We start from the raw sequence: 115,343 nt of genomic DNA, 5'->3' as shown, positions 1-115,343 counted from the left end.
ATCTTTCCAGCTATTAATGGGAACCAATAGTGTAAAGCTGCTAATATGGCAAACACGACACCACCAACAATTACGTAGTGGAAGTGAGCAACAATAAAGTATGAGTCATGTAATTGATAGTCAGCAGGAGCTGATGCTTGCATGACACCTGTTACCCCACCCATAACGAATGATGGAATAAAGAATAATGCATATAGCATTGGCGTTGTAAATTCAACACTACCACCCCAAACAGTTAATAGCCAGTTGAATATTTTAACACCGGTTGGTACGGCAATTGCCATTGTTGCAACTGCGAATATAGCGTTAGCTACTGGTCCTAGGCCTACTGTAAACATATGGTGAGCCCAAACCATGAATCCTAAGAAACCGATTAAAACAGTAGCAAATACCATTGCAGAATAACCGAATAAACGTTTTCTAGCGAATACAGGTATAATCTCTGAGAATATACCGAAAGCTGGTAATACTAAAATATAAACTTCTGGGTGTCCAAATATCCAGAATAAATGTTCCCAAATTATTGTGTTACCACCTTGTGAAGCAATAAAGAATGACGTTCCAAACATTCTATCGAATATTAATAAGAATATACCGATAGTTAACGGTGGGAATGCGAATACGATTAATGTTGAAGCAACAAATGTTGTCCATGTCATTAGTGGCATACGCATATATGTCATACCAGGCGCTCTCATATTAACAATTGTAGCAACAAAGTTAATACCAGCGATTAAAGTACCTGCACCAGAAATTTGAAGTCCTAGTGCATAGAAGTTAATACCATGTCCTGCAGATTCAAGTGACAAACTTGCATAAGATGTCCAACCTGCATCTGGAGCTCCACCTAAAATCCATGATAAGTTTAAGAATATTCCTCCAAATAAGAATAGCCAGAAACCTAATGCATTTAAGAATGGAAACGCAACATCTCGAGCACCAATTTGTAATGGAACAACTGCGTTCATATAACCGAATAGTAATGGCATTGCGGCCAAGAATATCATAGTTGTACCGTGCATCGTAATGATTTCATTAAACAGTCCAGCTGAAACAAAGTCGTTCTCTGGCACTGCTAACTGGATACGAATCAACATTGCTTCTATACCACCGATAGCAAAGAATAATCCTCCAGCTAATAAATATAAAATAGCAATTTTTTTGTGGTCGACTGTTGTTAAATAGTCCCAAATAGTCGATCCAAACCCCTTTTTACTTTGAGTAGACACTAGAGTAACCTCCCTTTCAATTCTTACTTATCAACTTTTCGTTCCATTAAGTAGGCAGATAAAGCATCGATATCTTCATCAGAAACTTTATATTGATCAGTCATTTTATTACCAGGCTTAATGCTTTCAGGGTCTTTAATCCATTTTTTAAGGTTCTTTTCATCATGGTCTAAATATCCAGCAATTAGATCACGGTCACCAAAGTTTGTAAGGTTAGGACCTTTAGCTTTCTCACCTGTTGGTGTAACAGCATGACATCCAGCACATGATTTATTAAATACCTTTTCACCTTCTTTAGCTTGACTAGATGTCGCAGCTACAGGTTTCTCAACAGATTTCATATCTTTAACCCATTTATCAAAATCATCTTTAGGTAGAGCTTTAACTTTAAAGTCCATTAAAGCATGTGAAGGTCCACATAACTCAGCACATTTACCGTAGAATAGATTTTTAACTTCTTTTGCTTTATCATTATTAAATTCTAAGTAGAATTTATTAACGCCTTCTACGTTAGTATCTAATTTACCACCAACTGCTGGCACCCAGAACGAGTGTTTTACGTCAGCTGAATGTAATCTGAAGTAAACTTTTTGATCAGTTGGAACAACAAGCTCTTGACTGGTAACAATTTTTTCATTTGGATAACTAAATTCCCACCAATAAAGATTAGCAGTTACATCAATAACAAGCTCTTTACTCTTACCTTTTTCGTCGACTTTATCAATCGCTTTAGTATCACCTAGTGAGAATGTAAGCATCACTGTAGGTATAGCTAAGATAATAAGTAAAATAACAGGAATGATTGTCCATACTAATTCTAATTTGTGATTACCTTCTACGTCTTTAGGAACAAAATCTTCACCTAATTTTTTACGACGGAATTTAATCATCGCAAGTAAGAAAATAATAACGACTACAATAATAACAAGTAACATAATGCCTATTGAAAGCATTAATAAAAAGAATTGTTTATCAGCGACTTCCCCTGCCGGGCGAAGAACTGATAAATGTGGTTGACCACAACCTGCTAGAACAAACAGCAGGGCGATAAGTAAACCGAACATTTTCGTGTTTTTTAAACGTGTCTTCATTCGTTTAACCCCTCTTTCATGCATTCATTCATATTTAATTATATTAATTGTACGACAGTAACAATGACTGTCATAACAAAGAAAATAACAAGGTAATTTAAAGAAAAAACAAACATACTCGTAGCCCATTTTGATTTGTTAATTTCTTTTTTAAATCCAGATAAAGCTAATAGTAACCAAGCTATATTAAGTAATGAAGCAATAACTACAAAAACAGTACCTAATTGCGCCATTAAGAATGGTAAAGGTAATAATAGTACTACCCATAACAACATACTTAAGCGTGTTCTAGTAAAGCTTTTGACAGCTGGTAGCATTGGTATTTTCGCTAAAGCATATTCGTCTTTTCGACGATAAGCTAATGCATAGAAGTGCGCTGGTTGCCAAGCAAATAATACTAAAAATAGCGTCCAAGCAAGTGGACTTAATGTTTGATCAATGCTTGCCCAACCAATCAATGGTGGTATCGCGCCAGGAAAACTACCTATTACAGTATTCCAAACTGTGTGTCTTTTAGACCAAATTGAGTATAAGACAACGTATCCGAAAATCCCCAGTAATCCAATAATACCTGTAGGAATGTTAATCATAAATAATAAGATCTCACCTACTATCATTAAGCCAAAGCTTAATTTAAGTAAATTATTGTTACTAATTCGTCCATTAACAGTTGGTCTTTTTTGTTTAGATGGCATGATGGAGTCGATATCTTGGTCGTAGTAATTATTGATCGCACAAGCGCCACCCATAATGAGTGTAGAACCTACAATCATTAATAACACAACTGGCAAGCTGTGGAAGAAGTTGAAACCACCAAATACAATCGCAAGCCAAGCACCCGCAAACGCAGGTATTAAATTCCCTTGAACAAGTCCCATTTTAATGATGGCTTTAATTTCATATAACGTTAGACGACTTTTATCTATATCTTTTTCGGACGTCACACTATATTGATTTTGTTGCAATTTTGTCCCTCCTTCCGTTATCTCTCACATATATATTCAATGATATATGAAAATTGTCACATAATCTATACATTTTTGAAACAAAATTTTGACATTTTTATACTTCCCTAAAAATTGAGTTCATTAAAAAGTCATTATTGTGTAACATTTACAATGGGTATTCATTGTTATACTATAGATATTAGTGTTTAAATTAGAATCGTATTAATATAATAATTATTGTTAATACGTCTTTCTCTTAAATTCTATCATATTTTTTAATATAAATAAGGTTTATTTTAGAATAAAGCCCATTTTATATTAGTTTAAATATGGATTATAATTTTATTAGAGGTGTTCTTATTGTTTAATGACAAATTTTTAAAATGGCTAGCTACATTAGCAACAATTGTTATGCTGTTTGTGCAGTTAGGTGGCGCTTTAGTAACCAAGACTGGTTCTGAAGATGGTTGTGGAAGTTCTTGGCCATTATGTCATGGATCTGTTATACCATCGGACTGGCCAATTGAAACGATAATTGAATTAGCCCATAGAGGTGTATCAGGTTTAGCACTTATTCTTGTCGCTTTATTAGCTATTATTAGTTGGATAAAATTAGGACATATTAAAGAAGTAAGACCTTTATGTATCACAAGTATAGCTTTTATATTATTACAAGCACTTATTGGAGCTGCCGCTGTAATATGGCAACAAAATGATTTTATACTTTCATTACATTTCGGAATATCTTTAATCAGTTTCGCATCCGTCCTATTACTAACACTAATTATTTATGAAGTAGATAAAAAATTCGAAGCAACTAGTTTAGTGATAGATAAACACTTAAAAATACACACGTATGCCGTAACTTTCTTTATATACTTTGTTATTTATTCAGGTGCGCTTGTTAGACATGCTAATGCTAGTCTTTCATGCTTAAGTTGGCCATTGTGTCATAGCGGTAGCACTGGATTACCACAAACATTTTATGAGTGGGTTCAAATGTCTCACCGAGCCCTAGCATTTTTCATATTTATATGGATACTCTATATATTCATTTACGCTTTCAGAAATTATGCTAAATATCGTGTAATTAAGTACGGTTGGACTTTAGCATTTATACTAATTTGCTTACAGGTTACAACAGGTGCGTTGTCTATATTTACAAGAGTTAATATATTTATAGCATTGTTCCATGCATTGTTCATCACAATGTTGTTTGGATTACTATGTTACTTCATAATGTTGATTCTTCGTTCTAAACGACGAAATCAATAAATAATAGAATTTGCTTTATCTTTTAAGCAAACAAAAAAGCACGTACCTATGAAATTCATGGTACGTGCTTTTTATTTGTATATAAATATTTTGCTATTCAGCTTTATCTATTGTAATGATTAAATCATGGGTCTGAATACTATCTCCTGAAGAAACATAGATGTTAGAAATCGTTCCATCAAATGGTGCTTGGATTGTTGTTTCCATCTTCATTGCTTCAGTAATAATCAATGCATCACCTTGTTTAACTTCATCACCTTTGCTCACTTTTACTTCTGAAATTGTTCCAGGCATTTGCGCACCGATGTGAGATTCATTACTTAAATCTGCTTTTTGAAGAACAGCATCAGATACTTTAACATGTTCATCTTTAACATATACTTTACGTGGTTGACCGTTCAACTCATAATAAACCCAACGATGTCCATCTTCATATACGTGTCCGATAGATAATAGTTTAACGATTAATATCTTACCTTTATCAATCGTAATCTCAACTGTTTCATTCTTAGCCATTCCGAATAAGAATGTAAGCGTATCTAATAATGATAAATTACCAAAACTTTCGTAAGTCTTAATGTATTGTTCATATACTTTTGGATAAATAGCATAACTAATAAGATCTTGTTCTGTTACTTCACTTTGTTGTTTCTCTTGTAATTCTTCTCTTAGACTATCAAAGTCTACTGGTTCTAATAATTCACCCGGTCGTTTTTCGATAGGCGTTTGACCTTTTAATATAACTTTTTGTAACTCTTTATTAAAGCCGTTTACCGGTTGTCCAATTTCACCTTTAAAGAATGAAACAACAGATTCAGGGAAGTCTAATGAGCGACCTCTTTTAATGACACTTTCCTCATCCAAATCGTTTTGAACCATGTACAATGCCATATCCCCTACAACTTTAGATGATGGTGTAACTTTGACAATATCTCCGAATAATAAATTAACACGCTTGTACATGTCTTTAACTTCATTGAAACGTTCACCTAATCCTAGGCTCTTCGCTTGTTGACTTAAGTTTGAATATTGTCCACCAGGCATTTCATGTTGATAAATTTCTGTATGTGGTGAACGAATGTCACTTTCAAAGTCAGAATAATAGTTTCTAACTGTATCCCAATATTGTGAAAGTCTTTCTAAACCATCAATATTCGTTCTTACATCTCTTTCATTACCACTTAAAGCATAATATAAAGAGTTCGCTGATGGTTGAGATGTTGTACCACTCATACTAGCTACTGCTGTATCTATTACATCAACACCTGCTCTTATAGCACTCTGATAAACCAATAAACCATTACCACTCGTATCATGAGTATGTAAATGTATAGGAATATCAATATGTGTTTTTAATTCACCGATTAATTCATGTGCAGCTTTTGGTTTCAATAATCCAGCCATATCTTTAATTCCTAAAATGTGTACACCTTCACTTTGTAGTTCTTTAGCTAAATTAATGTAATAATCTAACGTATAAACGTTTGATCTTTCAGGGTTTAAGATATCACCTGTGTAACATATTGCTCCTTCAGATATTTTACCTGATTTTTGAACCGCTTCATTGGCTACTTTCATTTGATCTAACCAGTTTAGAGAATCAAATATTCTAAATACGTCGATGCCTGCATCTGCACTTTCTTTAACGAATTTTTCAATTACGTTATCAGGATAGTTTTTATATCCAACAGCATTAGATGCTCTTAATAACATTTGGAAAAGAATATTAGGGATTTTTTTACGTAATCTCGTTAATCTTTCCCATGGGTTTTCTTTTAAGAAGTTATAGGCAACGTCAAATGTTGCACCGCCCCACATTTCTAATGAAAATGCATCATTTAAATATTTAGCTGTTTCTGGTGCTATTTGTAACATATCATAAGTACGCATACGCGTAGCTAATAATGACTGATGCGCATCTCTAAAAGTAGTATCTGTTAACAATACTTCTTCTTGTTCTTTAAGCCATTTACTTACACCTTCAGGACCGTGTTGTTCTAATATTTGTTTTGTACCTGATAAAGATGCAATTTCTTCATTAGAGATTTCTTCTAGCCTAACTTTTTCGAAGTGCGGTTTTTCACGCTTTCTAACACTTGGAAAACCATTAACTGAAATATTCCCAATGTATTGTAAAGTTTTAGTACCTCTATCTCGTGAAGGCGTAATATCAAATAACTCTGGGTTATTTTCTAAGAATTTAGTTGTATAACTACCTTTAGCAAATTTCTCATGATTTACTACATTGTATAAGAATGGGATATTTGTCTTAATACCTCTAATTCTCATCTCTTTAAGAGAACGAAGCATTTTTTCTGTTGCTTGTCTCAACGACATAGCATGTGTAGATACTTTAACGAGTAATGAGTCATAGTAAGGCGAGATTTCAGCACCTTCAAATCCATCACCAGCATCAAGTCTTACACCGAAGCCGCCACTTGAACGATACGCAATAATTTTACCAGTGTCTGGCATGAAATCATTTAATGGATCTTCAGTTGTGATACGACTTTGTATAGCATATCCTAGCGTTTTGATATCTTCTTGTTTAGGCATTTCAATTTCATCGCCAAATAAAGATTCACCAGCTGCTACTAAAATTTGTGTTTTTACAATATCTATACCAGTTATCATTTCAGTGATTGTATGCTCTACTTGTACACGTGGGTTAACTTCAATAAAGTAGTATTCATCACCTGATACAAGAAATTCAACTGTTCCCGCATTTACATATCCTATCTTTTTCATTAAATGTAGTGCTGAATTACATATACGATGTCTTAACTCGTCACTCAATGAAACTGATGGTGCTACTTCAACTACTTTTTGATGTCTACGTTGAACTGAACAATCTCTTTCGAATAAATGAACTAAATTACCATGTTCATCTCCGATAATTTGCACTTCTATATGTTTAGGTTGATCTATGTATTTTTCCACATAAACTTCACTATTCCCAAATGATTTTCCTGCTTCAGATTTAGCACGTTGGTATGCGTCTTCTAACTCACTTTCACTATTAACAATACGCATTCCTTTACCACCGCCACCTGAGATAGCTTTAATGATAATTGGAAAACCACTTTCTTTTGCAAATGCTTCTACTTCTTCAAATGATTCAACTGAACCATCTGTACCAGGAATGACTGGTAAATCTGCATCTAGTGCTGTTGCTCTCGCTTTAACCTTATCCCCAAACATATCCAAATGTTTAAGTTCTGGCCCGATAAATTTAATACCTTCCTCAGCACATCTTTTAGCAAATGTTTTATTTTCACTTAAGAAGCCGTATCCAGGATGGATAGCGTCAACTTCTGCTTTCTTTGCTACTTTAATAATTGCTTCAATATCTAAGTAACTTTCCGTTGGTCCTAAATCTTCATCAACTAAATAAGATTCATCCGCTTTATACCTATGTAAAGCTCCCAAATCTTCATTCGAATAAATTGCTACTGTTTCAATATCTAATTCTGTTGCAGCCCTAAATATTCTAATCGCAATTTCACCACGATTGGCTACTAATAATTTATTTATTTTGCTCATAATTTGAAGGCTCCCCTCAATGTATTTGAATTTTCAAAAAACGATGTATTAGTCCATTATATAAAAAAAACGCATTACATTCTACTGTAATACGCTTTTTTTATAAAATTTATTAATTAGATTGAGTAAATATGCAGTTTAGCGCCTTCTCTCAATGTTATCAATTTTGATTTGTTTAGCAGTTAATAGCAAAATTCCTATTGCTATACTTAAACTTAACATGGATGAACCACCAAAAGTCATAAATGGTAATGGGACACCTGTTAATGGTATGGCTCCTGAAATTCCTCCTAAGTTTACAAATGTTTGTACACCAATATAACTAGATATACCAACACAAACTAATTTAAAGAAGAATGAATCAGTTAAACCTGCATATAGAAATCCTTTATATACAATAAACATTAACAAACCAATTATAAATAATACGCCTACTAAACCTAATTCTTCTGCAATAACGGCGAAGATAAAATCGGTGTGCGGTTCCGGTAAATAACCTAATTTCATAACGCCATTACCTAAACCTTTACCAAATAATCCTCCATTACCTATAGCAAGCAATGAATTAGCTAAATGGTAACCGATACCACTTTCATAATTAAATGGATTTTCCATTACATGGAACCTATCAGCTTGGTGTTGAGATAAAATACCGCCTTTAAAGACAATACTAAATACAATCAATAACACAACACCTGCTAAAATCGGACCTGACCATTTTAAAATGGCTTTTATACCTATTCCTGAATAAGCAAAGACACACAATACTATCATGCATAATAGTAAAGCTTGCCCAGTATCATTTTGTAATAATACAAGACCAATACATGTTCCAATTAAGAATAATGGCATCATCAAAGCTAATTTGAATTGCTTTAATCGATTTCTTCTCTTATCGATTATAAATGATAAGTATAAAATCATGACTACCTTTAAAATTTCAGATGCCTGCAAATTCATAAATCCTAAATTTATCCAACTTGTTGATCCGTTTATTTCTGTTCCGATTAGTAATGTTAATACTAATAAACCAAAAACACTAAAAATCATGATTTGTTGAACACGTTTATTTTTCAGTATATTTATGTGCATAAAATATGACATAAAGAATACAATTCCAAATCCAACAATACAATACATTAATTGCCTAATAAAAAAGTAATTACCTGCAACCGGTACGCCACCAGTTAATGAGCCTTTAGTTGCAGCAACCATACTCGCACTATAAACCATCACTAAACCAATGAAACATAAAATGATATACGCGATTAACAACGTGAAATCTATGTATTTAGAATAATTTTTTATGTAGCGAAAAAATCTTTTAATATAGTCCATCTACTCATTCCAATTCTAAAAAAATAAGTCTAAAGAAAGATTTCTCCTCTCTAGACTTTGTATCATTTAAGCATTTGTGAAAGCATCATGCAATTTAGATAGTTCCTTTTCTAAACTTGCCATAAGTGTCTGACCCTTTTCTCTATCAACAAGTCCAATTTGTACTGCAAAATCAACTTCCTTTTGAAGACCAAACATCTGCGTATCTAAAACTTCTTCATATAACGGGCATGAGGGCATAGTTAAGTTGTCCATTTGCACCTTAATTAACTGAAGAATCTTTTCAGAATCGTTATATAATTGGTCATATGCCTTCTGACAAATTTCTGAATCGTAATGCATGACATACTCCCCCTTAATCTTTTAGGTTCTATACTTATAAAATTTTAGCTTAGAAATCTTAAAATTGCAAGTAAAAACAGAAGGTTCATCAATATAAATGTGTTAAAATTAAATTGTGATATTGATAGGAGTGAAAAAAATTGATACAAATTAAAGGGAATTGTAAATTTAATATTACTTTAGACGCAACAACTTGGATATTTGACGATCGTAAAGTAAAAATTGAAGATTTAGAACAAGGTATTTTCAATGGTGAAAAACCAATTGAATTTGAAAATAACGTAGCTTGGAACAGAGCTATTTTAGAAGGTGCTACTATGCCCCCTACTTTAAATAGTGAAACAAATTATAAAAGACAATCATTCTTAAAAGAAAGTTTTGTTATTAATGCAATGCCTTTTATAAAAAATTCTGAACCAAATGAAGATGCAACAAAAGTTGTATTAAAAAATGACAAAGATTCTTTAGAAATTTCAATCGACGATTGGCCTTATCTATTTTTCCATTTCTCTAAAGAAGGAAAAATGATATATAGCGACGGTAAAATTGACGCTTTCACATATGATCAAGAAAACGGATACAAAGACAAATTTAGTTATGTCGACGAAATCGAGGTCGTATAATTTTGGTTATGAAAGTTAAATGCGTTATATGCGATACTATAGTCAATCTTGATTCAAAATCTAAAGAAGCTAAGAGACTTAGAAATCATCCAATTCGTACATATATGTGCGATGATTGTAAATCAAAACTAGATAAACCGAAATCATAAAATATCATTTAAGGTTTACTGTTTAAAAAATAATTCTCCTAATCCGAGTGATTTTCATTTAATGGGTTAGGAGAATTTATTTTGCTGATTTTGAAAGTGCATGCTTACCTAGGGATGGCTCGAGCCTGTAGTCTTTCGCTCATACTATTACCCTAGACGTCAGAACTTTACAAAATTATAGAAAATATCGCTCTAACGTGCTTGTTTACTACCACTAGCTCGTTAGAAAATGTAACGGGCTTGTCTCAAATTCAAATCTCTTGCACGTTACAATCTCTAAATTCTCCTAGATGATATTGAATTAATTTTTATCTATTTTAAAAATTTTATTTCATATAAAAAACCCATAATTCATTAAAATTCTAATTAACGAATTAGGGGTTAATTTTATTGTTGATTTTCTCTACTTCGCTCTTTATGAAGACGGTAGCGATATAGACCTAATACAATTGCTGCTATTATTAAGCTTTCTCCTACTGGTAAGAATACCGCAAGGAACGTCAATAATAAACAACCTAAAAACAGTAAAATATAGATAATTATGTTTTGCCAAAACTTTAATTTTCTAGCGAAGCCTAAATTATATACAATAGCGCTTAATACAAATATTGTTAATAATAAAAGCCACATACCAAGTTCTGGATTTTCATCTACTCTAAATAATTTACCAAAAAATGAAAGCCTTTCTTCTGGATTAACACTTACATTTTTAGCGATAAAGAGCATCTATATCACTCCTCTTCTTGTTCAGCCATTTTCTGTCTCTTTTGAGCGCGTTCTCTTTCAGCTTTGTCTAAAATTTTCTTTCTTAAGCGAATAGATTCAGGTGTAATTTCAACTAATTCATCATCGTTCAAGTATTCTAATGCTTCTTCTAAAGTTAAAATTCTAGGTTTCTTCATTGTTGTTGTTTGTTCTTTTGTAGCAGAACGTATATTGTTAGCTGCTTTAACTTTTGTAATGTTTACAGATAAATCATTCTCACGGTTATTCTCTCCAACAATCATACCTTCATACACTTCTGTACCAGGTTCCATGAAGTTTACGCCTCTGTCTTCTAAGTTTAAGATAGCGTAAGTACTTGCTGTACCTTTGTCGATAGATACAAGTACACCATTTCTTCTACCACCGATACGGCCTTTAATGTTTGGACGGTATGAATCGAATGTATGGTTTATAATACCGTAACCACGAGTCATAGACATAAATTCAGTTGTATAACCGATTAATCCTCTTGCAGGTACTAAAAAGATTAATTTCGTTTGTCCATTTTCGTTAGATTGCATATCTAGCATTTCACCTTTACGTGAACCTAATGATTCAATAACTGAACCTGTATATTCATCAGGCGTATCGATTTGAACACGTTCATATGGTTCACATTTAACGCCATCAACTTCTTTAATAATAACTTGTGGTTTAGAAACTTGTAATTCAAATCCTTCACGGCGCATGTTTTCAATTAATATTGATAAATGTAGTTCACCACGTCCAGCTACTACCCATGCGTCTGGAGAGTCAGTTGGTGTTACACGTAATGAAACATCAGTTTCTAATTGTGTTTCTAATCTTTCTTCAATTTTACGTGCTGTTACATAAGTACCTTCTTTACCAGCAAATGGAGAGTTATTTACAGAGAATGTCATTTCTAATGTTGGCTCATCAATACGCAATACAGGTAATGCTTCTACATTATCTTGTGGTGTAACTGTCTCACCAACGTTGATGTCCTCCATCCCACTTAATGCAATTAAATCACCAGCATAAGCTTCATCAATTTCTACACGATTTAATCCAAAGAAACCGAATATTTTTGATACTCTAAAGTGTTTTATTGTACCATCAAGTTTTACTAGTGATACTTGTTGTCCAACTTTAATTGTACCTCTGAACACACGTCCGACACCAATACGTCCAACATAATCGTTATAATCTAATAATGCTACTTGGAATTGTAACGGCTCATCTCTATTATCAATTGGTGCTGGTACATAATCTAATATTGTTTCATATAGACACTGCATATTCTCATCTTGATGATCAGCGTCTAAACTTGCAGTACCACTTATTGCTGAAGCGTATACTACAGGGAATTCTAATTGATCGTCATTCGCATCTAACTCTATAAATAAGTCTAATACTTCATCTACCACTTGTTCTGGTCTAGCTGAAGGTTTATCAATTTTATTAACAACGACAACTGGTTTTAAATTTTGTTCTAACGCTTTTTTCAATACAAATCTAGTTTGAGGCATCGTTCCCTCATAAGCGTCAACAACTAATACAACACCATCTACCATTTTCATAATACGTTCAACTTCACCACCGAAGTCTGCGTGGCCTGGTGTATCTAATATATTAATACGGTGATCTTTATATTCAATTCCCGTATTTTTCGCTAAAATTGTAATACCTCTTTCTTTCTCAATATCATTTGAGTCCATTGCTCGCTCTGCTATATGTTCATTCTCACGAAATATTCCTGATTGTTTCAATAATTCATCTACTAGTGTTGTTTTCCCGTGGTCTACGTGGGCTATTATTGCAATGTTACGTACATTTTCTCTTAAATTAGTCATGCAAAAAATTTTCCTCTCCAATTTAAATTTATTCGGCTTATATTTATAACTTAATAATTATAACATACATCACTAGAAAAATAACCATTATCGAACACTTTTACTCAAATTTCCATTTATTTTATAAAAATGGATTAATTGCTGATAGTTGATTTTTCTAGAAATGTAACGCATAATATAATAATGAAAACGGTTAAAGGGTGGATATAAATGAAAAAATCTAAAGCAATTTTTGTTTTACTTGCTTTAATTGTAACATTTTTCCTTTTAGTGTTTAGTTTTGCTTTAGCAGAGGGATCTATACTCTTTATGTTGCTAGCGGTTATATTAATTATTGCAACTATGGGTTACGGTTTTACACTTAAAAAGAAATATCGCGAAAATGGATGGCTATAAATTTACCGACACAATCAAGAAAAGATGCGACTTTGTTTCGCATCTTTTTTTTAGCCATTTTTCTTAAATCTTTCCGTATGAATTTCTTCTAGTAATGCTTTATGTGGTAAGAAATATTGAGTCAGTAATTCATCATGTATTTGTTTATTTCCGACCACAATTGAATTAGCTTCTAAAATATTTAATGATTGTCCTAGCAAGTTTGTTACCACTGCCCCTACCTCTTCTGCAATAATTAATCCGCCAGCAAAATCCCAAGGGTGTAATCTCATTGTTAAATAAGCACTTGTAATACCTCTTGCTACATGCACAAAGTCTAAAGCAGCTGATCCATAGGCACGTGTGCTTCTAGCTTCATCTATAATTGGCATATAAATTTTAGACAACTTTTCTTTCGTCAGCCATAGAGGGTTTGTTGAAATCAAACTTGATTTCAATTCAGTATTTTCTATCTGCTTAAGTTGCTTGTCGTTTTGCCATGCCCCTTTACCTACTAATGCATGATACATTTTATCATTCATTACGTCATATACAAAACCTGCGTATTTTTTACCATCAATATATATACCTATTGAAATCGCAAAGTTTTCTTTTTGATGTACAAAATTTAAAGTGCCATCTATTGGATCCATAATCCACAATACACCTTTTGTATTTTCAATATCTTTACCGTGACCTTCCTCACCTAATATAAAATGTTCAGGGTAAGTGGCTTTTATATTATTAAACAAACGCTCCTCAGTTTCTTTATCCATGTTTGTGACGAGATCGTTTGGGTTTGATTTTGTTTCTATTTCTAATTCTTCATCAATTGTTTCTCTGATGTGTCTTCCAGCTTCTTTAATAATTTGATATGCAAATTTATAAATTTCCATCACAATACCCCCTAATTTATTTTTTATATTAGCATTGTTCTTTATATATTCAAATAGAATTATGATAAAATATGTATATAGTATTACCGTTATAAGGAGGACAACTATGACTAAGTATACGTTTAAACAAAAAGATTTTAAAGTTTTTAGTGTTGAAGGCTTAGAAAATAGAATGGCTGCACTAGATGAACAAGTAAGACCGCAATTAAATGCTTTAGGGGAAAGATATAGTAAATACTTAACAGAACAAACAGGTGATGAGTTTTTCTACCACGTGGCTAAGCATGCACGTAGAACTGTTAACCCGCCTAAAGACACATGGGTTGCTTTTGCTACAAACCAACGAGGCTATAAGATGCTACCTCATTTTCAAATAGGTCTATTTGAATCACAATTATTCATCATGTTTGGTGTAATGCATGAGAATAAAGATAAAGGTTTAATGGCTGAATTCTTAAATAAAAACATAAATTTATTAGAATCATTACCAAAAGATTATTCACTATGCTTTGACCACTATAAAATTGATAAGACACCTATAAGTGAACTATCAACTGATGATATAAAACATCATATCAAACGTTTAAAAGAAATTAAAAAAGCAGAATTCTTTGTAGCTAGAACTTTGGATCCACAATCCGAAATACTTAAAACTGATAAAGCATTTACAGAATTTTTAGATGAAACATTTGATGAATTAATAAAGTTTTATAGCTAATCATACTACAACTGTATATATAATAAAATCAGGTTGAGACATTATAATGTCTCAACCTGATTTCTTTTAAACTTAAGAACAACTCATTCTATATGATTATATATCAGTTATTAATAAATATATGGATCATCATCTTTGTTCTTTTTATTTTGTTGTTCATCAAATGTTTGTTGATTTTGATTAGAATTTAAATTATTTTCATTATCATTTACATCATTTTGAAAATTCACATCTTCAAATTGTTGATTAGATTTATTTTTCCTAACGAATAACATAATCGCTGCGATAATTAATAATAAGAAAGAAATAATGTTAAGAGTGAATATAGATAATAGTCCTGCCACGATAGCTAATACTCCTGATAATATTCTTTGTTTCTTAATAAAAATAATAGCTACAATTGTTAAAATTAAGCTAATAGCTAATACGATTAAACCATAATTTGATACGCTTGCAAATGTATCTAATGCTTGCTCAGCTGAAATATTTTGTGCTGTACCTCCAGCTTGTTCAACTTGCTCATTATAAGTATTTTCAAATTCTGATTTAAATTGGTTTACAAAATCCGGAGAATTTACAAGGGATTTAAAAACAAAACCAAATATTATACCTATTAATGATACTACTGCGCTAATAATCATTAAAGTATACTCTACTGTTCTTTTCATTATTTGCCTCCTAAAATTTGTCAAATATTATTATCTCAATGATATTTATAATATTCAACCCTTATTATCATTTTTATTTAGTTCTTCCGCTTCTTGTACTGCTTTTGTTTGTTTTCTTTGTTGTTCCATTCTTTTTTCATAATTTTTTCTACGTTCAATAGTGGCATTAGGTTTAACTTTTTTTGGTTTTTTCTCTTTCTTACTTACCCCTGATGTAACTTGATAATCATCGGGTTGCGTAGTTTGATAGCTATACGGATCATCTGATCTTTGACCGATTTCTCCATTTTCATCAACTGCATCAACGTCTTTTTCTTCACTTTCTGTTGCATCAGTCTCTGTTGTCTCTGTTTTTTCTTCTTCAGCAACTGGCTCTTTAAAACGTTTATTTTTTTGATGTTTTCTAGTACGAGACAATATTTCATCATTACCAGAATCTTGTGCTTCATTCTCATTAATTTCCGGTTCTGTTTCTAGCTGTTTTTCTTGTCTTTTTGGTTGTACAGGTTCTTGTGGTGGTATAGATTTTCTTTCTTCTGGTTGTTTTATCGGTTCATTGTACATCGGTTCAGGTCTTCTCATACCTTCTACTGGTAAGATTTTATCTTTTCTAATAAATAATAGAATACTCGTAATAAAGAAGAATAACGGAACTAATACAATAAATAATGGCAGTGTTACAACTGAAAGTAATAAGAATACTAGTGCAGAGAATATTCTCCATCTCATAAGTACTAAACCTATAAATGAAAATATTAAAACGATAATCAAATAAATAATGAATAACCATATTCCATTTTGGATATTCAATGCTATCTGGCTAGATGTCAGTATTTGTCCATTAGATGTTATATTAATGTTTAATTGTTCTATCAAAGTTTCAAGTCTATTTATATTTGTAGGATTATTTAAAACGACTAAAGCTGCAAATAATGATAAAGCCGTTACGCCTAATGTAATAATCCATGCAAACCAACCGAAAAATTTCTCAGCGCCTCTTCCTACAGGCTGTCTCACATGTTCTACATATGAATTCATTATATTTTCCTCCTCTACAATGAATTGGTTTTAATTATATCAAAAAAAGGCCATTGTTTCTCACAAAGACCTTTTTAAATATTAATTTAATGACATTTTGAATTTTAAAAATGCTTCGTTGTATTTTGCTATGTTTTCTTTACCTAAATCTTTATAAACTTCTAATTTATTCCTTACTTTAGAGTCAGGATAAAATCTTTCATCTTCTCTAATATTTTTATCTAATAATTCATAAGATGCTTTATTTGGAGTAGCATAACCAACCCACTCAGCATTTTGTTTACCTACTTCTTCTTCAAGCAAGAAGTTAATAAACTTATGAGCACCTTCAACATTTTGAGCTGTTTTAGGAATAACTAAGTTATCAAACCATAAATTGGAACCTTCTTCAGGTACAACAAAATCTAATTTTTCATTTTTATTCATTATATCAGCAGCCATTCCGCTCCATACTACAGCAACATCTGTTTCATTTTGGCCCATCATGGTGTTGATTTCATCGCCAACAACACCTCTAACATTTGGTGCTAATTGAACCAATTTATCTTGTGCTTTTTGTAATTTTTTCTCATCGGTTTCATTTAGGCTTTCATTCATACTATTAAGCGCAAATCCAATACCTTCTCTTGCGCCATCAACAATTAAAACATCATCTTTAAGTCGTTTGTTCCACAATGTATCCCAACTCGTGAAATCTAAACCTTTTGTTTTTTCTGGATTATACAGTATACCTACAGTTCCCCAAAAATAAGGGATAGAATATTTATTGTCTGGGTCAAATGGTAAATCCATAAAATCTTTATCTAAATTTTTCATATTGGGAATTTTCTCATGATCAATTTGATATAATAAATGTTCTTTTTTCATTTTTTGAACAGTATATTCACTTGGTACAGCAACATCGTATGCAGTACCGCCGTTTTTGATTTTAGCCATCATCGCTTCATTCGAATCAAAAGTTTCATAAACAACTTTAATCCCTGTTTCTTGTTCAAATTTCTTAGTTAGTTCTGGATCTATATACTCACCCCAATTATATACATAGAGTACATCTTTTTTCCCATTTGAAGGAGGAGGATCGATTAATTTTGTTGAAAGGATTAATAGTGCACCAACAAATAATGAGATGGCTAATAATTGCATTAATTGTTTCATCTCATAATTCCTCCCTTTTTACTTATCCTTTGTTGTTGACTTCTTTTTATGAAGTAATAACCTACTATGATAAACATAACTAATAAGAACAACAATGTTGAAATCGCATTAATTTCCATCGTAATACCTTTTCTCGCCATAGAATAAACTTCGACTGATAATACACTAAAGCCGCTTCCAGTTACAAAGAAACTCACTGTAAAGTCATCTAATGAATATGTTAATGCCATAAAGAATCCACCTATTGCCCCTGGTAATATATGAGGAATAATTACTTTTATGAGTGTTTGCCAAGATGTTGCACCTAAGTCTTTGGCAGCGTTAATCATGGACGGATTCATATCATATAGTTTAGGTAGAACAAGTAATACAACAATTGGTACACAAAATGCGATATGCGATATTAACACCGACCAAAAGCCTAACCCCATACCAGTAAAATGACCAATAACTGTAAATAATAATAAGAAAGAAGAACCAATAACAACGTCTGAACTTACCATAAGGATATTATTTAATGTTAATAACCCCACTTTAAGTTTCTTGTTTCTCATATAATAAATACCGATAGCACCGCAAATTCCAATCAATGTAGAAATACTAGCTGCAAGTAATGCTACAGCTATCGTGTTAACTATAATTACAAGTAACCGTTTATTTTGAAATACTGAAGTATAGTGATCAAATGTAAAACCTTTAAAATGTGTCATATTTCCTGCGCTATTAAAAGAATAAAAAATTAAAAAGAAAATAGGTAAGTATAGAAAAATCATAATAATTGTGAAATAGATTTTTCCTGATAATTTCATTTCTATACCTCCTTATTCTCTGATTTAGATTTCGTAATAATTAAAATAAAAGCCATCGCCAATATTAAAAACACTGCAATTGTAGAACCCATCCCATAGTTTTGAGTAACTAAAAATTGTTCTTGAATTGCTGTACCAAGGTTAACTACTTTATTACCTGCAATTAATCTTGTAATCATAAATAATGAAAGTGCAGGAATAAATGTGATTTGTATACCTGTTTTAACACCTTCATAAGTTAAAGGCATAATGACCTTTCTAAAAGTTGTAATGTGATTAGCACCTAAATCTCTTGAAGCTTGAATTAGATTTTCTGGTATTTCTTCCATAGCATTAAATATAGGTAATAGCATAAATGGAATATAAATGTATACCGATACAATAATAAACGCTGTGCTCGTAAATAATAAATCAGTAGAAGGCACATGAAATATATTCAACATTTTATTTAATAATCCATCATGGCTAAAAATACCGATAAAAGCATATGTTTTTAATAATAGATTAATCCATGTTGGTAAAATGATAAGCAATAATAATATTTCTTTATGTCTAGCACTTTTTAAAGCTAACGCTAACGGATAGCTCACTAACAAACAAAAGAATGTAATCAAAATAGCATACCATACTGAACTTAAAGTCATTTTTAAATAGCTACTTGTAAAGAAATTCGTATAATTCTCTAATGAAAAATGGCCATAAATATCGAGTAAAGAAGCATAAAATATCATGGCAATTGGAACGATGATAAATAAAATAATCCAAATCATATAAGGTACGAGTAAAAATGATTTTATTTTATGCATGAACATCATCCTCGTAGCTTTCTATCCGACGATCAAATTCTTCTTCTGTTTCACCAGGTAGCATTATATGAATAGATTCAGAATCAAAATCTAATCCTACTGTTTCACCGATTACTGCCTTTTTAGTCGTTTGTATAATCCATTCGTTACCTTGTTCATCATAGCAACAAATTTCATAATGCACGCCTCTAAATAGCTGTGAGTCTACTACTGCAGATACTCTACCTTCACTGGGAGATTTGATGCTTATGTCTTCCGGGCGTATTACGACATCTACTTTAGCATCTGGCTCAAATCCAGCATCTACACATTCATAGGTAATACCATACATTTCTACTTCATAATCTCGTTTCATGATGCCACTTACGATATTAGATTCACCGATGAAATCTGCTACGAATTTATTTACCGGTTCATCGTATATATCAACTGGTGTGCCACTTTGTTCAATCTTTCCATCTTTCATTACAAAAATATAATCGCTCATTGCTAAAGCTTCTTCTTGATCATGCGTTACAAATATAAATGTAATACCTAGCCTTTGCTGTAATTCACGCAATTCATATTGCATTTCGGTACGCAGTTTTAAATCTAATGCAGATAAAGGTTCATCTAACAATATAATTTCAGGTTCATTTGCTATAGCGCGAGCAATTGCTACACGTTGTTTTTGTCCGCCACTCATTTCTGATATTTTTCTTTGTTCATATCCTTCTAGTTTCACTAATTTCAATGCTTCTATCACTTTATGTTGTATATCTTTTTTGTTTAATTTTTTTATTTTTAATCCAAAAGCTACATTTTCAAAAACATTTAAATGAGGAAACAATGCGTAATCTTGAAATACTGTATTTACTTTTCTATTATTTGCAGGAATTTGATTAATGATTTTATCATTAAAATATATGTTTCCACTTGTCGGTGTTTCAAATCCAGCAATAAGTTTTAAAATAGTTGTTTTGCCACAACCTGAAGGGCCTAATAGAGTGTAAAACCTACCTTCTTCTATTTCAAAACTAACATCGTTTAATACATGGGTATTATTAAAATTTTTATAGATGTTTTCAAACTTAATAATTGATTTTGACATTGTTTCCCCTCCTATAAATAAGATTCTGTAGCCACAATTAGTACTTCAGCATCTTTCTCAGTTTCATTGAAAAATTGATGAACTTCATGAGCTTTAAAGTAAAAACATTCACCTTTTTTAGCTTTATATTTTCTTTTCCCAATTTTCAAAGTAATGCTACCCTTTTTAACATAGGCAAAAGTTTCTGACGAAGATGGTGAGAATGATTTATATCGACACCCACCTTTAAGCGTTATAATGACTGGTTCCATTTCAAATTCATTGGAATCTGGGACTAACCAATTAATTTTGTATCCTTCATCATATTCGTCATATAAAGTTTGCTCTTTTGCGGGATAATGTATACGAGCTTGATATAGCTTTTCATTGAAAAACTCGCTTGGTTCAACACCTAATACATCTAATATATTTAAAAATGTTTCCATAGATGGCGATGATAAATTTCTTTCTAATTGTGAGATATATCCCTTTGATAAATCTGTTCTTTCACCTAATTCTTCTTGAGTTAAGTTCTTTTGATATCTTAAATTTTTAAGTTTTTCTCCTATATTCATAAATCCCCCAAAAAAGAGTTGTATGTTTACTTTTACTAAACAATAAGTTTAGTACCTTTAATAAAATAACAGAAATTATTTTATACTTCAACACTTTTTTGGGGGATGAGAAAATTTATTTAATTGTGATACTTGTTTCAGTAGTACTATCTTTTAAAGCTTTTACTGCTTTGTATCCATCATAGCCACTCGCTTGTTTGAATTCTTTATACATGTTGTTTTCATCTGCTTTACCAGGAACAACTTTCTTAAAGTTTTTGTATGCTTGTTCAAATGATTCTCTATTAGTACTTGATTCGTAAGCATCTTCGATATGATTAAAAAATTCAACGACTTGCAATATTTCTTCTTGTGACCAATCAACATCAATTGGATAACTATATTCCATATTATTAATCTCCTTATAAAAAAAGAATCACTGCGTTAACAGTGATTCTTTAGTATTGTCAAATATTATAAAGTATGGACAGGCGTACCTAGTGCTACTTCCGCAGCTTCCATAGAAATTTCACCTAATGTTGGGTGAGCATGAATAGTTAATGAAATGTCTTCTGCAGTCATTCCACTTTCTATTGCTAATCCAAGTTCAGCAATAACATCTGAAGCATTAGCACCTGCTACTTGAGCACCTACTAATAATCCATTTTCTTTTAATGTTACTAACTTAACAAATCCATTTGTTTCGTTTAGTGCTAAAGCACGGCCATTTGCAGCAAATGGGAATTTAGAAGCTTTAACTTCTAAACCTTCTTCTTTAGCACTAGCTTCTGTATGACCTACAGTAGCTAGTTCTGGCTCAGTGAAACATACTGCTGGAATACCTAAGTAATCAACAGCTGATTTTTCACCAGAAATAGCTTCAGCAGCTACTTTAGCTTCATAACTTGCTTTATGAGCAAGTGGAGGACCAGCTACGATGTCACCAATTGCAAAGATATTTTCAACTGATGTACGAGTTTGATCGTCTACTTCAACTAGTCCGCGATCACTCATTTTCAAGCCTAATTCTTCTAGACCTAATTCGTCAGTATTTGGACGACGTCCTACAGTTACTAATACATAATCAGCTTCGATTTCTTTTGTTTCTCCACCAGCTTCATACGTAACTTTCACGCCATTATCAGTCTCTTCAGCAGATTTAGCCATTGCTTCAGTTACGATATCAACGCCTTTAGCTTTAAGACCTTTTTTAACGATTTGAGTCATTTGTTTTTCGAATCCGCCTAAGATGTCTTTTGCACCTTCAAGAATTGTAACTTCAGAACCGAAGTTAGCGAAAGCTGTACCAAGTTCAGAACCGATATATCCGCCACCAACTACAACTAATTTTTTAGGAACATCTTTAAGCGCTAATGCACCACTTGAATCGATAACACGTTCACCAAATTTGAAATTAGGAATTTCAATTGGACGAGAACCTGTTGCGATAATTGCATTTTTGAAAGTATAAGTTTGAGAAGCTTTTTCAGTCATAACTTTTAAGTTATTTTCATCTACGAAGTATGCTTCACCTTTTACAACTTCAACTTTGTTACCTTTTAATAATCCAGCAACTCCGCCAGTTAATTTATTAACTACGCCGTTTTTGAATTCTTGAACTTTGTCAAAGTTTAATGCTACTTTTTCTGCAATTACACCCATATCTTCTGAATGTTGTGCATTATGGAAACGGTGAGACGCTGATAATAAAGCTTTAGATGGAATACAACCAACGTTTAAACAAACGCCACCTAATTCGCCTTTTTCAACGATTGTTACTTTTTGTCCAAGTTGCGCTGCACGAATTGCTGCAACGTAACCACCAGGACCTGCTCCAATTACAATAGTATCTGTTTCAATAGGAAAATCTCCAACTACCATTTTTACCCCTCCATTAATAATAATTCTGGATTATTTAATAATCTCTTAATATGGTTCATTGCGTTTTGACCAGTAGCACCATCAATTTGTCTGTGGTCAAAGCTTAATGATAATGATAACACAGGTGCTGCAACAATTTCTCCATCTTTAACGATAGGTTTTTGAGCTATACGGCCAATACCTAAAATCGCTACTTCAGGGTGATTGATTACAGGAGTGAACCATTGTCCACCAGCTGAACCGATATTACTGATTGTACAAGTTGCGCCTTTCATTTCATTAGCTTGTAATTTACCATCACGTGCTTTTACAGCTAATTCGTTAATTTCATCTGAAATTTGGAACATTGATTTATGATCAGCATTTTTAACTACTGGTACTAATAAACCGCGATCAGTATCTGCAGCTATACCTATATTATAGTAATGTTTATGAACAATTTCACCATTTTCTTCATCAAATTCAGTATTTAATGCTGGGTATTTCTTAAGTGCTGATACTAATGCTTTAACAACATATGGTAAGAATGTTAATTTAGTACCTTGTTCCGCAGCAACTTCTTTGAATTTTTTACGGTGATCCCATAGTTCTTGTACATCAATTTCATCCATTAATGTTACATGAGGAGCTGTTTGTTTAGAGTTAACCATTGCTTTTGCAATTGCTTTACGCATAGCAGGTATTTTCTCACGAGTTTCTGGGTAAGCACCTTCTGGTACTTGTGCAGTTTGTGTTGCAGTATCTTCAGTTGAAGCTGATTGAGCTTCTTCTGTTGTACCTTGTTCTGAAGTGCTTCCGCCATTTAAGTATGCTTCAACATCTTCTTTTAAGATACGTCCATTTTTACCTGAACCTGAAACTGCTTTAATATTTACATCGTTGTCACGTGCAAATTTACGAACAGAAGGCATTGCGATTACGCGTTTAGAATCGTCAACTTCTTCAGATTTTTCACTTTCTTGAGCAGATTCTTCTTTAGTTTCTTCTGCTTTTCCTTCTTGTTTAGGTTCTTCGTCGTCATCATGACCTTTGAACTGAATACCTTCAGCGTCAGGAGCATCAATTTTAACAATTGTGTCACCAACAACAGAAACAGTTCCTTCTTCGACCATAACTTCTTCTACTTTACCTGAAACAGGTGATGGAATTTCTACGACTGATTTATCATTTTGAACTTCACATAATACATCGTCTTCTTGAATTTCGTCGCCTGCTTTAACAAACCATTTTACAATTTCACCTTCGTGGATACCTTCACCGATATCTGGTAATTTAAATTCAAATGACAAGATTTTTTCCTCCTAAATATAAATCTGTATTTTTAGTACAAATTAAAATTCTAATGTTTCTTTAGCTTGTGCTACGATATCTTTTTTGTTTGGTAACCAAACACCTTCAGCTTGTGTGAATGGGTAAATAGTATCAGGAGCTGCTACACGTGCAATTGGAGCCTCTAATGATAGAACTGCTCTTTCAGAAATCTCAGCAACTACAGTAGCACCAACGCCAGCTTGTTTTTGAGCTTCTTGAACGATGATAACACGGTTAGTTTTTTCAACTGATTTTACGATTGTTTCAACATCGATAGGTTGAACAGTGATTAAGTCGATTACTTCTACTGAATAACCGTCTTTTTCTAAATCTTCTGCTGCTTTAAGAGATTCTTGAACCATTGCACCGTAAGTAACAATAGTTAAATCTGTACCTTCACGTTTTACTTTCGCTTTACCGATTTCTACTTCGTACTCTTCTTCAGGTACTTCTTCACGGAATGAACGATATAATTTCATGTGTTCTAAGTAAACGACAGGGTCGTCACTACGAATAGCTGAAATTAATAATCCTTTAGCATCATATGGGTTTGAAGGAATGATTACTTTCAAACCTGGTGATTGTGCCATTAAACCTTCTAAGTTATCTGCGTGTAATTCTGGAGTGTGAACACCTCCACCGAATGGTGCGCGGATAGTTACAGGTGCAGCTTTTGAATCACCTGAACGGAAACGGTGACGTGCAATTTGTCCAGCGATTGAGTCCATAACCTCAAATACGAAACCAAAGAATTGGATTTCCATGACAGGACGGTAACCTTCAAGCGTTAAACCTAAAGCTAAACCACCAATACCTGATTCTGCTAGTGGTGTATCAAATACACGATCTTCGCCGAATTCTTTTTGTAAACCTTCTGTAGCACGGAATACACCGCCGTTTACACCAACGTCTTCACCGAATAATAAAACATCTTCGTCTCTTTTTAATTCGTTTTGAAGCGCATTGTTAATCGCTTGAATCATTGTCATTTGTGCCATGACTTACTTCGACTCCTTCTCTTTGTAAATTTCATATTGTTCAGCCAAGTTTTGAGGCATTTCATCGTACATAATTTCCATTAAATCAGTAACTTTTTGTTTAGGCGTATTATCTGCCTCTTTAATAGCTGTTTTAATTTCTTCTTTTGCTTTTTCCATTACTTCGTTTTCTTTTTCTTCAGACCATAAGTTTTTAGCTTCAAGATATTTTCTGAAACGTACTAATGGATCTTTCTTTTCCCAATCTGAATCTTCATCAGATGTTCTGTAACGTGTTGGATCGTCACCAGCCATTGTATGTGGACCATAACGATAAGTTAATGTTTCGATTAATGTTGGACCTTCACCGTTAACAGCACGTTCACGCGCTTCTTTAGTGATTGCATAAACTGCTAAAGCATCCATTCCGTCTACTAATACGCCTGGAATACCAACTGACACTGATTTTTGAGCTAATGTCTTAGCTGCTGTTTGTTTATCACGTGGAGTTGAAATCGCGTAGTTGTTATTTTGAATTACAAAGATAGCAGGTGCTTTATAAGCAGATGCGAAGTTAATACCTTCATAGAAGTCACCTTGTGATGAACCACCGTCACCAGTATATGTGATTGCTACATTTTTCTTCCCGCGTTTTTTAAGACCTAATGCAACACCAGCTGTTTGAATAAACTGAGCACCGATGATGATTTGTGGACTTAATGCGTTCACACCTTCTGGGAATTGGTTACCAATAAAGTGTCCACGTGAGAATAAGAACGCTTTAGTTAATGGTAAACCATGCCAGATTAATTGAGGTACATCACGGTAACCTGGAAGTACATAGTCTTCTTTCTCTAATGCATAATGTGAAGCTAATTGAGAAGCTTCTTGTCCTGCTGTTGGTGCATAGAAACCTAAACGACCTTGTCTATTTAAAGAAATAGAACGTTGGTCAAGGACACGAGTCCATACCATTCTTTCCATTAATTCAACTAGTTCTTCGTCAGATAAGTCCGGTAATAAGTCATTATTTACGACATTTCCTTCTTCATCTAAAACTTGAACCATTTCAAACTTAGACTCTATTTCATTTAAAGTCGCTACTGCATCGAATTGGGCTTTTTTTCTCGGAGCCATTCAATTCACCATACCTTTCCCTATATTAAATAATCATTTCTTAATTAGTTTAACACAAAACTGTTTTACTGTTAAATAAAAAATACTTACATAATAAAAAGCCTTTGATTCAAGGCTTTTATACGTCTGTATTACAACATCATAACAACTGTACTAATACATATCAATTATTTAAAATCTGTGCTACATCTTGTTTTTCTTGTTGAACTTTTTTTAATTGATTTTGATAATCTGTAACAACTTTTTCTGTTTTTTTATTTTCTTCAGTTAATTTTTCCGAACGTTCATCTGCACCTTGTTGTGTTGCTTTATCTTTCGATAAATAACCGAATAATTCTTTTTCTGCTTTTAGAACACCTTTATATCCTTTTATTACTTCTTCATGTGTTTTATATTTTTTATCTAAGATATTTTTTAAATCTTTAGCTTCTTTTATCTGTTCATCGTCTTCTATCACTTTATAGTCTTTTTCGGATGTTTCAAATATCTCTTTTGAATCTTTCATTGCTTTATCTTCTTTATCGATTATCGCTTCACGATCATCAACGCTTTTTGTAATTTCTTCAGCAATAGACTTAAATTCATCACCTTTAGCTTTATTTAATTTTTCAATTTTAGATACTTTTTCTTTTTCTGCTTTTGTCATTTCTTCATTTAAATCTACGATGACCTTCTCTTTTTTATTTGCTTTTTCTATTTTTTTGTAAAATGATTCTAATGAATCTGTTGATTGACCACAAGCTGTTAATAACATAGTGGCTGTTAAAGTTAATGCGCCGATTTTCTTGCCAATCATATGTATTTCCTCCTTACTAATCTATGTTTATGTTACTCTGTTTTTTTTATTTATACAATTAATATTAGATGTAAATACGATGAATTTTTGATATATTTTATATGAGGAAGGTGCATGAAAATGATAACTATGGAAAATATTATACGTGACGGCCACGAAACACTTAGAAAAAAAGCCGATGAAGTAGCAATACCTGTATCTAAAGAGGATCAAGAAACTTTAAACGAAATGTTAGAATTCCTTAAAAATTCTCAAGATGAAGAACTAGCAAAAAAATATGGACTTCGCTCTGGAGTTGGTCTTGCAGCTCCTCAAATAAATGTTTCTAAAAAAATGTTAGCCGTTTATATCCAAGATGATGGAAAAGGAAATAAACTTGAACTTCAACTCATTAACCCTAAAATTGTGAGCCATAGTGTTCAAAAAGCATATTTAAACGGCGGTGAAGGTTGTTTAAGTGTTGACGAATCTATACCAGGATTAGTGCACAGAAACTTTAAAGTGACGATAGAAGCTTTTGATATTGAAGGCAATCCATTCAAAAAAAGGTTTAAAGGATATCCAGCAATTGTCCTACAACATGAAATTGACCATTTGAATGGCATAATGTTCTATGACTATATTAATGAAGAAGATCCATTTAAAGTGGTAGACGATGCTGTAGAAATTAATTAACAATACAAAAAGAGAGTCTGGGACAATTATTTATGTCCCAGACTCTTTTTCATAGTTTTAAGTTTTAAATTATAGTTACATAAATTCATCTCTACGTTCTATAAATTTAATATTTTCTTCTCTTAATGATTTTTGAATTAATTCTAATTCATCTAGATTCAACCACTCTGGATCTTTATTATGTCGAATGTAGTGTGGATCTTGTTTTACATTATTTACTGTTTCATCATAATTATAAATCATAACAACTTCATTTTGGCGAATATTAAATTCAATACCTTTAAAATGTTTATCTGATCTATTTTTTTCAGCTTTTACAGTTTTTATAATACGTTCAACTTTATCCATAACATTCACTTCCTATTCATCTATCAATCCTAATTTCACACATGCATCGTATATGCCATTCTCGTCTACACTTTTAGTTTCATAATCACAAACTTCTTTTAAAGCGTCTACAGCATTTCCCATAGCTACTCCACAACCAACTTCAGTTAACATTTCAACATCGTTCGGTCCATCGCCAAACGCTACGACTTCATTTAATGAAAATCCTAACTCTTTACTCAACTCTTTAATGCCTTCTGCTTTAGAACGATTGTTAGGTACAACGTCTCTGCTTAAAGTATGCCATCTATAAAACTTTAAAGATTCAAATTGGTTATCATATTTATAATCTTCATCAGCAGTATGGAATATAAGCGCTTGATATACTGGATGATCTAAATAATATGTATTGTGATATTGTGGATAATCCATTTTCAAAGTACCTAAGCTTTCTGAAATATGAAGATTGTTTTCTTCACTTGCGTATACGTTTGTGTCTCCAAAGAAAACTAAAGGATGATTATTTTTGTGTGCTTTTTCAACGATTTGTGTTAATTCTTCCTTATTCAATGGATATTTACCTATTACTTCTCCATCATGAACAACAATTTGTCCATTTAATGAAACAAACGTTTGAATATCAGTTTCTTCAATTACGTGCTTAAACATGTAAGGTGCGCGTCCAGTAGCAATTCCAACTATGTGACCTTTTTCTTTTAATTTTTTTATTGCGGTTATTGTTGATTGAGGTATTTCTTTATTTTCATCATAAATTGTACCATCTATATCTAGAAATATTAATTTCTTTTCCAACTATCATCGCCTCCTCCGTTCTATTCTAGTCCATTCTGAGTATATATGAAAGATTTAGTTAAATAACTTTATTTATATCTAATTATCATGTAAAATGAACTTATTAAAAAGGTATTTATATATTTAATTTAAATACCTCTCAAAATGAACGGGACTCAAATTTCAAAAATTGACTAACCCTAGCCTTAAACTAGGGCTTTATTTATGTTAATCAACTAGGAGGATTATATATATGGCAATATTTAAAGTATTTTATCAAGAAGACAAAAGTGAAGTTATTGTACGTGAAAGTACACAAACTAAGTATTTCGAAGGACAAACAGAAGAACAAGTGAGACGTTATTTATCAGATCGTAATTATAATATCGAATTTGTCCAAAAATTAGAGGGCGCTCATTTAGATTATGAACAAAAATCAGAACATTTTAATGTGGAGAAAATCTAAATGAAACCCATCCAAAAAAATGAAGTAGGTGTATATGCACTGGGAGGACTCGGTGAAATAGGTAAAAACACGTACGCCCTCGAATATCAAGATGAAATAATCGTAATAGATGCTGGTATTAAGTTCCCAGATGACGATTTGCTTGGTATCGATTACGTGATACCTGATTATACTTACTTAATACAAAACAAACATAAAGTAAAAGCTTTATTCATTACACATGGACACGAAGACCATATTGGTGGCGTCCCTTATCTACTTAAACAATTTAATGTTCCCATATACAGTGGTCCATTAGCTTTAGGTTTAATTAGAAATAAATTAGAAGAACATCATTTACTAAAAACTGCACAACTCAATGAAATAACTGAAGACTCTGTGTTTGAATTTAAACACTTTAAAATCTCATTTTATTTAACAACACATAGTATACCTGAAGCATACGGTATTATAGCTGATACACCTCAAGGTAAAATTGTTCATACTGGTGACTTCAAATTTGATTTCACACCTGTTGGACAACCAGCAAATATTGCTAAAATGGCTCAATTAGGTGAAGAAGGCGTACTTTGTTTACTTTCAGATTCTACTAACTCTGAAGTTCCTAACTTTACACTAAGTGAAAAAGAAGTTGGACAAAATGTAGATGAGATTTTCCGTAAATGTACAGGAAGAATTATTTTTGCGACTTTCGCATCAAATATATATCGTGTACAACAAGCTGTTGAAGCTGCCGTTAAATACAATCGTAAAATTGTAGTATTCGGTCGTTCAATGGAGAACAACATTAAAATTGGTACTGATTTAGGATATATTAAAGTACCACCTGAAACATTTATTGAACCTAATAAAATCAATACTGTGCCTAAGCATGAAATATTAATTTTATGTACAGGTTCTCAAGGTGAACCAATGGCTGCTTTATCTAGAATAGCTAATGGCACACATAGACAAATCAGTATTATACCTGATGATACAGTAGTATTTAGTTCTTCCCCTATTCCAGGTAATACAAAGAGTGTTAACAGAACAATAAACGCGCTTTATAAAGCTGGAGCAGATGTTATCCATGGTAAGTTGTCGAATATTCATACATCTGGACACGGTTCTCAAGATGAACAAAAATTAATGCTTCGTTTAATTAAGCCGAAATATTTCATGCCGATTCATGGTGAATATAGAATGCTTAAGAAACACAGTGAAACAGGTGTTAACTGTGGCGTTGATCCTGATAATATATTTGTATATGAAATCGGTGATGTATTAGCACTTACAAAAGATTCTGCACGATACGCAGGACGCATACCTTCTGGAAGTGTGTTCGTAGATGGAAGCGGAATTGGAGATATAGGCAACGTTGTTATAAAAGACCGTAAAGTATTATCAGAAGAAGGTTTAGTAATTGTAGTTGTAAGCATTGACTTTAAGACAAAGCAATTGCTTTCTGGTCCTGATATTATATCTCGTGGTTTTGTATACATGAGAGAATCTGGTCATTTAATTTATGATGCACAACGATTAATTAAAAAGTCAGTAATTGAGAAATTAAATAATAATGATAAAGTTGAATGGCATCATGTTAAAGCAACAATAACAGAAGCGTTACAACCGTATTTATACGAAAAAACTGCTCGTAAACCAATGATTTTACCAATCATTATGAAAATCAAATAATAGAGAATAGGATATAATCCCTTTTCTCAAGTCAAACACCGCAATCCGTTGATTTCTCTTTCGGATTGCGGTGTTTGTTTATTTCGTTTTAAAAAGTATATAGTCTTCTATTTTTGTTATAACTAACAAAGATTTGAGTACATAAAATTAAATCATAGAAAATATCGCGCTAACGGGCTTGTTTATAATCACTAGCTCGTTAGAAATTGTAATGGGCTTGTCTCAAATTTCTTGCACGTTAGAGTAATGTATCATATGTGTTTAGGGTAAAATTTAAAAATAAGAGTCTGGGACATAAATAATTGTCCCAGACTCTCTTTTTGTATTGGCAGTATATGACTGGTATGAAAATGCGCTTATAACAAGCTTTTTTCATACCTAGTCATCCTTGCCGGGGTGGGACTACGAAATCTTTTTAATAAAATGAGATTTCTGTCCCACTCCCTTATTTTGTATTATTCATTTACTAATTTCTTTTCAAAACGATTTAAATCATTGTCGTGTCCGATAACAATTAAAATATCATTAAATTCAATACTTTCATTTGGATCTGGTGCTACAATAATGTCTTTACCTCTTTTTACAGCTATTATATTAATGCCGTAATTAGCTCGGACATCCAATTCCAGTATAGAATTACCTGCAAGCTTTTCTCCTGCTTTTATTTCAACAATTGAATATTCATCCGATAACTCTAAATAATCTAATACAGATGCGCTTGCAACGTTATGTGCAATTCTTCTACCCATATCTCTTTCTGGATGTACTACGGTATCTGCACCAATTTTATTCAAAATTTTCGCATGATAATCATTTTGAGCTTTAGCTGTTACTTTCTTTACACCCAACTCTTTAAGAATTAACGTTGTTAAAGTACTTGCCTGTATATTCTCACCTATCGCTACAATGACATGATCAAAGTTACGTATACCTAAACTTTTCATAACCGCTTCGTCAGTTGTATCTGCTATAACAGCATGTGTGGCAATATCACTAAATTCATTCACTCTAGCTTCATCTGAGTCAATGGCCATTACATCCATATCTAGCGCGTTTAATTCTCTAACAATACTACCACCAAAACGCCCTAAGCCAATTACTACATATTCTTTACTCATGATACGCCTCCATACTTATCCTGAAATTATTTTTTACCTTTAACGTAATCTGCATCAAAGATAAACAATCTTAATAATAATATAAGCGATGGAACTAGTAAAAGTAAACCTAAAATAAATGCTATGACTAACATAAGCGCCATTTGTTCATTTACGACAGCTTTATCAATATTAATATATGGTTCAAGTATATAAGGTAATTTACTTAAGCCATATCCAAAGAATGCTGTTCCAAATTGTAACAGAATCATCGTAAATGCAAAACCATGCGCCTTTTTAAGATATATCAATACTACAGCAATAATGAAGAATACCATACTTAAAGCAAATAACCACCAATAATTTTCAATCGCATTGGTAAAGTGTCTTTCATTATGTTGTCTTAATGATAAGAAAACAAACTGACAAATAATAATCATTGGAAGTGCCCAAATTAAGAACCATTGTCTTAATAAATGATAAGCTTCAGTATCTTTTGCTTTATTAGCATAGTACGTTAAGAAACCTGATGAGATATAGAGTACTGAGATAATAGCTAAGAACACTACTGCCCAAGCATAAGGACTTAATAATAGTGTCATCCATTCTAAGTGAACACCACTTGATGTTTCTTTAATATATCCACCTTCAGCAATTGTTAAAATTGTCGATAATGATGCCGGAATAAGCAAACCAGTAGCACCATACAAGAACAACCATGATAATTTACTATCTTGTCCGTAGTTTTCAAATGCGTAGAAACTACCACGAATTGTTAATAATATTAGAGCTATACTTCCTGGTATCAATAATGTTGAACCAAAGTAGTAAGCTGAATCTGGGAAGAATCCAACGATTCCTACAAAGAAGAATACGAAGAATACATTTGTAACTTCCCAAACAGGGTTTAAATATCTGGAAATCAATCCATTTATAATATGATCTTGTTTAGTTAATTTCGCATGGAAAGAAAAGAATCCTGCCCCGAAATCAATTGCACCGATAACAATGTAGCCATATAAGAAGAGCCAAAGTACTGTGACACCTATGTGTTGATAATCCATTATACTTCACCCCTTCTTTCTATAACTTTATTTACATCATCTGTTGCTTTACTGTGACTAAACATTCTGATTAATACATAACTTGATGAAATACCGAGTACTAAATAAAGTATAGCAAAAGCAATAAACACTAGACTTAAACCATCAGCGTTTGTAGCAGCTTGTGCCACTTTTAAATAGCCCCTTAAAATCCATGGTTGTCTACCCATTTCTGCTAAGAACCATCCACATTCAATCGCTAGCATTGCTAGTGGTCCAGTTAGCACAGTTAAGTATAATAATGGTTTGTTAAATTGCGACCATTTTTTCGTCCATTTTAAAACAACAAACAGTGCTGATACAACAAAACAATAAACTCCAAAGAATACCATTAAGTCAAAGAAGTAATGTATAATGAGTGGTGGTGTTTCATCACTCTTAAAGTCATTTAAACCTTTCACTTCTGTATTAAAGTTATTATCAGATAAGAAACTTAAAGCACCAGGAATTTTAATAGCGCCTTTAACTTCTTGGCTCTTCTCATCTACATAACCAAATAATACTAAATCGGCCTTGGATTCACTTTCAAAGTGCCATTCCATAGCTGCTAATTTTTCAGGTTGTTCATCATGTAAAAATTTAGCTGATAAATCCCCTGCAAGCATTGATAATAAACTCGCAACCAAACCAACTATCATTGTTAATTTAAGTGCTTTTTTATGATATTCTCTATCATCGATGAATTTATTTTTAATAAGTCTATAAGCTGCTATACTTGCTAAAATAAATGCGGCAGTCATAAACGCTGTTGCTACAACGTGAAATGAACGTACTCCAAATGAAGCGTTAAACATAGCTGCAACTGGATCAATATTCATCAATTTACCGTTGATAAAATCAAATCCTCCAGGCGTATTCATGAAAGAGTTCACTGATGTAATGAAAAACGCTGAGAATGTACCACCTATAATAACTGGTAAGTTAATTAAAAAGTGTGTCCATCTTCCTTTAAATCTATCCCAAGTGTACAAATAAATACTTAAGAAAATTGCTTCAAAGAAAAATGCAAATGTTTCCATAAATAATGGAAGGGCAATAACTTGTCCACCTAACTGCATAAATGATGGCCATAATAATGATAATTGTAGCCCGATAATTGTTCCCGTAACTACACCGACTGCTACAGTTATTGTGTAACCTTTTGACCATCGTTTAGCCATTGCAATATACATAGGATTATTTTTCTTAATCCCTATGAATTCTGCGATAGCAAACATTAGCGGTATACCTACACCTATCGTTGCAAATATAATATGAAAACCTAATGTCATTGCAGTTAGTAAACGACTTACAACTACTGCATCCATAATATTCCTCCATTCAACGTATGTGATTTATATCACAATTTAAATTCATTATACAACAAATTATTACTTAATAAAATCTAAAAGTTTTAACAAATCATGACAAATTCATGTCATCATTATGCTAATCCGTTGAATAAGCTAACAAATCATTATAATATGACTATATAAAGTAGAGGTGAATTCAATGAAAAACGTCATAATTTATACACAAGATCAATGCCCACCTTGTCAATTTGTAAAACAGTACTTTGATCAAAATGAAATTGACTATACAGAAAAAAATATTAAAAACTCAAAATACAAATCAGAACTTATCGACTTAGATAGTTTTTCGACTCCAACTGTTTTAATTGATAATAAAGTATTCTACCAAGTAGATATTGAATCATTTAATAAAGCACTAGGTATAACACAATGAAAATAAATTTCCCTACTTCTGATATAGTAACGCTCAAGCACACGTTTTACACTGAACTCAAATCTAACTTAAAAATTGTCCATATAACAGATTTGCATATTGGTTATTACTCTGGCTTAGAATCATTACACCAACTTGTGATCAAAATTAATAATATGCAACCTGATATCATATGTTTAACTGGTGATTGCTTTGATGATATCGGCAAAATTAAATTTGACCCTTATCTAGTTATACCTTTATTCATAACCCTTAAATCAAAATATGGCAAATTTTTTGTTCCAGGAAACCATGACTATGGTTCCAATAGTATCAGTACTGTTATAAAAATAATGAAACTTTCAGGGTTTAATGTTTTATTAAATGAAACACAAGTAGTCAAAACCTGTGCTGGCAATCTTTCTATTTACGGCATTGATGATTTATGTTTCGGTCAACCAAATTTTAGTAACTCATTTTATGACAAAGATGATTATATTGATTTTAGAGTTTGTTTAATGCATGAACCTGATAAAGTTCGATTACTCAACCCAAATATAAATCTCGTTTTATCTGGCCACACCCATGGTGGACAAATACGACTTCCTGTATTCGGTGCGTTGCATACACCTGCACTTGGTAAGAAATACAAGCAAGGTCTATATCAAATTAGACATAGACAATATCTTTATGTTAATAAAGGGATTGGTATGACTAGGTTACCTATTAGAGTATTTTGCAATCCTGAAATTGCTATATTTTATTTAAAAGGAAAATAATTTTTATATATAAAGAGGGATTTCTTAATAATTAAGAAATCCCTCTTTATATATAAAATTAAACTCAATTTATGCTAATTCATTAACTAATTCTACAACTTCTTCAGAAGTCGCACAGTTAATAGCTCGATTAGCTAATTCTTGCATTTCTTTTTGGTCTAATTCTTTTATTTGTTTTCTAGCTTTTAAGATACTTGTTGCGCTCATAGAGAACTCATCTAGACCTAATCCAAGTAATAATGGAACAGCTGTGTTATCGCCAGCCATTTCACCACACATACCAGCCCATTTACCTTCTTTATGTGAAGCTTCAATTACTTGCTTAATTAAGCGAAGAATTGCTGGGTTATATGGTTGGTATAAATACGAAACGCGTTCTGACATACGGTCAGCAGCCATAGTATATTGAATTAAATCATTAGTTCCGATACTAAAGAAATCTACTTCTTTAGCAAAGATATCAGCTAATGCTGCAGTTGCTGGTATTTCTACCATGATACCTACTTCGATATCATCATCAACTTTAACACCTTCAGAAACTAATTTTTCTTTCTCTTCAAGTAAGATTGCTTTAGCATCTCTGAATTCTTGGATAGTTGCAATCATTGGGAACATGATGTTTAACTTTCCATATTCAGATGCACGTAATAATGCTCTTAATTGTGTTCTAAAGATATCTGTTTGATCTAAACATAGGCGAATAGCTCTGTATCCTAAGAATGGATTCATTTCTTTAGGCAAGTTTAAATAAGATAATTCTTTATCTCCACCAATGTCTAAAGTACGTACGACAACACGTTTGCCATCCATTTCTTTTAATACTTTGCTATATGCTTCAAATTGTTCATCTTCTGAAGGCATATTGTCTCTTCCCATGTATAAGAATTCAGTACGATATAAGCCGATACCTTGTGCACCGTTATTTTTAACACCTTCTAAATCATTCGGTGTTCCAATATTAGCAGCAAGTTCAACATGAACACCATCTTTAGAAACTGAATCATCATTTACTAGCTTAGCAAGCTCTTGTTTTTCAGCAAAAAAGTCTTTTTGCTTTTGTTCATAAGCAAGAACTTCATCTTCGCTAGGATCAATGATTACGTCTCCAGTTAATCCGTCAATGATTAAGCTATCACCATGTTTAACACGGTCAGTTATATCTTTTGTACCTACAACTGCAGGTATTTCTAAAGAACGACTCATAATTGCAGAGTGCGAAGTTCTTCCACCAATATTTGTAGCAAAACCTTTAACAAACTCTTTGTTAAGTTGTGCTGTATCAGATGGTGTTAAATCTTCCCCTACAATAATAACGCTTTCATTAATCATACTAGGATTCGGTAATTCTACTCCTAAAATATGAGCTAATATACGTTTAGATACGTCTCGTATATCTGCAGCGCGCTCTTTCATGTACTCATTATCCATATTTTCAAAAATACTAATGAAATTATTAGATACTTCTTGTAATGCAGTTGGAGCGTTCACTTTATTATTGCGTATATTTTCTTCAATTGGATTTAATAACTCTGGATCTTCTAACACTAATAAATGTGCATCGAAAATTGCAGCTTTATCAGCACCAAGTTGCTTTTCAGCATTATTACGAATTTGAGTTAGTTCAACTTTTGATTGATTCACAGCAGCTTTAAACTTTTCAACTTCGCCGTCTACATCGCTGATATTTTCACTTGAAAATGATAAATCAGGTTCAACTAGTAAATAAGCTTTACTAATAGCTACACCATCAGATGCAGCTATACCTTTTAATATTTCAGACATTATTTTGTTAAACCTTCTTTAGATAATACGTCTGTAATAGCTTCGATCGCTTCTTTCTCATCACTACCCTCAGCGTAGATAGTAATTTCAGCGTCTTTACCAACACCAAGGCTCATTACACCCATGATTGATTTTAAGTTAACTTTTTTAGCGTTATATTCTAATTGAACATCTGAATCAAATTTAGATGCAGTTTGAACTAACATAGTAGCTGGTCTTGCATGAATACCCGTTTCGTCAATAATTACGTAAGATTTTTGTTCCATTTTATTGTCTCCTTCTAAAGCCATTATTTAATTTGTATAAAATCAAATTTTATCTATACGAATAAAGAATATCAAAAAAATAGATACAATTCAATCAAATTACATAAGTATGCAACATTTTGGTGCATTTATTATTAATCTGACAAGTTTGCATATTCAACTGCAATTTGTGTACCAATTTTTGCATTATGATAAACCAGTTTAATATTCGTTTCTAAAGATTTACCTTCAGATTGTTTAACAATTTCTCCTAATAAGAATGGCGTTGAGTCTTTACCATGAATACCTTGTTCTTCTGCTTTTTTAACTGCATTATCAATGATTCCATTAATAAATGATGGTTCTAATTGATCTTCTTCTGGTACCGGATTTGCTATAACAATGCCTGAATCTAAGCCTAAATCCCATTGAACTTCAGCTAATTTAGCAATTGTTTTTACATCATCAATTCTCGTGTTTAATTTCAATCCACTTTCACGAGTAAAGAATGCTGGTAATTCATCTGTTTGATAACCAACTACAGGTACACCTTTAGTTTCTAAGTACTCTAAAGTTTTATCTAAGTCTAAAATAGATTTAGCACCTGCACAAACTACTGCTACTTTCGTTTTTGATAGTTCATCTAAGTCAGCTGAAATATCCATCGTTTGTTCAGCACCTTTATGAACCCCACCAATACCACCTGTTACGAAGAATTGGATGTCAGCTAATTGTGCACAAATCATAGTTGAAGCAACAGTCGTTGCACCAATTCTCTTAGTTGCAAGTATTTCAGCAATGTCTCTTCTTGATACTTTTGCTACGTCATCAGCACTTGCTAGTAATTCTAATTCTTCATCATTTAAACCTACTTTAATAGTGCCATCTATAATAGCGATTGTTGCTGGTACACCGCCGTTATCTCTTACAATTTGTTCTACCTTTTTAGCCATGTCCACGTTTTGAGGATAAGGCATGCCGTGTGAAATAATTGTAGATTCTAAAGCAATAATTGCTTTACCTTCCTTTTTAGCTTGTTCTACTTCTTCTGAAAATTGAATATAGTTTTCCATTATAATTCCTCCATGTCTTTTATAAGTTGTTTCTCATGTAAATCTTGTCTAACTGTAAATGGTGTTTGAATAGTTTTTGCTGCATTTGCTTTAGCAAGTTTAACAATTTGTTCTATGTCATAGGACTTAAGCCAACCGTAAATCAAAGCTGATGTAAATGCATCTCCTGCCCCAGTTACATCTACTACTTGTTTAACTGGTGTTACACTAAATTCTAAAATACCTTCCTGTCCTTCATAAAAGATTTGTTCTTTACCAGAAGTGACAATGATATTTTTTGCACCTTGTTTGCTAATTTCAGAAATATAAGATTTTAACTGTTCATCAGTTTCTGCTTTTTTACCAACATAAGCTTCTACTTCATCTTTATTCATAATAATCCAATCTACTGCATGTAAATTATGTGGTAAATGGTTCATTTTCGGCCCTGAAACAGCAATGATGATAAGTTTGATACTTTTCTTTTCAGCATAAGCACATAGAAATTCTAATGTTTCTCTCGGACAATTTAAATCAACAATCATACATTTAGCTTTATTAAGCAAATATGTGTTTTTTATCATAAATTCAGGTGTGATTTTATCATATACAGACATATCAGCTAGACCTAAAGTCATGTCGCCATTTTGATCTAACAAAGCTGTATAACTACCTGTTGCTTCACTCGAAATATTTTCAACGTAATCAACATTCATAAATGGAGATGACAAATCAGAAATATGTTGCCATTCTGCATCATTTCCAGCAGTTGTTAACAACAATACGTCTTCACCTATACGTCCTAGATTTTCAGCGACGTTTCTTGCAACACCACCTATTGACGTTTCTGATGTTACAGGATTAGAAGTACCTTGAATTAACTGCTCAGTAATATGGAATTTACGATCAATGTTAGCACCACCTATACAAACAATTGGATTTTGTTCGTTTAAGACGTAAGCTTTCCCTTGAACATATTCCTTCTTAACTAAGCCAGAAATGATATTTGCAACTGCTGGCCTTGATAAGCCAACTTTCTCTGACAATTCTTGTTGAGAAATAAACGGGTTTTCTTTGATTAAATTTAAAATTAATCTTTCATTCTCGTTCAAAATTTTCACCTCACAAACATTTGTTTGTTTTACAAACTTTAGTTCACAATTAGAATTATAAACCGTTTTCATTCATAATGCAAACGTTAACTTAAATGTAATTTATTTTACAAAAAAAGACTGCCAACTCGTCTTAAAGACTTGTTGACAGTCGCAGGATTAATTATGATGGACGTAAAAAATCATTTATGACTTTCTCACATTTTTTAATGTGATCTTCGCCCATTTTTTTCATTAAATAGTAACTTATTGAACCAGCTACTGCTTGTCCAACAAGAGGTACCCATCTAGATTGCTTCGCAGCTTCTCTTTTTACAACCGATTTAAAAAATACTTTAACCATAGCATTCGTTACTTTTTGACCTATGAATTGACTACCTTTCATAGCTGCTGAAGTTAAAACTTTTTGTTTTAAATCATCTTGCATTTTATTGACTTGCTTATGGCTCAATCCGTAAATCTTATTAATATCTTCTATGATGTCTCCCATTAATTTTATATCCATACCTACGCCTAAACCAGGTATCGGCACAACATTAGCGGCAGATGACATTAATGATTTTTTTTGAACGAGATCTTGAGCTCTTTTTCTTCGTTCCAATAATTCAGTTTCTGTTGTTGGTAATTCAGAACGTTTTTTTATTTCTTCAATACCTAACGCTTTATTTCCAGCTTTTGAAGTGATTTTGTTTATAATTCCCATTTTAATCATTCTCCTCACAGTTCATTATTAATTTAATGAATAGTAAAATATACCCTTTTTTCGAAGAATTTAACCATTTATCTGTACAAAAACAACTTTCAAGTACTTACTTGGTTTATAATGAGGATGTGTTTTGAAGTCTTTAGGTAACCCCATCACATCGGAAATTGTATAATCTAGCTCTAATGAATCCAACGTTTGATTTATCATTTTTTTAAATGCTTTTTGCGGAAACGCACTTGAATTTGTACTTAATACTAAAGTACCTGTTTCATTAAGTAATGAAGCAGCACCTTCAATTAGTTCAGGATAGTTTTTTTGTACACTAAAAGTCTTTTTCTTATTACGAGCAAAACTTGGTGGATCAATGACAATAACATCATAACTTAAACCATGCCTTAAAGCGTATTTAAAGTAATCAAAAACATCCATAATAAATATATGGTTATTATTTAAATCCATGGCGTTTAATCCAAAGTTCCCTTCAGTTAATGTTCTAGCTCGATTTGCCAAATCAACACTTGTTGTACTTTTAGCATTTTCACTTGCTGCAACTGAAAATGCACCAGTGTAACTAAATAAGTTCAGTATATCTTTATCTTCGCTATAATGGTCGCGTATTTTTTTTCGTACTTCTTTTTGATCTAGGAAAATACCAGTCATTGGTCCGTCATCTAAATTCACATTATAAAATAGATGATTCTCTTCAATTACATAAGGAAATTCTGGCGCGTCACCTTCTACGAAATCAGAAGATGTTTCCATTCCTTTAAACCTCCTTTTTTCAAAGATAGATTTATATTCAAAAACTTCTTGAATAGCTGGCAAAATTCTATCTTTCAAACGATAAATACCGACTGAGTACCATTGTAATAACAAATGCCCATCGTAATTATCAATTGTTAATCCACCAATTCCGTCACCTTCAGCATTAAATAACCTATAAGCATTAATGCCATCTACATTTTCAAAATATTCACGTTCTTGAATTGCTTGTTTAAATAACTTAACGAAAAACTTGTGGTCTATTTTTTCAGTGGAATCTAAAGATAATACCCAACCTATACCTTTGTTTTGCTCACCATAATAAGCAGTAGCGATAAAGTTTTTCCCTGCATCTACTAAAGCTACTAATTCACCTTCATCCATACTTGGCATTTCAAAAATGTCATCTTTGTCGACTAATGGATATCCTCTAAAATATTTATCTTCTTTACCATTTTTAAGCATAATTTGTTTCATTGTTTTTGGCCATCCTTTCGAAATGTCTCACATATTATAACGTAAAATAGTCAAAGACACCAAAAAAACAGAGTATCCCCCTTTAGAATACTCTGTTAACCGAATTTTATTAATCAAAATTTCCCCCAGAAAGTTTTGATCCCCTTGTATGTAAACGCTTACTAAACTTAGTATAAATCATTAGATTATTCCGTGCAATACATTTTTATAATTAATTCTATAAAAATATTTACTTATTACAACTTCTCTTATATAAATTTCTAATAATGTACCAATTAATAATCTATAAAATACTTTGTCTTCCAAATTGTTAATCTAATAAAGATGCGTGTGCTTGGATTATTGAAGTAGTTAATCCAATAAAGGTGCTCTACTTGGATTATTGAAGTAGTTAATCCAATAAAGGTGCTCTACTTGGATTATTGCGGTAGTTAATCCAATAAAGGTGTGTCTAGTTGGATTATTGAGGTGGTTAATCCAATAAAGGTGCTCTACTTGGATTATTGAGGTGGTTAATCCAACAAAGGTGCTCTACTTGGATTATTGATGTAGTCAATCCAATAAAAGGTGCTCTACTTGGATTATTGTCTTAGTAAATCCAATAAGAGTGTGTCTAGTTGGATTAATGTCGGATTAAATCCAATAAAAGTGTATCTATTTGGATTATCGAGGTAGTTAATCCAATAAAGGTGCTCTACTTGGATTATTGCGGTAGTTAATCCAATAAAGGTGTGTCTAGTTGGATTAATGTCGGAGTAAATCCAACAACAATATCAACTCTTGTTTTTTGACCAATCTCATCCAAAAAAGAGCTAAGGATTTGTATCCCTAGCTCTTTTATATTATTAGGACTTTAAGCCCTTCAAATTAAAATGATTTTTTCAAATGAATGATAAATGCTGGTGTAACAAATAGCATTAATAAAAATGATATCGGTGTAATAAATACGGAAAATTGTGATGTTTGAAGTGCCGATACAAAGAATGTAGTTGCAATTTCAAAGAACAATGCTGATATCACAAATAATTTTCCGAAATTATGTGTATTTTTAACATTAGTTGTATAGTTAAAGTATGCATATAGTATAATTAATAACATCATTATAAATAATGTTACCCATTCAAATACATATTGAATTTGAGATAGACTCCATTCACCTGATAAGAATAAGCCATTTCTATTGTTAAATTCTATAATCGTAAATAAGAAAAGTACGAATGTACAAATCCATTCGATATAACTTTTTTTCAACCATTTTGGTCTTCTCATCCATTTAGGTATATCTTCATCTTCAATTTTTATGATTTCTTTCCATTTTTCATTTCGTTTTCTTCTTTTTTCTTTTACCTCTTCAGAATTAAACTTATCCAAAGTAACTTGCTTCATATCTTCTAATTTACTGTATAAAGCTTGTGACAAAGTAAATATTTTTCTAGTTAATCGATTATTTTTAACTCTTGAATAACGTTCTTCATTTACAGTTTCAATGTCTTCTTCACTAATTGGTAATGATCGTCTCAAATAAAGACTCGTCCATACAGACATCTGACTAAAACACCATAATAAAATAAAGAACAAATTCACACTCATTACATCGAGCGGTTTAACGCTTTTTGTATCAATATTATGATTCATAGCGAATTGTGAAATAAAGTAGCACATTCCGTATGAAATGATAATCCATAAGTAATGTTTTTTTCGATGTAATGGATTAAGTTCACTTTTATATACAACATAGCCTACATGTATGGCAAATGGGATAATAAATAAAAATGAAGCATAGCTATAAACTTGGAACATTGTCATTAAAATAATAATCATGAATATAATCGTTAAAACTATATAAAATATAGATATATCATAATCATAATTTGTTGTTCTTCTTAATGTACGTGCTATTAACAATACAAAGATGCCGAACAACAAGATAATTATTGCCGAAATGACTGGAAAACCACCTATATAGTGATTTAAAATTCTTACTAACTCATCAAAAAAAGCTACAAAAAAGTCCCAAATATTACGAATATGGATATTAGCAGAGTCTTTAATATTATAATCTTTAATACGTGGTGCATTAAATAATATCAGTAGGCCCGTTATGATAATGAATATACCTATAATCCGGCTAAAATGAACTTCCCAGCTTTTTTTCTTAATAGACATGTTCTTCACCTCATTGAACATTATAATTGTTTCATTTTCAAATGTCTTTAAATAAATCGAAAATCAGCCCCAAGAAGTATAAATAAGTTTAAAAGTCAGTACTACCTGGGTATATAATAATATCATACATTTTAAGGGAGTGTTATTATGAGTAATAACGATAAACATAAAGAAGAAGCAGAAAAAGCTAAGAAAAAAGAACAAGAAAACAAAAAAGATAATGATAAAGGACAAGATGAAACAAAAGACAACATTCAAGACACTTTTGAATAAATATATCTTATCTTAAATTTCAACGCTTGAGAGGCTGGGACATAAATACATGTCTCAGCCTCTTTCAATTATAATGGTAGTAGCTGAAATGCACTTATATCAAGCTTTTTTAACCCTAGTAATCTTTGCCGGGGTGGGACTACGAAATCTTTTTAATAAAATGAGATTTCTGTCCTACTCCCTCATTCTTATTATATTTTTGAATAATATGGTGTTACAAAATGTTCTTATTGACAAAAGATTTAATAAGACTTATCGTAGTGTTAACAAATCAATAAATGCACTAGGGGCGTTTTAAACTGAGACAGACCTGAAAAAGTCTGAACCCTTTGTACCTGATCTAGATTATACTAGCGTAGGAAAGTGTTCGTGAATCTTATAATATTCATTTTTATAATGATAACAATATTTTTATGCGCTTCTATCTAGATATAGAAGTGCATTTTTTTATATAAAAAAGGAGAATTAGTTATGGCAAAAAGATTAACTTTATCTGATATTTTAGTAACTGTATTAATAGGTGCTGTATTTGCGATTATTTATAAATTTTTATGGTTACCGTATGAAGTTTTAAAACCACTTGGTCTCCATTTAGAGCAATCTATTTATGGTTTTTGGTTTATTGCAGCTATTATCACTTATTTGATTATTCAAAAACCTGGTGTAGCATTATTAGCAGAATTTGCAGCGGGTGCTGGCGAAACAATAGTTATGGGACAATTTGATATTCCTACTTTTGTATATGCCTTACTTCAAGGCTTAGCTTGTGAAATTGTATTTTTAGCTGTTCGATATAAATCGAGAAAGTTATATGTCGCTATTATAGCTGGAGCTTTGGCTGGTATCATTACTTTACCCGTTGATTGGTTTTATAATTATTTAGGCGATGTTGCAACTTGGAATATTATATTAATGTTCAGCATAAGAATACTGAGCGGAGCTATATTAGGTGGCGCGCTTGGATACGCTATTGTACGAGCACTTGATCGAACTGGTGTTACTAAATTATTCAGACCTTCTTCTAAAAAAGATTACGACTTATTATAGGAGCTATAAAATTGTTATCACTTAAAAATCTTAGACTTAAATATCCAGATGATGAACGTATCATTTTTAAAAATTTAAATATTACTATAAATGATAGAGAGAAAGTTTTATTACTTGGTCCGAGTGGTTCAGGTAAAAGTACCCTATTAAATGTATTAAGTGGCATCATTCCTAGGTCTGTAGATATACCTATGAAAGTTGATGAAAAGCATATTGACCCTTTCCCAGGTGTTATATTTCAAGATCCTGACACACAATTTTGTATGCCTAAAATTAAAGAAGAGTTGGCTTTTGTATTAGAAAACATGAAAGTTGAACCTAACCGAATGGATTCACTTATATCAAAAGCTATGCAAGAAGTTAACTTAGAGGCAGATCCATCTAAAAAACTTAGCCAACTTAGCGGTGGAATGAAACAGAAATTAGCTATTGCTTCTATTTTATTGCAAAAAACTGATACTTTATTTTTAGATGAACCAACTGCAATGTTAGATACATCTTCTACTTATCAACTTTGGGATTTACTCATGCAACATTGGGAAAATCAAACAGTTGTAATTGTTGAGCATAAAGTTGATTATATATGGAATTATGTAGACAGAGTCATTGTCATGAATGATAAAGGGCAAATTACGCATGATAGTACACCTGACGACATATTAAATAACCATACTGACGTATTAAATGAATATGGTGTTTGGCATCCTAATTCATGGGATTATGCACCTAAATCACTTTCTATTAACCATAAATACGAACCTTTATTAAATATAAGCAATCTAGAAATATTACGTCATCGTAAAAAGTTATTTAAAGTAAACGATTTATCTATAAACAAAGGTGAATTAATAGTGTTAACAGGGGCTAATGGAACTGGAAAGACTACTTTTTTAGAAACCTTAATGCAACTTATTAAATATGAAGGAAATATTTATTACAAAGATAAACGTCTAAAAAAAATAAAAGATGCATCTAAACACATGTATTTTGTATATCAAAATCCAGAATTACAATTTATTGAAATGTCTGTTTATGATGAAATTTCGATTAATTTTTCACATCAAAATAAAGAAACAGCACAAGCAAAAACTGAAGAGATGTTGAAATTATTAAGATTAGAACATGTAAAAGCACAACATCCATTCGAACTTTCAATTGGACAGAAAAAAAGATTAAGCGTGGCTACAGCATTAAGCACGCAATCTGAAATCATATTACTAGATGAACCGACATTTGGTTTAGACAGCCATAACACTTTTGAACTGATTAAGTTATTTAAACAGAGAGTTACAGATGGGCAAACAATTATCATGATTACACATGAAAATGAAATCATAAATCGTTACGCGACCAGAATATTGAACATTCAAAACCGTGAATTAGCCATAAGTGATGGTGACGTTTATGCTGAATAATTGGAAAAGATATTACACTTTCATCGATAACGTTAATATTTTAACTAAACTATTATTAGGTATTTCACTATTTTTCTTTGCCATTTTCATACATGATTTTGATTTCATGCTTTATTTAACAATTGTGATGTTTATATATTTAATATTTATGAGCGGTGTAAAATGGCCGCCGTTGTTAATTGTTATTGCTATTACTTTATTCTTTGGCTTTACTTCCTCGCTATTTATGATTTTTTACGGTGAAGGAAGTCATACGTTGTTTAAATTTGGTATTATCAATATTACGAGTGAAAGCTTAATGAGAGGCTTACACGTTACAATGCGTACACTGGTTATTTCCTTTTATGGAATGGTTATACCTTTCACATCACAAATTATTTATGTGTTCTATAGCTTCATGCAACATTTAAAATTAAAACCTAAAATAGCTTATGCTTTTATGGCATCTATCAGAATGATTCCTATCATGTTTACATCATTCATCCAATTAAGACAAGCATTAAAAATGCGTTATCAAGTCGTTGATAAAAGTCAGCGTAAAGGACTTAAATGGATAAATCATTTACTTATACCGACATTAAGTCAAAGTATAAGAAAATCTCATAGATTAGCAGTAGCTATGGAAGCTAAAGGATTTACGAATGGTAAACGAACTTATTATTATAAAGTGCCTTTTACAATAAATGATGTGTATTTTATTATAATGTCAATTTTATTAGTTATTTTGGCGTTTTGTTTAGGGAGTTTCTTCCCTATTACAAACATTACTGATATTAGGTAACATTGCGTTATGTTTGACCATATCTTTCCCTAAAAGAACGAAATGTAGCGCAATGAAAAAGACCGATAAAATTTATGCAATCAAATAAATTTTATCGGTCTTTCATTTTATTATATTTGAGCTTTCAATGCTTTATGTCCTATATCTTTTCTATAGAATAAATTGTCGCATTTTATTTTTTCCACTTGAGCATAAGCATTTTTTTGTGCTTCTCTTATATCTTTGCCTGTTCCAATAGAAATCATAACTCTTCCACCGTTATTTTCATATTGTCCTTTTTCGTTCTTTTTCAAGGCGCTAACATAATACTGTTCTATTTGGTCTAAGCCTTCAACTATATGACCTTTTTCGTAATTAGCAGGATACCCTTTTGATGCTAATACAACGCCTACTACACTTTCATCTTTCCATTCAAGCTTGATAGGTTCTTTTTTATATGTTTTTTCTAGCAGTTCAATAAAATCTGAATCTAATTTTGTTAATAATACTTGTGCTTCAGGATCTCCAAATCTCGCATTAAATTCAATAACTTTTGGACCATCTTCTGTTAAAATTGCACCGATATATATTAACCCGAAGTATTGTATACCCTCACTTACAAGTGCTTGAGCTATAGGTTGCGCTACTTTTTGATTTGTTTCTTCGATGATTTCTTTTGAAATATGTGGAACCGGGCAGTAAGCACCCATACCTCCAGTATTAGGACCTTTATCAGCATCAAATGCACGTTTATGATCTTGAGCTATACAATCAAAAGGTACCGCAAATTCTTCATTTACAAATGTCATAACTGAAAATTCTTCGCCTTCAAGAAACTCTTCAAATACAACTTTTTCATCATCTGTTGTATATAAAGTTTCTACAGCTTGTCGAGCTTCTTCTCTAGTCAAAGCTACGATAACACCTTTACCAGCAGACAGCCCATCCTTTTTCAATACAATTGGTATAGGACATGCTTCAACATATGTTAATGCTTTTTCTTTAGAACAAATTGTTTCATATTCAGCTGTTGGAATATTATATTTGTCCATTATTTTTTTAGCAAATTCTTTTGACCCTTCTAATTGTGCAGCTTCTTTATTAGGTCCAAATACTTTAGCATTTGTTTCACTTAAAACATCAGTTAATCCATCAATCAAAGGTTGTTCTGGGCCGATAATAACCCATTCAATATCATTATTTACAACAAACTCTTTTATCTTTTCATGATTATCTTCTTTAATATTTGAAATGACAGTTGCTACACCACTCATCGCATCATTTCCTGGAATAACAAATACCTCTTCGACTGTATTTGAAAGTTTACATTTTTGAGCTAAAACATGTTCACGACCACCTGAGCCGATTATCAGTACTTTCATTTATGAACCTCCTAATGTTTAAAGTGTCTCACGCCAGTAAATACCATACTTATGCCATATTTATTTGCCATATCAATAGATTCTTGATCTTTTATTGAACCGCCTGGTTGAATAATTGTCTTAATGCCAGCTTTTGCAGCAGTTTCAACTGAATCTCCCATTGGGAAAAAGCCATCAGAGGCTAAAGCTACATTATCATTCATTTCAATTGCTCTATCTATCGCAATTTTAGCTGATCCTACTCTATTCATCTGTCCAGCGCCGACACCGACAGTTTGATGATCATTTGCTAGAACAATCGCATTACTTTTAACTGAACGTACTACTTTCCAAGCAAGTTCTAATGCTTTCCATTGCTCTTCACTTGGTTCAACATCTGTTACTACTTTCATATCTTCTCTTTTAATAATTTCATTATCTTTATCTTGAACTAAGTATCCACCTGAAACAGAAACAAATTCTTGTTCATCTTTTGTTTCAGTCATATCGATTTCTAACAATCTAATATTTTTCTTACCTTTAAGAACTTCCAATGCTTCCTCTTCAAAATGAGGAGCGATAACAACTTCTAAGAAAATAGAATGTAGATTTTCTGCTAAAGCTTTTGTAACAGGTCTATTAAGTGCAACTATTCCACCAAATATTGATTGTGAATCCGCTTCATAAGCATATTCATATGCTTGTTCTATTGTTTCACCTACACCTACCCCACAAGGGTTCATGTGTTTAACAGCTACTGCTGCAGGTTGTTCAAACTTCTTAATCAATGATAATGTTGCGTCAGCATCTTTTATATTATTAAAACTTAATGCTTTTCCATGTAACTGTTTAGATCCAGCTAAAGTATTAGGCTCTTGAGAAGTCTTAACAAACGTAGCATTTTGTTGTGGATTTTCTCCATATCTTAATTTTTCAGAAGCATCATTAAAGAATTCTACAATCGTATTATCATAATCATTAGTATGTTTGAAAACTTTTATCATTAATGATTTTCTGTAATTCTCATCTAATTCATTGTTCTCTATACGTCGAATCACTTCTTCATAATCATCAGGATTAACAACTGTCGTTACAAATTTGAAGTTTTTAGCAGCAGCTCTCAACATAGTTGGTCCACCAATGTCTATATTCTCAATTGCTTCTTCTTCAGTAACATTTTCTTTTTTAATTGTTTCTTTAAACGGATATAGATTAACAACGACTAAATCGATTAAGTCGATACCTTGTTCCTTTAATGCTGATAAATGTTCAGGAATAGAACGATTTGCAAGTATACCACCATGTACACCAGGATGAAGTGTTTTTACACGACCATCCATTATTTCAGGAAAGTCTGTTAGTTCTGATACTGAGTACACTTCAACATTCGCTTCTTCTAAAGCTTTTTTAGTACCACCAGTAGAATAGACTTTGTAGTCATTTTTAATTAAATTACGTGCAAATTCGACAATGTTCGTTTTATCTGAAACACTTAATATTGCATTTTTCATTTTGTAAAGACTCCTTTATTTTATGATTTCTTTAATGACGCGCGGATATAGTTCATATTCTAAGTTCTGTATTCTCAGCTGTAATGTATCTCTTGTATCATCTGGATAAACTGGGCAACTTAGTTGGTCTATAATTTCTCCTGTATCCATGCCACTGTCTACGTAATGTACAGTTGCTCCTGTAACTCTTACACCATAATCTAGTGCTTGACCAACTGCATCTTTACCAGGAAAGCTTGGTAATATTGAAGGATGTATATTTAAAATTTTTCCTTTATATTGACTAAGTAAAGTTGGACCTACAAGTCTCATATAACCAGCTAAAATAATCCAACTCACTCTTTCTTGAGATAATCTTGTAATTAGAGCTTCCTCATATTCCTTTTTATTATCATATGTTCTAGGATCAATGATATATACAGGTAGATTAAACCTTCTTGCTCTTTCAACACAAAATGCATTCGGATTATCTGTAAATAAAGCAGTAACTTCGATATGACTTAAATGGCCATATTCAATATTTTCCATAATTTTTTCAAAATTAGATCCGTTACCTGAAGCAAAAATAGCAGTTTTTATCATAATTGAACCCCCGATAAATTCACGTTACCAGAACCTTTTGTAATTTCTCCAATAACGTAAGCTTCTTCGTTCTGTTCTTTTAATGTATTCAATACTTCATCTTTATCATTTTGATCAACTATTAATACGAAACCAATACCCATATTGAACACGTTATACATTTCAGTTGCATCAATCTCGCCTTGTTCTTGCAACCATTTAAATATTTTAGGAATTTTATAAGTATTCACATCAATATTTGCATCCATATTATCTGGAATAGCTCTTGGTATATTTTCTATAAAACCGCCGCCAGTAATGTGCGACATAGCTTTTACTTTCACTTTATTCAATACAGAAAGTACAGGTTTTACATATAATTTAGTAGGTTCTAAAAACACATCTAAATAACTATGTTGATCATCAAATTGGTCCTCTAGATTAATACCACTTGTTTTGATTAAGTTTCTTACCAAGCTATATCCGTTCGAATGAATACCACTTGAAGTTATACCAATAATGACATCATTTTCAGACACATTACTGCCATCGATATATTCATCTTTTTCAACTGCGCCTACACAGAAACCAGCTATATCATACTCACCTTCATGATACATTTCGCCCATTTCTGCAGTTTCTCCACCGATTAAAGCACAGTTTGTTTCTTTACAAGCAACAGATACACCAGAAACGATATTTTCAATCGTTTCCGGATTTACTTTGTTTGTTGCAATATAGTCAAGGAAATATAATGGCTCTGCCCCAGTTGTTAAAATATCATTTACGCACATAGCGACTGCATCTATACCTATTGTGTCATGTTTATCATTATCGATAGCTAATTTTAATTTTGTTCCTACACCATCAGTACCCGAAACTAAAACTGGTTTCTTCATATTTAATTGGGATAAATCAAACGCTGCTCCGAAACCACCTAGACCACCAAGTACCTCTTTTCTCATCGTACTTTGTACGTGAGATTTCATTCTATTAACTGCTTCATAACCTGCTTCAATATCAACACCGGATGCTTTATATGCTTTCGACATTAAGATTACCCTCTCTATCAAAGTATTGTTTGTGTTCACTTAAATATTCTTTTTGTCGTTTACTTAAGTTTTCGAAATAACGTGTTTCATAGTCATACAAGCCTGCTGGATAATCACCAGTGAAACTTTCAACACATAATCCGTTGTAAGGTACGTCTAAATCTAAACCAATTGAGTCAATCAAACCATCTACGCTTAAATATGCTAAAGAATCTGCTCCTATATAGTCTCGTATTTCTTCTGGTGATTTGTGAGCAGAAATTAATTCTGATGATGTTGAAACATCGATACCGTAGAAACTCGGAAACATAAACTCAGGAGATGCTATGCGTACATGTATTTCATTTGCACCAGCATCTTTTAGCATTCTTACGATTCTTTTACTTGTAGTTCCTCTCACAATTGAATCATCTACGAGCACTATATTCTTACCGTAAACAATATCTTTTACAGCTGATAATTTCACACGCACACCCTGTTCACGAAGTTCCTGTGTCGGCTGAATGAATGTTCTTGCGACATATTGATTTTTAACTAGACCCATTTCATAAGGTAAGTGGCTTTCTTCAGCAAATCCAGTTGCTGCAGATAGAGATGAATTTGGCACCCCTATTACCATGTCTGCACCTTTTACTGGGCTTTCGTCAGCTAAACGTTTTCCTGATTCTTTACGGACTGCATGAACATTTTTACCTGCAATTGTTGAATCTGGTCTTGCAAAATAAATATATTCCATAGCTGAAATCGCTGTTGAGGTTTGTGTAGTGTAAGATTCCACTCTTATTCCGTCGTCATTAATCACAACATATTCTCCTGCATGTATATCCCTTACAAATTCAGCGCCTAATACATCGATTGCACATGTTTCACTAGCTATAATATAAGCTCCAGTTTTCATTCGACCTACCGCTAAAGGTCTAATGGCATTTGGATCAACTGCTCCATATAATGCATCTTTAGTTAGTAATGCAAACGTAAATCCGCCTTTAATTATGTTTAAACTTTCTTTTAAACTTCCTTCGAAATCAGTTGCTTTGCTTCGTCTGATTAGGTGCATAATCACTTCTGTATCTGATGAAGAGTGAAAAATCGCACCATCTTTTTCTAGTTTTTTTCTCAAACTTTGTGCATTTACTAAGTTACCGTTATGGCAAACGCCAACACTCATATCGTAAAAATGATATAAAAATGGCTGAATGTTTTCTATTCCTTTATTGCCAGATGTCGCATACCTCACGTGTCCTATTGCATGGTTATAATCTTTGAAAGATTCTAATTGCGCATCAGAAATCGCTTCTGATAATAAACCTAAACCACGTTCACCCTTTAATTCATTGCCATTTGACCCAACAATTCCTGCTCCTTCTTGACCTCTATGTTGTAAACTGTGTAAGCCCATATATGTTAATTGTGCTGACTCTGGATGATTCCATATACCAAACACGCCACATTCCTCATTTAGACTTTTGATTTCATGCATTGGCCAATTGCCCCTTTCAATTGTTCCCTTATATTCTTCACGTCGACAGTTAATTGTGTAGTTTGGTTCGATAGTTTAAATTGCGTATCGTCAGTTAATTTACCAATTTCAATTGCACCATCGATATCTATTGTTTCGCCTTCTTTTGCTACGACAATATATCGACCTTGTGTTTCACTAAACAATTGTGCGTTTGTAAGTTCTAAATTAACTTCAACTCCTAAATTAAAGTGTGCGCTAAGTTTAGCTAAGCCTATTGCGATTCCGCCTTTACCTAATGCTTGTACATGTGACGCTTTCCCATCTACAATTGCTTTTTTAATTGTTTCTCCTCTTTGTACTTCTGTATTCAAATCTATTTCACAATGTTCATGATTAACATCTCTATATAGAAGTTTTTCGATTTGACTTCCACCAAAGTTATTTTCAGTGTCGCCTACTAGATAAATGCGTTCTGAAGCTTGAGGTTTAAAATCATTTAAATATTCTACATCTTCAATTAAACCAACCATACCAATAACTGGTGTTGGGAATATTGAAGTACCTTTTGTTTCGTTATACAAGGAAACGTTACCTGAAACTACTGGTGTTTTGAGTATTTCACAAGCTTCTGCCATCCCTTTTGTTGAATCAGCTAATTGTTGATATATTTCTGGTTTTTCTGGTGAACCATAATTTAAACAATCAGTCATTGCTAAAGGCGTTGCACCGACTGAAATCAGGTTGCGATACGCTTCTGCAACAACCATTTTTCCACCTTCATAAGGATTGTTGAAAACATATCTAGCTTCGCCATCAATAGTTGAAGCAATTGCTTTTTTAGTACCTTCTACTCTAACGACACCAGCGTGAATACCTGGTTTGCGTATAGTATTTGCCCCAACTTGTTGATCGTATTGTTCATAAGCAAATTCTTTTGAAGCTATAGTTGGATGACTAATTAATTGATTAAATACATCTTTTACATCAATATCTTCATATTTATTATCTTTTGTTTCATACTTAGGTGTTTTACCTTCTAAAATATACACAGGTGCTTCGTCTGCTAAAGGTTCTACAGGTATATCTGCATAAACTTCATCTTCATAAGATAAAACGAAGCGGTTTGTATCAGTTACTTCTCCAATTACTGCAGAATCTAATTCATGATGTTCAAATAAATCTAAGAATTTTTGTTCTGTTCCTTTTTCAACTACAAGTAACATACGTTCTTGAGTTTCAGACAACATCATTTCATATGGTGAAATACCCTCTTCTCTTGTTGGAACTTTTTCTAACTGTAGATGAATACCACTACCACCTTTTGCTGCCATTTCAGAAGATGAAGAAGTTAAACCTGCTGCCCCCATATCTTGAATACCTACAAGCTCAGGATATGTAATTGCTTCTAGTGTTGCTTCCATTAATTTTTTACCAACGAATGGGTCGCCTATTTGTACTGAAGGTCTTTTACTTTCAGATGCTTCACTCAATTCCTCAGAAGCAAAAGTTGCACCATGAATGCCATCTCTACCAGTTTTTAAACCTACATATATTACTGGATTGCCTTTACCTTTTGCAGTGCCCTTTTGAATTTTATCGTGATCGATAATACCTACACACATTGCGTTAACAAGAGGATTACCATCATATCTTTCATCAAATTCAATTTCACCAGCTACAGTTGGGATTCCTATACAGTTTCCGTAACCACCTATCCCTTTTACAACTCCGCTAAATAATCTACGGTTTGTTTTATTTGATAATTCACCAAATCTTAAACTATTTAATAATGAAATTGGTCTAGCCCCGATAGATACGATGTCACGGATAATACCGCCTACACCAGTAGCTGCACCTTGATAAGGTTCAATTGCTGAAGGGTGGTTATGAGATTCAACTTTAAATACTACTGCTTGATTATCACCAATATCTACAACACCTGCACCTTCACCAGGTCCCATTAGTACGCGTTCTCCAGTTGTAGGAAACTGTTTAAGAAATGGTTTAGAATGTTTATAAGAACAATGTTCACTCCACATAACTGAGAAAATTCCAATTTCAGTGAAATTAGGCTTTCTTCCTAATATGCTTATAACTTTTTGATACTCTTCATCCGTTAATCCCATATCTCTATATAAATGTTCAGTTTCGATTTCTTTAATACTTGGTTCTAAAAACTTAGACATGTTGTTCCCTCCAACTTTCGATCATAGATTGAAATAACTTAACACCGCTATCTGAGCCAAGTAATGTTTCCATAGCTCTCTCAGGATGTGGCATCATACCACAAACGTTACCTTCTATATTTGTAATCCCTGCTATATCTTTGTATGAACCATTTGGATTATCTTGGTATGTTAAAATAATTTGATTATGTTTTTTCAATTCTTCATACATTTCATCCGTACAATAGTAGTGGCCTTCGCCATGTGCAACTGGATATACAACTGTTTCATTTTCATCATATTGATGTGTAAATTTTGTTTGATTATTAACAATCGTTAATTCTTCATTTCTGCTAACGAATAAATGATCATCGTTATGCAAAAGCGCACCTGGCAATAGCCCGATTTCAGTTAAAATTTGAAAACCGTTACAAACACCTAATACTGGTTTCCCTTCTTCTGCTAGTCTTTTAACTTCTTTTATAATTGGAGCAACTCTAGCCATAGCTCCTGATCTTAAGTAGTCACCAAATGAAAAACCGCCTGGTATCAGAACACCATCAAAACCTTTTAAAGATGTTTCTCTATAATCAACATACTCCGCTTCAACTCCAGAACGTGTAGCAGCATTGTACATGTCGCGGTCACAATTTGAACCTGGGAAGACTAATACAGCTAATTTCATTATGCGTTCTCCTTATCTTCTAAAATTTTAAAACTATATTCTTCAATTACAGTATTCGCAAATAATTTTTCACTAAGTGTATTAACGATATTATGGATTGTTGCTTCATCTGTTTCTTCAACTGTCATGTATATTACTTTACCTACTCTAATATTATTGACTTGCTCATAACCTAAATCGTGTACAGCTCTATTCAATGCTTGTCCTTGTGTATCTAAAACTTGTCCTTGTAATGTAATGTGCAATTCAATATTTTTCATTTTATAGTTCCTCCAATTTATTATAAAAAGTTTCATACGTATCAATTAATGATCCAGTGTCTTCTCTATATACATCTTTATCAAAGTTTTCATGAGTATCTTTATCCCATATACGGCACGTATCTGGAGATATCTCATCTGCTAACAAGATTTCGCCGTCAGCTGTATACCCAAACTCTATTTTGAAATCCACTAATAAAAGATTCATTTCTTCCATGATTTCACTTAAAACTGTGTTAACTTGTAATGCCTTATTTTTAATAACTTCTAATTGTTCTGTTGTAGCAATATTTAATAGTTCTACATGGTCATCTGTAATAAGCGGGTCATTTAATTCGTCTTTCTTATAAAACAATTCTAGTAATGGCTTTTCAAATTGATGTCCTTTTTCAAAACCAAGTCTTTTGCAAATGGAACCAGCTGCTACATTACGTACAACTACTTCTAATGGAAATATTTCTACTGCTTTTACTAATTGTTCCGTATCTGATAGTTTTTCAACAAAATGACTTTCGATGTCTCTTGTTTGCAAAATTCCAAAAATTTTAGATGTAATAAGATTATTTAAACGACCTTTACCAGTCATTTCATCTTTTTTTGCACCGTTGCCAGCTGTGACTTCATCTTTATATTCAATTCTTAAAATATTTTCTTTCTCGGTGTTAAAAACTCTTTTTGCTTTTCCTTCATATAATAGAGTCATTTAATTGTTCCGCCCTTCAAACAAATTGTTAAACATCGCTTCATCTTTATTTAAGTCTTCTGTTAATTTTGTGATATGCCCCATCTTACGATTTGTTTTATTTACTTTTTTACCGTACAAATGAACGTGCCATTCCGGATGTTTGTAAAAAGTTTCATATAATAAGTTCACATCTTGACCTAATAAATTCATCATAATCGCTGGTTTCAATAATGAGATTTGCTTAGGTAAGTGCCATCCAGCCACAGCAAGAATATGTGTATCGAATTGAGAGTAATCACAAGCTTCTATTGAATAATGTCCTGAATTATGTGGTCTCGGTGCAATCTCATTTACAAATAAATCTTGATCGTTTGTTACAAAAAATTCGACTGTAAAAGTTCCTACAAAATGGAGCTTAGTCATAATTTTTTTAACTTCTTCTATTGCTTTGTTTTCTAAATCCACACGTGCTGGAACAATCGTCTTGTATAATATTTGATTTCTATGTTCATTCTCTTGTAGTGGAAAATAAACTGTTTGATCGTATATATCACGTGTTGCCGTAATAGATACTTCTTTATTAAGGGAAATAAATTTTTCTACAACGCATGGTGTATCAGTTACTAATTTGCGTGCTTCTTCTAGTTCGCTCTTTTCACGTATAATTAACTGACCTTTACCGTCATATCCACCAAAACGCGTTTTGATTATAAATGGAAGTCCAATTTCATCAATAGCTTCCTCAAGATCAGATATTTCTTTAACTTCTATAAAAGGAACAATATTTACGTTTGCTTCTTGTAATGTTTGTTTTTCAGTTAATCTGTCTTGTAATAAAGCTACTGTTTCACTTCCTTGAGGAATATTAAATTGGTTAGAGAGTGTTTCTAATTGATGTGCATCAATATTTTCAAATTCGTAAGTAATTACTTTTGAAATTTCACCTAAACGTTTAAGGGCTAAATCGTCTGAATATGCCGCATTGATAAATTCATGTGCTACATATTGAGCTGGACAATTCTCGTCAGGATCTAGTATTGCAACTTTAAACCCCATTTTTTGTGCCGATTGTGCCATCATTTTTCCTAGTTGGCCGCCACCTACAATACCTATCATGTCACCTGCTTTAAGGTTATAATAAGTCATTTTGCATTTCCTCCACTTTATCAACTAAACTTTCTTCATATTTAACTAATTGATGTCTAACTTTATTATCGTGCATACCTATCATTCTAGCTGCAAGAATGCCAGCATTTTTACTACCTGCTTTACCTATAGCTGTTGTAGCAACAGGAATACCTCCTGGCATTTGAACTATAGATAATAAAGAATCTAGACCTTTTAAACTTTTAGATTCTATTGGCACGCCTATAACAGGAGCAGTCGTTAATGACGCTACCATTCCTGGTAAATGAGCTGCACCACCAGCACCAGCAATAATAATATCTATGTTATTTTTTGTTGCACTCTTAGCATAATCGACCATTTTTAATGGTGTTCTATGAGCAGACACGACTTCTTTTTCATATTCAATACCAAAATAATCAAGCATGTCACATGCTTCTTTCATGATTGGCCAGTCGGAAGAACTACCCATTATTACTGCCACTTTCATCTTTGTCACCCTTTCAATTAGTTGAAATGTTAAAGTTTTATTGTGTATATTACAGATATAGCATAACAATTGATTTTGCTATTTTCAATGGAAAAACGAACATTTTTATATTTTTACACAAAAATATTTGATTTATGTTCGTATTAACGACATAATTTACTATGTAAACTATGTTAAAGTTCGATTTATAATTTAGGAGGATTTATATGTCAGCAAAAATATTAGATGGTAAAGAGATTGCAAAAGCATACAGAAGTGGTCTACAAAGTGAAGTGGAAAAATTAAAAGAACAAAATATCGTACCTAAACTATCTGTTATTCTTGTTGGAAATGACAGTGCGAGTCAGAGTTATGTTAATTCTAAAAAGAAAGCAGCTGAAAAAATTGGCATGATTTCTGAAATAGTACATATGGATGAATCATCTTCGGAAGAAGAAGTGTTAAATGAGTTAGAACGCTTAAACAAGGATGATTCAGTGAGTGGTATATTAGTTCAAGTACCTTTACCAAAGCAAGTATCAGAAGCAAAAGTACTAGAAGCCATTAACCCAGATAAAGATGTAGATGGTTTTAATCCTATCAATATAGGAAGATTATATACTGGTGAGCGTACATTTATTCCATGTACTCCATTAGGTATAATGGAAATATTAAAACATGCTGATATAGACTTAAAAGGTAAGAATGTTGCTGTTATAGGCAGAAGTCATATAGTTGGGCAACCAGTAAGTAAATTATTAACAGATCAAGATGCTACCGTTACTTTATTACATTCCAAATCAACAAATACAGAAGAAGTTCTAAAGCAAGCTGATGTTATCGTTAGTGCTGTTGGCCGTGTACATCTTGTTACAAAAGATTTAGTAAAATCAGGAGCAGTCATTGTAGATGTTGGTAACACACCAGATGAAAATGGAAAACTGAAAGGTGACGTAGACTTTGAAGCAGTAAAAGAAGTTGCGAGTGCTATTACGCCAGTACCAGGTGGTGTTGGTCCATTAACGATTACAATGGTATTAAACAACACACTGTTAGCTGAAAAATGGAAAAATAATATAGAATAAGAAAAAGCCTTAACGCTTTGTTGTACAGAATGATTACAACTGGCGTTAAGGCTTTTTTAATTAATTCACTTTTGTTCGTATTATACGTTTGTAATACTCATTTTCGGACCGAATGGTTCGAAGTTAACATCTGATTGACTAATATTTAATTTAGCAAATTCATCGAATATTGTATCCATAAATAATATACCACCACATAAATAAATGTCAGTATTTTCATTAATCCAATGTTGTAAAGAATCGCTTGTTAAATATCCGTCTCTTAATTTCAAATGATAAGTTACATCGACGTTATCATATTTTTCGTTAATTTCTGTAAGCTCAGTTTTAAACGGAACATCTGCTTCACTTTCATTAACATGTACAAAATGTACTTGTCTTCCTTTTTTAGCTTCATCTTCTAACATAGCAAGCATTGGTGTAACACCTGCACCAGAAGATAATAATAACAATTCTTTACCAGCTTCTGAATTCACTTTAAAGTCCCCTGCTGGTGCTGAAATTTCAATACTATCACCTATAGAAGTATTATCGTGTAATTCATGTGACACGATACCTTTTTTCTCTCCCGTACCTTCTTTTTTAACAGCGAATTTTAATGTTCCATCATTTTCAACAGAATAAAGAGAATAGTGTCTTAATGCTAGATTTTCATCATTTTCAGGCTTCACACGCACTGTTATATATTGTCCAGCTACTAATTCTGGTATTTCTAATGCAACTTCTGGTTCTACTTCAAATGATTTCATTGTCGTACCTTGATTTAAGATATTCGTAATTTTAAACGGTTGGAAACCATCCCAAGCTGCTTTTTCATACATTTCTTTTTCCATTGAAATAAATACACTTGCTATTTCACCATATGCTTCTTCCCACGCATTCATAATTTCATCTGTAGCTGCATCTCCAAGTACTTCTTTAATAGCTTTTAATAAGTATTCCCCTACTATTGGATAATGCTCTTCTTTAACTTGTAAAGCACGGTGTTTATGTGCAATTTGATTAACATTAGGAACGATAGCACCTAAATTATCAATATGTTTTGCAGCCGCTAAAACTGTTTGTGCTAAAGCTGTTTGTTGTTTACCTTGTTTTTGGTTAGATTTGTTGAAAATGTTCAATAATTCAGGATGTGCTTCAAACATTCTTGTGTAAAATACTTTTGTAATTTCAGTTCCGTGCTGTTCCAATACAGGCACTGTTTGTTTTACTATTTCTCTAGTTTGTTCTGATAACATCAGAAGGCCCCCTCTTAAAGATATATTTTAAATACATCTTTAATTGTAAATAGTTTCACAATGTAATTCAATAAATTATCAGCTTGTTTACAAAATTGTCATTTTTATATTTCAATCTGAATTGTTGGTAAAGTTATAAATAATAAGTATAATAAGTATATTATAAGGAGGTCTGACCTATGAAACTCACCCAATATACGGATTATTCATTACGAGTTCTCATGTACCTTGCTCAGCAAAAGAAACAATCTCAAATAGAAGAAATAGCAAACTTTTATGGTATATCTAAGAACCATCTAACAAAAATTGTTCATCAACTTGTTAAATTAGGTTATTTAAAATCAGTCAGAGGTAGAAATGGCGGAATTACGCTTAATCTATCACCTGAAGACATAAATATCGGTACACTTGTTCGACAAACAGAAGAACATTTCGAACTAGTCGAATGCTTCAATATGGAAACGAACACTTGCCCTATCGCTCTAAATTGTGGCCTCAAAGGTGCACTCCACCACGCATTAAATGAATACCTCAAAACGCTAGATCAATATACTTTAAGTGATATCGTACCCAAAAATAATCTAAAAGATACACTCTACACTCCTTAATAGTAGATATCGGTCTTAAGGTCGATGTAAATGTTACAAGTTTGCGATAATCTTGTAACTATAAGGAAATCAACTTAAAAAAATGTTATCCTTTCCTTATAACCTTACAACAAAGGAGTACATAATATTATGATGAATAAATTAATACAATCATTAACTGTCTTAGGTGTTTCTGCAACACTTGTTACACCTTCACTAACTGCAAACGCAACTGGAAACAGCTTACCTGAAATTAAAGGTGTTGAAGGCGACGTAGTTGAAAAAGGCTCTGACTATGATTTATTAAAAGGAATTAAAGCATTTGATAAAGAAGATGGGGATTTAACTAAAAAAATAAAAGTAACTGGCGATGTTGATACTTCAAAATTAGGAAAATACAAAGTTCAATATAAAGTTACTGATTCTGACGGTGCTTATAGAACGAAATGGCACTATGTTTATGTAGTAGAAGAAGGTTCATTAAATGGGTCAAAAGATAAAGCTTCTAAAGATAAAAATAAAGAAAAAGCAGAAGTAGCATCTAATAAAGAAACTTCTAAAAAAGACTTAGATGAAAATATGCCACTAATTACTGTCCCAACTAAAGACTTAGTGTATCAAGGTGATAACTTTGATCCTATGAAAGGCGTTAAAGCTTTAGATAAAAAAGATGGTGATATAACTGATAAAGTAACTGTTAAAGGTGATATCGACACTTCAAAAACAGGTTTACAATACATTACTTATCATGTAAAAGATTCAGATGGTTACTACTACACGTATAAACGAGGCGTTTATGTTAACGACAGTGACTTAGCACCTAAACCTGAATTAACAGGTGTTAAAGATATTACAGTAAATAAAGGCAAAGACTTCGATTTACTTAAAGATGTTAAAGCAAAATCTAATTCTGGCGATGATTTAACTTCAGACATCGTTACAAGCGGTGAAGTTAACACAAATAAACCAGGTAAATATAAAGTTGGTTACGCTGTATCAGATAAAGACGGACATATTACAGCACAAGGTAGAACAATTACAGTAAAATAATATTCTAAAAAGAAAGACTTCTAAAAATTAGAAGTCTTTCTTTTTCATCTCTTTTATTTATATTTTTTATAATTTAAAATTGTATATACAAACTTTACTAAATTTAAAGAAAAATCATTGAAATTATTAATAAAAAGGGAAAATTTATTATTTCCTTATTCAATTCAAAAAGTACACAAAAATTTAACAATTAGGTTAAATAGCGTCATATCAAAGCTAGAGCAATGCATTTATTGGAAACAATGCTTACAAGGCTTTAAATAGCCTTGTAAATATGGATAAATCCTTTAAAATTAAGGTCTAGCCATATATATAGGTATATAGAAAATGGGAGGTAAAAAACGTGGCAAAGTTAAAGTCAATACTTCTCATGTCAACGCTAGGTATTTTACTTAGTGGTTGTTCAAACTTAGAAGTATTAAACCCTAAAGGACCCATGGCGGAAGATTCACATTTCTTAATTATTTTCTCAATTATTATGATGGTCTTCGTTGTCGTAGTGGTCTTAATTTTGTTTTTAATATTTATCATTAAATATAGAAAAACAAAAAATGTAACATCAGGTACAATGCATCACAATCTCATTTTAGAAGCAGTATGGTTTATTATTCCTGTTATCATATTAGTGATATTGGCTGTACCTACAGTTAAATCTCTATATAACTATGAAGAAGCACCAAAATCAGAAGACGAGCCCGTCGTTATTTATGCAACGAGCGCTGGTTTCAAATGGTTCTTCAGTTATCCAGAGGAAAAAGTAGAAACAGTAAATCACGTAACGATACCAGAAAACCGTCCTGTATTATTCAAGCTACAGTCAATGGATACAATGACTAGTTTTTGGGTACCTCAACTAGGTGGTCAAAAATATGCCATGACAAGTATGACTATGGATTGGACTTTAGAAGCAAATGAGACAGGTACTTTCAAAGGTAGAAACTCAAACTTTAATGGTGAAGGTTTCTCAAGACAAACATTTAACGTAAATTCAGTAAGTAACGAAGATTACGATAAATGGGTATCTAAATCGCAAAAACGTAAAACAATAGATCAAGATACATTTGATCATCAAATTCTTCCGACAACAAAGAATCAGGAACTTACTTATAGCGGAACACACTTAGCATATGTAGATCCAGCAGCAGACCCAGAATACATCTTCCATGCTTATAAACGTTACCGTTATGAACCAAAAGATCCAAACTTCTATGATGAAAGTGAAGGTGTAACTGAAAAACCAGTTCTCCCTCCACGTAAAGTTACGGTTACTAACCCTAACTACGAACGTCATGGAATGAAACCTATGATTCTTAAAAATAACGAGAAATATGATAGTGAATTCAAGAAAGAAGAAGAACATCATATGGATGAAATGGAAAAAATATCAGAAGATGCAAAAAATGAAGATGAAAAAGGTAACAAACAATCTTCTAATAAAAACCATGGAGGTGACAAGTAATGAATTTTCCATGGCATGAACTCATCATCCAAAGTGACTGGATGATCACAATGGCACAAGTTCTACTTGTATTAACAGGTATATGCGTTGTTGGTGGTTTAACTTACTATAAAAAATGGAATTGGTTATATTCAGAATGGCTAACATCTGTCGACCATAAGAAAATTGGGATTATGTATATTATTTCTGCTATCCTAATGTTCTTCCGTGGTGGTGTAGATGCTTTACTTATTCGTCTACAATTAATGACACCAGACAATACATTACTAGAGTCACAGCACTATAACGAAATCTTTACAACTCACGGTGTAATCATGATTATCTTTATGGCTATGCCATTCTTAATCGGTTTAATGAACGTGGTTGTTCCATTACAAATTGGTGCTCGCGACGTTGCATTCCCTATGTTAAATAACTTGAGTTTCTGGTTATTTGCTGCAGGAATGGGATTATTCAATATTTCATTCGTACTTGGCGGTGCGCCAGCTGCTGGTTGGACAAACTATGCACCATTAGCAACTGACTTCAGTCCAGGTACTGGGATTAACTATTATTTAATTGCAATACAAATTGCAGGTATTGGTACATTAATGACAGGTATTAACTTCTTTGTTACTATCCTTAAATTACGTACTAAATCAATGAAATTTATGGAAATCCCAATGTTTACAATAACGACTTTAATTACGTCATTAATAATTATTCTAGCTTTCCCTATTTTAACTGTCGCACTTGCTTTAATGACATTTGACCGTTTAATGGGAACGAGCTTCTTTGAAATAGCAAATGGTGGTATGCCTATGTTATGGGCAAACTTCTTCTGGGTTTGGGGTCATCCTGAAGTATATATACTTGTATTACCTGCATTTGGTATGTTCTCAGAGATTATTCCAACATTTGCTCGTAAACGTTTGTTTGGACATCAAAGTATGGTTTGGGCAACAGGCGGTATTGCATTCTTAAGTTTCTTAGTTTGGGTTCACCATTTCTTCACTATGGGTAATGGCGCATTAGTTAACTCATTCTTCTCAATTTCAACTATGTTAATCGCAATACCAACGGGTGTTAAAATATTCAACTGGCTATTCACCCTATTTAAAGGTCGAATCACCTTTGAATCACCAATGTTATTCGCTTTAGCGTTTATCCCTAACTTTACTTTAGGTGGAGTAACAGGTGTTATGCTAGCAATGGCAGCAGCTGACTATCAATATCATAATACGTATTTCTTAGTGGCACACTTCCACTACGTAATTATTGCAGCTGTAGTATTCGCTTGTTTCGCTGGTTTAATATTCTGGTATCCAAAAATGTTTGGTTACAAATTAAATGAAAAGATCAACCAATGGTTATTCTGGACATTTACATTAGGCTTTAACCTATGTTTCTTACCACAATTCCTATTAGGTTTAGATGGTATGCCTCGTCGACTATATCAATATGTACCTGAAGATGGATGGTTCACATTAAACTTCATCTCAACAATCGGTGCATTCTTGATGGGTATTGGATTCTTAGCATTAATTTGGAACGTAGTATACAGCTTCGGTAAAGCAAAACGTGAAGCTACAGGCGATAACTGGGATGGCTTAGGTAGAACATTAGAATGGTCTACTGCATCAGCAATTCCACCACACTATAACTTTGCTATCACACCTGAGTGGTATGACACTGAAACGTTTGTAGAAATGAAACAAAATGGCAAACATTATCTTGATAATAGAAATTACGAAGATATTCATATGCCTAACAATACACACGTTGGATTCTGGATGGCAGTTAGTTTCTTATTCGGAGGTTTCTTCTTAGTATTTGAAACTTATATACCTGCAATTATATTCTTAATTGGAGTTATAGCATGTATGTTTTGGAGAAGTTTCCAAGAAGACTATGGCTACCACATTCATGCTGAAGAGTTAGAAGAAAATGAAGCAAAATTACGCGAATTACGCGAACAAGAACTTAAGGAAAAGGAGGACAATAAAGATGAGTAATGAGCAACATAATACAATTGATACTGTTAATGAAACAGGCCAATTAAATAAACTCGGATTTTGGGTCTTTCTTACTGCTGAAATTGCGTTATTCGGTACATTATTTGCAACATTCCTAGTCTTACAAAAAAGTGGTTCTTATGGTGGCGCTTCAACGCCTGAACTATTTGAATTACCTTTAGTCATGATTATGACATTCTTACTATTAGTAAGTAGTTACACATGTGGTATAGCTGTTTACTTTATGCGTAAAGAAAATGTTAAAATGATGATGATTTGGATGATTATTACCGTTTTACTTGGTGCAGGATTCGTTGGATTTGAATTATATGAATTTACCCATTATGTAAGTGAAGGTGTTACAGCTCAATTAGGTTCATTCTGGTCTGCGTTCTTTATTTTACTAGGAACACACGGACTTCACGTAACTGTAGGTATATTCTGGATTTCAGGAGTTTTAATCCAAATTGCTAGACGTGGCTTAAATGAACATAACGCACCTAAAATTTTCATAGGTAGTTTATATTGGCACTTCCTAGATGTTGTATGGATCTTTATCTTTACACTAGTTTATCTTGTAGGGATGGTGAGTGGATCATGAATAAAACAGTCGTAAATCATACAGTCGGTTTAATATTCTCAATTGTACTTACATTGTTAGCTGTTTACGTTATGTTATACACTGGCATGTCTCTACAAGTAAGAACTTCAATTATTGTTGGATTTGCTTTTATTCAGGCACTTGTACAATTGTTAATGTTTATGCACTTAACAGAAGGACGAGACGGTCGAGCAACTGCATTCAAAGTACTCTTCGCAGTAATCATTACTTTAATTATTATAATCGGTACTTATTGGGTTATGGTTGGTGGACATAGCTCTCACCTATAATAAAAATCTAAGTTTAAATAAATAAAACAGTCGCAGTTCTTATTAATAAGAACTGCGACTGTTTTTTATGTAAATCAATTACATTATAAGATTTTCAAAGTCTTTACTTATTTCAGCTATTTTATCGGTATTATTTGTTTCTCTAAAATAAATAATAGCTTTCTGATACATTTCAATTGCCTTTCTCCTATTTTTCTTTGTTTTATATAATTCTGCAAATTGTAAAAATCCATTACCCATAATTTCAAAATCATATCTAACAAGATTTGCTTCAATATCTCTTAATAATATCATTGCTTCCTTATTGTTATCTGACTTAATATAATTACAAACATTTTCTATACTTTTTTTAATATACATAACCTTTACTTTTGCCCCCACTTATAATTCATTAATGCTATTATTGTAATCCCTCTATTTATAAAACTCAAGGTAATAAAACACGCCATTAGCTTTACATGCAACTAATGGCGTAATTATCTCTATTAAATAATATTTATATTAAACTTGTTTCATAATCTTCACGAGTTAATGGAGCGAATTCGTTGTAAATATCTAATAATTTAACTTTCTCATTTTCCCAATTATATATTTCTTTAGCTACTTTAGTATTTTCACTCATTTCACTTCTTAATTGAGGTTTTTTAACAAGTTTATTAACTGCTTCTGCTATTTCATTTACATTATGTGAATCTATTACAATTCCTGTATTTGTTTCTTCTACAACTTTCTGAATTTCAGGAAAGTCACAACTCACAACTGGTACGTGTGCCATCATATATTCAAATAATTTATTTGAACTAGCTGAATAGTGATTAAAACATATATTTTGTAATACTTGAAAACCTAAATAAGCTTCTCTCGTATACGAAGGTAATTGTTGAAATGGAACTTTATCAAGAAAATGTATTCTAGAGGACTGAGCCGATTGTTTACTTTGATCTTTTAACGATTGTGTTAGCTTACCTCCGCCTATAAATAGCAAATGCCCTTCTTCTATTTGATCCATAGCTTCTATTAATAGTTCAAGCCCTCTACCTTGTTGTAATCCACCTTGGTATAGTAATATTTTTTCGTTTTTCGAAATACCTATTAATTCGTGTAAATTTATTTTAGGTTTGTCTTGAATATCATATTTTTCAGAGTAATTATATAAAGTTTTCGGATAAAAATGATATATTTTTTCGTTATATGCTGCTCTTGTATGATTCTCTACAATCATTTGATCAACAAATTTAAGCATATATGATTCAATCTTTTTAATTTTTTCTTTATTATATCCTGTTCTATCTGATTGTACTTCGTGACTATCATAAATGAGTGGTTTTGGTTTAAACCTCAATTTAGAGCAGACAATTGCTTGTGGTAATGTATTTAAATCATTCGCATGATAAATATCGGCATTTTGTATATAGCCTTTTACAATCATTCTTATGATAATTGCACTGTTTATAAACCACTTTCTCACTTTTTTAAATTTAATCATTCCAGCCGCTAATAATAAAGACATCAAATATACAGACATTAAAGTGAAGCTGACATAAAATAAACTTGGTATTATAGCAATTTGCACACCTGCAACTACAAGTAAAAATTTCTTTCCATGATCTTGGTAAGCTTGTAGTATCCAAGGATAACGTTTTACTCTATGTACTCTGAACCTTTCAGATATTTCTTCATAAGCTGTAATCATTGGGTTTTTCGGGTCATTTATTGCTATTAGATCAACATTATATCCTGTTTCAGCTAAAGTAGTACATTCTCTATTGACCCTTGCATCATTCGTAAAATGATTCCACACAAACATTGTTACTTTCTTCATTCTATTACCCCATTTAAAATTGAAATAATTAAATTATAAAATGCCTACTTGAAATAGCATAACATATATCCAAGCGACGCTGAGCATGCCTATCATTGCTAATAAACTTACAGGTCTTTTCTCTTTATGAACATCTTTTTCATTTACTTCTTTTTCTCTTTGTTGCTGTATTTTTATACGTTTATATTCTAACTGCTGTTTTTTAGATTTCTTTTTAACTTTTTGTATGAGATTAACATATCTTTTAACTACTTCTTGTACTTCTCCATATGCAACCATTTCACCGTAATGAATCCATATTGCTTTTTTACACATTTTCTTAATTTGACCTGCAGAATGTGATACAAAAAAGATTGTTTTACCTTGTTCTTGTAATTCATGCATTTTTTCAATACACTTATTAGAAAATGTTTCATCACCTACTGATAATGCTTCATCGACAATCAAAATATCAGGATCAGTATGAATCGCTATTGCAAAGCCAAGTCTTGATTTCATACCGCTAGAATATGACTTTAAAGGTTGATAAATAAAATCATCTAATTCACTAAATTGAACGATATCATCAAATTTTTCATTAATTTCTTTTTGAGACATACCATGCATCAAACATTTATAATGTATATTCTCTTCTCCTGTGAAATCGGGATTCAAACCTGCACCTATAGCAATTAAGGATGGCTTACCATTTGTATAAACTGTGCCTGATGAAGGTTCGATAACCCCGCCCAATATATTTGATAAAGTTGATTTTCCTGAGCCATTTAACCCTATTATTCCAACTGATGTACCTTCTTCAACTTCAAACGAAATATCATGAAGAGCATAATATGGTTTTGATTTATAACTTAATCCAAACGTAAATAATGATAATAATTTATCTTTTCTACTAACATTTAAGTCATATACTTTAGATACATTTTCACATTTGATTTTATATGTTTGTGTCATGCGCCTCACCTTTTCTTAAAAAAGCAATTAATTTTTCAATATTGTCTTCCCATATTAAATGTTCATCCCTATATTTTTTCGCGTTTTCGGATTTTTGAATTAATGATTTTTCATTACGTTTTAATGATTCTATTTCATTAACGATTGTATTAACGGAACATTGTTTTCTCGCAAATCCTAAATTATATTTTTGGATAATCGCTTCTGTAGGACCGCTAATATTAGATATAGGCGGTGTCCCCACACCAATTGAATCTATAATTTTACCTGGCATAACATTCATAAAAACTTCAGATGATTCTAATATAGAAAGTGAAACATGATGTTTTGCTATTTCTTTTAAACATTCACTTCTACCTAAAGGTTTCTGTAATTGAATGTATGGTAATTCACGGACTGCATCTCTAAATTTAGCAGCTTGTACACCATACACGATTGCTGTTAAACTAATTTTCTTTTCATTTAACTTTTTGCAAATCTCTATTAACTGGTTTACATCTTGAGCATATCCAATATTTCCAGTATATATAACACTGAAATCACGATACTTTTCTTCTGTTTTCAATTCAGTTTTCGATAAACCATTAGGTAAATAAAATATAGGTATTTTTGTTTTTAATTTTGACTGAATATGAGATCTAAATGCTTCATTATTTATAACAATTTTGTCTGCTTCATTATACATTTTTCTTTCTAGATACTTAAGTAATGGCATAAATAGACTAATATTAACGTGTTTTAATCCATTTACACTATCTGGCCATAAGTCACGAATTTCCAGAACATAAGTTGGATATTTACTTTTTTTGAAAAATAAAGTAGCCCAAGCTAAAAATATATTAGGACTTGATACATAGACATAGTCATAATCTTTATCATGCATTTTCAAGTAAATTCGAAGACGCATATATTGTTCAATATAATAAACCAATCTCATAATAAAGTTGCTATTTTGTTTATTACCGTGCATTTTCATTCTTATAATTTTACTATGTTCTAGTTCATTTAAATCTTCATCTGTAAAATATGAACTATCTTGAAACAAATCTCTATTTGGATATGTTGGTTCAGTTGTTAACATCGTCGGATCTGCGCCTTTAGTTTTAAAAGCTTTAAACATCATTCTCATTCTATTTGCAGCAGAACCAAGTTCAGGATAAAAATTTTGTGAAATCATAAGTAATTTCTTTGTCATTTCAAAAACACCCTATAAGTAGTCTAGTAATCTTCGTTTAAATCTTGAGTGAACAAGTGAACCAATTAATATTAATAATATTGTAATTAACCAGAAATAAATATGGTCATGCCATTGACCATATATTGAAACATTACCATGTACAAAGGCTGTTCTGTACACACCTACTAAATATGCGAAAGGATTTAAGCTCGCAATTCTTTGTAAAATACCATGTGCTTCTTCCATAGCCCAAAATATTGGTGTCATAAAGAATAGCATTCTTATAATATTTTGTAATAAGTTTTTAGTATCTCGTATAATAATAACTAAAGTACTCATTATTAATGAAATACCAAAAATAATCGCAAATGATGCAACGATAAAATATATAAACCAGAAATAATGCCACCACGGTACATAACCATTTATAACAGAAATAACAAATAATATAGACGAAGTAATCATCAGATTAATCATATTATTTGTTAAAGCTATAGAGATAAATATTGAAGATGGGAACTTCATTTTGGATAATAGACCAACATTACCTTGTATGGCAGCTGCTCCAGTATTAATTCCTTGGGATATAAACAGCCAAGGGAACAAACCTGAAATTAAATGCACTAAAAAGGGAACACCTACAACTTGAGCACTTGCATCCCCTCTTAAACCTAACCCAAATACAAGATAATATACAGCTACTTGAAGCATAGGCTGTAATATATTCCAAAATACACCAAGATAATGATTAGCATATTGACTCTTCATATTATATATCGCTAGTTTAAATATCTTGGGTAAATTATAGATTTGTTCTTTAAATATCTCTGCAACAATTTTCATGCTTAACGACCTACTTGATTGTTATATTTTTAATAGTTCTATCAATCATTTATTAAAAATGTAAAAACTATTGTATTTCTTTTTTTAAATTTTCTACATAATTGATTAAATCATTATCTTCTGGTCTCTTATATTGATCGTATAAAGCATAAATATCTAAAAATCGCTTTATAGCTTCTGTTCTTTCTTCAGGTTTTACTTTTTCTAATCGTGGTAAATACCACCCTTTAACGTAAAAATTAAATCTATTTTCTAAATAAGAATTCATTAAATCATGTTTTTCATAAAATGGTATTCTTTCAATTTCTAACGCATAATATTTTTCGAATAATTTTTTTGATACTGAATTTGTAACGGACCCTGTTACAGCAGCATAATACATATGAATAACATCTTTAACTGCTTTTACTTTATTTGAATGTATCATCAATTCTTGGAAGAATAATGTATCTTGACCTGCAGCGCCTTCAATCATTTTAATATTATTATCTTTAATGATATCAGCTTTTATAATAAGAGCCTGTATACTTTGTGCTCTTAAACCACATTTTTTCATATATTTTTTAGGATCGTTAATTAATAATTTACCATCATTATATTTTGTTACAGTACCAGCATAGTTAAAAATAGCTCGACGTTTATTGTCTTCTTTTATAATATTTCCTATTACCATATCAACGTCTTTATTATTTTCGATTTCTTCTAATAATTTAGCATATCCGTCACCCGTCGCTTCATTGTCTGGGTCAAGATAAGTAATGTATTTTGTAGAAGCTAATTCTGCACCTTTATTTCGTGGTCTAGAGGCACTTCCTGAACCATCATCGTATGCATGATAAACAATCTCTGGAAATCGACGTCTTAATCTATCAATTATCGCAATTGTTTCTTTATCAGTACTTCCATCATTTACAAAAATAATCTCCATATTATTAAATATAGAAGAACGTCTTAAACTTCTCATACATTTATCTTCTAAATATGTACCATTATTATGAATTGGTACAATCACGCTTAATTTTTTCTGTTGATTATTTTGACCGTATAAAGAAGGCTTATAAATTTCTGACTGATCAAGGTTGTATCCATTATTTGTTTCTTTTACTTCTAAATTTGAATCTATAACATCTCTATGATACATTGTTAAATATTTATTTTGTACTTTTTCTATATATTGGTGTGGTTCAGATTGTTCATCTTTAGTAACAAAATCTACATCAACATATTTAAAAGCTGAAATTAAATCTTCTAAATAATACTCTTCATATTGTATTGAATCATTCATAAAAGTTATAAAGTCATACTTTTCTTGTTCAGCTATAGATTCATTTTTCTCAATTACATCAAAATTAACATTGAGTTGTCTTCTCAAAATTTCTTCCATCTCTGGTGTTTTTTTATCAACAACTACTAAGATTAACATTTCTTTTTGAGATGGTTTCTTATCGATATAGCTTAAGATTTCATCTAACCGGTGATAAGTTGTATGATTACGCATCACACTTCTAATACTTTTAGATTGCATATCATTTAATTCATAATTTTTATAGCCATTCATAATAGTAGCAACGTCTGATTCATGATTTACCATGAATATATTCGGAAATTGGTTATTCACACCTACTGAGTAATTAGATAATATTAAATTACCAAATGCTTGCAATTCAAAAATTCGATTAGCAAACATTGTTTCTGAATATTTAACTGAGTTTACGTTTATAGCCCACCTATATATTTTATGTATCTTCATCAATTCTTCATGATCAATGGGCATTGTTAAAAATGGTATATACTTCGATGGGAACTGATAACGTTCTCTTCTTAAAGGTAAATTACGATCTATAATTGTTAAGTCATTATCATTTTTAATCAATTCATCAAACATTCTAGCTGATTCTTGATTTCTAACTGGATACTTTTTAGTCCAGCTACCGGCAAATATAACATCATTATTATACTTTTGATTATCCTCTTTTCGAGTATCAATAGGGTTATGATAATGAGGATTAACACCAAATTGTAAGACATGGACATTTTCATTGTTACAATAAGCTTTATAATCCTCTACGACTTCAGCTGCTGATGTTAAAATGACATCACATTCTGTTGCGATATCTTTATACAGATGGAAGTTAACAGGGTCTTCTTTAGAATAAAATACTACAGGAATATCCATGCTTTTAGCTTTGCGTATACCTTCCATTAACAGTTGTCTTTTCTCACCATTAACAGAAGCTAAACCCGTCCAGCTATCGTCTATTCCTTTCCAAGTAGTTGCTACAATTAAGACATCCATATCTTGATTTAAACCTTTAAATTCACTATTTATATAGACGATATTGCCAATATCTTTAAATGAATTATATAAAAATTCATCTGCTACTAAACCTACGTTAAACTCAGACTTTTTAAATATTCTAGATTTATTAGAAGAGATAGATTGAGATAAATATTGTTTATGGTTTTCAAGAAAATCTAATTTTGATTCCACTGCTACTCTTTTATAATAATTTTGATGATTTGTATTATCTTTTACTTTCTTTAGTTTATATATTGCATGCATATAATCATTTTCAACAATTTCTAAAACTTCTTTTAATTGTTGTGTTTTGCTTTTATCATCAAAGTTTGTAAGTTCGTTTTTAGTGGTTTGAATTGGAAGGTTTTCTTTTTTTGTCGATTTATTTATGTTCATCTCGATCTCCTCCTATTTCTCCAAGTCCAGTATTTCGTTTGGATTTTACCTAATTTTGAATTTCTTAAGTTATGGTATAACTGCTCATATCTACCCATATCTCCAGAGTTATTTGTATGTTTATATTTTTGTAAAGCAATATTTTCTTTTATAAGTTTAGTTATAGCAACCTTTGATTCATTACGCTCATCTTCGATTCTAGTAATAATATCAAGATTTTCTAATTCTTTTTCTGTATATGATTCATATGAGTAATTTTCCAAATGGTTAAATAACGTTATATCCTCAAAATCTGATATGCTAATCCAATATTTCTTTTTTTTAATTATGATTCGTGCTGACTGGGCTCTTGTAAAAACTAGATCAACTTTTACATTTTCACAATTAATACTTTCGGAGAGTAAATCTAACGTTATAGACTTGTTCAACGAACTATCTTGATAAAATGTTGTTGATTGTTTAATTGCTGTATTAGTATTGCATACAATTGATCGATCAATATCTTTTGCATAAACAAAACCTGCAAACAATCCTTTATTAAACACCGCTTCTACTACTTCTCCTTCATATATATATAGTGCCCTAGATGAAAAGTTTTTCTCATTAAACAATAAATTATAATCGACTTTAAACCCTAATTCTCTATTTATTTGTGGTGCGTTAAAGTTAGATAAATCTACTCTAACTGTATCGAACGGTTTAGAAATCAATTTGATAGAATCTTTTAACTTAGTCCAACCTATCAAATTTGTACCTTGAGCTATTAAACCATATAAGTCGTCACCAATATGTTTTATTGAAATGACTTTCAATACTTTGTGTAAATATTGAGTTACTAAACCTACTGATATTTCTATATTATCAGCATCATAAATTTCTTGATTCTCTTTCTCTTTTAAAATTATTTGAAAACTTAATCCAGCATTAATATATGGATTATTTTTATCAATCATAATAGACCCCTCATTTTTTACTTATTGAATGAATATATATTTTCTTTACCAAAAGTATATAAATTACCGTAATTATAATATTGAGTATTATTAAAATCATTTTTAACGATATTTTTAGTATCAAATATAATTTTATCTCTCATACCTTCGAATTCATTATCTGTTAATGTTTTAAATTCAGAGTGATCGCTTAATATTAATACTAATGAAGCATCTTTCACTGCTTTTTGTACATCTTTTTCAACAAATGCCAACTCAACGTGAGGGTCATATGCTTCTATTTCTAAATCTGTTTCTTTTCTTAATTCATTGTATATATCAAACGCCGGAGATTCTCGTACATCATCTACATCTCCTTTATAAGTTAAACCAAATACAACAATTTTATTTCCATTTACTTCGTTCAATATTTTTTTAGATTCTTCTATAACGTATTGAGGCATTGAGCGATTAATCTTTCTACCTTCTTGAATTAAAGTAGTAGTTTCTGGGTCTTTCGCAATAATAAAGTAAGGATCCACCGCTAAACAATGACCGCCCACGCCTGGCCCTGGTAAATGAATATTTACTCTTGGATGTTTGTTAGCCATTTTGATAACTTCTAATACGTTAATATCTAAGTTGTTACATACCATAGCGAGTTCATTTGCTAAAGCTATATTTAAGTCACGATACGTATTTTCCATCAATTTACTCATTTCAGCAGTTTTAGCATTCGTTTCAATCATTTCTCCTTGAACAAATGTTCCATAAACTTTTTTACCTGCTTCAACACACTCAGGTGTCATACCACCTATTATTCTATTATTATGTACTAGTTCATGTAGTATTTTTCCAGGCAATACACGTTCTGGACAGTGTACTAAATATATATCTTCACCTATTGTAAAACCTTGACTTTCAAGGTACGGTTTCACATGATCGTCAGTTGTTCTAGGTGCTATTGTTGACTCGACTATTAAAGTATTACCTTTTTCTAAATAAGGTACGATTGATTTAACAGCGCTCATGACAAGCGTAATATCACAAGATTCATATTCGTCATTATTATTAGGTGTCGGTACTGCGATGATGAATGTATCTGCTCTTTCTGGTTCTAAACTTGCTTTAAATTTATCTTTTGCAAGAACTTCTTCATATGCTTTTTGTAAACCTGGTTCTTCAATATGAATTTGTCCGTTATTTAATTTATCTACTGCTTCTTTATTGATATCTACACCAACTACATCTACACCATGCTTTGCAAACATAATTGAAGTTGGTAAACCAATATATCCAAGACCTATAGTTGTTAATTTCATATTATAACCATCCTTTAATAATAAATTGTTAAGCTATTACTTTTGTAATGTTAAATACATTGTAACGATTATAAAAGCAATAAACAGTCGATTAACAGATACTTAAGGAAGGGTTTACAGTCTTTTATCAAACTTTACAATTGCTAAACAATATAAAGTAAATAAATCACGAATATAAATAAAAAAGACTAGGAAAGTTAAGTCCCAGTCTTTTTTAAATATTTTTCTATATCTTCTTGAATTATCGGACCAAATGTTTTTGAATAAGTATTCGTCATGTGGCCTTTATCCATGTATACGACGACATTACCGATTACAGGTACGAATTGTCCGTTTTTCTTAAAGTATTTTGCATAATCTACATATTCTGTGTTTTTAGGTTTTTCTTTTAATTGATCCCATTTTGATGTTTTCGGCAATCTATTTTTTGAATTCATTTTTTTGATTGTTTCTTTTTCACCGACCTTTTCTAATGTTTCAGGTACATTAAATTCATATCTGGGATTATCTCTTATTGCTAAAATAGGCTTCTTAGTATCAGTTATGTTATTAAATTGTTCAATTTGTAATGGATCTACTTTACCATTTATATCTGAACTGACATCTGCAGTTGTTACAACTAAGTCGATATCTTGTTTCTCAATTTCTTTTATTAAATTCTTATTCCATTCTGTACAGTCTTTATCAGCATCATTTGTTGTAAGTACACATCCTGATTTAGTCATATTTAATACTCGATAATTTTTTTCTTTTGCTGCTTGTTGTAATGCGCCTAGCCAATGTTCAGCATGTGAACTTCCGACTAATGCGATTGTTTTATCATAATTTTCTTTTTCTCCATATTCTCCAACGAGTACTTTGGATTTACCAATTGCTTGATGCACTTTATCTTTAGATGAATCAGGTGTTTCATCTCGAATATCTGAAAAGTTTGGTATATGTTCACTTTCGTTGTTACCTTGCATTTTTTTATCTATGGCCATAGCTCCTGGATAAGTCTTACTTAATGCTTCTTTTTCTTTATCAAATGGAGAGTTTAAAATTATTACGTATAACGCTGCTAATACACATATATTTACCGCTAAACCTACTCCCATTTTTTTGAATGATTTTTTATCATTTTGATTTGTTCTAATAGGTTTTTCAATATAGCGTGTCATTAAATATGACAACAGCCATGATAGTAGAATAATGCATATTCCTATAAAAACCCCTGGTCGATTATCATTATGATATTGATAAAACGATAAAATAACCCAATGCCATAAATATAAACCAAATGATAAACCACCAATTTTAACCATTGCTGGTGAACCTAAAAATCTTTTTATACCGAATTTAGTTTCGTGATTTCCTGAAACTAATATGAATACGGCACATAACATTGGCCATAAAGCGATATAACCAGGAAACATTGTAGATACGTCAAATAATATTCCTGTTAGTATAAGTCCAAATAGACCGACCCAACCGATTATACTCGCGATATATCTATTCACTTTAATTTTGGATAAATTAATTGCTAACAAACCACCTAAAGAAAATTCCCATACTCGTGTAAAAGTATGAAAATATGCCCACGGTTGGTTTACATGGGTTAAATAAATTGAATATATGAGAGATGTTACAAATATAGTCCCTAAAAATAAATTCATGACATTAATAATATTTAAGTTTTTCTTCTTTTTATATAACAAAAATATTGCGCTAAATAAAATAAACCAAATAATATAAAATTGACCTTGTATTGACATGGCCCAAAAATGTTCAACGGGTGTTTTCATCTGATCTTTATCTAAATAATCTGTACTAGATAAAGCGAGTTGCCAATTTTGATAATAAAATAAAGAAGCGAATATTTCTTTAATTGTTTTTCCTAAAATAGATTGTGGTAAAAAGAAAAAACTCATAATTGCTGTAACACATATCACAGTTAATACCGAAGGGAATAAGCGCTTTATTAAACCTTTAATATAGGGTAAAAATTTAAATTCACCTTCTTTATTGTATCTTGAAATAATAGAGGTTGTGATTAGAAACCCTGAAACAACAAAGAAAACATCTACGCCTCCGGACACTTTACCAAACCATATATGATATATGGCAACGAGTAGAGCTGCAACTACTCTTAAACCTTCTATTTCTGGCCTGAATTTACGTTCTATGACAATCGGGTTATTAACCATATTCAAAACTCCTTAAAATATTATACAAAGGTAAGTATATCTTTAAGAAAATTGAATATAAAGGTTAATATATAAAATTTACAATATCTTAATACTAAATTAAAAATAGAACAAAATAAAAATATTTTTTCCTAACAAATATCAACAAAACAATAAAAAAGTCCGAGACATTATTCATGTGCCGGACTTTTTTATTATTTAATATCTAATGATTTAATAAATTCTTTAACATCTTCTGACATTTCATCGTTGTTTAATGCAAATTGAATTGTTGTTTTTACAAATCCAAGTTTCTCTCCAACATCATGACGTTCCCCTTCAAAATCATAAGCAAAAACTTGATCATCTTGGTTTAATCTTTCAATAGCATCAGTCAATTGGACTTCTCCACCTGCTCCTATTTCTTGATTTTCTAAGTAATCAAAAATATCGGGTGTTAATACATATCTACCCATTATAGCTAAGTTAGATGGTGCTGTCCCTTCAGCTGGCTTTTCAACAAACTTCTTTACTTCATACAATCTGTCTTTCGTTAAAATCGGGTCTACAATACCGTAACGGTGTGTATCTTTATAATCTACTTCTTGTACACCAATGACTGATTTACCTGTTTTATTGTATTGTGTTATAAGTTGTTCGATTGCTGGTACTTCTGACTCAACAATATCATCACCTAATAGTACAGCAAATGGTTCCCCGCCTACAAATTGTTTAGCAGACCATATAGCATGACCTAATCCTTTTTGTTCTTTCTGTCTTACATAGAACATATTAGCTAAATTTGTAGCATGTTGAACTTTATGTAATAATTCATGTTTATCTTTTTCTTTCAGGTTAAGTTCTAGTTCTAACTGATTATCGAAGTGATCTTCAATCGCTCTTTTATGTTTACCAGTCACAATAATGATATCCTCTATACCTGCTCTTACCGCTTCTTCAACGATATATTGAATTGTTGGCTTATCTAATATTGGCAACATTTCCTTTGGCATTGCTTTTGTTGCTGGTAGAAATCTCGTTCCTAAACCTGCTGCTGGAATTATAGCTTTTTTAACCTTCTTAACCATAGTCATTCTCCTTTAACATCAATCAATAACTATTTTATCTCTTCTATATCTTTTATAAATTGTGTATATATAATATTTTCGTCAAACTCTTTTACTTTTCGCTCAGCATGATTGATTATATTTTGTATATTTGAATCTTCATAGTTTTGCATAATATGAGTTAAACGATTGCTAAAACTTATTATATCATTTTTATCTATTAAATAGCCATTCACTTCATTATCTATAAGAAATTCTGGACCATAACAATCGTGAAATCCTATTACTACACTTTGTTGTAACATCGCTTCTAATATAACTAACCCGAAACCTTCTACTCTCGAAGGCACTGCAGTAATTTTACTTGTAGATAAAACTTTAGATAATTCATTAGTTGTTTCTTTAATCTCTACAACATCTTCAATATTATATTCATTAATTTGTTTCAAGTATTGATTCTTTTCTTGACCTGATCCATATAAATGTAATTTATAATCCAAGTCTCTCATTGTTTGTTGTATATTATTGATACTTTCAATTAATAAATCAAAGCCCTTTTCATGTTCAAAACGTCCTGCTGCTACAATCAGATTTTCTTTTGGCATACTGTGTTTATGTTCTTTTAATATATTAGGAACAATAATAACAGGTGTATGTTTCAGCTCTTGTTGATAATCCAATTGATCCTCACTCGTAAGCGTCGTGACAATATCTAAGTTTTCATATCCTTGAATTAAATCATCTTGATATGCTTCTTCATGAGCATGCAAATACATATGTTCCATACCTACTTTAAGAATGTTACGAGGTGCAAATTCTGCAACAAGTAAATTATAACTTGCCCTTGTACCTATAAGAACATCTGTATCAACACGTTTTATAGCTTTTATTAATTTCTTTTCAATATAACTTGAAAACTGATAAAATCCAGGTTCATATTTATTAATAACTTTTGGTCTTATAAATGATGTATATTTATTAATTCTATTCATTACTACATTTTGTATACCTTTAATTGACCTCTTATATTCTATTACAGGTATAATTTCAATTTGTTTATTTAAATTAAAGTATGGATTTGAAGCTGCTTTAAAAACAGAAATAATCTTAACTTTATGCCCTTTTTCACTTAGTACATTTGCTAAATTCGATATTGATTTAGTTGTACCACCCATATGATAAATATTATGCACGATAAATGTAAAAGACTTCATGTCATCACCTATTTTTATTCATATGTTTATCAATTATACTTTGTATTGTTTCATATGAATGATTATTTTTATTAATATATTTGCTATTTACTTTAATATAATGTTGATTTGATATTGCTTCAAACATTTTATTAGATTCAAAATATTGATTTTGATTAACTGTATTAAATACTTCTTCATATAAGCCACGATGATATTTATACGATTCAAAGTCAGGTGTATATAAGTATACTTTCTTATCAATCGTCAATGCATCAAATATAATCGAAGAATAATCACTTATTAACATATCAGCAACAAGTATTAGTTGCTGCGTTTCATAATCTAATGGATCAATATAATTTGTTTTTTTTATATTTTTATCTTCTATATGACATTTATAAATAATATTATAATGATCAGTAATTTCTTTTGGAAACTCCAATAAATATTGCTCTTCTTTATTATCTCTCCATGTAGGAACATATAATATCGTTTTTTTATGATTATTTAATTGTAAGTCTTCTTTTATTTGACTAATCAATTGGTTATCCTCATCATGCTCTATCAAAAATTGATTTCTTGGATATCCACTGTTTATTATTTTAGTTTCTTGCATAGGAAAAGCAGTATTGAATACTGAATTAATCTCTTTAGTATCAGTAATGAAATAGTTATGTTTAATCAACTTATTATATTTACGTGCTCTATAATTATATATATTTTTATTTTGATGAAGTTCATTACTATCTAAAAATAGCTTTTTAATTGGTGTACCATGCCACAATTGTATGATAGTGCCATTTGGTTTTAAATCGTCAGGTATATAGCTTTCTAGTACTAATACTTGTGCTTGTTCAATTAAGTTTTGAGTTTCAGAATGTTGCGGAGAAACAAAACTTTCACCTTGCTGTTCATCTGTAATGAAATATACAGTAAAGTTCGTATGATTTTTTATATATTCAAATAAATATTTAGAATTTCCTCTGTAGCCATAGTCAAATCCTAAAAATACAATATAAGGTTTAATAGCATCCTTATTTTTATGATATATATTAACTGCATTTTTCTGTTTCATTAATGATTGATGATGCATCTTCAAATAGATTTTATTAGGTAATTTGAAATACGAACGGTACATTACCTTATCTATCATTCTAGCATTATTAGGTAAAGTTGTATTCTTCCTATTAAATTGCGCCTTTTGATTGTTAAGTAATAACCATTTATTTAAATAAAAATGATTAACATAATCATCATCTTCATAATTATTTAAATCTAAATAATTATTTGAAGATTTCTCATCAAAGTCGAAAATGACATGACCATTGATGAATATATTTTCTAATTCAACAACAGCTTTAACACATATATCAAGAAGGCACGCCCACTCATGACGGTCAAGCAACCATTTCAAATCTTCTACTTTAAAAATAATATTCGGATATAGAACATTATTACTAAACCACTTATTCGCAGTTATTTTTTCATCTCCAAAATAACGACAATCATTTATGTAATAACCATTCACGGTAAAATCTACAACAGCAGAATAATTATCTAAATTTAAAGTTTCTAGAACATCTTTATTAATTTTAGTAGTATTTTCTTTTAATATGACATGTGAAATATCAGAAGAAAGTTTATTAATTATTTCTATGATTTTTTCATCATTGTTCAATTCAATTATTTTAATCATATTACACCTCAACCTATTTCATACTTTTAATAAAATTGACTTACTCTTAACAATGAAACACTAACTAATGAAATAATACCTTTAATTAGATGCGAGTACAAACAGGTTATACGTTACACATAATAAAAAGCAGAAAAAATTCAATCAATACGAATTTTTTCTGCTTTTATTTTTAAAATAATTTTTCTACAATTCGTTTTGCTGCATTACCTTTTTCAAATGAACAGAATTTGTCGTAGAATTTATCATATTTTTCTTGATAGCTTTTATTTATTGTTTCAATGTTTTTAATAGAATCAATTAAAGTTTCATTGTCTTTTAGCAATGGTCCGGGTGCTTCATCTTCAAAATTCATATAGAATCCTCTTAAGTTATCTTTATAATGATCTAAGTCATAAGTGAAAAATAGTAATGGCTTTCTTGTATTCGCAAAGTCAAACATTACTGATGAGTAATCAGTAATACATATATCACTGATTAAATATAAATCGCTAATTTCTTCGTAATCAGCAACATTATAAATAAAGTCTTCTAATGATTTATCTATAATTATTTTATTGCTAATTATGATATGAGGTCTTAGCAATAACACGTACTCGTCACCTAGTCGTTCTTTCATTTGATGTAAATCTAATTTTAAATTGATGAGATGTTTTTTAGCAGCAGAAACTTCATCATCTCTAAATGTTGGTGCATACAATATCACTTTTTTATCTTTTGGTATAGATAATTTTCGTTTAATTGTCTTTCTCTGTTCTTCTATTAATTTTTCATCTTGGTAGAATATATCATTTCTCGGATAACCCACTTCTAACATTTCTTTATTAAATCTAAATGCTGATTTAAAGCATTCTGTAGCATATGGACTTGGAGAAACTAAATAGTCCCATTTAGAAACCGACTCATTAATACGATCAATATAACCTTCGTCTCTACCTTTAAACTCGTCTACATCGTTTAACATCTTCTTAAGTGGCGTACCATGCCACGTTTGAATAAATACAGTTTGTTTTTTCTTTTTAATGTAATAAGGGAAGTTTTGATTGTTTATCCAATATTTCGCAATCGATAAGTATCTATAATAGTCTGGGCTTAACCTTTTAACTGTAATGACATTTTCATCGTCAAATGGATAAATTTTATTTGTTACCCATACAATTTTGTATCCTTTGTCTAATTGCTTAATTTGATCATAAATCATTTTCGGACTATCCGTAACTTGTTTTCCTAAATTACTTTCAATTACGATTAGCTTTTCATCAATTTTTGCAAACCTCACTAAAAACTTATTCATATATGACATTGCATCAAAATATCGTTTATTTTTTCTAAATCTCATAAATATATGTTGTGATAATATATCATATTTAAGTATATCTTTAATTTTATTTTTACGCTTAAAATCTTTTGCTGCTTGGTAAATTCTCTTAGAGTTATCAGTATCTTTATGTTCAATAAAATTATTAGCTTTTTTAATAATAGATGCTTCATTTATGAAATTATTATCAATATATTCTTTTGTCGCTACTAGTACATCTTCTGCTTCATCATATATTCTACCAGGCAATTCTTCATCTAAATCAAGATGTGATGGTAAATCACCTATAAATCTATCCCTATCAAATTGATAGTAAATAACCGGTCTTTCTAAAAAGCTAAAATCAAATGCTACGCTCGAGTAATCCGTAATCATTAATTTACTTTCTTTAATTAATAATTGTACATCTACTTCACCTTGTCTAATAACCTTAATGTAGTCAGGTATATTAAACAGGTCGACAAATGCTTGCATATTTGGATGTAAACAGAAAATTATATCTATATTTTGTTTGTTTGCTATCTGTTCCCATTCTGGATTGTTTAATAAATCATTATAGTATTGTAGATAATCTGATTCTAATAAACTATTGATGTTAGTTATCCAATCTCTCCATGTCGGTATAATGAGTATTTGATTCTTTTGAGTTACATTATCCTTAAATAATTCATCAAATCTAGATAAGCCCGTTGATTTAATTTGGTAGTCATCGAATAATAAATCTCTATTTACAATTTGTTTCTCTCTTGGTGAACTTGTTATAAACATATCGACGTTAAAGTCTTTTAACTGTTTACCATTAATCTGAGTTAAATTTTTAGTACCTAGCACGCCATGTTGCAAGAATATACGTTTGGCCCTGATTTTTTTGATATAATTTGCTTCGTGACTTGGGAACAACAACTCTGTATGATGCGTACTGCATATTATGTCAGCTTTAACCATTAATTCAAAATGCTCTTTTGATTTAAAGTATATGACGTTACCAAATGGTTCTACATTCTTTCTTTCTTCGGAATCTTTATCTATCACGTAATAAACTTCTTCATTTGGATGTTGTGTTCTCATATATTTAAAGAAATGATAACCATTATCTTGAGCTTTATAAGACTTTTCACCAACGATCCATATTTTATTTTTGTTAAATGTATTTTTTATTAAAGTTGGATAATCGTGCATTAATTTTTTATATGCATTGTAATCTTCGATGTCATATTCATTTATTCTAAATGATAAGTTTCTACCTTTCATTGTAAAGTAAGGTACTGCTGTTTTAATCTTATCATTTTGTTCTATTGATATTTCGCCTTTAGATAATCTCTCCACGAGTATTCTAGGGTTACCTAATTTAACATTAATAGATTCTCTAAATTCTTGAATTTTAATTTCTAAAAATAAATCTATTATATCTTCAGAATCAAAATCGTTAAGTAAAAATTGTTTTAAGTTGTTAATAATATCTACTTCAAAATCATAACTTATTGAATTTAAAGATTTATAGACATTAAATACCGTTGTATTTAATGGAACTTCTATTACGTTTTCGCTTAATCTTGATGTGATTAATAATTTAGCGTCTTCTAAAGATGAATTCTGAAGTGAAAACTTCCCTTTTATAAATGCATGTCTATTGTTTATTGTTATTTTATCTATATGTCTTCTTGCAAAATAAGTTGAAATTGGTATTTGTGTTTTTTTAGTAAATTGCAATACGCCATTTTTTGTTAAGTATGGTGTTAAAGTAGCTTCTTCATTAACAACTGATTCAAAGTTATAAATTTCATAATCATATTTTTTTACGTTTACTTTTTGAATAGATTGAGTAATACCATCTGTTTTTTCAAGTAAGAAAAAGATAGTTTCTCTATCGTATTTATCAAACACATTAAGAATTTCAAATAAGTTGATGACGAACTTGTTTTTTACTTCTGTTTGCTCAAAACTAACCTCATCAAACTCATTTTTTACATATACATTTTTAATATTATCTATTGTTTGATCAAATTCTAATGTTAAAAGTTCTCCTACTTGATATATGTTTAAAGTCTTCATATCAATGTAACTCCTTTTTTGTTTGTAGAGAAGCAATGATTTCATTACCAACTCTATTAGTTGCTTTACCATCATCTAAATAATTATATTTTTTATTAAAATTAATATATTTATCATCTAATGGAAGTGTTTCGTAATATTTATTTTCAATAAATTTTATTAACGCTTCACTTTCTGTAAAAATTGGTCCTGGTAAGCCTTCTTCATACGGTGTATAAAATCCTCTAATATCACTTGCATATTCTTCTTTATCATATGCAAAAAATAAAATAGGACGTTTTAAATTAGCATAATCAAAATATACTGAAGAATAGTCTGTAATCAGTATATCACTCATTAAAAACAGCTCATTTATATCATTTGCACTAGATAAATCATAAATGTTGCTGTAATTATCTAATTCTAAATTTTTAGAAACTAAATAATGTGCACGTATAATTAATATATATTCATCAGCAAGTTTCGATTTAAAATCTTCCAAATCTAATTTTAAGTTAAAGTTATACCGCCCTATTTCTTCTCGATCGTTATCTCTCCATGTAGGCGCATATAATATAATTTTTTTATCAGAAGGTATATTATGTTTTTTCTTCAATTCATTTATATGATTTTTATGATTGAAATTAATTAAGTCATCATTACGTGGGTAACCTAATGTTAAGATTTGATCATCTTTCAGCTTGAAAGCTGATTTAAATCTAGTTGTAGCAATTTCACTAGGTGATATTAAATAATCCCAACGCTCAGTTTCTTTCGTGAACCCATATAAATATTCTTCTAAATTAACGTCTGGTATCGAGATAACAGTTTGATCATTTGCTAATTTCTTTAATGGTGTACCATGCCAAGTTTGAATATAAATTTGATTCGACTTCTTTTCTATTTGTGGTGATAATCTAATATTAGACACCCATACTTTAGCTTTGTTATACAATTTGAAATATTCTTTTGTATTTTTTTTTACTGTTTTAATTTTTGAATTGTCTAATTCATTTTTTAAGCTCTCGTTATCTACTACTACAATATGTTCATATTCTTTTAATTGATTTGATAAATATTGATAGAGTTTTTTAGGAGAATCAGAAAATGTTTTACCCCTAAATGATTCATAAATAATTATATTCTCTAGTTTTTGTGGAATAATCACTGAAGAATAATAATTTGACCTCATTGAACTCATTATTTTTCTAATGCGCGAAAATAAATAAGAGATATACAATTTTCCATGGCTCATAAATTTGATTTCTAAATACTTAAAGATACTTTTCTTTGAAGTTTGATATTCCATCTTATTTATTAATTGTATAAATTGTTCTTTATTGTTAAGTATAAAATCATATTTATAAGGAAAAAGAGGATTCAGCACTTTATCTAAATACGTATTTAATTTAATCTTAACATCTTGATTTATTTCATTTTTATTATAAAATATTATCGTCTCTCTAAACGATTCCTCGGTCATTAAAAAAAGTTTCTTATCCATACATACTCCTCTTATTTAAGTTTCAACTGAATTTAATATCCGTTTATATAATACACTAATAATAAATACTATCAAACTAAAGACACATGTGAAATTATGATTTATTGATATAGTGTTTATATCATTTTAAATATTAACATCATTTTTACTAAGTATACAAATTGTTTACATAAGTTTATTTATGTATTAAGCTTTAATATATAATAAATGAGGTGAAAATATGCGTAGAGTTATCACATATGGTACATATGATTTATTACATTATGGTCACATTGAACTTTTGAGAAGAGCAAAGCAATATGGTGATTATTTAATTGTTGCTCTATCTACTGATGAGTTTAATAAAATAAAAAGCAAAAAATCTTACTATAATTACGAACAAAGAAAAATGATGCTTGAATCCATTAGGTACGTTGACTTAGTTATCCCTGAGAACAATTGGGAACAAAAAGTTGATGATGTAAGAACTTTCAAAGTGGATACTTTCTTAATGGGGCATGATTGGGAAGGCGAATTTGACTTCTTAAAAGACGAATGCGAAGTTATTTATTTAAAAAGAACAGAAGGTATTTCAACTACTCAAATTAAAAAAGAATTATATGGCAACGAATAGAACACATTATGTGTTCTATTTTTAAAAGGAATATTGTAAAATATTAGAAGTAATGTATTTATAAGTAAAATAGGAGTAACAAATGAAAAATATACTATTAATATTAATGAGTTTAATCATTGTAGCTTTAATTGTTTATATATCATTGAACATCAAATGTTCAAAAGTTGAGGAGCAACAATCAAAACCTATCGCTTCAACCCAAAAGAAAAAAAGTGAAACAAAAGATAAAAATAGCGCTACTAATAAAGAAAATTACAAACGAAAAGATGATGAGCCAGTGTATAAAGATGTCGATGCATACTTAAAATCAATAAACTTTAATGGAAATGTCACAATATATAGAAAAGATAATACAATGTTTTCAAAAGCATATGGTCAAAAAAACATAGAACTGAATATACCTAATGATGAAAATTCAATGTATCTTATTGGTTCTGCAAACAAATTTTTAACTGGAATAATGCTAAGACAATTAGAAGATGAGGAAAAGATTAATATAAATGATAATGTTAATAAATATATACCTAACTTCCAGAATTACTATGCAATTACAGTTAGAGATTTAATGTTTCATCAAAGTGGTTTAGCTAAATTCTCACCTAATTCAAATAGTTTTGGTTTAGACAGTGCAATTGAAAGCATTAAACAAAAAGGTGTTTTACCAGAGAAATATCATCAATATAATTATAATGATGTCAATTACATAACAATTGCGAAAATAATAGAAGTTGCTACAAATAAATCCTTCGAACAGAATTTAAAAGAAAGAATTATTAAAAAGGCAGATTTACACTTTACTTCAAGGTATGATGATTTGGAACATGAAAAATATTTGGTGCGTGGCTATAAATCCCAGCCTGCTCAAAATATTCATACACCTACATATAATTTAGACAAATATGACGGCGCTGGTAATGTATATATGTCCACAAATGACATGACAAAGTTAATACACGCCTTTAGAAAAAATCAATTATTAAATAAAGCAACTACCCAAAGTTTATTATCAGAAGATGGTAAAAATACTTATCCCAAACCTTATAGATATGGTTTTTATAAATACGAACATCATCAAAGAGTAAGAGGTATCTTTTTTGCTAATGATATAATAGCTTACGCAAATAATAATTATATTATTACGTTAGCTTGTAATAAGCTTGATCAGCCTTACGATGGTAATACTGAAAAAGCATTAGAACATATTTTCACTAATATATTGAACCAACCAATATAATCAATTATAAAAAACAACAAAATTCTTTTATAGAATTTTGTTGTTTTTTTATAATTATTTAACATACTCTATTTTTGTACTACTTTTTTAATTTCATCACCTAAAATTGGTCCAAATGTTTCAGAATAAGTGTTCGTCATGTGGTCCATATCTCTATATACTACAATATTACCTATTATCGGTCGGTATTTACCATTAACTTTAAAATATTCTGAAGGGTCAAATTGTGGTAAATCTTTCTCTTCGTTAGATATCTTTTCCCAGAATGCCTCATCTAATTGTCTATTTCCTTTATTCATTCTCTCTATCGTATCTTTTTCACCATGTTTTTCTAATTCTTCAGATACATTAAAATCATATCTAGGAATATCTCTTATAGCCATTACTTCAATGCCATAGTTGTTTTTAACTTTAAGCAGCTGATCTACCATCTGCTGTTGGGTTTTTTCATTTTCTGTATCCGAAGCTGTAACATGGCCTAAAACTAAATCAATATCATCAGCTTTTTCTAGATAATTTTCGACATTTTTCACCCAATCATCTTTTAATGTATTCTCTTTATATCCAGTTGAGAACCTTGTTCCAGACCTAGTAATATTTATGACTCTAAAGTCATTCTCTTCAGCTGCCTTAATAACGGCACCTAACCAATGCTCTGAATGTGAGCTTCCAACTAACGCAATAGTTGCTTTATAATCCTTTTGCTTACCATATTTACCTACTTTAACTTCAGATTTGCTCATACCTTGGTTACTATTATCCAAATGAGATTGCGGTAAATCATCAAAGACATTAGCAAATTCAGGTTTAGGTTTGTTTTCTTTAATTTTATCTTTGTCTAAATTGATTGATAAAGCTCCTGGATAGTCTTTACTTGCAACTGCTTTCTTATCTTGTATTTTCACGTATTGATTGTGTGATACTAATCCAGTAATTAATAAGATATTAGCAAGCGCGATAAATCCTATACGTTTAAAAGCAAATTTATTAAATTTTGCACTCCTAATAGGTGTTTCAATATATTTTGTCGTTACAAAAGATAAAGCTATTGATAATAATATGATGAGCAAACCAGCTACAATTCCAGGATTTTCAGATATGTTATATTTATAGAATGACAATAATACCCAATGCCATAAATATATACCAAATGATACACCACCAAGTTTGATCATTATTGGCATAGATAAGAAGTTTTTCACGCCATATTTTGTTTCTTTATTGCCTGATAAAATTATTAGTAATGCGCAAGTCATTGGCCATAATGCAATGTAACCTGGAAACATAGTTGATACATCAAATAATGCACCTGTTAAAATAAGTCCTATTAAGCCAATCCAACCTATAATTTCTGCAGCAATATTCGAGATTTTAATGCTGCTCAGATTTATACATAATAATCCACCTAAAGCAAATTCCCATACTCTAGTAAATGTAATGAAATAAGCTAATGGCTGGTTTACAGCTGTTAAATAAACTGAATATATAAATGAAACAATAAATAAAAATCCTAAGACAACATTGACCAATCTTTTACCATTAGATAAACCATATTTCTTAATAAGTAATAATATTCCTGAGAATAAAATAAACCAGATTATATAAAATTGACCTTGTATTGACATAGCCCAATAATGTTCAAATGGGCTCTTCATTTGGTTAGCATCTAAATAATCAGTGTTACTAATTGCGAGTTGCCAGTTTTGATAATAAAACATTGAAGAAAACGTCTCTTTAATTGTTTTATCAAATATTGTTGACGGTAAAAAGAATATACTAAGAATCAATACTACTAAAATAATAATAAAAGCTAACGGAAATAGCCTTTTCATTAACTTCGATATGTATGGCCAAAATTTAAATTCACCAGTTTTATTTATTGTAGAAATAATAGAAGTTGTAATCAAAAATCCAGAAACAACAAAAAATACGTCTACCCCACCAGAGACTTTACCAAACCAAATATGATATATGGCAACTAATAAAGCAGCCACTATCCTTAGTCCTTCAATTTCAGGACGGAATTTTCTCTCAATATCAATTATATTTTTGTCCATTATTTACTCCATATCTATTTTATAATTTAATATTGTAAATTATATCAAAAATCTAACTATTGTAAAGTTAATGTTAAATTATTTAATTCAAAGAAATCTAGTTAATGATATACAAATAATTACATTTAAAAGATAAATAAATAATATCTAAATACCTATTTTTGAATGATTAGTATGAAAATCCACACATTTAAATATTTATAGTAGATATTAAAGCAAGATTCTTATTTATAAAATATTAATTATTTAGTATATTCTATATATAATTAATACAAATTGTAACTTTATGGTTGGAGGTCATATATGAAAATAAGAATTTTAATTCCTTGTTTTAATGAAGAAGCAATATTAACTCAAAGTTATCAACATATTACAAAGATTTTAGATAATGATTCTCGGAAAAATAATTATGAATACAATTTATTGTTTGTAGATGATGGTAGCAGTGATAGAACTATTGAACTTATAAAAAAACAAGCTGAAAAAGATAAACGTGTTGAGTATATTTCATTAAGTAAGAATTTTGGTAAAGAATCAGCTATGTTCGCGGGTTTAACTCATAGCCAAATCTATGATGCTGTCATAATTATTGATTGCGATTTGCAACATCCTCCAGAACTCATTCCAAAAATGATAGAAAAATTTAAAAATGGTGCTGATCAAGTTATTGCAAAAAGAGATCGCAGTGGAGAAAAAATCATACGTAAACTTTATACTAAACTTTATTATAAAGTTATAAATAAACTCGTTGATGTACCAATTGTAGATGGTATTGGTGACTTTAGATTATTAAGTAATAGAGTCATTCACTCTATAATCAAGCTGAATGAATCTCAAAGGTTTTCCAAAGGTATATTCTCGTGGGTAGGATATTCTCAAGAAATTATAAATTATAAAAACCGAGAACGTGTAGGTGGAACATCTAAATGGTCCTTTTTTAAATTGTTAGATTACGGAGTAGATGGCATTATTTCATTTAATAATAAACCATTAAGACTATTATTATATTTAGGTTTTCTAATATGTTTACTTAGCATTATTTATATTTCGTATCATTTTATAAATATTCTTATGCACGGAATAGACTTGCCTGGTTATTTCACCACTATTTTTGCTGTTTTATTTTTAGGCGGAGTTCAACTTATTTCAATCAGTATAATTGGTGAGTATGTAGGTAGAATCTATTATGAAGTTAAAGCAAGACCACACTATTTAATAAAAGATACAAACTTAAATGATTACGTTTATACAAAGGAAGTTATTAATGTTAAATAAGAAAAGTTATATTGAAATCATTAAATTTATAATTGTAGGTATCATCAATACTTTAAATTACTATATTATATATATTTTTTTATTAAACATTTTAACCGTTCATTATTTATTGAGTCATATAAGTGCTTTTATTATAAGCTTTATAATTTCATACTTCTTGAACTGTCATTTTGTTTATAAAGTAACACCGACTTTAAAAAAGTTTATTAAATTTCCTTTAACCCAAGTTATAAATATGGGGATGCAAACTATTTTACTATATATATTTGTTCAAATACTAAAACTTAATGCAGATTTCGCACCGTTTATAGGGTTATTTATAACAATACCTATAACCTTTTTGTTATCAAAAAGAATTTTAAAAGATTAAATAACATCATATTAAGGAGTAAGTAACATGTATACAAAATTAAATAAAGATTTATATATTTATTTATCACTTTTTGTTTTTTTTCTAATAATGAGCACTCTCATTCCATTAACTGGAGATGATTGGACATGGAAATCATATCTAGGAATGGAGAGGTTAAAATCTTTTTTCGAAAATTATAATGGGCGTTACATAAGTAATATATTAGAAATAATCTTTGTTAGATTTACTTTAGTTAGAATATTGGGCATGGCAATTTGTTCATCACTCTTCATAATTTTTATGTATAAAATTTCAACTAATAAAAAGAACCCATTATTTATATTCTATATCTTATTTTTAGTATTATTAATGCCTTTATCAGTATTCAGCCAAACTTTAGGTTGGACTGCTGGATACGTTAATTATGTAATCTCTGTGACTATATTACTTTATTTTATAAGCTTATATAAACAGAAGAAATATATAAAACTAAATTACTTAAATATCATTTTATATTTTCTATTTAGTGTTATAGCTATGTTGATTGTAGAACATGTTACTTTATATTTACTTTTGATTAGTTTTCTTATAAATATATATTATTACTTAAAAAACAAAAAACTAAATATATTATATTTTGTTATTTTTATTGGTCATCTAGTTGGATTCATTATTATGTTTACTAATGGAGCGTATATATCAACACTTACGGGAAAGAATGATTACCAACAACTCAATAATCACGACAATATTATTATCAGTGCAATTAAAGTATTTAATAACGAAATGACATTGTATTTATTTACGCATAACGTATTATTAATATCGATATTAACTATACTTTGTATTTCAATCACCATTTTGTTAAGTAAACACAAAAATATTAATATCTTACTTTGTAGTGTATTCATTATTTCGATAATCGTTAGTATATTTTTCAACCAATTCAAAAATATAAATTCATTAAATAATATCATTCCATCCACACTATTAATATGCTCATTAAGCTCTTTAATTATTTTTATTGTTATTAACTTTAAAGGTACTTTGTATTACAACCGATTGTTGTTCTATGTTTTTAGTATGATTATATTAACTCTTCCATTTTTGGTTATATCACCATATGGTGGTAGATGTGCATTTGCAAGTCTTATTTTCTTAATCATGATTATTATAGAAATGTCACAATTTCTTTTAGATTTACTAGAACATAAAGGTATACATATTCGTATTCATAAATACGTAATCACATCTTTGATGGTTTTAATAATATTACTTTACATCATACCGTTATCGTTTAATAAGTACACTGAAATTAGCAGAGATAACTATTTAAATAATTTAGATAAATTTGAAAAAGTTATAAAAATAGAACAGATACCTTTTCAGTCATATCACCATACGCCCGATCCTATCGAAGGTATATATATGACTAAATTTTATAAAACTTTACACGGTGTACCAGAAGAAACAAAATTATTACCGAAATAAAATTAAAAAGGTTTCAAAATTAAATTTGTACATAAAAACACCCATCCGTTTAATTAACTATGGAATGGGTGTTTTTAGAATTTTAATGAGCTGATTTACTATTTTTATTTTTCAAATCTCTTAATGTCATTTTAGTTTTTAATTTTATTGCTTTCATTTGGTAACTTCTGTATGTTTTTTTAGTATGATACATGTTTAATGCTCTAGATATACTAACAAATTTGTTATGTCCTACTTGAGTAGATATTGCTAATACTATGTCTTTTAATTTCTCTTTGTGCTCGTTATCTACATCTTTAATCACTTTTAAATAATTGGTCGCTGCATCAAGTAAACTATTTAAATTCTCTGTTTTTAAGTAATTATTTCTAATTAAGAAATATATGATTAGATAATCCATTCTATAACTATAATATTGGGATACATTATCCTCTAAATTCTTTAATATATTTAGAGTTCTTTTTCTCACTTTAGTTGCATCATTTAAATACTTATCTATATTTTTATAACTTGTTGCTACGATTGAATCTTCATTTCCAATATTATATAAATAAGTTAATTCATCTATAATTGTTATCTTACTATTAGCCCAAGCTGTTAAATTAAATGTATGTTCCTCACAAAATGTGATATCTTCATCAAATCTTATATTTTCTAATACTTTCTTTTTATATAATTTGCCATATGGACCTATAGATTGAATAACTTCTGGAGAATGATTTAAATCTGTATGTGAGATTGGCTTCAAGTCATTAAATGTCTTAATAGGTCGTACTTCTTCACCTACTAGATGTGATATTTGCCCAACGACAATATCAGTATTATTTGCTTCTATTGCTTCCACCATTTTATCTACGATGCCCTCACCTAACTTATCATCAGCATCACAAAACATAATGTATTCGCCAGTCGCTATACTTATACCTTCATTTCTTGTCGCTGCAGCACCTTTATTTTCTCTATTTAACAGGACAATATTATCTTGAGATAAATCACTTATTACTTCTGCACTTTTATCTTTAGAACCATCATTAATACAAATAATTTCATGGTCATTTGTACTGGAAATAGATGCTATTGTTTCTTTTATTGTATTTTCAGCATTGTAAACAGGGATAATAATACTTACTTTCATAACATCATTCATCCTTTTGTATAAAATTTATTAACTTTTCAGTTGCATTAAACTCTGTATATTTGTGCCACATTGGTTTTATATCTTTATTTATTTTGTTTTGATTTACAAGTTCGAACAATTCGTCTTCATTAAATGCTTTGTTCATCTTTGTCATTTCATAATAATATTCATTTAAACCTCTTTTTTCATTATACATATCTTCATCATAACTATAAAAAATAATAGGTTTATCTAATAAAGAAGCTTCTACACTTAAAGAACTATAGTCTGTAATAATTACATCAGCTATTTCAACTAAAGTTTGGATATCTCGACTGTCTGATTTCTCACTATTTATACTAGGATGTAGTTTAGTGATTAATTGATATTCAGGACATGCTTGTTTAAATGCTTGTTTATTTATAGTTACAATTTCATCTGTATAATCTCTGTATGTTGGAACATATAACGCTATCTTTTTATCTTGTTTAGGTCTCGTTATTTTATACTTATATTGATCTAACCTTGGTAAACCAAATGGTAACATTTGCGATTCTTTAGCACCAAGGCTTCTTATAAATATATCTTTCATGATATCTGAGCTAACTAAATAATAATCTGTAAATTGATAAACGGATAAATAATTTTTAATTTGTCGTTTATTATTTTGATTAATACTTTTGTCTTCAAGCCCAAATGTTTTTAGAGCTCCAGCTGCATGCCATGTTTGAATAATTTTTTGGTTTTTATTTTTTTTAACTCCGCCTAGTAATAAATAATATGTATCGATAATTACTGTTTTACTACTTTTAATAGCTTTAATTTGTTGATATAAGTATTTATTTTTCAAATTAATTACATTTTCAACATCTATTGATTCTACTTCTTTCATCCATCTTGGATGTGCAATAATCGTTATTTTATAATTTTCTTGCTTCAATGCTTTAATAATCGGCAAAACGTCTTCTTTAAATGTCATAAAAACTACCACATGGTCTTGCTTAATTTTATGATTAATAAGCTTATCCAAGCCATATAATAAATACAAATATATTTGTTTAATGATATTTCTTAACATAGTTACACAACCTACCTAACTTAAGTTGAATTTACAAAATAAGGATTACTCTCTTGAGCAATCCTTATTTGAATTATTTAGATTTAAATAAAGTCAGCAAATCTTTGTCTAAATTTAACATGTAGTATCGATCCAATTACAAAGAATAAAGCAATGACGGAGACATTATAAAGAGCTAGTCTCCAATGCTCAACTATGTACCAATAATCATATAATATTGACGCCCTATACGCCTGAGCGTAGAAGTATACCGGATTAAATTTCATAAACATTTCTACTATAGAACCTTTATCAGGTACGAATAATATTGGTGATAAGTAAAATAACATTCTCAGAACTGCTTGCATGGCCATTTGAGTATCTCGAATTAACACACCTAAAGTTGATGTTAACATCGAAACAGAAAAAGCAAATGCATATACCATTGGTAAATATATAACTAATTGAAAAACATAAACAGACGGGAATATTCCTGTTGTCATACAAATTAAAATAATAACTAAAACTAAAATAATATGTCCATAAAACCTACTTGTTAGGATATAAGCAGGAATTGCTGATAAAGGAAAATTCATTTTTGCTACTTGGTTAAATTTGGTAGATATAGATTTTGTGCCTTCAAGAATACCTTGGTTTACAAAGAACCACATACTAATACCTACTAATAGCCAAAATATAAATGGTATCCCATCTACCGGTGCGTTTTGACGTATACCGAAACCAAATGCAAACCAATAAACACCTATTTGTAGAATAGGGTTAATTAACTCCCAAGCTAGACCTAGATAATTATCATGGTTAGAAATTTTCAATTGGAATCGTGCTAACCTTTGAATTAAATAAAAGTTTTTAAAGTGTTCCTTTATCACTGTTAATACAGCTTGCATTAATATCACTCTTTCGCTTTTACATTTATAACCTAATCATAAATATAGCATCATTTTACGTTAGATGATATATTTATAACGGTTAATAACAGAATTATAGAACATATATAATTTACATTATTCTCACATAATTTACAATAAATTTACTAAATCGATAAAATAATGCATAATAGATATGTTACTAATTTTAAGGAATGGATACAAATGAAAGAATCAGTAGTTATTAAAAACCTAACAAAAGAATATAAAATTTTCAGAACTAATAAAGAAAGATTACAAGACGTTTTTATTCCAAATTTTAAGTCTAAACGCTTTTTTGCATTAGAAGACATTACATTTACTGCCTATGAAGGAGATATCATCGGTCTAGTCGGTATTAACGGATCAGGCAAATCAACATTGAGTAATATTATTGGCGGTTCATTACAGCCCACTGAAGGTATTATAGAACGTCATGGCGATGTAAATGTTATAGCAATCAATTCTGGTTTAAATGCACAATTAAATGGCGTTGATAATATTGAATATAAAATGCTTTTATTAGGATTTACTAAAAAAGAAATTAAAAAACTGACTCCTGAAATTATCGAATTCTCAGAACTAGGCGAGTTTATATACCAACCGGTCAAGAAATATTCTAGTGGTATGAAATCTAAGCTTGGTTTTGCAATAAACGTCACGGTTAATCCTGATATTCTTGTAATTGACGAGGCTTTATCAGTTGGAGACCAAACATTTACTAAGAAAAGTTTAGACAAAATGAACCAATTTAAAGAAGCTGGAAAAACAATATTCTTTGTGAGTCATAATATTAATCAAGTTAAAGATTTCTGCACAAAAATAGCTTGGATTGAAGGGGGAAGACTGAAAGAATTTGGTGATACAGAAGAAGTGCTACCAAAATACCAATCCTTCCTAAAAGAATTTAATCAAAAATCGGCTAAAGATAAGAAAGCTTTTAAAGACGAATTAGATGCTACAAGATTTTACGTTAAATAAAAAGATTTCATACTCCCGCCCTAATAGCAGAGACTGAGACATAAATGAATGCCTCAGTCTCTTTTGTTATATTGTAAGTAGCTGACTGGATTAAAAATGTGCTTATGTCAAGTTTTTTTCAATCCTAGTCATCCTTGGCGAGACAATTCTACGAAATCTTTTTTAAAAAAATTTCTGTCCCGTTCCTACTTTTTTATTAACATTTTATTATTTCTATCTTTGTTACACCTTCACTATTTGAACATCTTATTAACGTTTCTTGTTCTTCTTTATATAACTTTTCATTTATTGAAATTGGTTGTTTATATTTTATTTTAAAACTATTCCATTCAACGTTATGTAATAGCCACTCACAAACAAGTTGTCCTGGAACAATTTCATCATGTACTGGGTTTGAATCCTCAATCAATTCTAAATAGTTTTGAACCATTCGATGATCAAACTTCATTAATATTCACTCTTTTCGACAAAATTTTGTTTTATTTTTAAATAAGTTGTTTTATCTTTTGAAATCATTAAGCAAAATGTATGTAGTTTATATTTTTTTAATTGCTTTGAAGTCTCTTTATATAATGTTGCATTATATGGGATGTCTACTTTTAATCCTTTGTATGAATTTATTTCAGTTTCTCTTAATAAAATTTCCTTATTAATATAGCGACTAAATATTTTGAATTTCGGCCAAACTTTTGCAATATACAATGGCGGAACATAAAGACTGTCCTCGTTTATAGAAACTAACATTTTATAATTTTCTACATCTTTAAGATTAAACAAAACTTCAATCTTCTCTTTTCCATCGTTTAAATAATGTCGCATGTCCCATACCGCCTCCTATACCCATCGTAGCTATGGAATATTCCATTTGCTCCATATGATATAACCTCGTTACTAGTTGTGCTCCACTAGCTCCGTATGGATGGCCTATTGCCAATGCTCCACCATAAATATTAAATTTAATATCTGGAATATTTAACAACTCTTTTGATGCTAGTACTTGTGAGCTAAATGCTTCATTAAATTCAACGACATCAATATCTTTAATTGATAAATGTTCTCCTTTTAATAATTTTTCAACTGCTGGTACAGGTCCAATTCCTAACAAATTAGGATTCACGCCAGAAACAGCACTATTCACAAATTCTAAACCTTCTTTATAGCCTAATGAAATAGCTTTCTCTTTACTCATAATAAGCAGCAATACTGCGCCATCATTTTTCATACAACTATTACCTACTGAGACCGTGCCATTTTGAATGAATGGTTTTAATCTAGATAAAGTCTTTAAATTTAATCTAGGTTTTATACTTTCATCTTTATCAACAGTTTCATTTCTTACTTTTAGTGGTAAGATTTCTTGTAATAAATGTCCTTGTTTAATAGCCTGCAAAGTCTTTTGATGACTACTATAAGCATACTCATCTTGAGATTTTCGAGATACATTATATACTTGTGCAACATTTTCAGCCGCTTCAATCATAGAAGGATCGGATCCTTCTGATGCAAATGAAGCTCGCTCATAAAACTGTGGAGGTTCAGTTTCATATATTGATTGTGGTCGTTTTATTCTCCAAGGAGCTCTACTCGTACTTTCAACACCTCCAGCTATATATACTTCACCAGCATTTGCTTGAACCATCCTACAAGCATATGTAACAGCTTCTAATCCCGAGCCACATTGTCTATCTATCGTTACCCCCGGTATATGTTGTGATAGTTTAGCTTCTAATAAAGATTTTCTAGCTATATTTCCACCGTTCCCTATCACATTTCCCAAAACAACCTCTTCTAAGTACTCTATTGCTTCATTATGATTATCTTTCAAATAATTATAGAGTGGTTTTAATAATTCTTCAGGTTCCAAATGTTTAAGAATGCCGCCATATTTTCCAAAAGGAGTCCTTTTTGCTTCTACAATAACTGCTTCCATTTTGCACCGCCTTCTTTATAAGCCTCTTCTATCAAATTCCTAGCTATTTTATGACTAGATGTATATAAGAATTTTTGAATTTTAATGAGTTTTGATGGAATTTCATATCGGTTTAAACCTATGCTTAGTAATGTACGTTTCAATTCCACATGAGAAAGAAATGTACTTCCTTTATATAACAAAACCGCTATTTCACCAAATTTATTATGTTTCTCACTTAAAATCATTAACTCATCAATACCATCTAATTTAACTAGTTCTTGTTCTATGATTTCTGGGTAGATGTTTCTTCCTCCTATAATTAGCCGATTGCTTTCTCTACCGTATAAGTATAGTTCTCCGTTTTCAGAGAGAGAAGCCCAGTCACCAACCTTCACCCAATTTACTTCTATATTATCATCTAAATATCCGCTAAAAGTCATATCACTTTTAACGTACAATTTACCTATATTATTTTGATCTTTATCCTTTAATTTCACTTTCACACTTGGAAATAAATAGCCTACTGAATTATATGCTGCTTTACCATCTATATTATAACTAATAAAACTAGCTTCAGAACTTCCAAAAAACTCAATTAATTTAATTTCAGGATATATTTCTTTAAATTTGTTGAACATTGGAAGAGAAAGTTTAGAACCAGAAGTAAATATAGTCTCAACTTTATTTAATTTTAGATTATGATTCATCATACTGTGTAACATTGTAGGTACTATAAACATTGCTTTTGAATCTGTATTTTGTTGTAATACTTTTGACAAAGATAACGTATCAAATTGTACCTGCCCAATAAATGCTCTACCAGTACATAGTGCATAGATCATAACATATAAAGATAATGAATGGGCATGAGGCCCTGGCGCAACTAACACACCGATATTATTATCAATTAACATATCATTGTATTCAAAAGATTTAACCCACGATTCATGATTTCTTAAATATGCTTTAGGTAATCCTGTTGTTCCTGAGGTAAATCCAATATGCAATATATTTTCTAGTTTATCTTTAAGTGGCATATTATATTTAAATACATTTGATTTGTTATTGATTAATCCATCAAGGTTATATTCCTCGATTAAGCAATCCAATTTATCTTTGTTTAAATGAGGGTCAATTACACACGGTATCTGTTTATTGATTAAAATAGCAACATACCACTTTATAAATGATATTGGATTTTCTATAGCAATACCTATTTTCGCATTATTAGGAAATTGTTTTAATTTATAAACTAAATGATGTGAATCTTGCCATAATTTTTGATAGCTCACTTGGTCATTTCCAACAATCATAGCTGCATGTTTACTCTTGTTTACTACTTGTCTCTCAATTAATGATAATATATTCATAAAAGTGACTCACTTTCTAATTAAGTTAGTTTTATTTTATCACTTTCAAAAATAAATAATAAAAAATACCTTGTTATAAATTAAACTAATTAAATAGCTAATTCATATAACAAGGTATCTAAAATCATTTTGATTTATCTCGTCTTCATATAATCATGCTTGCCTTTCTTAGGCACTATACGTTTTTGAATTTGAACTTCTTTCATAAAGAGTGGTATTTTCATCGCACGTTCAACTCGTTTTAAATCTGTAATAATACGATATAACCATTCTAAGTTAAGTTTTTGAAAGACTTCAGGAGCACGTTTAACGTTACCACTAATAACATCAAATGAACCTCCTACACCCATCATAACTGTGTGTTCAAAATGGTGACGGTTGTAATAAATCCAATCTTCTTGTTTAGGGAAGCCCATTGCAACAAAAATAAAATCAGGATTGAATTTTTTTACTTTCTTCGTTACTTTATAATCTAATACATGTTTATAACCATGTTTATGATCAAATGTAATGTTAGGATATTGTTCTTCTAATATCTTTCTTGTTTCTTTAACGCCTTCTTTTGAAGAGCCGAGTAAGAATACCTTCTTACTACTAGCATTTGCGATATTCAACATTTCTTCCATTAATTCAATACCAGGTACGCGTTCTTTTAATGGTGTTTTTAAATATTTGGCAGCTTTCACAATACCAATACCATCTGGAACAATATAGTCTGCATGTTTAATGCGTCTTTGGTAATGGTTATTGTTATATGCATAGTGAGCAATCTCTGGATTTGCAGTTACGATAAAGAGATTATCAAATGTATCTTGATTGATAAAATATTTCACACGATCTAATATTTCATTTGCGGTTAGGTTTGCAAATGGCAAACCAAGCACATTAATCGTTTGTGGTTTTATAACATCGTAAGTATTATCTTTATTCAGTACTATTTGCTCACTCGCTCTACTTAAATCTTTTTCAAGCACTTTTGCCATTTGTATCACCTCACATTCTTCACTATAATTTACACCATTTCCATAAATTTTACAACAATTTAACATTACAACAATTGGTTTCAATAAACATAATTCATTTAAATTGTTGAATTTTACTTGTAAAATCGAGTATGATGTATAATATGCAAAAATAAATAAAGACTACAGACGGAAGGGTATATATATAATATGAAGAGATTCGCAAAAATAGGCTTAATTTTAATGTCAGTCGTTCTTATGATTTTACCTGTTGTATTCGGCCTAATGCTTTATCTTGAAACTAGAGGTGCTATTAATGATTCGTTCCTAGAATCCAATAAAAGCAAATCTTCTTTAAGAGATAAACCAGTAGATCCTAGTTTAGATCATATATCAGTATTATTTTTAGGTGTCGATGATAGCACATCAAGACGTGAAGGTGGCCAAAAAGCTAATCAATCACGTACAGATGCTATGATTTATACAACATTTAATAGAGATAAAAAACAAATTAGAATGGTCAGTATCCCAAGAGATACGTTGAGTTATGTCCCAGCAGTGAAATATTATGACAAAATCACACATGCTCATGCTATTGACGGTCCTGAAGGTTCAATGGATAGTGTAGAATCAACTTTAAATGTTCCTGTTGATTACTACGCGAGAATAAATATGGAAGCATTCGTTGAAGTAATAGACGAACTTGGCGGTGTAGAATTTAATGTGCCATTTGATTTAAATGAACCTAACACGGAAGATAAAGGTAGAATTAAAGTCAAAAAAGGTAAACATAACTTAAGCGGTGATGAAGCACTAGCTGTTGTCCGTTCTAGAAAACAAGATTCAGATTTAGAACGTGGTAAACGTCAAATGGAAATGATTAAAGCAATCATTAGAAAAGCGCAAGAAACAAATTCTATAAATAAATTAGATGACTTAGTGAAAATAGTCGGTAAAAATGCTAAACATAATTTCTCTTTCAAAGATATTCAAAATTTAGCAACAACTTATTCATCTAGTAAAGTTAAAATCGAATCTGAACAACTAGTTGGTACAGATTCTAATGTGAATGGTGTTTATTTCTTCAATCCAGATTTAGATAACTTAGTTAAACTCTCAAATAAATTGAGAAAAGACTTAAACTTGTCAACTACTAAGAAAACAGACTTTATGAATTATCTCATGATTCAAGCGTATGGTGATTTAATGCCGTATGTTGAAGTTACTAAAAAGCAATTACAAGACGGTACAGCCGATACAGATGGTAATGATACCGTTGAACCTGCTGTAGAACCGGCACCTGAAGAGTCTGTAGAACAACCACCACAAGAGCAGGAACAACAAGTACCACAACAAGAAGCAGTACCAGATCAAAATGTTCCTTCCAATGATGCACAAGAACAGGAACAACAAGTACCACAGCAGAATGCACCAGCTCAGGAAGCTCCGGCTCAAAATAATCAAGGATTTAATCAAAGTGCAGAACCTAGCCCAGACCAATATTAAGAAAGGAGGCATAATATGACAAAGCGAAAAACATACGAAAAATATGAACAAATCAATAAAATGTTCGATGCATTAGAAAATCAAATTGTTCATGCGGGAGATTTATCACACTTCAGAAAAAATCTATATTTCGTTAATCATGAACATCGGGAAAATTATGAAGCTTTAATAGTTTATTATAGTCAAGCTGAAAATGACCCTGTTGTTGATGGCGCATGTTATGTCATTGCGATACCAGAAATATTTAATCTCATCAATATTTTTGAAAATTCACTTCCTTTTTCATGGGTGTATACAGAAACAGGCTTAACTGAAGAAATGCAATCACTAAGTGTGCACTTACAATACCTTGTAGCAGCAGCACTTGAAACAAGTCAAATTCAAATTTTTACACCAAGCGGCTATACAATGGGTGTAACAAATTGGAACATTCACCAACTAAGACTTTTTTGGCAATATACAGCTATCGTCAGAAGAGAAGCATTATAAATATAGATAAAGTTCGGAAATCTCTTTCCTTACAAAAAGCTCACAATCCACTGTTTTTCAACAATTGGATTATGAGCTTTTTTTTATATTTCATTTTAATGTATAATAAATCCATTCACTTTTAGGAGGAAATATTATGATAAAAATAGTTGAAAATGATAAAGAGAAAAATGATGCGCTTAACATTAGAAAAGAAGTTTTTGTAAAAGAACAAGGTGTAGTTTTAGAAGCTGAAATAGATAAATTTGAAGATATAGCTAAACACGTTATTCTATATCATGAAAACCAACCTGCTGCTGTTGGTAGATATAGAGTATATGAAGATGGCTTAGCTAAAGTAGAACGTGTAGCAGTGTTAAAACCATTTAGAAGTTTCGGTTACGGCAAAGATGTGATGAATTTTATAAATGAAAAAGCAAAAGAAGATGGTTTCATTGGAACAGCATTAAATGGACAATCACATGCTAAAGTATTTTATGAAAAATTAGGATATAAAGCTGAAGGCGAGGAATTTTTAGAAGAAAACATCCCCCACTTTTACATGAAAAAGCTTTTTTAAGTTATAAAAATTATTAATACAAAATATTAAAGTTAGATTACAAATCTGTGTTTTTAGGATTATTTCTTCTAATAACCTTTATACTTAGTATTAAATAATATAATACCTATTTCAAAGGAGATTGTATATGGATAAAAAATTCTATTATAAGACACCCGCAATTGTTGCCATGACGTTAGCAGGTACGACACTTGTAACTCATCAAGTTAATGCCGAAGAAACAAAGAGCAATAAAGATTCGAACATCATTGAACAACACGATAATGCAAATCAAATTCAGAAAGAAAAACAAGAATTACAAAACCAATCTTTAAATATTTCTGGTAGTAAAGAATACAAAGACCCATCAATTATTGATGACGTTGAAACTACAGAACAACAAACTTCAAATGAGACTACACAAGAAAATAATTATTCCAATGTAGCTAATAATCCTATTGAAAATTCTAGCAATCAAGAACAGGATCAAGATGACTCTACATCTGATAATGTTAATGCTGAAGATAATGCATCTGACGTAGAACAAGACTCTGATGTAAATGCTAATAATCAAGAGCAAGCGAATGATAACAATACTTCTGATGACGCTACATCTAATAATGTTAATGCTGAAGATAATACATCTGACGTAGAGCAAGACTCTGATGTAAATACTAATGATCAAGAAAAAGCGAAAGATGACAATACTTCTGATGACACTACATCCGATAATGTTAATGCTGAAGACAACTCTTCTGACGTAGAGCAAGACTCTGATGAAAAAGTTAATGATCAAGAACAAGCGAAAGATGACAATACTTCTGATGACGCTACATCTGATAATGTTAATGCTGAAGACAACTCTTCTGAGGTAGAACAAGACTCTGATGTTAATTCTAATGATCAAGAGCAAGCGGAAGATGACAATACTTCTGATGACACAACATCTGATAATGTTAATGCTGAAGATAATACATCTGACGTAGAGCAAGACTCTGATGAAAAAGCTAATGATCAAGAGCAAGCGGAAGATGACAATACTTCTGATGACACTACATCTGATAATGTTAATGCTGAAGATAATACATCTGACGTAGAGCAAGACTCTGATGAAAAAGCTAATGATCAAGAGCAAGCGGAAGATGACAATACTTCTGATGACACTACATCTGATAATGTTAATGCTGAAGATAATACATCTGACGTAGAACAAGACAATAACGAGAATATTAAAGAGCAATCTAAAGAAGATAATACTTCTAATGATGCGAAATCTGATGAAAATAACCAAACTAATCAAGCCAACGAGACTAATATTAGTGAACCTAAAGTTGCTTCTAAAAATGTGGAAATCCAGTCACGTTCTGCTGCTCCACAAAGTAACAGCACTAAATTTAGAACGGCTCTAAATGCACCAAGTGCTCCTAAAGTAAGAGCAGCTAATGTTCAATATGAAGCTGCAGTTAATTCATCAATTAACAATCAAATAAGAAATAATAACTATACTGTTCCTAAATATGTAGAAGATTTCTCTAGCCACATTCCAAAAATCCCTTATAGAAATGGGGTTGGGAAACCTGAAGGAATTGTTGCTCACGAAACTGCAAACCCTAACTCTACAATTCATAATGAGATTGCTTATATGAAAAATAATTATGAGAGTGCGTTCGTACACGCTTATGTAGATGATAACAATATTATCGAAGTAGCTCCTACTGACTATTTAGCATGGGGTGCTGGTGCACAAGCAAACCCAAGATTTATTCATGTAGAACTTGTTCGTGTATATGGCAGCGATAGATTTGCTCGCTCTATTAACAATTATGCAGATTATATTGCAACGAACTTAGCTTATTATGGATTATCATTAGATAGTGCTGAGAGAGATGGCGTTGGTACTCTTTGGTCACACGACGCTGTATCTAAATTCTTAGGTGGAACAGACCACAGTGATCCGTACGGTTGGTTTGCTGAAAATAATTATACATTTGATGAACTTGTTGACTTAGTTACGGAAAAATATCAATACAAAACTGGTTTATTAACAGCACCTACTAAGCCTGAAACAACTAAACCAGTAACTAAACCTACTACTAAGCCTAGTAACCCGACAGTATCTAAACCAAGTACTAAACCAACAGTATCTAAGCCTAATACTAAACCTAGTAAGCCAGTAGTATCTAAGCCAAGTACTAAACCTGAAGCCAAACCTAGCAAGCCAGTAGTTTCAAAACCTGCTAACACAATCGTTGTAGACTATGTTGGTAAAGTGAACACTAATGCTTCTGGCGTATATACTTCTGTATATGATAATCAGCAAAAATCTGCTGCTAATAAAGCAGGTAAAACATTCAAAATTGGTAAACAATCTACTTATAACAACCAAGTATTTTATTTATTACAAGATAATAATTCAACACCATTAGGTTGGGTTAAAGCAAGTGATGTACAATTACAAACTTCTGTTAAACCTAAACCAACTCAAAAACCAAATAATACAGTTGTAAAACCTAAACCAGTTGAAAGTACTAGTAAAGAACAAACTAGTAACGTTAAACCTGTAAGTAAATCAGATGTTTCTAGTGTTGTTAAACCTAAACCAGTAGCTCAAAATAATAATACAGCTGTGAAGCCTAAACCGACTGTAAGTACTAATAAAGTTCAAACTAACAACGCGAAACCAGTCACTCAACCAGCCGCTTCTACTGCTGTTAAATCTAAACCAGCAGCCCAAACTAACAATAAAGTTGCGAAGCCTAGTCAGGTTGCTCAAACTAATAAAAATTATACAGCCAATACAGAACGAGTAAATTATGTAGGAACAGTAAACAAAAATATTTCTGGTGTATATACTTCTGTTTATAATGACAAAACTGTTCCAGCTGTTAATAAAGCAGGAAAAACATTTAAAATTGGTAAACAATCAGTAATAAACAATCAAACATTTTATTTATTACAAGATAACAATGCTATACCATTAGGTTGGGTTAAATCTCAAGATGTACAGTTACAAAATGCAACAAAACCAAAAACAGTCACTCAACCAACTGTTACACCTAAAAAGACAGAAGCAATTAAAGCTAGCACTGTAAATAATACACCAATCGCGTATCAAGAAAATTATACAAATTACTTAATCACTGATAATACTGGTTATTTCTATAGTGAGCCATATGCTTCTAAAAATACGTTATTAGGTTCATTACAAAATTATCACTACGCTTATTTCAAAGTCATTACATCTCAACAAATTGGCAATGAACTTTGGTATAAAGGTATATTAAATGGACAAACAGTATGGATTAATGCTAAATACTTACAAATTGCAGAAACTTCAACAAAATCTTCAACAAGCCCTTATACACTTGATGAAGCTGTAGATATTCAAATGGCTTTAAAAAATGGCACAGAGCCTAAAAAAGTGTTACCAAGTGGCGTTAGAAAAGCGACTAGAGCAGAAGTTAAAGATGCAATGGACACAAGTAAATATATTGACGATCCAGTACAAAAATATCAATTTTTAGATTTAAATCAATCTCAAAATATTCCTGTCTCTAAGTTAAATGAATTACTCCGTGGTAAAGGTATATTAGAAAATCAAGGAGAAGCATTTAGTGAAGCAGCAAAATCTGTTGGTGTAAACGAGATATACTTAATTTCTCACGCTCTTCTTGAAACGGGTAATGGCACAAGTGATTTAGCAAAAGGTGGTAGTATTAATTCTGATGGTAAAGTTGATTTAAAATCAGATACTAAATATTATAATATGTTTGGTGTAGGTGCTATTGATGACAATGCTTTATACGGTGGTATTAAATACGCTCAACAAGCAGGATGGGATACACCATCCAAAGCTATTTTTGGTGGAGCTCAATTTATCTCTAGTAACTACATTAATGCAGGACAAAACACATTATATAAAATGCGTTTTAACCCTCAAAACCCAGGTGAACATCAATATGCGACTGGCGTAGATTTTTCTACTTCTAATGCTAAGCGTATTAGTGATTTTTACCAACAAATTCAAACTGATGGCGAATATTACGATTTTGACCGATATAAATCTTAATCAATAGAAGTAGCATGAGGAGTGGGACAGAAATCTCATTTTCTTAAAAAGATTTCGTAGTCCCACCCGGTAAGGATGACTAGGGTTGAAAAACTTTATATAAGCGTGTTTTTAACCCAGTCAGCTACTGCCAATACAATATAAAGTCCGGGACAATTATTGATGTTCCGGACTCATTTATTTGGATGATTTTATATTTTAAAATAGATTATATTTGTACATTGAACTTATTTAATTTATAATCTACATTTCATAGAAAGCGTAAACACTTGATTTAAGGGAGTATTTTCATGACAAATCATAAAGAAAGAGATCATTATTTTGATAACGCCAGGTTTTTCTTAATTGTACTAGTGGTGTTTGGACATTTATTAAGGTCTTATATTAACGATAACCATTTAATTAAAGCGCTGTATATGTTTATATATAGTTTCCATATGCCGGCATTTGTACTTATCTCGGGTTTCTTTGCAAAAAGTGTTGGTAAGCCAGGATACATAAAGAAAATTACTATTAAATTACTTTTACCTTATTTAATTTTCCAAGTTTTTTATGGATTGTATTATTACTTTATAGACAGAGACGATACATTAAATGTTAGCCCCTTCGATCCTCAATGGGCAATGTGGTTCTTAGTCAGTCTATTTTCATGGCATATCATTTTACATTTTGTAAGAAACTTCAACCCATATGCTACTTTTATTATTGCTATTTTTATAGGTTTATTAGTAGGATACTTCGATTTTATTAATGCAAAATTAAGCCTTTCAAGAACTTTCGTGTTCTTCCCTATTTTCTTATTAGGTTATTATATTAATAAAGAGCAATCTATAATTCTAAGAAATAAAAAGTATCTTTGGATTTCTTGTCTAAGTTTAATCGTTATCTTTATTGCATATTTAATGACTGATTATAATTTTGAATGGCTATTTGGTAGTAAACCATATTCAGAAATTGATCGTGACGTCACTGTTTACAGTGCCTTAAAACGACTATTTATTTATATTGTTATTTTCGTTTCAACATTAAGTTTTATGAATCTAATACCTGAACGAAAACTATCTTTAACATACATCGGTTCTAGAACTATGTTTATATATTTATTACATGGGTTATTCGTTGGACTGTTCAGATCTCAAGCATGGGATAAGTTTTTAATAGAACAACCATATGCTTGGATTGGAATCATCGCTATAACCATTGTAATTGTTTACTTCTTTAGTACTGATCTTGTTAAACATTATGCAAATCCAGTTGTAAACATGAAAAAACCACCTAAAAAGAAAGAATAGAATATAAATTAAAAATAAAAAGGATGTTTTCACTAGAAACTAGCGAAAACATCCTTTTTGTATACTATCTTATTAAAGTTTCATAAGATATTGTACCTATATATTTTTCTTCTCTATTTAACAAATAAGCTGGTATATGAACATGCTTGTGAGTGATTGGTGCTAATTGATGATTATTACGTCGTATATTCTCTAAGACCTCGTATCCTGCACTTAACAAGTACGTTAAGTAATCAATCCACTCTTGTGTATATGGTGTTTCTGATTGGATAAACAAGATTGGATTTTCTTTTTTCTCAGATGGTCTCATAAAATCTGATACAAATTGTTTTTCATCTAATGACATTTCAGCTTTAGCTTTAAATTTAATATGAAACTGAGCACGTTTAATTAATTGATTGTCTTGTCCAAAATAAAACCTATGAAAGTGTGGTAATTGTACTTCTGCCCTACTAATATGTATCGAATCTTCTTCAAAAGTTATCATCCATTGTTCTTCATTATTTTGCACTAATACAAATGTCGGATGAGGTAACCATTCAAAAATATCTAAAGATAATAATAATTTTAAACGCTGATTCATTTTACTTAAATCTACCATTGTAAACATCCCCATTTTTTGTAATGTTTTTCTTATTGTAATACGTTTTCGAAATTTTTGCTATATTCATTTATTTGTAGCTATATTACCGTTATAATTAAATTATCGTTTTGAAGAGGTGAAAAAAATGCAATTACCGTTAAACCGTTTTGCATCAAAACTTCAAGTATCCGGAATAAGAGCTATTTCTAACCGTATACCTGAAATTGATGATGTTATAAATCTGACAGTCGGACAACCCGACTTTCATGTACCAAATCGTGTTAAAGAAGCTATGAAAGATGCTATTGATCATAATTTTACTTCTTATTCTCATAATGCAGGCTTATTGAAACTTCGAGAAGTTATAAAATCATATTATGAAAACCGTTTTAATGCTTATTTTAATACGAATGAAATATTAGTAACAAATGGTGCAAGTGAAGCGCTAGACACTGCATTAAGGGGCATTATAGAACAAGGTGATGAAGTACTCATCCCTGCTCCAGTTTATGCTGGTTACGTGCCTTTAGTTGAATTGCTTGGTGCAAAGCCTGTTTATATAGATACTACCCAAACAAATTTAAAAATAACACCTGAACTAGTAAAATCTCATATTACTGATAAAACTAAAGCAATTTTACTTAACTATCCTAATAATCCTACAGGCATTACTTTACATAAAAATGAAGTTGAAGCATTAGTAGATGTATTTAAAGAACACCCAATTTATGTGGTTAGTGATGAAATTTATGCTGAAAATACATTTAATGATCAACATACATCTTTCGCATCATATGAAGAAATTAAAGATCAATGTATTTTATTAGGCGGTTTAAGTAAATCTCATTCGATGACTGGGTTACGTATTGGCTTTTTATTAGGTCCAGAATATGTAATGAAACAATTAACTTTTGTACATGCTTATAATTGTATTTGTGCAAATGTTCCGAGTCAGTATGCTGCTATAGAAGCACTTACACACAGTATTGATTCTCCTAAAGAAATGAATAAAGCTTACATTGAACGTCGTGATTATGTCTATAATCGTTTAATTGAAATAGGTTTTGTCTTATCAGAAAAACCTGAAGGGGCTTTTTATATCTTCCCTCAAATTTCACATTTTGGTATAGATGATTATGACTTTTGTATAAAAGCTTTAGAGGAGTATCATGTTGCTGTTGTTCCAGGTTCAGCTTTTACACATATAGGAACAGGTTATATTAGAATTTCATACGCTTATGACCTTAAATCATTAGAAGAAGGACTTAATAGATTGGAAAAAATGATACAAGATTTATCTTAAAGGGGTTGGATTTTTATGAATTTATTATGGCAAACACGTAAGGAACGAGAAAAATTACTAAAAAAATTAGTAAGCCATGCTTCTATTACACATTCTGAAGGTGAAAAAACATTTCCTTATTTTTTAAAGGATGAATATTTAAAACTAGATTATTTTAAATCAAGAGAAGACCAAATTATACTGCAACCGACTGGGGATGGTCGAAATGCAGTATTAGCTTATTATAAAGCACCAAACTCAAAGAAGACCTTAATATGTATTAGTCACTACGATACAGTTGGTATTGATGACTTTAGCGAATATAAAATGCATGCATTTGAAATGGATAAACTTACAGAAATTTTTAAAGAAAATGATAAATATTTATCCGAGGATGCTAAAGAAGATATCAAGACTGGCAATTATTTATTTGGTCGTGGCTCTATGGATATGAAACCTGGTCTTATGATACATATGTCAACTTTAGAAAAAGCTATATATGAATCTTGGGATATCAACATAATTGTAGTATCAGTACCTGATGAAGAAGTTGGTTCTCTCGGGATGTTAAAAGCTGTAGAAAAATTAAATCAATTAAGAAAAGAAGATCAACTAGAATTTGAATTACATTTAAATAGTGAACCGACTTTCTCTCAAGCTGAAAAAGATTCCAACCACTATATTTATTCTGGTACGATTGGAAAAATAATGCCATCCGTTCTCTGTTACGGTAAAGAGACTCATGTAGGTCAACCAACACAAGGTTTAAGCTCTAATTATATTCAAAGTTTTATAAATAAAGAAATGGAATATAACCCTACTTTTAAAGAAGAATATAAAGAAGAAACGACACCATTACCAGTCTCACTAATGAGTCGTGATATTAAAGAACATTATGATGTACAAACACCATTTAGAACAGTTGCTTTATATAATATATTCTTATTTAATAAAAATGCTGAAGATGTATTCAAGACTTTTAATAACATCGTTGAAAAAGCAGTAAAAGAGTGCGAAGAAATCTATCAAAATATTATAAAAAACGAGGGTCAATCTAGAAAAATCAACATTAATATAATGACTTTTAAGGAGCTAAAATTAACAGCTATTGAAGAATTTGGAGAGGCACACGTTAATTTAATTATTGAGCAAATTATTAACCAAATAAGTGATGAACGGGCACAAGCAATCGAAATTGCGGACCAACTAATGCATATGTTAAAAAACCTTGGTCCAACTGTAATAACATTTTTCGCACCGCCCTATTATCCAGCGGCACATTCATCAGAAGATTCTTTCATAGATGAAATTGTTGAAACGGTTAGCCAAAAGTCTCTAGAACAATTCGATAGAACATCTAAAAGACAGTATTTCTTTAACGGTATAAGTGATTTAAGTTACGCAAAATATAGACAAGATGATGATGGATTTGAAAGCTATATCGAACAAACACCAAATTTCAATCAATCGTATTTCATTCCATTTCATGACATTAAAGAGATAAGTGCTCCCGTATTAAACATTGGGCCTATCGGTAAAGATGCCCACCAAGTAACGGAAAGAATTCATACTAAAAGTGCATTTGAAGAAATACCATATTTAATAGAGCATGTAATTAAGAAACATTTATTAAAATATTAATAATTATGAATAAACTATACTAAATCAAAATAAATAAGCATATCACTTAACTGATTATTTCAGTATGAAAGTGATATGCTTATTTTATATATTATGGGAATTTAGGAAATTGGTCGAAGTCTGGTTTACGTTTTTCTTTAAAGGCATCGCGGCCTTCTTTTGCTTCATCAGATGTATAATATAATAATGTTGCATCGCCAGCGAATTGTTGTAATCCTGCTAAGCCATCTGTATCAGCATTCATAGCTGCTTTTAAGAAACGTAAAGCCGTTGGTGAATGTTCCATCATTTCTTGACACCATTGTACTGTTTCGTCTTCTATTTGCTCTAAAGGTACTACTGTATTTACAAGTCCCATATCAACCGCTTCTTGTGCATCATATTGACGGCATAAGAACCAAATTTCACGAGCTTTTTTATGACCAACGATTCTAGCTAAATAACCTGAACCATATCCAGCATCAAATGAACCTACTTTTGGTCCTGTTTGACCGAATCTTGCATTTTCTGCCGC

Annotated in this window: 105 protein-coding genes and 1 riboswitch (2 of these 106 cut by a window edge); of the genes, 34 read left to right on the top strand and 71 right to left on the bottom strand. The window is 30.9% G+C overall.

The annotated features are described in order from the left end of the window. The 3 genes in view from ctaD to cyoE are tightly spaced (at most 38 nt apart) and all read right to left on the bottom strand, a layout consistent with a single transcriptional unit that may run on beyond the window. Window positions 1–1,229, bottom strand: the 5' portion of a protein-coding gene (gene ctaD / locus ACO6VN_RS04360) for a cytochrome c oxidase subunit I (protein ID WP_017001119.1). 673 nt of this gene lie to the left of the window's left edge; only the first 1,229 of its 1,902 coding nucleotides appear in the window; it begins with the start codon at window positions 1,227–1,229; its stop codon lies off the left edge, out of view. Between the two features lie 23 nt (window positions 1,230–1,252). After that, complete coding sequence (gene coxB, locus ACO6VN_RS04355) at window positions 1,253–2,320, bottom strand: cytochrome c oxidase subunit II (RefSeq protein ID WP_017001120.1); 1,068 nt, start codon at window positions 2,318–2,320, stop codon at window positions 1,253–1,255. A 38-nt stretch (window positions 2,321–2,358) separates the two neighbouring features. Continuing rightward, window positions 2,359–3,264, bottom strand: a complete 906-nt coding sequence (cyoE, locus tag ACO6VN_RS04350; protein ID WP_026023743.1) for a heme o synthase — start codon at window positions 3,262–3,264, stop codon at window positions 2,359–2,361. A 363-nt stretch (window positions 3,265–3,627) separates the two neighbouring features. On the opposite strand from cyoE, the gene ACO6VN_RS04345 reads away from it, so the two are divergent. Further along, a complete protein-coding gene (locus ACO6VN_RS04345; RefSeq protein ID WP_017001122.1) occupies window positions 3,628–4,542 on the top strand; it encodes a COX15/CtaA family protein in 915 nt (304 codons plus the stop codon). Window positions 4,543–4,635: 93 nt separating this feature from the next. Here ACO6VN_RS04345 and ACO6VN_RS04340 read toward each other — a convergent pair whose 3' ends face one another. From ACO6VN_RS04340 to ACO6VN_RS04330, 3 genes are all read right to left on the bottom strand, one after another. After that, window positions 4,636–8,085 (bottom strand): pyruvate carboxylase, encoded by a 3,450-nt coding sequence (locus ACO6VN_RS04340; protein WP_422404278.1) that lies wholly within the window; start codon window positions 8,083–8,085, stop codon window positions 4,636–4,638. A gap of 138 nt (window positions 8,086–8,223) precedes the next feature. Next, window positions 8,224–9,423 (bottom strand): FtsW/RodA/SpoVE family cell cycle protein, encoded by a 1,200-nt coding sequence (locus ACO6VN_RS04335; RefSeq protein WP_064204101.1) that lies wholly within the window; start codon window positions 9,421–9,423, stop codon window positions 8,224–8,226. A 66-nt stretch (window positions 9,424–9,489) separates the two neighbouring features. Next, entirely contained in the window at window positions 9,490–9,765 is a 276-nt protein-coding gene (locus tag ACO6VN_RS04330) for a YlaN family protein (protein ID WP_017001262.1), read from the bottom strand. Between the two features lie 140 nt (window positions 9,766–9,905). On the opposite strand from ACO6VN_RS04330, the gene ACO6VN_RS04325 reads away from it, so the two are divergent. Next, a complete protein-coding gene (locus ACO6VN_RS04325; protein ID WP_194200866.1) occupies window positions 9,906–10,388 on the top strand; it encodes a hypothetical protein in 483 nt (160 codons plus the stop codon). A gap of 8 nt (window positions 10,389–10,396) precedes the next feature. Next, window positions 10,397–10,537, top strand: a complete 141-nt coding sequence (locus tag ACO6VN_RS04320; protein ID WP_194200867.1) for a DUF2197 domain-containing protein — start codon at window positions 10,397–10,399, stop codon at window positions 10,535–10,537. 387 nt (window positions 10,538–10,924) lie between these two features. Here the strand turns inward: ACO6VN_RS04320 and ACO6VN_RS04315 are convergent, their stop codons facing one another. Together ACO6VN_RS04315 and typA are read right to left on the bottom strand one after the other, a co-directional pair. After that, complete coding sequence (locus ACO6VN_RS04315; RefSeq protein WP_064204103.1) at window positions 10,925–11,263, bottom strand: YlaH-like family protein; 339 nt, start codon at window positions 11,261–11,263, stop codon at window positions 10,925–10,927. Between the two features lie 5 nt (window positions 11,264–11,268). Beyond that, entirely contained in the window at window positions 11,269–13,116 is a 1,848-nt protein-coding gene (gene typA, locus ACO6VN_RS04310) for a translational GTPase TypA (protein ID WP_064204104.1), read from the bottom strand. A gap of 210 nt (window positions 13,117–13,326) precedes the next feature. Between typA and ACO6VN_RS04305 the strand changes: the two genes are divergently transcribed. Beyond that, the gene (locus tag ACO6VN_RS04305; protein WP_064204105.1) at window positions 13,327–13,512 is read left to right on the top strand and encodes a DUF5325 family protein; all 186 of its coding nucleotides are present in this window, start codon (window positions 13,327–13,329) and stop codon (window positions 13,510–13,512) included. 50 nt (window positions 13,513–13,562) lie between these two features. Here the strand turns inward: ACO6VN_RS04305 and ACO6VN_RS04300 are convergent, their stop codons facing one another. Then, entirely contained in the window at window positions 13,563–14,387 is an 825-nt protein-coding gene (locus ACO6VN_RS04300; protein WP_064204106.1) for an inositol monophosphatase family protein, read from the bottom strand. Between the two features lie 106 nt (window positions 14,388–14,493). On the opposite strand from ACO6VN_RS04300, the gene ACO6VN_RS04295 reads away from it, so the two are divergent. Further along, on the top strand, window positions 14,494–15,105 hold the full coding sequence (locus tag ACO6VN_RS04295; protein ID WP_422404277.1) for a YktB family protein: 612 nt from the start codon (window positions 14,494–14,496) through the stop codon (window positions 15,103–15,105). 110 nt (window positions 15,106–15,215) lie between these two features. Here ACO6VN_RS04295 and ACO6VN_RS04290 read toward each other — a convergent pair whose 3' ends face one another. From ACO6VN_RS04290 to ACO6VN_RS04230, 13 genes are all read right to left on the bottom strand, one after another. Beyond that, window positions 15,216–15,773 (bottom strand): DUF4064 domain-containing protein, encoded by a 558-nt coding sequence (locus tag ACO6VN_RS04290; protein WP_064204108.1) that lies wholly within the window; start codon window positions 15,771–15,773, stop codon window positions 15,216–15,218. A 54-nt stretch (window positions 15,774–15,827) separates the two neighbouring features. Further along, on the bottom strand, window positions 15,828–16,811 hold the full coding sequence (locus ACO6VN_RS04285; RefSeq protein ID WP_422404276.1) for a DUF4064 domain-containing protein: 984 nt from the start codon (window positions 16,809–16,811) through the stop codon (window positions 15,828–15,830). 81 nt (window positions 16,812–16,892) lie between these two features. Next, window positions 16,893–17,966, bottom strand: coding sequence for an ABC transporter substrate-binding protein (locus tag ACO6VN_RS04280; RefSeq protein WP_216683109.1), 1,074 nt, complete (start codon window positions 17,964–17,966; stop codon window positions 16,893–16,895). Further along, window positions 17,963–18,775: an ABC transporter permease gene (locus ACO6VN_RS04275; protein ID WP_064204111.1), complete on the bottom strand. Its 813-nt coding sequence runs from the start codon at window positions 18,773–18,775 to the stop codon at window positions 17,963–17,965. Before ACO6VN_RS04275 ends, ACO6VN_RS04280 begins: the two co-directional genes overlap by 4 nt. Before the next feature lie 2 nt (window positions 18,776–18,777). Continuing rightward, window positions 18,778–19,581 carry an ABC transporter permease gene (locus ACO6VN_RS04270; protein ID WP_194200870.1) on the bottom strand — a complete coding sequence of 268 codons (804 nt, stop codon included), beginning with the start codon at window positions 19,579–19,581 and terminating at the stop codon, window positions 18,778–18,780. Continuing rightward, a complete protein-coding gene (locus tag ACO6VN_RS04265) occupies window positions 19,574–20,671 on the bottom strand; it encodes an ABC transporter ATP-binding protein (RefSeq protein ID WP_064204113.1) in 1,098 nt (365 codons plus the stop codon). The genes ACO6VN_RS04270 and ACO6VN_RS04265 overlap by 8 nt, the downstream gene beginning before the upstream one ends. Window positions 20,672–20,682: 11 nt before the next feature. Next, entirely contained in the window at window positions 20,683–21,225 is a 543-nt protein-coding gene (locus ACO6VN_RS04260; RefSeq protein ID WP_194200871.1) for a helix-turn-helix domain-containing protein, read from the bottom strand. Window positions 21,226–21,340: 115 nt separating this feature from the next. Continuing rightward, window positions 21,341–21,613, bottom strand: a complete 273-nt coding sequence (locus ACO6VN_RS04255; RefSeq protein WP_194200872.1) for a UPF0223 family protein — start codon at window positions 21,611–21,613, stop codon at window positions 21,341–21,343. A 65-nt stretch (window positions 21,614–21,678) separates the two neighbouring features. Continuing rightward, window positions 21,679–23,085, bottom strand: coding sequence for a dihydrolipoyl dehydrogenase (gene lpdA, locus ACO6VN_RS04250; protein WP_064204116.1), 1,407 nt, complete (start codon window positions 23,083–23,085; stop codon window positions 21,679–21,681). Window positions 23,086–23,087: 2 nt separating this feature from the next. Next, window positions 23,088–24,374 carry a dihydrolipoamide acetyltransferase family protein gene (locus ACO6VN_RS04245; protein WP_422404275.1) on the bottom strand — a complete coding sequence of 429 codons (1,287 nt, stop codon included), beginning with the start codon at window positions 24,372–24,374 and terminating at the stop codon, window positions 23,088–23,090. Between the two features lie 42 nt (window positions 24,375–24,416). Then, window positions 24,417–25,394: an alpha-ketoacid dehydrogenase subunit beta gene (locus ACO6VN_RS04240; protein ID WP_064211626.1), complete on the bottom strand. Its 978-nt coding sequence runs from the start codon at window positions 25,392–25,394 to the stop codon at window positions 24,417–24,419. Between the two features lie 3 nt (window positions 25,395–25,397). Continuing rightward, window positions 25,398–26,510, bottom strand: a complete 1,113-nt coding sequence (pdhA, locus tag ACO6VN_RS04235; RefSeq protein ID WP_064204119.1) for a pyruvate dehydrogenase (acetyl-transferring) E1 component subunit alpha — start codon at window positions 26,508–26,510, stop codon at window positions 25,398–25,400. A 163-nt stretch (window positions 26,511–26,673) separates the two neighbouring features. Further along, window positions 26,674–27,306 (bottom strand): YkyA family protein, encoded by a 633-nt coding sequence (locus ACO6VN_RS04230; RefSeq protein WP_422404274.1) that lies wholly within the window; start codon window positions 27,304–27,306, stop codon window positions 26,674–26,676. Window positions 27,307–27,426: 120 nt separating this feature from the next. Here ACO6VN_RS04230 and def point away from each other — a divergent pair, with 120 nt between their 5' ends. Beyond that, window positions 27,427–27,981, top strand: a complete 555-nt coding sequence (def, locus tag ACO6VN_RS04225; protein ID WP_064204134.1) for a peptide deformylase — start codon at window positions 27,427–27,429, stop codon at window positions 27,979–27,981. Window positions 27,982–28,056: 75 nt separating this feature from the next. On the opposite strand, the gene ACO6VN_RS04220 is transcribed toward def, so the two are convergent. After that, on the bottom strand, window positions 28,057–28,329 hold the full coding sequence (locus tag ACO6VN_RS04220) for a hypothetical protein (protein ID WP_064204121.1): 273 nt from the start codon (window positions 28,327–28,329) through the stop codon (window positions 28,057–28,059). A gap of 12 nt (window positions 28,330–28,341) precedes the next feature. Continuing rightward, window positions 28,342–29,121, bottom strand: coding sequence for a Cof-type HAD-IIB family hydrolase (locus ACO6VN_RS04215; protein WP_064204122.1), 780 nt, complete (start codon window positions 29,119–29,121; stop codon window positions 28,342–28,344). A 232-nt stretch (window positions 29,122–29,353) separates the two neighbouring features. On the opposite strand from ACO6VN_RS04215, the gene ACO6VN_RS04210 reads away from it, so the two are divergent. Both ACO6VN_RS04210 and rnjA read left to right on the top strand, forming a co-directional pair. Further along, entirely contained in the window at window positions 29,354–29,566 is a 213-nt protein-coding gene (locus tag ACO6VN_RS04210) for a DNA-dependent RNA polymerase subunit epsilon (protein ID WP_064204123.1), read from the top strand. After that, window positions 29,567–31,240, top strand: a complete 1,674-nt coding sequence (gene rnjA / locus ACO6VN_RS04205) for a ribonuclease J1 (protein ID WP_064204124.1) — start codon at window positions 29,567–29,569, stop codon at window positions 31,238–31,240. A 455-nt stretch (window positions 31,241–31,695) separates the two neighbouring features. On the opposite strand, the gene ACO6VN_RS04200 is transcribed toward rnjA, so the two are convergent. From ACO6VN_RS04200 to ACO6VN_RS04190, 3 genes are read right to left on the bottom strand one after another with little or no spacing between them, the layout of a single operon-like run. Further along, window positions 31,696–32,358, bottom strand: a complete 663-nt coding sequence (locus ACO6VN_RS04200; protein WP_016999685.1) for a potassium channel family protein — start codon at window positions 32,356–32,358, stop codon at window positions 31,696–31,698. 26 nt (window positions 32,359–32,384) lie between these two features. Continuing rightward, window positions 32,385–33,401, bottom strand: coding sequence for a cytochrome d ubiquinol oxidase subunit II (locus tag ACO6VN_RS04195; RefSeq protein WP_016999684.1), 1,017 nt, complete (start codon window positions 33,399–33,401; stop codon window positions 32,385–32,387). Continuing rightward, entirely contained in the window at window positions 33,401–34,747 is a 1,347-nt protein-coding gene (locus tag ACO6VN_RS04190) for a cytochrome ubiquinol oxidase subunit I (RefSeq protein WP_016999683.1), read from the bottom strand. The genes ACO6VN_RS04195 and ACO6VN_RS04190 overlap by 1 nt, the downstream gene beginning before the upstream one ends. Before the next feature lie 184 nt (window positions 34,748–34,931). Between ACO6VN_RS04190 and ACO6VN_RS04185 the strand changes: the two genes are divergently transcribed. Both ACO6VN_RS04185 and ACO6VN_RS04180 read left to right on the top strand, forming a co-directional pair. After that, the gene (locus ACO6VN_RS04185; protein ID WP_422404273.1) at window positions 34,932–35,165 is read left to right on the top strand and encodes a glutaredoxin family protein; all 234 of its coding nucleotides are present in this window, start codon (window positions 34,932–34,934) and stop codon (window positions 35,163–35,165) included. Next, entirely contained in the window at window positions 35,162–35,923 is a 762-nt protein-coding gene (locus tag ACO6VN_RS04180) for a metallophosphoesterase (protein ID WP_016999681.1), read from the top strand. Before ACO6VN_RS04185 ends, ACO6VN_RS04180 begins: the two co-directional genes overlap by 4 nt. Window positions 35,924–35,992: 69 nt before the next feature. On the opposite strand, the gene ptsP is transcribed toward ACO6VN_RS04180, so the two are convergent. The 7 genes from ptsP to auxA all read right to left on the bottom strand — a co-directional run bounded on the left by ptsP (window position 35,993) and on the right by auxA (window position 44,225). Then, entirely contained in the window at window positions 35,993–37,705 is a 1,713-nt protein-coding gene (gene ptsP, locus ACO6VN_RS04175) for a phosphoenolpyruvate--protein phosphotransferase (RefSeq protein ID WP_422404272.1), read from the bottom strand. Beyond that, complete coding sequence (locus tag ACO6VN_RS04170) at window positions 37,705–37,971, bottom strand: phosphocarrier protein HPr (protein ID WP_016999679.1); 267 nt, start codon at window positions 37,969–37,971, stop codon at window positions 37,705–37,707. Before ACO6VN_RS04170 ends, ptsP begins: the two co-directional genes overlap by 1 nt. A 134-nt stretch (window positions 37,972–38,105) precedes the next feature. Then, window positions 38,106–39,023: a pseudouridine-5'-phosphate glycosidase gene (locus tag ACO6VN_RS04165; RefSeq protein ID WP_016999678.1), complete on the bottom strand. Its 918-nt coding sequence runs from the start codon at window positions 39,021–39,023 to the stop codon at window positions 38,106–38,108. Beyond that, the gene (locus ACO6VN_RS04160; RefSeq protein WP_422404271.1) at window positions 39,023–40,114 is read right to left on the bottom strand and encodes a carbohydrate kinase; all 1,092 of its coding nucleotides are present in this window, start codon (window positions 40,112–40,114) and stop codon (window positions 39,023–39,025) included. The genes ACO6VN_RS04165 and ACO6VN_RS04160 overlap by 1 nt, the downstream gene beginning before the upstream one ends. Window positions 40,115–40,277: 163 nt before the next feature. After that, window positions 40,278–40,817: a DUF697 domain-containing protein gene (locus tag ACO6VN_RS04155; protein WP_064211306.1), complete on the bottom strand. Its 540-nt coding sequence runs from the start codon at window positions 40,815–40,817 to the stop codon at window positions 40,278–40,280. A 69-nt stretch (window positions 40,818–40,886) separates the two neighbouring features. After that, window positions 40,887–42,059 carry a class I SAM-dependent rRNA methyltransferase gene (locus tag ACO6VN_RS04150; RefSeq protein ID WP_016999675.1) on the bottom strand — a complete coding sequence of 391 codons (1,173 nt, stop codon included), beginning with the start codon at window positions 42,057–42,059 and terminating at the stop codon, window positions 40,887–40,889. An 867-nt stretch (window positions 42,060–42,926) separates the two neighbouring features. Continuing rightward, window positions 42,927–44,225, bottom strand: coding sequence for a lipoteichoic acid stability factor AuxA (gene auxA, locus ACO6VN_RS04145; protein WP_194200878.1), 1,299 nt, complete (start codon window positions 44,223–44,225; stop codon window positions 42,927–42,929). A gap of 147 nt (window positions 44,226–44,372) precedes the next feature. On the opposite strand from auxA, the gene ACO6VN_RS04140 reads away from it, so the two are divergent. The 4 genes from ACO6VN_RS04140 (at window position 44,373) to ACO6VN_RS04125 (ending at window position 47,741) form a co-directional block, all read left to right on the top strand. Continuing rightward, complete coding sequence (locus tag ACO6VN_RS04140; RefSeq protein ID WP_016999673.1) at window positions 44,373–44,498, top strand: hypothetical protein; 126 nt, start codon at window positions 44,373–44,375, stop codon at window positions 44,496–44,498. A 275-nt stretch (window positions 44,499–44,773) separates the two neighbouring features. Then, a riboswitch (TPP riboswitch) is annotated at window positions 44,774–44,877 on the top strand. 92 nt (window positions 44,878–44,969) lie between these two features. Next, window positions 44,970–45,545 carry an ECF transporter S component gene (locus tag ACO6VN_RS04135; protein ID WP_194200879.1) on the top strand — a complete coding sequence of 192 codons (576 nt, stop codon included), beginning with the start codon at window positions 44,970–44,972 and terminating at the stop codon, window positions 45,543–45,545. Window positions 45,546–45,556: 11 nt separating this feature from the next. Next, window positions 45,557–46,960: an ABC transporter ATP-binding protein gene (locus ACO6VN_RS04130; protein ID WP_422404270.1), complete on the top strand. Its 1,404-nt coding sequence runs from the start codon at window positions 45,557–45,559 to the stop codon at window positions 46,958–46,960. Further along, a complete protein-coding gene (locus tag ACO6VN_RS04125) occupies window positions 46,950–47,741 on the top strand; it encodes an energy-coupling factor transporter transmembrane component T family protein (protein ID WP_422404269.1) in 792 nt (263 codons plus the stop codon). The genes ACO6VN_RS04130 and ACO6VN_RS04125 overlap by 11 nt, the downstream gene beginning before the upstream one ends. A 110-nt stretch (window positions 47,742–47,851) precedes the next feature. On the opposite strand, the gene purD is transcribed toward ACO6VN_RS04125, so the two are convergent. Genes purD through purE form a run of 11 tightly spaced genes read right to left on the bottom strand, consistent with a single transcriptional unit; the run spans window position 47,852 to window position 59,077 of the window. Further along, window positions 47,852–49,102, bottom strand: a complete 1,251-nt coding sequence (gene purD, locus ACO6VN_RS04120) for a phosphoribosylamine--glycine ligase (protein ID WP_422404268.1) — start codon at window positions 49,100–49,102, stop codon at window positions 47,852–47,854. 11 nt (window positions 49,103–49,113) lie between these two features. Next, entirely contained in the window at window positions 49,114–50,592 is a 1,479-nt protein-coding gene (gene purH, locus ACO6VN_RS04115) for a bifunctional phosphoribosylaminoimidazolecarboxamide formyltransferase/IMP cyclohydrolase (protein ID WP_422404267.1), read from the bottom strand. 15 nt (window positions 50,593–50,607) lie between these two features. Further along, window positions 50,608–51,174, bottom strand: coding sequence for a phosphoribosylglycinamide formyltransferase (purN, locus tag ACO6VN_RS04110; protein ID WP_422404266.1), 567 nt, complete (start codon window positions 51,172–51,174; stop codon window positions 50,608–50,610). After that, window positions 51,171–52,205, bottom strand: a complete 1,035-nt coding sequence (gene purM / locus ACO6VN_RS04105) for a phosphoribosylformylglycinamidine cyclo-ligase (RefSeq protein WP_064205030.1) — start codon at window positions 52,203–52,205, stop codon at window positions 51,171–51,173. The genes purN and purM overlap by 4 nt, the downstream gene beginning before the upstream one ends. Next, window positions 52,189–53,685: an amidophosphoribosyltransferase gene (purF, locus tag ACO6VN_RS04100; protein ID WP_064205029.1), complete on the bottom strand. Its 1,497-nt coding sequence runs from the start codon at window positions 53,683–53,685 to the stop codon at window positions 52,189–52,191. Before purF ends, purM begins: the two co-directional genes overlap by 17 nt. Then, window positions 53,664–55,853 carry a phosphoribosylformylglycinamidine synthase subunit PurL gene (gene purL / locus ACO6VN_RS04095; RefSeq protein ID WP_422404265.1) on the bottom strand — a complete coding sequence of 730 codons (2,190 nt, stop codon included), beginning with the start codon at window positions 55,851–55,853 and terminating at the stop codon, window positions 53,664–53,666. Before purL ends, purF begins: the two co-directional genes overlap by 22 nt. Beyond that, window positions 55,846–56,517: a phosphoribosylformylglycinamidine synthase subunit PurQ gene (gene purQ, locus ACO6VN_RS04090; protein WP_016999663.1), complete on the bottom strand. Its 672-nt coding sequence runs from the start codon at window positions 56,515–56,517 to the stop codon at window positions 55,846–55,848. The genes purL and purQ overlap by 8 nt, the downstream gene beginning before the upstream one ends. Then, complete coding sequence (purS, locus tag ACO6VN_RS04085) at window positions 56,517–56,777, bottom strand: phosphoribosylformylglycinamidine synthase subunit PurS (RefSeq protein WP_064205026.1); 261 nt, start codon at window positions 56,775–56,777, stop codon at window positions 56,517–56,519. Before purS ends, purQ begins: the two co-directional genes overlap by 1 nt. A 1-nt stretch (window position 56,778) precedes the next feature. Next, complete coding sequence (gene purC / locus ACO6VN_RS04080; RefSeq protein ID WP_016999661.1) at window positions 56,779–57,480, bottom strand: phosphoribosylaminoimidazolesuccinocarboxamide synthase; 702 nt, start codon at window positions 57,478–57,480, stop codon at window positions 56,779–56,781. Beyond that, window positions 57,481–58,608: a 5-(carboxyamino)imidazole ribonucleotide synthase gene (gene purK / locus ACO6VN_RS04075; protein WP_422404264.1), complete on the bottom strand. Its 1,128-nt coding sequence runs from the start codon at window positions 58,606–58,608 to the stop codon at window positions 57,481–57,483. Then, the gene (purE, locus tag ACO6VN_RS04070; protein ID WP_016999659.1) at window positions 58,595–59,077 is read right to left on the bottom strand and encodes a 5-(carboxyamino)imidazole ribonucleotide mutase; all 483 of its coding nucleotides are present in this window, start codon (window positions 59,075–59,077) and stop codon (window positions 58,595–58,597) included. The genes purK and purE overlap by 14 nt, the downstream gene beginning before the upstream one ends. 206 nt (window positions 59,078–59,283) lie before the next feature. On the opposite strand from purE, the gene folD reads away from it, so the two are divergent. Further along, window positions 59,284–60,141, top strand: coding sequence for a bifunctional methylenetetrahydrofolate dehydrogenase/methenyltetrahydrofolate cyclohydrolase FolD (gene folD / locus ACO6VN_RS04065; protein WP_422404263.1), 858 nt, complete (start codon window positions 59,284–59,286; stop codon window positions 60,139–60,141). A gap of 80 nt (window positions 60,142–60,221) precedes the next feature. On the opposite strand, the gene ACO6VN_RS04060 is transcribed toward folD, so the two are convergent. Further along, window positions 60,222–61,379, bottom strand: a complete 1,158-nt coding sequence (locus ACO6VN_RS04060; RefSeq protein WP_064211315.1) for a globin domain-containing protein — start codon at window positions 61,377–61,379, stop codon at window positions 60,222–60,224. A gap of 179 nt (window positions 61,380–61,558) precedes the next feature. Between ACO6VN_RS04060 and ACO6VN_RS04055 the strand changes: the two genes are divergently transcribed. The 6 genes from ACO6VN_RS04055 to qoxD all read left to right on the top strand — a co-directional run bounded on the left by ACO6VN_RS04055 (window position 61,559) and on the right by qoxD (window position 67,360). After that, window positions 61,559–61,987 carry an RrF2 family transcriptional regulator gene (locus tag ACO6VN_RS04055; RefSeq protein ID WP_016999656.1) on the top strand — a complete coding sequence of 143 codons (429 nt, stop codon included), beginning with the start codon at window positions 61,559–61,561 and terminating at the stop codon, window positions 61,985–61,987. Window positions 61,988–62,116: 129 nt separating this feature from the next. Next, entirely contained in the window at window positions 62,117–63,016 is a 900-nt protein-coding gene (locus tag ACO6VN_RS04050; protein ID WP_194200888.1) for an immunoglobulin-like domain-containing protein, read from the top strand. Between the two features lie 343 nt (window positions 63,017–63,359). Beyond that, window positions 63,360–64,475: a cytochrome aa3 quinol oxidase subunit II gene (gene qoxA, locus ACO6VN_RS04045; RefSeq protein WP_194200889.1), complete on the top strand. Its 1,116-nt coding sequence runs from the start codon at window positions 63,360–63,362 to the stop codon at window positions 64,473–64,475. After that, window positions 64,475–66,469: a cytochrome aa3 quinol oxidase subunit I gene (gene qoxB / locus ACO6VN_RS04040; RefSeq protein WP_194200890.1), complete on the top strand. Its 1,995-nt coding sequence runs from the start codon at window positions 64,475–64,477 to the stop codon at window positions 66,467–66,469. Before qoxA ends, qoxB begins: the two co-directional genes overlap by 1 nt. Beyond that, window positions 66,462–67,070 carry a cytochrome aa3 quinol oxidase subunit III gene (gene qoxC / locus ACO6VN_RS04035; RefSeq protein WP_194200891.1) on the top strand — a complete coding sequence of 203 codons (609 nt, stop codon included), beginning with the start codon at window positions 66,462–66,464 and terminating at the stop codon, window positions 67,068–67,070. Before qoxB ends, qoxC begins: the two co-directional genes overlap by 8 nt. Beyond that, the gene (gene qoxD / locus ACO6VN_RS04030) at window positions 67,067–67,360 is read left to right on the top strand and encodes a cytochrome aa3 quinol oxidase subunit IV (RefSeq protein ID WP_194200892.1); all 294 of its coding nucleotides are present in this window, start codon (window positions 67,067–67,069) and stop codon (window positions 67,358–67,360) included. Before qoxC ends, qoxD begins: the two co-directional genes overlap by 4 nt. A gap of 78 nt (window positions 67,361–67,438) precedes the next feature. Here the strand turns inward: qoxD and ACO6VN_RS04025 are convergent, their stop codons facing one another. The 14 genes from ACO6VN_RS04025 to ACO6VN_RS03960 form a co-directional block, all read right to left on the bottom strand. Then, complete coding sequence (locus ACO6VN_RS04025; RefSeq protein WP_016999650.1) at window positions 67,439–67,720, bottom strand: hypothetical protein; 282 nt, start codon at window positions 67,718–67,720, stop codon at window positions 67,439–67,441. Between the two features lie 136 nt (window positions 67,721–67,856). Next, window positions 67,857–69,182 carry a glycosyltransferase gene (locus tag ACO6VN_RS04020; RefSeq protein ID WP_422404262.1) on the bottom strand — a complete coding sequence of 442 codons (1,326 nt, stop codon included), beginning with the start codon at window positions 69,180–69,182 and terminating at the stop codon, window positions 67,857–67,859. A 33-nt stretch (window positions 69,183–69,215) separates the two neighbouring features. Further along, window positions 69,216–70,133: an ABC transporter ATP-binding protein gene (locus ACO6VN_RS04015; RefSeq protein WP_194200894.1), complete on the bottom strand. Its 918-nt coding sequence runs from the start codon at window positions 70,131–70,133 to the stop codon at window positions 69,216–69,218. Then, window positions 70,117–71,328 carry a glycosyltransferase family 4 protein gene (locus ACO6VN_RS04010; protein ID WP_422404261.1) on the bottom strand — a complete coding sequence of 404 codons (1,212 nt, stop codon included), beginning with the start codon at window positions 71,326–71,328 and terminating at the stop codon, window positions 70,117–70,119. The genes ACO6VN_RS04015 and ACO6VN_RS04010 overlap by 17 nt, the downstream gene beginning before the upstream one ends. Window positions 71,329–71,340: 12 nt before the next feature. Then, on the bottom strand, window positions 71,341–72,153 hold the full coding sequence (locus ACO6VN_RS04005) for an ABC transporter permease (RefSeq protein WP_016999646.1): 813 nt from the start codon (window positions 72,151–72,153) through the stop codon (window positions 71,341–71,343). Between the two features lie 67 nt (window positions 72,154–72,220). Continuing rightward, window positions 72,221–74,848, bottom strand: a complete 2,628-nt coding sequence (locus ACO6VN_RS04000; protein WP_422404260.1) for a glycosyltransferase — start codon at window positions 74,846–74,848, stop codon at window positions 72,221–72,223. After that, window positions 74,845–75,801, bottom strand: coding sequence for a hypothetical protein (locus tag ACO6VN_RS03995; protein WP_064211320.1), 957 nt, complete (start codon window positions 75,799–75,801; stop codon window positions 74,845–74,847). The genes ACO6VN_RS04000 and ACO6VN_RS03995 overlap by 4 nt, the downstream gene beginning before the upstream one ends. A gap of 17 nt (window positions 75,802–75,818) precedes the next feature. Further along, entirely contained in the window at window positions 75,819–77,102 is a 1,284-nt protein-coding gene (locus ACO6VN_RS03990) for a nucleotide sugar dehydrogenase (RefSeq protein WP_216683096.1), read from the bottom strand. A gap of 197 nt (window positions 77,103–77,299) precedes the next feature. After that, the gene (locus ACO6VN_RS03985; RefSeq protein ID WP_422404259.1) at window positions 77,300–79,288 is read right to left on the bottom strand and encodes an acyltransferase family protein; all 1,989 of its coding nucleotides are present in this window, start codon (window positions 79,286–79,288) and stop codon (window positions 77,300–77,302) included. Between the two features lie 194 nt (window positions 79,289–79,482). Continuing rightward, the gene (galU, locus tag ACO6VN_RS03980) at window positions 79,483–80,355 is read right to left on the bottom strand and encodes a UTP--glucose-1-phosphate uridylyltransferase GalU (RefSeq protein WP_064205015.1); all 873 of its coding nucleotides are present in this window, start codon (window positions 80,353–80,355) and stop codon (window positions 79,483–79,485) included. Between the two features lie 29 nt (window positions 80,356–80,384). Next, window positions 80,385–81,548: a glycosyltransferase gene (locus tag ACO6VN_RS03975; RefSeq protein ID WP_216683094.1), complete on the bottom strand. Its 1,164-nt coding sequence runs from the start codon at window positions 81,546–81,548 to the stop codon at window positions 80,385–80,387. A gap of 4 nt (window positions 81,549–81,552) precedes the next feature. Further along, window positions 81,553–83,226 (bottom strand): CDP-glycerol glycerophosphotransferase family protein, encoded by a 1,674-nt coding sequence (locus ACO6VN_RS03970; RefSeq protein ID WP_422404258.1) that lies wholly within the window; start codon window positions 83,224–83,226, stop codon window positions 81,553–81,555. A 172-nt stretch (window positions 83,227–83,398) separates the two neighbouring features. Beyond that, complete coding sequence (locus tag ACO6VN_RS03965) at window positions 83,399–86,596, bottom strand: CDP-glycerol glycerophosphotransferase family protein (RefSeq protein WP_422404257.1); 3,198 nt, start codon at window positions 86,594–86,596, stop codon at window positions 83,399–83,401. A 1-nt stretch (window position 86,597) separates the two neighbouring features. After that, on the bottom strand, window positions 86,598–88,079 hold the full coding sequence (locus ACO6VN_RS03960; RefSeq protein WP_218688289.1) for a CDP-glycerol glycerophosphotransferase family protein: 1,482 nt from the start codon (window positions 88,077–88,079) through the stop codon (window positions 86,598–86,600). 220 nt (window positions 88,080–88,299) lie between these two features. On the opposite strand from ACO6VN_RS03960, the gene tagD reads away from it, so the two are divergent. Together tagD and ACO6VN_RS03950 are read left to right on the top strand one after the other, a co-directional pair. After that, window positions 88,300–88,692: a glycerol-3-phosphate cytidylyltransferase gene (tagD, locus tag ACO6VN_RS03955; protein ID WP_422404256.1), complete on the top strand. Its 393-nt coding sequence runs from the start codon at window positions 88,300–88,302 to the stop codon at window positions 88,690–88,692. An 82-nt stretch (window positions 88,693–88,774) separates the two neighbouring features. Continuing rightward, entirely contained in the window at window positions 88,775–89,929 is a 1,155-nt protein-coding gene (locus ACO6VN_RS03950; protein ID WP_422404255.1) for a serine hydrolase domain-containing protein, read from the top strand. A 68-nt stretch (window positions 89,930–89,997) separates the two neighbouring features. Here ACO6VN_RS03950 and ACO6VN_RS03945 read toward each other — a convergent pair whose 3' ends face one another. Continuing rightward, window positions 89,998–91,986 carry an acyltransferase family protein gene (locus ACO6VN_RS03945; protein WP_218688292.1) on the bottom strand — a complete coding sequence of 663 codons (1,989 nt, stop codon included), beginning with the start codon at window positions 91,984–91,986 and terminating at the stop codon, window positions 89,998–90,000. A gap of 303 nt (window positions 91,987–92,289) precedes the next feature. On the opposite strand from ACO6VN_RS03945, the gene ACO6VN_RS03940 reads away from it, so the two are divergent. Genes ACO6VN_RS03940 through ACO6VN_RS03930 form a run of 3 tightly spaced genes read left to right on the top strand, consistent with a single transcriptional unit; the run spans window position 92,290 to window position 95,104 of the window. Beyond that, window positions 92,290–93,261, top strand: a complete 972-nt coding sequence (locus ACO6VN_RS03940; protein ID WP_070045541.1) for a glycosyltransferase family 2 protein — start codon at window positions 92,290–92,292, stop codon at window positions 93,259–93,261. Continuing rightward, complete coding sequence (locus ACO6VN_RS03935; protein WP_016999633.1) at window positions 93,251–93,631, top strand: GtrA family protein; 381 nt, start codon at window positions 93,251–93,253, stop codon at window positions 93,629–93,631. Before ACO6VN_RS03940 ends, ACO6VN_RS03935 begins: the two co-directional genes overlap by 11 nt. Window positions 93,632–93,658: 27 nt before the next feature. Beyond that, window positions 93,659–95,104, top strand: a complete 1,446-nt coding sequence (locus tag ACO6VN_RS03930) for a DUF6056 family protein (protein WP_422404254.1) — start codon at window positions 93,659–93,661, stop codon at window positions 95,102–95,104. A gap of 82 nt (window positions 95,105–95,186) precedes the next feature. Here ACO6VN_RS03930 and ACO6VN_RS03925 read toward each other — a convergent pair whose 3' ends face one another. The 3 genes from ACO6VN_RS03925 to ACO6VN_RS03915 all read right to left on the bottom strand — a co-directional run bounded on the left by ACO6VN_RS03925 (window position 95,187) and on the right by ACO6VN_RS03915 (window position 98,186). Next, window positions 95,187–96,239, bottom strand: coding sequence for a glycosyltransferase family 2 protein (locus ACO6VN_RS03925; RefSeq protein WP_422404253.1), 1,053 nt, complete (start codon window positions 96,237–96,239; stop codon window positions 95,187–95,189). A 4-nt stretch (window positions 96,240–96,243) separates the two neighbouring features. Further along, a complete protein-coding gene (locus tag ACO6VN_RS03920) occupies window positions 96,244–97,299 on the bottom strand; it encodes a CDP-glycerol glycerophosphotransferase family protein (RefSeq protein ID WP_216683088.1) in 1,056 nt (351 codons plus the stop codon). An 83-nt stretch (window positions 97,300–97,382) separates the two neighbouring features. Beyond that, complete coding sequence (locus tag ACO6VN_RS03915; protein ID WP_216683228.1) at window positions 97,383–98,186, bottom strand: ABC transporter permease; 804 nt, start codon at window positions 98,184–98,186, stop codon at window positions 97,383–97,385. Between the two features lie 204 nt (window positions 98,187–98,390). Between ACO6VN_RS03915 and tagH the strand changes: the two genes are divergently transcribed. Beyond that, window positions 98,391–99,185 (top strand): teichoic acids export ABC transporter ATP-binding subunit TagH, encoded by a 795-nt coding sequence (gene tagH, locus ACO6VN_RS03910; RefSeq protein WP_216683087.1) that lies wholly within the window; start codon window positions 98,391–98,393, stop codon window positions 99,183–99,185. 196 nt (window positions 99,186–99,381) lie between these two features. Here the strand turns inward: tagH and ACO6VN_RS03905 are convergent, their stop codons facing one another. The 5 genes from ACO6VN_RS03905 to ACO6VN_RS03885 all read right to left on the bottom strand — a co-directional run bounded on the left by ACO6VN_RS03905 (window position 99,382) and on the right by ACO6VN_RS03885 (window position 103,450). Then, a complete protein-coding gene (locus tag ACO6VN_RS03905; protein WP_016999628.1) occupies window positions 99,382–99,633 on the bottom strand; it encodes a hypothetical protein in 252 nt (83 codons plus the stop codon). Further along, window positions 99,633–100,004, bottom strand: coding sequence for a protein vraC (locus ACO6VN_RS03900; protein ID WP_422404252.1), 372 nt, complete (start codon window positions 100,002–100,004; stop codon window positions 99,633–99,635). The genes ACO6VN_RS03905 and ACO6VN_RS03900 overlap by 1 nt, the downstream gene beginning before the upstream one ends. Further along, window positions 99,967–101,115, bottom strand: coding sequence for a thiolase family protein (locus ACO6VN_RS03895; RefSeq protein ID WP_422404251.1), 1,149 nt, complete (start codon window positions 101,113–101,115; stop codon window positions 99,967–99,969). The genes ACO6VN_RS03900 and ACO6VN_RS03895 overlap by 38 nt, the downstream gene beginning before the upstream one ends. After that, window positions 101,097–102,467, bottom strand: coding sequence for an AMP-binding protein (locus ACO6VN_RS03890; protein ID WP_194200910.1), 1,371 nt, complete (start codon window positions 102,465–102,467; stop codon window positions 101,097–101,099). The genes ACO6VN_RS03895 and ACO6VN_RS03890 overlap by 19 nt, the downstream gene beginning before the upstream one ends. 134 nt (window positions 102,468–102,601) lie before the next feature. Beyond that, window positions 102,602–103,450, bottom strand: a complete 849-nt coding sequence (locus tag ACO6VN_RS03885; RefSeq protein WP_016999624.1) for a WecB/TagA/CpsF family glycosyltransferase — start codon at window positions 103,448–103,450, stop codon at window positions 102,602–102,604. A gap of 189 nt (window positions 103,451–103,639) precedes the next feature. Between ACO6VN_RS03885 and ACO6VN_RS03880 the strand changes: the two genes are divergently transcribed. The 5 genes from ACO6VN_RS03880 (at window position 103,640) to ACO6VN_RS03860 (ending at window position 111,323) form a co-directional block, all read left to right on the top strand. Continuing rightward, window positions 103,640–104,935, top strand: a complete 1,296-nt coding sequence (locus ACO6VN_RS03880) for an LCP family protein (protein ID WP_216683082.1) — start codon at window positions 103,640–103,642, stop codon at window positions 104,933–104,935. Between the two features lie 15 nt (window positions 104,936–104,950). Continuing rightward, window positions 104,951–105,424, top strand: coding sequence for a DUF2538 family protein (locus tag ACO6VN_RS03875; protein WP_194200912.1), 474 nt, complete (start codon window positions 104,951–104,953; stop codon window positions 105,422–105,424). A gap of 136 nt (window positions 105,425–105,560) precedes the next feature. Beyond that, complete coding sequence (locus ACO6VN_RS03870; RefSeq protein ID WP_216683081.1) at window positions 105,561–105,983, top strand: GNAT family N-acetyltransferase; 423 nt, start codon at window positions 105,561–105,563, stop codon at window positions 105,981–105,983. 127 nt (window positions 105,984–106,110) lie between these two features. Next, window positions 106,111–110,031 carry a glucosaminidase domain-containing protein gene (locus ACO6VN_RS03865; protein WP_422404250.1) on the top strand — a complete coding sequence of 1,307 codons (3,921 nt, stop codon included), beginning with the start codon at window positions 106,111–106,113 and terminating at the stop codon, window positions 110,029–110,031. Window positions 110,032–110,321: 290 nt separating this feature from the next. Further along, window positions 110,322–111,323, top strand: a complete 1,002-nt coding sequence (locus ACO6VN_RS03860) for an acyltransferase family protein (protein ID WP_194200915.1) — start codon at window positions 110,322–110,324, stop codon at window positions 111,321–111,323. Between the two features lie 64 nt (window positions 111,324–111,387). On the opposite strand, the gene ACO6VN_RS03855 is transcribed toward ACO6VN_RS03860, so the two are convergent. Continuing rightward, complete coding sequence (locus ACO6VN_RS03855; RefSeq protein WP_016999618.1) at window positions 111,388–111,924, bottom strand: hypothetical protein; 537 nt, start codon at window positions 111,922–111,924, stop codon at window positions 111,388–111,390. 127 nt (window positions 111,925–112,051) lie between these two features. On the opposite strand from ACO6VN_RS03855, the gene ACO6VN_RS03850 reads away from it, so the two are divergent. Both ACO6VN_RS03850 and ACO6VN_RS03845 read left to right on the top strand, forming a co-directional pair. Continuing rightward, window positions 112,052–113,209: an aminotransferase class I/II-fold pyridoxal phosphate-dependent enzyme gene (locus tag ACO6VN_RS03850; RefSeq protein WP_216683321.1), complete on the top strand. Its 1,158-nt coding sequence runs from the start codon at window positions 112,052–112,054 to the stop codon at window positions 113,207–113,209. A 15-nt stretch (window positions 113,210–113,224) separates the two neighbouring features. Then, window positions 113,225–114,829, top strand: coding sequence for a M20/M25/M40 family metallo-hydrolase (locus ACO6VN_RS03845; RefSeq protein ID WP_216683320.1), 1,605 nt, complete (start codon window positions 113,225–113,227; stop codon window positions 114,827–114,829). Window positions 114,830–114,920: 91 nt separating this feature from the next. Here ACO6VN_RS03845 and menB read toward each other — a convergent pair whose 3' ends face one another. Beyond that, window positions 114,921–115,343, bottom strand: the 3' portion of a protein-coding gene (gene menB / locus ACO6VN_RS03840) for a 1,4-dihydroxy-2-naphthoyl-CoA synthase (RefSeq protein WP_174700893.1). The gene runs 399 nt beyond the window's last position; only the last 423 of its 822 coding nucleotides appear in the window; the start codon falls outside the window, past its right edge; the stop codon is at window positions 114,921–114,923.

Source organism: Mammaliicoccus sp. JADD-157, assembly GCF_049310805.1.
Lineage (GTDB): Bacteria > Bacillota > Bacilli > Staphylococcales > Staphylococcaceae > Mammaliicoccus > Mammaliicoccus lentus.
This window is presented reverse-complemented; position numbering and strand designations above follow the sequence as displayed.

Bases quoted from the DNA above. Each gene is read 5' to 3' on its own strand.
- coxB (WP_017001120.1), bottom strand. From the start codon at position 2,320: ATGAAGACACGTTTAAAAAACACGAAAATGTTCGGTTTACTTATCGCC.
- ACO6VN_RS04340 (WP_422404278.1), bottom strand. From the start codon at position 8,085: ATGAGCAAAATAAATAAATTATTAGTAGCCAATCGTGGTGAAATTGCG.
- ACO6VN_RS04335 (WP_064204101.1), bottom strand. From the start codon at position 9,423: ATGGACTATATTAAAAGATTTTTTCGCTACATAAAAAATTATTCTAAA.
- ACO6VN_RS04330 (WP_017001262.1), bottom strand. From the start codon at position 9,765: ATGCATTACGATTCAGAAATTTGTCAGAAGGCATATGACCAATTATAT.
- ACO6VN_RS04320 (WP_194200867.1), top strand. From the start codon at position 10,397: ATGAAAGTTAAATGCGTTATATGCGATACTATAGTCAATCTTGATTCA.
- ACO6VN_RS04315 (WP_064204103.1), bottom strand. From the start codon at position 11,263: ATGCTCTTTATCGCTAAAAATGTAAGTGTTAATCCAGAAGAAAGGCTT.
- typA (WP_064204104.1), bottom strand. From the start codon at position 13,116: ATGACTAATTTAAGAGAAAATGTACGTAACATTGCAATAATAGCCCAC.
- ACO6VN_RS04305 (WP_064204105.1), top strand. From the start codon at position 13,327: ATGAAAAAATCTAAAGCAATTTTTGTTTTACTTGCTTTAATTGTAACA.
- ACO6VN_RS04300 (WP_064204106.1), bottom strand. From the start codon at position 14,387: ATGGAAATTTATAAATTTGCATATCAAATTATTAAAGAAGCTGGAAGA.
- ACO6VN_RS04295 (WP_422404277.1), top strand. From the start codon at position 14,494: ATGACTAAGTATACGTTTAAACAAAAAGATTTTAAAGTTTTTAGTGTT.
- ACO6VN_RS04290 (WP_064204108.1), bottom strand. From the start codon at position 15,773: ATGAAAAGAACAGTAGAGTATACTTTAATGATTATTAGCGCAGTAGTA.
- ACO6VN_RS04285 (WP_422404276.1), bottom strand. From the start codon at position 16,811: ATGAATTCATATGTAGAACATGTGAGACAGCCTGTAGGAAGAGGCGCT.
- ACO6VN_RS04280 (WP_216683109.1), bottom strand. From the start codon at position 17,966: ATGAAACAATTAATGCAATTATTAGCCATCTCATTATTTGTTGGTGCA.
- ACO6VN_RS04275 (WP_064204111.1), bottom strand. From the start codon at position 18,775: ATGAAATTATCAGGAAAAATCTATTTCACAATTATTATGATTTTTCTA.
- ACO6VN_RS04270 (WP_194200870.1), bottom strand. From the start codon at position 19,581: ATGCATAAAATAAAATCATTTTTACTCGTACCTTATATGATTTGGATT.
- ACO6VN_RS04265 (WP_064204113.1), bottom strand. From the start codon at position 20,671: ATGTCAAAATCAATTATTAAGTTTGAAAACATCTATAAAAATTTTAAT.
- ACO6VN_RS04260 (WP_194200871.1), bottom strand. From the start codon at position 21,225: ATGAATATAGGAGAAAAACTTAAAAATTTAAGATATCAAAAGAACTTA.
- ACO6VN_RS04255 (WP_194200872.1), bottom strand. From the start codon at position 21,613: ATGGAATATAGTTATCCAATTGATGTTGATTGGTCACAAGAAGAAATA.
- lpdA (WP_064204116.1), bottom strand. From the start codon at position 23,085: ATGGTAGTTGGAGATTTTCCTATTGAAACAGATACTATTGTAATTGGA.
- ACO6VN_RS04240 (WP_064211626.1), bottom strand. From the start codon at position 25,394: ATGGCACAAATGACAATGATTCAAGCGATTAACAATGCGCTTCAAAAC.
- pdhA (WP_064204119.1), bottom strand. From the start codon at position 26,510: ATGGCTCCGAGAAAAAAAGCCCAATTCGATGCAGTAGCGACTTTAAAT.
- ACO6VN_RS04230 (WP_422404274.1), bottom strand. From the start codon at position 27,306: ATGATTGGCAAGAAAATCGGCGCATTAACTTTAACAGCCACTATGTTA.
- def (WP_064204134.1), top strand. From the start codon at position 27,427: ATGATAACTATGGAAAATATTATACGTGACGGCCACGAAACACTTAGA.
- ACO6VN_RS04220 (WP_064204121.1), bottom strand. From the start codon at position 28,329: ATGGATAAAGTTGAACGTATTATAAAAACTGTAAAAGCTGAAAAAAAT.
- ACO6VN_RS04210 (WP_064204123.1), top strand. From the start codon at position 29,354: ATGGCAATATTTAAAGTATTTTATCAAGAAGACAAAAGTGAAGTTATT.
- rnjA (WP_064204124.1), top strand. From the start codon at position 29,567: ATGAAACCCATCCAAAAAAATGAAGTAGGTGTATATGCACTGGGAGGA.
- ACO6VN_RS04200 (WP_016999685.1), bottom strand. From the start codon at position 32,358: ATGAGTAAAGAATATGTAGTAATTGGCTTAGGGCGTTTTGGTGGTAGT.
- ACO6VN_RS04195 (WP_016999684.1), bottom strand. From the start codon at position 33,401: ATGGATTATCAACACATAGGTGTCACAGTACTTTGGCTCTTCTTATAT.
- ACO6VN_RS04190 (WP_016999683.1), bottom strand. From the start codon at position 34,747: ATGGATGCAGTAGTTGTAAGTCGTTTACTAACTGCAATGACATTAGGT.
- ACO6VN_RS04185 (WP_422404273.1), top strand. From the start codon at position 34,932: ATGAAAAACGTCATAATTTATACACAAGATCAATGCCCACCTTGTCAA.
- ACO6VN_RS04180 (WP_016999681.1), top strand. From the start codon at position 35,162: ATGAAAATAAATTTCCCTACTTCTGATATAGTAACGCTCAAGCACACG.
- ptsP (WP_422404272.1), bottom strand. From the start codon at position 37,705: ATGTCTGAAATATTAAAAGGTATAGCTGCATCTGATGGTGTAGCTATT.
- ACO6VN_RS04170 (WP_016999679.1), bottom strand. From the start codon at position 37,971: ATGGAACAAAAATCTTACGTAATTATTGACGAAACGGGTATTCATGCA.
- ACO6VN_RS04165 (WP_016999678.1), bottom strand. From the start codon at position 39,023: ATGGAAAACTATATTCAATTTTCAGAAGAAGTAGAACAAGCTAAAAAG.
- ACO6VN_RS04155 (WP_064211306.1), bottom strand. From the start codon at position 40,817: ATGGGAATTATAAACAAAATCACTTCAAAAGCTGGAAATAAAGCGTTA.
- ACO6VN_RS04150 (WP_016999675.1), bottom strand. From the start codon at position 42,059: ATGAAACAAATTATGCTTAAAAATGGTAAAGAAGATAAATATTTTAGA.
- auxA (WP_194200878.1), bottom strand. From the start codon at position 44,225: ATGTCTATTAAGAAAAAAAGCTGGGAAGTTCATTTTAGCCGGATTATA.
- ACO6VN_RS04140 (WP_016999673.1), top strand. From the start codon at position 44,373: ATGAGTAATAACGATAAACATAAAGAAGAAGCAGAAAAAGCTAAGAAA.
- ACO6VN_RS04135 (WP_194200879.1), top strand. From the start codon at position 44,970: ATGGCAAAAAGATTAACTTTATCTGATATTTTAGTAACTGTATTAATA.
- ACO6VN_RS04125 (WP_422404269.1), top strand. From the start codon at position 46,950: ATGCTGAATAATTGGAAAAGATATTACACTTTCATCGATAACGTTAAT.
- purD (WP_422404268.1), bottom strand. From the start codon at position 49,102: ATGAAAGTACTGATAATCGGCTCAGGTGGTCGTGAACATGTTTTAGCT.
- purH (WP_422404267.1), bottom strand. From the start codon at position 50,592: ATGAAAAATGCAATATTAAGTGTTTCAGATAAAACGAACATTGTCGAA.
- purN (WP_422404266.1), bottom strand. From the start codon at position 51,174: ATGATAAAAACTGCTATTTTTGCTTCAGGTAACGGATCTAATTTTGAA.
- purM (WP_064205030.1), bottom strand. From the start codon at position 52,205: ATGTCGAAAGCATATAAAGCATCCGGTGTTGATATTGAAGCAGGTTAT.
- purF (WP_064205029.1), bottom strand. From the start codon at position 53,685: ATGCATGAAATCAAAAGTCTAAATGAGGAATGTGGCGTGTTTGGTATA.
- purL (WP_422404265.1), bottom strand. From the start codon at position 55,853: ATGTCTAAGTTTTTAGAACCAAGTATTAAAGAAATCGAAACTGAACAT.
- purQ (WP_016999663.1), bottom strand. From the start codon at position 56,517: ATGAAATTAGCTGTATTAGTCTTCCCAGGTTCAAATTGTGACCGCGAC.
- purS (WP_064205026.1), bottom strand. From the start codon at position 56,777: ATGAAAAATATTGAATTGCACATTACATTACAAGGACAAGTTTTAGAT.
- purC (WP_016999661.1), bottom strand. From the start codon at position 57,480: ATGACTCTATTATATGAAGGAAAAGCAAAAAGAGTTTTTAACACCGAG.
- purK (WP_422404264.1), bottom strand. From the start codon at position 58,608: ATGACTTATTATAACCTTAAAGCAGGTGACATGATAGGTATTGTAGGT.
- purE (WP_016999659.1), bottom strand. From the start codon at position 59,077: ATGAAAGTGGCAGTAATAATGGGTAGTTCTTCCGACTGGCCAATCATG.
- folD (WP_422404263.1), top strand. From the start codon at position 59,284: ATGTCAGCAAAAATATTAGATGGTAAAGAGATTGCAAAAGCATACAGA.
- ACO6VN_RS04060 (WP_064211315.1), bottom strand. From the start codon at position 61,379: ATGTTATCAGAACAAACTAGAGAAATAGTAAAACAAACAGTGCCTGTA.
- ACO6VN_RS04055 (WP_016999656.1), top strand. From the start codon at position 61,559: ATGAAACTCACCCAATATACGGATTATTCATTACGAGTTCTCATGTAC.
- ACO6VN_RS04050 (WP_194200888.1), top strand. From the start codon at position 62,117: ATGATGAATAAATTAATACAATCATTAACTGTCTTAGGTGTTTCTGCA.
- qoxB (WP_194200890.1), top strand. From the start codon at position 64,475: ATGAATTTTCCATGGCATGAACTCATCATCCAAAGTGACTGGATGATC.
- qoxC (WP_194200891.1), top strand. From the start codon at position 66,462: ATGAGTAATGAGCAACATAATACAATTGATACTGTTAATGAAACAGGC.
- qoxD (WP_194200892.1), top strand. From the start codon at position 67,067: ATGAATAAAACAGTCGTAAATCATACAGTCGGTTTAATATTCTCAATT.
- ACO6VN_RS04025 (WP_016999650.1), bottom strand. From the start codon at position 67,720: ATGTATATTAAAAAAAGTATAGAAAATGTTTGTAATTATATTAAGTCA.
- ACO6VN_RS04020 (WP_422404262.1), bottom strand. From the start codon at position 69,182: ATGAAGAAAGTAACAATGTTTGTGTGGAATCATTTTACGAATGATGCA.
- ACO6VN_RS04015 (WP_194200894.1), bottom strand. From the start codon at position 70,133: ATGACACAAACATATAAAATCAAATGTGAAAATGTATCTAAAGTATAT.
- ACO6VN_RS04010 (WP_422404261.1), bottom strand. From the start codon at position 71,328: ATGACAAAGAAATTACTTATGATTTCACAAAATTTTTATCCTGAACTT.
- ACO6VN_RS04005 (WP_016999646.1), bottom strand. From the start codon at position 72,153: ATGAAAATTGTTGCAGAGATATTTAAAGAACAAATCTATAATTTACCC.
- ACO6VN_RS04000 (WP_422404260.1), bottom strand. From the start codon at position 74,848: ATGAACATAAATAAATCGACAAAAAAAGAAAACCTTCCAATTCAAACC.
- ACO6VN_RS03995 (WP_064211320.1), bottom strand. From the start codon at position 75,801: ATGATTGATAAAAATAATCCATATATTAATGCTGGATTAAGTTTTCAA.
- ACO6VN_RS03990 (WP_216683096.1), bottom strand. From the start codon at position 77,102: ATGAAATTAACAACTATAGGTCTTGGATATATTGGTTTACCAACTTCA.
- ACO6VN_RS03985 (WP_422404259.1), bottom strand. From the start codon at position 79,288: ATGGTTAATAACCCGATTGTCATAGAACGTAAATTCAGGCCAGAAATA.
- galU (WP_064205015.1), bottom strand. From the start codon at position 80,355: ATGGTTAAGAAGGTTAAAAAAGCTATAATTCCAGCAGCAGGTTTAGGA.
- ACO6VN_RS03975 (WP_216683094.1), bottom strand. From the start codon at position 81,548: ATGAAGTCTTTTACATTTATCGTGCATAATATTTATCATATGGGTGGT.
- ACO6VN_RS03970 (WP_422404258.1), bottom strand. From the start codon at position 83,226: ATGATTAAAATAATTGAATTGAACAATGATGAAAAAATCATAGAAATA.
- ACO6VN_RS03965 (WP_422404257.1), bottom strand. From the start codon at position 86,596: ATGAAGACTTTAAACATATATCAAGTAGGAGAACTTTTAACATTAGAA.
- ACO6VN_RS03960 (WP_218688289.1), bottom strand. From the start codon at position 88,079: ATGGATAAGAAACTTTTTTTAATGACCGAGGAATCGTTTAGAGAGACG.
- tagD (WP_422404256.1), top strand. From the start codon at position 88,300: ATGCGTAGAGTTATCACATATGGTACATATGATTTATTACATTATGGT.
- ACO6VN_RS03950 (WP_422404255.1), top strand. From the start codon at position 88,775: ATGAAAAATATACTATTAATATTAATGAGTTTAATCATTGTAGCTTTA.
- ACO6VN_RS03945 (WP_218688292.1), bottom strand. From the start codon at position 91,986: ATGGACAAAAATATAATTGATATTGAGAGAAAATTCCGTCCTGAAATT.
- ACO6VN_RS03940 (WP_070045541.1), top strand. From the start codon at position 92,290: ATGAAAATAAGAATTTTAATTCCTTGTTTTAATGAAGAAGCAATATTA.
- ACO6VN_RS03935 (WP_016999633.1), top strand. From the start codon at position 93,251: ATGTTAAATAAGAAAAGTTATATTGAAATCATTAAATTTATAATTGTA.
- ACO6VN_RS03930 (WP_422404254.1), top strand. From the start codon at position 93,659: ATGTATACAAAATTAAATAAAGATTTATATATTTATTTATCACTTTTT.
- ACO6VN_RS03925 (WP_422404253.1), bottom strand. From the start codon at position 96,239: ATGAAAGTAAGTATTATTATCCCTGTTTACAATGCTGAAAATACAATA.
- ACO6VN_RS03920 (WP_216683088.1), bottom strand. From the start codon at position 97,299: ATGTTAAGAAATATCATTAAACAAATATATTTGTATTTATTATATGGC.
- ACO6VN_RS03915 (WP_216683228.1), bottom strand. From the start codon at position 98,186: ATGCAAGCTGTATTAACAGTGATAAAGGAACACTTTAAAAACTTTTAT.
- tagH (WP_216683087.1), top strand. From the start codon at position 98,391: ATGAAAGAATCAGTAGTTATTAAAAACCTAACAAAAGAATATAAAATT.
- ACO6VN_RS03905 (WP_016999628.1), bottom strand. From the start codon at position 99,633: ATGAAGTTTGATCATCGAATGGTTCAAAACTATTTAGAATTGATTGAG.
- ACO6VN_RS03900 (WP_422404252.1), bottom strand. From the start codon at position 100,004: ATGCGACATTATTTAAACGATGGAAAAGAGAAGATTGAAGTTTTGTTT.
- ACO6VN_RS03895 (WP_422404251.1), bottom strand. From the start codon at position 101,115: ATGGAAGCAGTTATTGTAGAAGCAAAAAGGACTCCTTTTGGAAAATAT.
- ACO6VN_RS03890 (WP_194200910.1), bottom strand. From the start codon at position 102,467: ATGAATATATTATCATTAATTGAGAGACAAGTAGTAAACAAGAGTAAA.
- ACO6VN_RS03885 (WP_016999624.1), bottom strand. From the start codon at position 103,450: ATGGCAAAAGTGCTTGAAAAAGATTTAAGTAGAGCGAGTGAGCAAATA.
- ACO6VN_RS03880 (WP_216683082.1), top strand. From the start codon at position 103,640: ATGAAGAGATTCGCAAAAATAGGCTTAATTTTAATGTCAGTCGTTCTT.
- ACO6VN_RS03875 (WP_194200912.1), top strand. From the start codon at position 104,951: ATGACAAAGCGAAAAACATACGAAAAATATGAACAAATCAATAAAATG.
- ACO6VN_RS03870 (WP_216683081.1), top strand. From the start codon at position 105,561: ATGATAAAAATAGTTGAAAATGATAAAGAGAAAAATGATGCGCTTAAC.
- ACO6VN_RS03865 (WP_422404250.1), top strand. From the start codon at position 106,111: ATGGATAAAAAATTCTATTATAAGACACCCGCAATTGTTGCCATGACG.
- ACO6VN_RS03860 (WP_194200915.1), top strand. From the start codon at position 110,322: ATGACAAATCATAAAGAAAGAGATCATTATTTTGATAACGCCAGGTTT.
- ACO6VN_RS03855 (WP_016999618.1), bottom strand. From the start codon at position 111,924: ATGGTAGATTTAAGTAAAATGAATCAGCGTTTAAAATTATTATTATCT.
- ACO6VN_RS03850 (WP_216683321.1), top strand. From the start codon at position 112,052: ATGCAATTACCGTTAAACCGTTTTGCATCAAAACTTCAAGTATCCGGA.
- ACO6VN_RS03845 (WP_216683320.1), top strand. From the start codon at position 113,225: ATGAATTTATTATGGCAAACACGTAAGGAACGAGAAAAATTACTAAAA.